Source organism: Brevibacillus sp. AG (assembly GCF_028369215.1).
GTDB lineage: Bacteria > Bacillota > Bacilli > Brevibacillales > Brevibacillaceae > Brevibacillus > Brevibacillus porteri.
Genome location: NZ_JAQMYO010000009.1, coordinates 57060 through 172402, shown reverse-complemented (window position 1 = coordinate 172402; position 115343 = coordinate 57060). Strand labels below are relative to the sequence as shown.

The window sequence follows — 115343 nt, the reverse complement described above, 5'->3', positions numbered from 1 at the left end:
AGATCTAACAACGTCATTCATGCTGACATCCTGCGAAGCCTGACGGACATCTCTGAATTGGAAAAGCTCCCTTGCCTGACAAGAATCTACGCAGAGGAGCCCACCGATTCCTTGCTTGCCTTTGTCAAAAGCAATCCGTTTATTCTGGAGCTTCACCTGGAAAAAGCCAACGGCTCCTCTCTAGATCTGATAGGAAGCCATCTCAGTAAACTCTCTCTCCAAAACGCGGACGGGCTGGAGTCACTGCATCTGAACGATTGTCTACGAGAGCTCATACTGGACAAGGCCATTTCATCAAACCTGTTCATAGAAGCCGAACAAGATGGATATTGGCTGACCGCCTCATTCTCAGATTCGCTACCGCTTCACCGCGGACTCGACCAGCTAGGAGGACTCAATCTGCGCGATGTGACGGAGCTGGACTTACAGCCACTCGTCCAGCGGTATCCCTCGCTTCAGAACCTCCGTCTGTGGGGCAAGCCTGGTACCCTCAGTAATCTGGGCAGTATCAAGCACTTGAAGGAGCTACTGACGTTTACGACCTACGATCTGTTTGGCTTCACAGGGGACGAGTTCCCTTCGCCAGATCAATGTCCCAAGCTCTCCAGTCTCTGGATGACAAGCCTTCCAGCAGAAGCGGCGAAGACCATTAAAGCCGCCTACAAAAAAGAAGTAAAAAATGGGCTGGATTTGTCCATCACCAAGCCGCGCAAGCCCGAATGGCTGGCCAATAATTTGACCAATCCGTTTCGCGATTGGGATGGCAGGGAGCACATCTCAACAACCAACGCCAACAAGGCCGCCAGTCTCTATAAAAAAATGAACACCGCGATCAGTGCGCTTGAAAAACAGAGCAACGAAGACGCGACTACTGCGGAAGAAATACAAACTGCTTTGCGTGCATGGGTCAAAGAGTACACAGAGACTTTCAACAAAATGGATCGCCGGACTGGCTTTATTGAAACAGTTGAGCGAGAAGAAATTTTCGTTGTGCTCGATGAGCTGCTTCAGTCGGCAAAACAGAATTTAGCTACTACGGGTGTGGAAGTAAATGTGGACGAGCTTTTTGCTATTTTTGATCAGACACGTGATTTTTGAGTGAGAAAAAAGACGCCGCCTCTCCTATAGGAAGGCGGCTTTTCGTGCTTAGGCATTCTTTTTGATGACCCACGTACTCATGCAACGCTGTCCAGCTACGTTCACCGTTTTGATTGGCTCCAGGAACACACCTTGCATTTTTTCCGTCATGCCCACCATCGTCCGTTCATTTACGAGAAAACGGGTGCTTCCGTCCGGCAACAAATAACGTTCATTCCCTATTGGCTGCACAGCATCCTCAATCCCGATCGAGGAAGCAAGACGCATAAATAGAATTCCTCCTGGCTTCAGTACCCGCCACAGCTCCTCTAGCATCTGGCGAAAATGCTCTTCGTTTTCAGCAAAATGGAGAACGGCATTACTGATGATGAAATCGAAGCTTTCGTTTTCAAAGCTCATGCTCTCAATCGGTTCCACACGAGCACGCTCCGCTGACCAGTTCGGCGCCAGTTGCGATGCCATTTGCTGTACAGCCTCGATAGCTTTTGCCGATTGGTCAACCGCATACACTGTATAGCCATTTTGCAAAAAGTAGACCAAATTCCGCCCCGAGCCGCAGCCAGCATCGAGTATCTGCATTTCCTTCGTAACCCGTCCCTTTAACAACTGATCAAACAAGTAAATATCAATATCGCCAAACTGCTCTGCCAGATTCATGCTTATCACAGCCTTTATCCGCTTTTTCTTCAGTGTACCAATTCGCTTATCATCTTCCAATCACGGTCATCTGGAACGGATTTACAAAAATGATAGTTGACACCTGTTGACTACATGTGTAATCTTAAAAAAGAAACAACGACTACAAATGTAATCGACGGAGGTGTCTTACTTGGACGAGCAACCGCGAATCTCGGATGCCGAGTGGGAGATTATGAAGGTCATCTGGGCAAAGTCCCCCGCTACAGCAGCCGATGTCATCCACACCCTGCGAGACAACAAGACGTGGAAAGACAACACAATCAAAACCTTGCTCAGCCGCTTGTTGCAAAAGGGTATTCTCACCTATGAGCAGGTCAATCGCGTCTACTATTACTCTCCTGTGCTCACTGAGGAAGAATGCAAGCGCCAAGAGCGCCAATCCTTTTTGCAGCGAGTGTACGGCGGAGCCTTAAAGCCCATGCTGGTTCACTTTTTAAAAGAAGAAAAGCTCTCCTCCCAAGAGATTGACGAGCTAAAAAAAATCCTTTCCGAAAAGGAGAAATAAGCTGGTGGATTGGCAATGGCTCACACTCACCCTCAATCAAGCATTTACGTGGACACTGTCTAACTCCATCGAAGCTAGTCTTCTTGTGCTCTTGATCTTGCTCTGCCAGCAGCTCGGCAAAAAGCATTTCCCCATCCGCTGGCACCATGCCGTATGGTTCCTGCTTCTCTGGAAGCTCGCGGTTCCTTGGTCCATAGACAGCACGATCAGTTTGTATAACTGGCTGCCTACTTCCCCGTGGACATCCATACAGGAAACGCACCCGCCTACGGAACCGATTGTTCTCACTACAGAGGCTTTGCATCCGCATGAATTTGCCCTCCAGCCAGATGCCTCTCTAGCAAACGAAGCGAGCTTTTCCTGTATCAGCCTGCTTTCCCTCATCTGGATCGGCGGTGTCGCCATTTTCGCTATCACCATGACTCGCAGTGCATACCGATTGCTCTCTCAGCTAAAAAACGATGTGTTCGTACAGGATGAAGCTATTTTGCGCGTCTTTTCCCAATGCCAAAAACAGATGGGCATCACCAAATCCATTCCCCTACGCTTGAGTCATCAGATGACAAGCCCTGCCTTGATGGGAATCTTGCGACCGCAAATCTGGCTGCCGGAAAATCTTTTGGACAAGCTCAACGAGCATGAGCTGCGCCACATCTTTTTGCATGAGCTGGCGCATTGGAAAAGACGAGATATTCCTGTGAACAGCATCATGAGCGTGCTTCTGATCCTCAACTGGTTCAACCCGCTGTTATGGTACGCTGCTTCCCGCATGCGTCAGGATCAGGAAATGGCTTGTGATGCCTTGGCTTTGACTTATTTGCAGGAGACAGAGGTACCTCGCTACGGATACACCATGATCAAAATGCTCGAGCTGTATGCCTGTCCCAAACAGATTCGCTTCACAGCCGGGTTCTCCAGCTCCAAAAAACAGGTGAAAAGGAGAATAGAAATGATTCGTCACTTTCAAAAACGAGCGTATACGTGGACTCTATCTGGTATCGTGGTCGTCTTTGCTTTAGGCGTCTTCACTTTGACCGATGCAAAAAAAGTGCTCGGGAACGAGGTCACCTTCTCTGTACCAGCAGAAGGGGAAACGAGAAGCGCACCCGATCAAACCAGCCTCTCCATCATCAACAACCTGAACACTCCAGTAAAAGCAGCCGCGGCAGGTAAGGTGCTCAAAGCTGAATACGATACAAAAACAAGGAAAGGCAACCAGGTCATTCTGGAGCATGAAGACGGGTATCAAACGGTTTACTCTCATTTGGAAAAACTGGAGGTCACCGCTGGAGCTACTGTGACCCAAGGCCAGCTCATTGGTCTGTTAGGAAGTACGGGACGTAGCACAGGACCGCATCTTGCTTTCCAGATTCTCGAAAATGGTACACCCGTTGATCCGACGAAGCTGTTGGAGAATGGGAAAACACAAGAGTAACCTCATGCAAAAACCCATCAGGACAAGAACGTCTGATGGGTTTTCAACGAAATATAGAATTCGGATTCAAACCATGTTGAATATTTTCACGTTTCTACTAGAGTGGTCTTTATCCTTGTTTTCATAGCCTTTCTCGCAATCGTTTCCGCTTTCTTCTTATAACTGAAAATGCTGTTTCGCCAGCTCTTTGAACCGCTCGCTGTCAATCTCTTCTTTCGTCATAACGCCATCCACCCATTGCGTAAAAGAACTGTTCGTCAACGTAACATTGCCGCTCTCCGTCAGCTGCGTAAGCAAAGGGCTTTTATTGAAGGGAGACTGTTCATGATCGGCGATAATCGTCTGAATCTCGTTTAATTCCGTTTCATCCGTCACCAGCTTCTGCGAATCAAACGTATAGCCGATCCTCCAGTCCGTATCCTTGTGCCGCAGCTTCATTTCGAGTACATAATCGCCATATTCCGTCTGCTCTTTCTTGATCCGAAACTCACCATTGCGCGAAGAGACGGTCTCCCCGGTTAACGGAACAGGCTTCAACGGCAGGTTCGAACCAAAACCCGTATCGAGCAAATACGTTTGCCCCTCATAGGCAAGCAAAATCGTGGCATGCGTTCGACCAATCGTGTAATACTCGCCAACGTTCTGTCTGTATACAACTCCACGAATCAGATGGGCGTCAAATCCATTTTCCAGCAAGAAGAAATACAGCATCGGATTGAGTTCGTAGCAAAGACCGCCTTCGTTTCTGACCAATATCTTCTCCATGATGGACTGTCTAGAGATTACCCTTGTTCGCTCATCCACAATGCACAGGTTTTCAAAAGGAATCGCCAATGCTGTCAGATCAAGGAGGCGATCCAATGTATCGAAGGTAATCGTTTCATTTTCTGGCATGCCGATTCTTTTCCGAAATAAGGCATTTAGCTCACTCATGCTTCTTCCCCCTAAATAGGCTCTCCCTCAAGTATACGCCAGGCTCCAGCTCGATTTCCTTATATACCGAGCAGCTTTAGCTTCCGATACAAGGTGCGTAGCCCGATCCCGAGTTCTTCAGCCACCCGCTGCTTTCCTTTCAAATCACTGCCGTGCTTTTGCAACGAAGCGCGAATTGCCTCCGCTTGTGCATCGGCGACCCTTGCTTTGATAGCTGGACCTGAATGTGAAGGAGCCATTAGAGGAAGAGCACGAAGGCGCGGAGGCAAGCTGTCGACAGTCAGTACCGTGTCTTGCTCCATGTTCATGGCGTACTCGATGGCGTTTTCCAGCTCCCGCACATTGCCCGGCCAGTGATAGTGCGTGAGCAGGTTGATCGCCTCTCGTGCTATTCCGAAGAAGGTGCGTCCTGCTTGCTCTCCGTACTTCTCCATAAATGAAACGGCCAAGAGCTCGATGTCTTCCTTACGCTCTGCGAGTGACGGGACGTGAATGGGAATGACGTTCAACCGATAGTACAAGTCGGCACGAAACGCTTTTTTCTCCACGAGCTCCTCCAGATTCTGGTTCGTTGCCGCGATGATTCGTACATTGATAGGAAACGATCGCGTGCTGCCGATGCGTTCCACGACCTTTTCCTGCAAGACGTGCAGCAGCTTTGCTTGCAACGAGAGCGGCATATCGCCGATTTCATCCAGAAAAAGCGTACCTCCCTCTGCCATTTCGAACCGCCCTGGCTTTCCTCCCTTTTTGGCTCCGGTAAAAGCACCATCCTCGTAACCAAACAATTCGCTTTCGAACAAATTTTCCGGAATGCTGGCACAATTGATCGCGACAAACGGGTAGTAAGCGCGTGTGCTTGCCTCATGAATCGCTTTTGCCAGATGTCCTTTGCCTGTCCCTGTTTCGCCGGTAATTAGTACCGTAGAGCTGCTGTTACCGATTTTCATCGCCATTTCTTTGACCTGTTTGATGGCTGGGCTATTTCCTACGATTTGAGCCAAGCTATCCACTTTGCCAGACGATCGGCTCCCTTGATGATCCAGCAAACGCGGAACGGTAAGCGATCCCCTCTGCACGCGAAGCACGCCGCCAATGAGCTGATTGTTGACGATGATCGGCGTGGCCTCGGTGGGAGCATCCAGCTTGTCAACGAGACAATTGGCGATCGGCAAGGAATGTGCGGCCATCCCGGATAATGACGGCAGCAGCATCCGTGAAACCTCCGCTGGCAGCAGTTCATGCTGGGACAGCAGTCTACGCGCGCTGGCGTTCGTATGAATGACATTGCCACTTCGGTCAAAGGTGAAATACGCATCGGCAACGGTATCCAGCGCTCCCTCCAACAGTCGCATGGAGTCATCAGACGATTCGATCTGTCTCGTCGCATGAGACTGTACAATCGCCGTAATCATCTCGCTGACTTCTGTCAGGATTTGCTGGTATCTCTCTGTATGCTTGGATAGGCGATTTTGACCTTCCTTCGTAAAGGATGTGAGGGAAACGACCCCGATTGCATGATTGGCTACCTTAATAGAAGAGAGCAGCTCTACTTTGGCGGGACAGCTGTCGAGAAAACGGCATCCTTTGCACATTTCCATAGAGCCGGGTTTGTCTACCACATACTGACCTTTTGCCAACACGAATTCAATCGAGGGCACATGCACATTTTCACCTTTTTGTTTCAAGTAGCGCTCCGTACTCACGACCAAGAGGCCGCGCTCGTTAATCACCGCAGCATCCACGTTCAATATATCTGAAATGCTAGTAATGACCTTTTCGATGGCTGGTTTGCACAGATCCAACGAAACCATGGATATCCTCCCTGTTGATTGTCCTTGCTCTCTATTTTATGAAATATTTAGATAGTTCACAAACATTTTACCACTGATGTTTGCCAATAATGACAACTCATTGCCACTTTTGTCACCGCCAGGACGGTACGAAACACAGTCAGACCCTCTTAAAATCAGCTGTTTTGGCGATCAAGCAAGGAGCATGTTACTCGGCAGAGTCCATTCCATACTTGGCACAGTGATTGCATTATTAACTTTTCATCTAAGGGGAGTGATCAACCATGGTAAACACGAACGAGGTATTCCATTTGCAAGGAAAGGTAGCCTTGGTAACTGGCGCTGCTTCCGGTATCGGACTTGCAACAGCGAAACGACTGGCTCAATTCGGAGTAAACGTCATGCTGCTTGATATCAACGAGGAGCTCGGGGAAAAGGCGGCACAGGAAATCGTAGCGGAGGGTGGGTCAGCCCGTTATTTTACATGCAATGTCGTTTCCCAACAGGATTGTCGCGAAGTAACGCAAGCGATCGAGGAAGCGTACGGTCGCATCGATATTTTGTTCAACAACGCAGGCGTGATTAGAAGAAAGACGGTCGTCGAGCTGGCAGAAGATGATTGGGATCTGGTCATCGATGTCTCCTTGAAGGGGGCTTACAACCTCTCGAAATTCGTCATACCGGTCATGGCAAAAACAGGCGGAGGCAGCATCATTAACACTGGCTCTGGCTGGGGCATCAAGGGCGGTGACAAGGCTGCGGCCTACTGCGCGGCAAAAGCAGGCGTCGTCAACCTGACGCGGGCAATGGCGATTGACCACGGTCCGGAAAATATCCGTGTAAATTGCGTGTCACCCGGCGATACCGACACACCTCTGTTGCGTGAAGAAGCGCGCCAGCTGGAAAAGGAAGAAGGAGCATTCCTCGTCTCCTCCGCCCAAGGACGTCCGCTGGAGCGTCTCGGTTCTCCGCAAGATATTGCCAATGCTGTCCTGTTCTTTGCCAGCGACCTGTCATCCTGGGTGACGGGTTCCGTACTGGTCGTCGACGGCGGCGGTTTGGCTTAATTGATCGTTATTGCGACTGAATATTCCAATGAAGAGATGGAGGAACCATGAGATGAGCGTACAGCGTTATGCCCACCCGTATATTCCGAATTCTGCACCTGAAGTCAAAGAGAAAATGCTTACCGAAATCGGCTTTTCCAGCATCGAAGATATCTATGCGGACATTCCTCGAGAGCTGCGCCTACAAGAAAAAATGAACATCCCGAAAGCTTTGACCGAGTATGAGCTGGAGCGCCACGTCAACCAGCTGATGAACAAAAACCAAACCACAAAAGAAAATATCAGCTTCCTCGGCGCAGGCTGCTGGCCGCATTTTGTTCCGGCTGTCTGTGATGAAATCAACTCCCGCGCGGAGTTTCTGACGGCGTATGCTGGAGAGCCTTACGAAGACAAGGGGCGCTTTCAGGCGTTGTTCGAATACCAAAGCCTCGTAGCTGAACTGGTCGATATGGATGTCGTAAACGTTCCGACCTTTGACTGGGCACAGGCTGCTTCCACTGCTCTGCGCATGGCAGCACGTATCACCAAACGCACAGAGCTACTGGTCTCGAAAAATATCCATCCCGACAAGCTCTTGATCATCAAAAACTATACGTCTCCTGATCTTACTGTCACCTCGATCGATTTTGAGAACGAAACAGGCAGTCTTGACCTGAATGATTTAAAAGCAAAGCTCAGTGTGGATACAGCAGCGGTTTACTTCGAAAACCCGACCTTCCTCGGCTCAGTGGAAGTAAACGGACAGATGATTGCGGACTTGGCTCATGCTGCTGGTGCCATTTGCGTAGTCGGTGTCGATCCCATCTCTCTCGGCGTGATGGAATCTCCGGCGAATTACGGCGCGGACATTGTGTGCGGAGATTTGCAGCCGCTTGGCGTACACATGCATTACGGCGGTGGGCAATCCGGCTTTATCGCGACGCATGACGATCCGACCTACGTCATGGAATATCCGTCCCGCTTGTTCGGAATCGCTCCGACAGAGGTCGAAGGCGAATACGGCTTCGGGGACGTCGCGTACGACCGCACCTCTTTTGCCAAGCGTGAAAAAGGCAAAGAGTCCGTTGGAACACAAACCGCGCTATGGGGCATTACCGCAGGCGTGTACTTGGCGACGATGGGACCTGTAGGCATGGAAGAAGTCGGGCAAGGCATCATGCAGCGCTCCCAATACGCCGCCAAACAGCTCTCTTCCATTCCCGGAGTCGAGGCCAAATTCGCCGCTCCCTTCTTCAAAGAGTTCGTGATCGACTTTTCGCAAACAGGCAAAACCGTCAAAGACATCAACGCTGCTCTTCTCGCCAAAGGAATTTTCGGCGGAGTTGATTTGACTGAACACTACCCGGAATTGGGTCAATCTGCGCTCTACTGCGTCACGGAGGTTCATACCCAGGAGGATATCGATACACTCGTCGCTGCCATCACAAGCATTTTGTAAAAACGAAAAAGGAGGAAACCGACCATGAAAACATCCGAAGGAACAATCGACAAAATGAAACGGATTCCGAGAGATCATAAGGTACGCCGCTTCCACCAAGCAAAATGGGATGAGCCTGTCATTTTCGAGCTGAGCCAGCCCGGTGAGCGTGGCGTCGAAGTACCACCCGTCGAGCCACAAATCGTGGAGACCGTAGGCGATGGCATCTCTTCGCTGCCAGACAGCCTACGTCGGAAAAAACGGCCGAATCTTCCCGAGATTAGTCAGTACCGCGTGATCCGTCATTACTCCCGCATTTCGCAGGAGGTTCTGGGGTCGGATTTCAACGTCGAGATCGGGCAAGGCACCTGCACGATGAAATACTCCCCGAAAATCAATGAACGCTTCGTACGCTCGCCGAAAATGGCGGAGCTGCATCCGCTGCAAGACGAGTCCACTGTCCAGGGGATGCTGGAGATGACGTATCAGCTCGATCTATACTTGCGCGAGATTTCAGGAATGGACAAATTCTCGTTCCAACCGGGCAGCGGCACACAGGCGTTGTTTACCCAAGCCTCTATCGTGCGCAAATACCACGAAGCTCGCGGCGAAGGAGAACAGCGCAACGAGTTTATTACCACCCATTTTTCCCACCCGTCCCAAGCAGCGACAGCGACAGTCAAAGGCTTCAAAATCATATATGTACCAGCCGACGAAAACGGCTATCCTGATCTGGAAGCGCTAAAAGGTCTCGTATCCGAGCGAACCGCTGCCTTTGCCGTAGCGAATCCAGAGGATACTGGCATTTACAACTCCCGCATCAAGGAGTTCACAGATGTCGTTCACGCCGCAGGGGGGCTGTGCTGCTACGACCAAGCAAACGCCAACGGTTTGCTCGGCATTACCCGCGCGCTGGAAGCAGGCTTTGACATGTGCTTCTTCAACCTGCACAAAACCTTCTCCGTTCCTCACGCTTGCGGCGGACCTGCAACAGGTGCCATTGGGGTCACTGCCGAGCTTGCGCCATTCCTGCCAGGACCGATCGTAGACTTCGACGGAGAGCGTTACTTCTATAAGCGTGATTTGAAAAACAGCATCGGGAAAGTCCGCAGCTTTTACGGTGTACCACCTGCTGTCCTGCGCTCCTACGCTTGGGTCCGTGCACTTGGTGCTGACGGCTTGAGGGAAGTTGCCGAAATCGCTTGCCTTAACAACAACTATCTCTATCACAAAATCCTGCAAATCCGCGGTGCAAGCGCGCCCTATATACAAGGTCGACGCCTGGAGCAGGTTCGCTATAGCTGGCAGCAGCTAAAAGAAGACACGGGCGTCACGACGTATGATGTTCAACGCCGCATGATCGACTTTGCCCACCATTACTGGACCAGTCACCACCCGTACGTCGTGCCAGAGCCGTTTACACTGGAACCGACGGAGTCCTATTCCATGGCAGAGCTCGACGAATACGTTGCGGCACTAACCCATATTTCACAGGAAGCCTATGAGAATCCGGAGATCGTCAAAACAGCGCCGCACAATAGTACAGGTCACCGTGTCCTAGAGTCCGTACTCGATGATCCTGATCAATGGTGCATCACATGGAGAGCTTATTTGAAAAAGACGGCACAAGGATAAAAAGAAAGAAACGCCAGCACGGAATACGACAAGTGCTGGCGTTCTTTTCGTTGGGGAGGTTTCTTTTAGAACTGATTCGGGAACTGCTTAATGATGCCTGCTGTCAGGACATCCGCCAATGAGATGATGTGATCCTCACCTTGATCAAATGCAGCAATATCCGCTTCCCAGTCTTTTTTCAATCTCGCCTGGAGATTATCCGTGAGCAGCTTCAGATGCACGGACATCATCTCTTTTAGTTCCTTCTCAGTCCAATTAGGGTTGGCGCTGCTTAAGAACTTGGCGATCTCATCCGCATTACGGTGCCACTCCTTATCAAGCTTTGCTACAGTAGCCTGATCGCCTTTTTTGGCTGCGTCAATGATTTTGCCGCCTATCGTAATATGCTCGGTCAGCAATTCGGTAAGCTTTTTACCTGCTTCCTCTCCGTAATACGGCTTCATTGCGTTCCCGATATCGACCTGGTTTTTCAAGAGACGTGCCTGTACGGCGTCTTTGTCTTCCAGCCCTGCCAAGGCGCTTACCATATAGGTGTGGTCCCACAGCAAATGGTCAATCCAGAGCCTACGCATATCGCCCTGCAGCTTTACTTCTTTCGGCTTTATACATTCTGCCTGCTGTACATTTCCTTTCGATTCCTTGGCTGCTGCCATACTCGGCACACCAAGTAATGCCACGCAAATCATCAGCAATGTTACTTTCCTGAACACTGGAGTCATTTATTCCTTCTCCTTTTTTGATAAGTAGTGAAGCCCGCTGTTATTTTGAGCAAAATTGGCTTTTTCATGCGTCTAACACATGAGTCCTGCAAATTGACACTTGTCCGAGGCATCCTTATAGTTGTCATTAGCAACAATTGCACGGACTACCTAACCTAGGAGGTTTCGCAATGAAATTAGATGAGTATATCGGCGTCATCGTGAAACGAACGGATTTAAAACTGAACAACTATTATCAAAAAGTATGCAATCCGTACAACATCACTATCGATCAGTGGATGATTTTTGTCGTGTTATGGGAAGAAGAAGGTTTGACCCAGAACGAGTTGGCAGAGCGCACCTACAAGGATAAAACGAATATCGCGCGGATGCTCTTTCTCATGGAAGAAAGAGGGTTCATTCATCGCGAAACAGATAAGAAGGATCGCCGCTCCCTTCGTGTCTATCTGACGGAAAAAGGGCGACTTTTAAAAGACGAGGTCCTTCCTCCCTCCATTGAAGCGTACGAGAAAACCATTGCAGGATTGACCGAAGAAGAAGTGAACCAATTTCGAAGAACACTCAATATCATTTATGAGAACGTGAAAAACTTGTAAAAACAAAACATATTGCAGGATGCCATTTTTTGTATATAATTAGTTGTTATAACAACAGTTTTTATAACAACTTTAAGGACGGAATATATACAAAAAAGGAGTGAAAATGATGAGCACAGAAGGGATTTGGAGCACACATTACCGAGCGTTGACGATTGGTATTATTCTTGTAGTGACTGCTACAGCATTTGAAGGCTTGGCTGTCACGACAATCGCCCCCGGTCTTTCCCGAGAGCTACAGGGAGAGGATCTTTATGGGTGGGTATTCAGTGCTTATTTGTTAGCTCAGCTGATTGGAACCGTAGTCACAGGTCAATTCGTCGATAGAAAAGGGCCTGCCCAGCCTTTTATTGTCACGATCGTGCTCTTTGCTGTTGGAATTATAGTTGCTGCAATTGCGCCAGATATGCTTACTTTACTGCTCGGGCGAGTCATGCAAGGATTCGGAGCCGGTGCCTTGGTCAATTGCGTGTATACCATGATTACTTTGCGTTACCCTGATTCCCTTCGCCCTCAGATTCTCGCTGTCTTCTCCAGCGCTTATATCCTTCCAGGCTTGTTCGGACCCTATGTCGCCGGCATTATTGCTGAACAGTTGTCGTGGAGATATGTCTTCTGGTTGATCCTTCCCTTTATCTTTCTGTCTGCACTCTTAACTACTCCCTCTTTCCGAGGCTTACAGCCGCCAAATGCAGGTGCGGCAAACAATCGTAGTCTTCTTCTGCCTTTTTTCTTGGCTCTAGGGACTGGTGCCTTGCTTTTTGGACTCGGCAAAATTCCCTCCATCTACGGTTTCCTGCTATCCATCGCGGGTTTGCTCACCCTCAGTGTCCCATTATATAAGCTGATGCCGAAAGGAACGCTCGTCGCACGCTCAGGCTTACCTGCTGTCATTGCGTCTCGGGGTCTTTTTGTCGCTGCCTATTACGGCACACAAACGTATCTTGTCCTTGGACTCACCTCGATTTTAGGATTAACCGCCGACAAAGCTGGTTTAGCTGTTGCCTCCGCAGCAATCAGTTGGTCGCTGGCAGCCAATGTACAAGCAAAGCTGGACAAGAAAGACCAAGGAGCTGGTCGAAAAAAACGAATTATCATCGGTCTCGTCATTATGCTCATCGGGGTCGCTTGCACCGTACCGCTGACGTTGATTCAACAAGACCTTTTCGGTATCGTGGTCGCGATTTTTAGCCAGATCATTATGGGCTTCGGAATCGGTTTGGCTCACCCGACAAGCGGTGCGATTGCGTTTTCTCTTGCAAAGCCTGGTGAAGAAGGAAAAGTATCTGCTGAAATTTCTATCGCCGACACGTTCACACCAGCGATTGTCATTGGGATGGGGGGTGCCATCGTGTCTGTGATGACTGCCTTTGAGTTTTCACTTTCTGTTGGGATTACCGTTTCCCTGCTCCTTCAGACGTTCATCGTCCTACTAGGGCTGGCATCTGCTGCCCGACTGGCAACACGTTCCGTACCTGTTCAAGAAAAAAGGACACCTTAAAAAGGTGTCCTTTACTCATATAGAGAGGGCACCAGCAGTAGGCGCCCTCTCCCCAAACATCCCTATTCAGTCTCCTGCTTGTACAGGTTTTGTAATTCCTCGAGGCTTTTTTCGGTCTTGTGGAATCGTCTTTCCAGCCGTGCCTGGACTAATCTAGGCAATTCATTTTTCAAAATGTGTACAATATAAAACAGGGTTCCGATAATGACGAACATACTCAATATCAAGGTGATTTCTGGCGTAATGATAAAAAAGCACATACCGCCTATCAAAATCGTCAGTAGAATGTATCCAAACCATCTCCCCATGGTTCACTCCCCTTTACGATTCACAAACCACCTATATTTTACCAAACCATATAACACTTGTCCTTGAAAAAAGGGTGCCCTCCAGTAGTGATATCTACGTGAGGACACCCTGCTCTATTCAAACGACTTCCGTGTATCCTTTACCCAATAATCTTGGTCTTCTTCGCATTCTCCATCGACTTTTCAATAAGTCCGCTCAACGGACGCTTCAGCGCGAGCGCCACAAACAGGCTGATCCCGATAAAGCCGAATAATACGAGAATATCCCGAATCGCCGTTTCCCAGAGGATGCCGCCCACACCTTCACGCAACAGGCTGATCGCATACGTGAAGGGCATGTATGGGTTCAGCGCTTGGAAAAACGGTGAAGTCATGCTGATCGGGAACGTACCGCCCGAGCTGGAAAATTGAAATACCATGAAGATGATCGCTATGCCTTTGCCCACGTTGCCGAAAACGGACACCAGCGTGTACGTAATCGTAACGAACACTAGGCTGATCAGCATACCGAATAACACAAACGGAGCTTTATCCGCCACATAGGCCCCGAGGATGTAAATATCACCGAGCGTGACGAACAACGCCTGAAGTAGCCCGATGGTCGCGAACGTTCCCAAGCGGCCCAGGTACAACTGATACGGCTTGTACACTCCGCCCGGATTTTCCGCATTCGGCTTCAGCAGAGAAATCAACAAGGTCGCACCTACCCAAAGAGACAGCACACCGTAAAAAGGTGACATGGCCGAACCGTAATTCGGAATCGGATATAGGCGGTTTTCCTTGATCTGCACGGGACTTGCGAGGAATTCGCTCTCTTTTTTAATGTCGCCGCGCAATAGCTTGGCAAGATCGGCGAAGTTGTTGTTCGCCTCGACTTCTCTCAGCTTGTCAGCTGCCTGCCCAATGGCACTCTCCAGCTTTGGCAGATCATCGCGAACCAATGCGGCAACTCTGTGGACTCCTGCCTCCACCTCCGGGAGCTTGTAGCGCACAAAATCAGCCAGCTTGGTCAAATTCTCCTCCGCTTTAGGCAGATCGTTCTGGACGAATGCCGCTGCCTCGTCGAGCTTCTTCCCGATAGTAGGAAGATTCCCCTTCAAGAATGGAGCTGCTACGCGAATGGCATTTGCAAAAGCATCCGACTTGCTTCTGAGCGTTTGTGCGAGCTCGTGGACTTGCGCCCGTATTTGCGGCATCTCCTGCTGGATTCGTTTCAGTTCTGCCAATCCCAGCTCCAAGCCCGACTTTGTCTCTTGGAGAATCGCTTCAATATCCGGAAGTTTTTCTTGGGCCTTATGCAGTAGATCGGCAGATTCTCCTGTGATCACCTTCAGCCTTTCAATGCCCTCGGATATTTTCGGGACGATTTCGCTATCGTAACGGGACAGGATGTCTCCCAATTCCGCGCTGGTGTTTTTCGAAAGCTGATTCAGACTCTCGACTAAGTCTTTCGCAGGCTGCTTGCCTTTTTCCAGCGCACTTGCAATCATGCCGAGAATCTCGATTTGCCGGTTCATTCTGTTCTCAATCGTGCGCAGCCTCTCTGCGAAATGACTCAATGGCTGTCCAGGAATATAACTGTTTACTTTCTCTACAAGCGATGCCGTATGCCCCAAAACATTCACGGCTCTGGCTAATCTGTCTTTCACGGCATTTACCTCACTCGCAGTAGGCAGGCGATCCGGATTGATCTGCAACAGTCTATCTGTGAGTTGTGTGAGTGCATCCGAGGCTTGCTGGGCTAAGATGAGATTTTGCTTGATCAGCGGTGCAATCGTTTCAAAGGCACCGTCATGCTTCGTAAAAAAGTCATTGAGCTGATCGGCAACAGCCGCGCCCTTATCAGTCAGATCAGCGATACGAGGCAACGCATCCTGAGCAGCCGAAACGATCTCAATAGCCTGACTCGCTTTTTCTGTGGCCGTAGTCACTGCGTTTGCGACTTTATCAAAATTTTGATCCAGCTCTTCAATTCGTCCGACGGCTTGCTCAATCACCGGCAGCTTGTCTTCCATCGCGATAATGACAGACGCCGCCTCATTGATTTTCGGCCAGTTTTGCTGAATCTTGAGCACGGCCTGCCCTGCTTGATTGATTTCGGGGATTCTTTTTTCCACTTCCAAAATGATCTGCGCTTTCTCGTGAATCTCGGGAAGTTTCTTCTCAATCTCCAACACTTTTTGCCCAGCGGCACGAATCTCGGGCAGGCTTTTTTCTAGTTGGAAAACGCCACTCTCGATTTTGCGGATGGTCGGCAATTGCTCTTCAATTTTAATGCCGATCTCTGTAAGCTTCGTCAGCAAGGCTTCACTGACGCTTTCCGTAAAGCTCTCGTTGATCTGCTTGGCAATCGCTGAAACACCTGACGAGGTGATTTTGGGTGCGACCGCGTTCACCTTTTCATTGACCGTATAGATCACTTCAGGCTTGTTCAGATTGCCATGGACAATTCCCGTAATTTTTGTGGAAAAGTCAGCTGGGATCAGAATGCTGGCATAGTAATCGCCCCGCTCCACGCCCCGCCTGGCCTCTTCTTTGTCCACAAAGGTCCACCCTAGTTTCTGGTTGTTGTGCAAGCTCTTTATGAGCTCGTCTCCGATGTTGACCTTTTGGTCACCAACCGTGGCTCCCTGATCCTCGCTCGTCACCGCCACCTTGACACCTTGCGTATTGGCGTAAGGGTCCCATACTGATTTGATGTTGATCCAATCGTATAAACAAGGAAGGAGAATGATGGCGATGATCAGAAAAATCCCAGTCGGAACCTTGAAAATGTTAATCCAGTCCGTTTTGTAAATCTTCCATATAGACCGCATGTATGTACCACCTAGTAAGAAAGAATGGATGAATCGTTACACTCACATGACAGTTTACCATGGAAGGAAATGATCGGGAATGAGTCTGCCAATAGTAGCATGGGCTGCTGTGCGCCAAATTATGATGGACAATCGTTAGCGCGCCGGACTCACCATGTCAAAGCTCCAATCCACATTTTCATACCTTTTTACAAGCTGACTGGCCGTGATCGTTACCGGCTGATTCTCTCTTCCTCTTGGGAAATCGCGGATGGTGATCGAGCGATCCTCTTTTTTCATTTTAACAACGCCCAATCCGATTGCATCAATTCCACGGTATTCATAGGTGTCCTGGTGGTAGGTGACATCTGCCTCAATGATACCGACGTATCCGGATGTGCCGGGAGCTGGATCAGGATCGGGCGCGATGCGAAACGCCTTCAAGACGAACGTATTCCCCTCATTGGTGAAGGTGACTGGCTGGCTGGCTGGCTGTTGAGTTTTGCAGGCGTAAATGTCAGGAGCAAATCGGACGGTTCTGCCTTCTCGATGTAGACGGTACGATATGTCAGCTTTTTGTTTGGTTCAATTGGACCGTAAAACTCGCCGGCACCATTCGTATCCATCACAACCTTGCCTGTCTCATCGACGATTTCCCACATGACTGTCGCATTCGTTCCGAAGAAATCCCATAGCTCTTGGGCGGTTACCTTGTCATCGTAAAGAGAATTATTGACCTCCACCATCGCTTGCACTCTCGATTCCATACGGGCACGCTGTTGCTCATTCATTTTGGAGGAGAGGATCAGCTTTGATTCTATCGGCGTCAGCACCAGTCGGTCAGCCTCCAAGATAAATCCTTGCGGTGAGGTGTATGTTTTATGTATCGGAATGGTTTGCGTTGCCGATTTGCTTTTTTCCAAAGAGACGGGGACCTTCAAATGCCAGCTTCCATAAACAGGATTTCCCTTCTTATCGTCTTCTGCTGGGGCTTCATCTTGCAAATCCACTCTATTTACTTTCAAGTTGAGAATCAAATCATTTGGAATGTTCTCTGGTAGATACAACGTCTCGAATCCGTATGAATGCTGCACCTCGGTTCCGATGTATTTCCCGTTTTTGTCTGACAGAAAAATCCGGTTGTCCTTGTTATCAAACTCAATTGAAGCCTCTAGCTCTTGATTTTGTTCTGTGAAAAACCGAATCGACACGTACATTTTCAATGGATCGACCAAAATCTCATCTATCAGCATGGTAATACCTTGATCGGTTACCTTTTGATTCACTTTTTGAGAAAAGCCCAGATCGCCTCCACGCTGCATCTCCGCGTTAAACGACTCGGAAAAAATCGATGTGACATAATGCGCGAGCGTAGGAGATGAGACAACACCCACGGTCAGGGCAAGCAGCAGGACAGCTGCAGTAATACCTGCTCTTTGCCATAGTCGATGGCCAGGCCAGTTCTTTCGGCGCATCGTTCCTTGTTGCCGCTCTTCTATCTGTAGCACCTCCGCCATGACTTGATTGGTGAAAGGATCTGAGGCGGATACGATTGGCCATGGTTTACTCAAGTCAGAGTCCACTTCCTCAATTTCCTGAAGCAGCATGGCCTGACAATGCTCACATCCAGCGATATGGTCTTGAAGCTGCTTTCCTTCCTCGTTTGATAGCTCTCGGTCGACCTGATTGATCAGCCTGACACAATCAGTACATTTCATGAAGCTCCCTCCTTTTCCCCATGAGCTCACGCAGCTTTTTTTTCGCACGGTACAAGTGAACCTGCACGGTTGTCACCGGAACCTGCATCGTCTCCGCAATTTCCTGATAGCTCAGCTCTTCAAAATAACGCAGTGTAAGCACGATCCGGTAATGGGAAGCGAGATCTCCCATGACTCTACTAGTTCATTGTGCTTTTCACGCGCCAAGTAAAACGATTCCGGGTCTTCTTTACAGGTATGGACCGTATTGGACTCCTGGAAAGGTACGCTCGGATGCTTCTGGGCCGTCCGCCATGCTTGCAGACAACAATTGGTCGCGATTTTGTTTAACCAAGCTGAAAATGGAAGGCTCGCATCGTATTGACGCAAGCTTTTATACGCGTTGACGAAAGCCGCTTGGGCGAAGTCTTCTGCATCCTCACGGGAGTTGCCCATCCGGATGAGTAACGAGCACACCCTGTCTTTGTATTTGTTCACAAGGTGGGCATATGCATACGGATCTCCTTCCAAGACTTGCTTCACCCACTCTTGATCCTCCTCCATGAACTGTCTCTCCCTTCTTTCTTTATGACCAGACTTCACGTTCACTTCTACTGTCCAGCAATCATTCTACCTTTACTATGAAAAGAACGGTCTTTTTCTTACAGGAATGTAAAAGTTTTTTTGGACAAGAAAAAAGCCCAACCATCACTGGTCAGGCTCTTTCTAGTAAATCGGTAGCTCTATTTTCTCACTTTCAACTTGTACTCGCTCGTATGACCATCGTTCTTGGCAACAATCGTCAGTGTGGTTTTTTCTGGTGCATCCTCATGGACAGTAACCAGACCATCCTCGCTAACTACCGCATATTCTTCCTCTTCTACACGGTAAGTAGTTCCTGTACTTTCCTTGGTCATATCTCGTCCACTGCGGTCTGTCATGTTCGCCCATACGAGCATTTGAACTTTATCACCAGGCTTCACTGAACTCTTTTTGGTAGATAGATTGATACTTTTGACTTCCGCAATCGAGAAAGTCACTTTAATCGATTTCTCTCCGTTTGTCACCTTGACTGTAAATTTCTTGCCAGGTCTCGCATCCTCAGAAACCTCAATCAAGCCGTTTTCATCAATAGTGACCCTATCGTTGTCAGATTCATAAACCGTTCCGCTCTCGCCATCGGTCAGATCCTGCTTGGTGCGGTTCGAGAACGATCCTGTTACTTGAAGCTGGAGACTCTCTCCTGGCAACAGTGTTGCTTTGTTTGGTGTAACTTTCACGCTTTGCAGACCTGCACTTGCTACCATGTAGATTCCCGGTTTTTCGATATCAAAGCTTGCGCGGTCCCCCGTTTTGATAACCTCTACTGGTTTTCCTTTGGAAGTCTTGAGGCTGCTCCATTCTTTCTCCGCTTCATCATAATGATGAGCCGTCAAATATTTATCCTTTTTCTCGTAAGGCAGAATCATGCGGACAGTCTCGCTGTCAAAGCGTTTCCATTCCTCGTTGTCTGCTTTCAGGCGAACTTCGTACATATCGCTGGCATTGCCCGATTTCGAAGGCTTTTTGATGTCGTCCGGCTTCGAGATCTCGGCGTGGATATCCGCACCGTCATGCTCTTCGAGAAGCTCGCTGGACAGCCACACACCTGCGTCTTCCTTGTTCACCAAGGCTACATTGATTTGTTTTTGTGCCAATGCATCGACGATATCACCACTTAGTGTCATCGAAGATTTTTCTTCTTCCTTCGATTTTTTCGCTGCACGCACTTCATGACGAGTGCCGTCCATGCGAATCTCGATTGTCTTCTCCAATCCAAACAGCGATGCTTGCTTGTCCAGTGCTTTCTCAATGGCCTCTACTGCTTGGGCAAAACGTTCGATCTGAGCGACTACCTTCTCCGTATTTTCGCTATCGTCTGCTTCGATCGTGCTGACCTGTGTCAAAAGTTCAGCGATTGGTTCTTTCAGCTTTTTCACCCATTTTTCAGAGAGATCGTCTTTATCCAGCTTGGCAATCGTCGTCTCTGCTACATGAGCCATGACTTTTACTGCTTGCTCCCATTGTTCTTGATCGTTTTTCTCGATCTCACCTACAACTGGCAAGAAAGCATCCTTCAACAGGGAATAGGTCTGTTCTAACACTTGATCCTCATCGACGATATCCTCTTTCCACTTGGAAACCATCGCGACCAACACGGTATCCGTTGCATCGGAGACCAAAGCAAGATGCGTAGAATCACTGAGCTTGTCGTCCTTGATCAGCTTGGACAATTGTTTGATCGCATTCTCGGCTTGCTTCTCTACTACATCCTCATCTGTAGCGTTCTTAATGGCATCAGCAGCAGCACGATTGGCTTGGCGCAACTGCTCATCTGGCGTGAGTACAGGTGGATCTACCGGTGGTGTGACTGGCGGTACTTCGGTAAACGCGTCCTTCAGTGCTGTTTGCGCAAAGTCCACTGACTCTGTGTCCTTTTGCTTGGAGAAAGCTAGAATTTTCGTCGCGCCATTCGGGATCGCCGTACCATTCGGCATCACGTAGATGACCTTATCGCCTGTCTTGGCTACAGATGCGATCGCTGACTGATCGGACAGCTTGCCCTCGTCGTTCCCCCAGTAGAGTACATACTCGTCAATGTTCGCTTCATTTGCCGCAGGAGTGATCGTGACGTCCCCGCCAATCACACCCTTATTTGTGTCGGCATCGGTAAAGGATACCGCCTGTGGTGCCTGTGCCTGCGTTTCATCGACAATCGTAAAGGTCACGCGGCCAAGCTCCAAATTATCGTTATCTGTGCGATACTCTGCTTCCCCGACATAAATCGCATCGTATTTGCCCGGAGCGAGCTTCAAATCCTTGAATGAGACCGTTCCATTTGGTTGCTTCACGCTGCTCGTTTTTTGCTGAGCGATTGCTTTTACATTTTTGCCCAACTTCGTGCCTGTAGGGAAAATACCGATCCAGTCTTCTCTTACCGAGCTCGTGTAGGCCACTTCAATCGCTTCTGACGACAGGTACTTCTCCTTCACCATCTGAACCGTAGGATTGCTCAAGGTCAAATCTGGATCGGTAGAAGGGTCTACCACTGGAATTTTCTTGGATAGATCAATTTCATATTGTGCATTGGCGATCCACGTGTCGTTTTTAAAATCTCTGCCTTTTACCAGGACTTTATCCTTGTAAACTTCCACGAAAAAGCCTTGGCTTCCGTCCTTGCCTGTATTGGCGTCTGTCCACAAATAAGAGGTAGCACCCGCATTAAACATCGTGGCGTATTTGGCGTTGTACATCGTATCCTTCGCACCCAACTCCCAGTGTGTATGTCCACTGAACAGGAAAGCTCCAGGATGCTTCGCCAGGATCGTTTTCAATTCTGTATCTTGTCTGACACCGTACCAGTAATTGCTTTTGAGATAGCCATCATTGGCACCGGCTACCGTGTTCTTCAACGGTTGGTGATGGAAAATGAACGTCGGCTTGCCCCCAGACTCAGCCAGCTTCTCATCCAGCCATTTCAACTGCGTTTCAGACAGGTAGGAATAGTCTTTCAGCCCTTTTTCCGTGCCAAGGAAAATGAACTGGTAGCCGTTGATCCACTCATTGTAGTAGCTGGACTTCATGTTGGTGTACTTGTGGAACAGCTCGGAAAACTGCGTCCAGTCCCCCCAGCGAACGTCGTGGTTCCCTTGCACAAAATACGTTTCCGGGAGTTGGTCCTTGTACATGTTAAAAATCCGGGCCAGCTCCATGTATTGCGCTTCGGTTCCGTTCTCGGTATTGTCCCCGATGGTCATGAGTCCGTCACTGTCCGGATTCAGCGCAACCATATCTTTGAAAGCATCTTCGAGGTTTTTATTATGAACGTGATCCTTGCTGGTTTGCACATGCATGTCGGTGATGACTTCAAAGCTGACCAATGGCTTCTCTTTCACCATTCCTGGGATCGTAAACTCTGCGCTCGCAGTCGTTTCACCCGCAGCTGAATCCGAGTAAGCGAGGAGCTTCGTCGCACCTTTTGGAATGACCGTGTTAGCTGGGATTGTATAGGTCGCATACGTTTCACCTGGCGTAGTTGGAGGCTGCACTTGTGCGATGATCGGCTCTCCAGGCAGCTTTCCGACATCATTTCCCCAGTACAGATTGTAATGAGCCACATTCGCAGTATCGGCAGGGATTTTGATTTTCACATCGCCTGCGATCTGGTCTGCATCGTCATCCGTATCGACAAAAGTAATACCCGCAGGAGGATTCAAGGTAATGATCGAAAAAGGAGCTCGCTGAAAAATGTTGTAGCCGTCATTTTGCATGTACAGCGCCTCGTACTCACCTGCTGGCAATGACTTCGTAAAGCTCATCGCACCATTCGGCTGACCGTTTGCACTCGTATATTGCCAAGCGAGAGAAGGATTGCTGCCCTGTGGAATGGCACCTGCTTTATACAGTCCGATCCAATCCTTCAAGGAAGCTCCTGTATACGACAAGGACATCGGTTGACCATACAAATAGGTTTGCTTGTCCATCGTGACGGTCTGCTCTCCTGCTGCCTGAACGCCTTGGATCATAAAAGGTTGAGTCATTCCCATGAAGGCAACCGTAACACCCAGTACCATCGACATCGTTTTGTTTATCACTTTCATAATAAACGCGCACCTCATTTCGATCAGATTGATAGAGTCCGACTGATGATTTTCACACGACCTTGCTGCTGACTTTCAGACCAATGACACCAATCACAATGAGTGACATCCAGAGCATTTGCTGTAGATTGATCATTTCTTTGAATAAGAAAATACCGACGAATGTAATGAGAACAATCCCGACACCAGACCAGATCGCATAAGCGACACCGACTTGTATATAGCTGAGTGCGAAATTAAGCAGAGTAAAGCTGGCACCGTACAACAGAAACATCAGAATGGATGGCCACAGCTTGGTAAAGCCCGCAGATAGTTTCATCGAAGTCGTACCTGCTAGCTCCAACAGAATAGCGAATGCGAGGAGAACCCACCCCCACCCGATCCCCTCATTCATGCCGTGATGCCTCCACCTTCAGCTGCGCATAGGAGGAAATCACCGCTTCTGCTTCCTCCAGGATTTGAATCCGGTCAGAAGAGTCTTCCTTGCTCACAATGCCAATGGTCACCGAGACACCTGCACTTTTCCCCATGCGTATGTCGCCGCTCGTATCGCCGATGACAGCGACTTCTCTCGGCTTCAAGCCCAATTGGGTACAAGCTTTTACCACCATGTCGGGATAAGGCTTGCCACGCTCTACCTGATCATTCCCGATAATGACTGGAAAATAAGAGCGAATGCCCATCCATTCCATGTGCTTGATCGCTTCCTCTGTTTCGTCTGCGGTTACAATCCCCATAAACATTCCGTGGTCGCGACATTGTTCGAGGAACGGAATCAGCCCCGGGATGGGATAAGCAGGACGAGTCTGATCCATATCCTGATAAGCTCGCTCCTTGCACTCTCTAGCGAGTCGCATTGATTCTCCCCACGATAGTCCCTGACGATAACCTTGCCATGCCAGGATCGCAAGCAAATCGCCAGTCGAGCCCATCGCTAACGGACCATTGATGCTGTAGTCGCATACGTGCCCGTCTTCGTCGTGAACAGTCCCCCACAGCTCTGCGAGAGGAGCGATCTGGGCCGGCTGTGGAAGCTGGCTGGCAAAATGACGATGGACGGATTCGCTCCAGTACCCCCAGAGCCGCACAAACTCCAGCAAAGTACCATCCTTATCGAACAAAATCGCTTTGACCGTATATCTCTTGTTGTTAACAAGTAAGTCGGGCATCTTTTTCCCACCTGCATTCCATTTTGAATCGGATTTGACTTTACTCTTTTGTCCTGACGAGAAGCGCATCCGTTCTTTTCTGAATCTTGCCTGCCATCCACATGATCGCGGTACGTACCAACAGATTCGCTACAATGATTAACGTAGACATCGCAGCAGCTTGCGCGATATCGCCTGAGTCCTCCTTATTCACAATCGCAACCGCAGCCGGTTTCAGGTCCGGTGCATACAAGAAAATAATGGCCGAGACCGTCACCATGCTATTGATGAAATAGTAGAGGAACACTTCCAAAATCGTCGGCAATGACAGCGGAACTGTCACCCGCAGCAATGTCCGATACCAAGGCACGTTCATCGATTCCGATGCAGCCTCGAACTCGCTATCCAGCTTCTTCAGACCGGACGTCATCGTCAGGAAAGAAACCGAGTAGAAGTGAACGATGTTACACAAAATGACGATCCAAATCGTGCCGTAAATGCCGTGCAGCGGTTGATTCGGATTGTTGAAAAAGAATACGTAGATCAAACCGAGCACGAGTCCTGGCAATGCAAGCGGCAGCATAGACAGAAAATACGCTGACTGACGCAGCAGACGATGCCCGCGTGACTTCTCGATGAGATATGCGAACAAAAAAGTAGCGACTGTACCAATCAATGCCGTCGCAAACGCGATAAGCAAGCTCGTCACAAACGGTCCTTCCCCATCCAAAAAGTCTTCGTAGTGTGTAAAGGAGATGGACAGATTGTACGGCCACACTTTTACAAGAGAGCCGTAAATCGCAACCAGGATGATGCTAATAATCACAGCGGACACGGCGGAGCAAAGCACGTAGAACAACCCATCCCGAAGTTTGTTGCGTTCAATTCGGTAAGGGGTGGACTTCGCACTCAACCAACCGCTCTGTTTACGCTGGGAGATGCGATCGATCACAAATGAAATGACGGCTGGTATCAACAGCAACACCCCAACGGCCGCACCCATTTGCATGTTTTGTTGCCCAATAACCTGCTTGTACAAATCTGTCGCCAGCACGTTGTACTGCCCGCCGACCACTTTGGGAGCACCGAAGTCGGTAAAGGTCAAGACGAAGCAGACAAAAATGGCACTGATCAGCGCAAACCTCGTACCTGGTACCGTGACCGTCCAAAATGTGCGCCACTTGGACGCCCCGAGCGTTTCTGCCGCTTCATACATCCGGTAATCTGCACTTGCGAGTGCCACCGACAGCATCAGAAACGCCTGCGGAAACGTATAGAGTACTTCCGCCATCACAATCCCGATAGGCCCGTAGAGCTCCATACGGAATTCCGGCAACAGCCCAAAAAATCCGGTAGAAATCAGCCCTTGATTGCCAAACAGGTAGGTCAGCGCCAAGCCGTGCAGCATAGAGGGGGCGAATAGCGGCAAGAGCGCAACAGACCGATAAAACCATTTGCCACGAATCGCGCTTCTCTCCAGTGCGTAAGCAAATCCGAAGCCCAGCGTAACGGCAATGATCGTCGTGACCGTCGACACCTTAATGGAGTTCCACAATGACATCACGAGAGCCGGCGTCGAGAAGTAATTGGCAAAGTGCATAAGCCCAATAAAGTTCCCGTCCTGATCCGTAACGGCCTTGATCACCAGCTCACCAAGCGGCAGCAGGATGGCAAACAACAGCGCGATGGTCATGCAGACGATGATCGCGTTTTGGCTCCATTGGTTGGCATCAGGGCGTATTCGTTTTAACCAGGTGTCCATATCGTGTGCGCTCCTTAGCCAACAGCCAGGTCTGCCGTATCATCAAAACGGATGACATGCTCTGGCGGCAGAGTGAAGGCAATTTTTTGATCCGGCCAAACATGATGAGACACCATAGCATGTGCCGGGACATCAATCGTGACAAACTGTTGCAACAAAGTACCTTGTGGACCGATTAACTCTGCGACAATCCGATAATGCGTACCGCGATATTCCAGCTCGCGCACGATTCCTTGTCTGCCTTTTTCATGCCCGTCACGCAGCAACTGAACATGCTCCGGACGGATGGCGAGCATAGCCTGTTCCGAGTGCTTATCCGACTGGATAAAGCTGATGGCTCCGATAAAATCAGCGACAAATGGCGTTTTGGGACGCTCGTACACTTCTTTTGGCGTACCGACCTGAATGATGCGCGACTGGTTCATAACCACGATGCGGTCCGCCATCGTCAACGCTTCCTCCTGATCGTGCGTTACCATAATCGTCGTCATCCCGAATTGATGATGGAGCCGACGAATTTCGTTTCGGAGTTTGGCACGAACCTTGGCGTCCAGCGCAGATAATGGCTCGTCCAAGAGCAAGCAGTCCGGCGAAAACGCCAAGGCCCTCGCCAGTGCTACCCGCTGCTGTTGCCCTCCTGATAATTGGGCCGGGACTTTGTTGCGGTGTTCTCCCAGCTCAACCAGATGAAGCATTTCCTCTACCCGATCAGCAATTTGTGCCTTGGAGAAGCGATTACGCAATCCGTAAGCAATGTTTTCACTGACCGTCAAATTCGGAAACAAAGCGTACGATTGAAACATCATGCCAAAATTCCGTTTCCCTGCTGGCAACGAGGTAATGTCTTTCCCGGCAATGACGACGCTCCCTTGATCCGCATTTTCCAGTCCTGCGAGGATGCGCAACAATGTTGTTTTACCGCAGCCGCTCGGTCCGAGCAGACAGATGAATTCATTCTTGGCAATGTCCAGTTGAATGTCCTGAAGCGCTGTGTGCTTCCCAAATCGCTTGGCGAGATTGCGTAATGACAAATAGCCTTGCTCCATCACAAATGCTCCTTTATTCTTTACTTTTTCGGTTCAGCCTTGGAGCCGTACTTCTGCTCCCACTCTTTCAGAATGCCTTCGCGGTCTCTTGCTGCTTGATACAAGTCCAGCTTGGTCAGCTGCGATACCGGATCTTGTTTGTAGCCTTCTGGAATTTGACTTCCTTCTTGCTTGATGCTCAAAATCGCGTAGTTTTTGTTGTATTCCTTCATCGGCTCATCACTGATCGCCCAGTCGAGGAACAATTTTGCTTCTGGCTTGATGTCCTTTTTCTTTACGAGCGCGCTCGCTTCCATATCCCAGCCCGAGCCTTCTTTCGGGAACACGACTTCGACTGGAGCTCCTTTTTTCTGTTCCTGAATGCCGCTGTATCCATAAGAGATACCGATTGGCGCTTCACCAGCGGACGCCATCTTCGCCGGCTTGGAGCCAGAGTGCGTGTAGACCATCATGTTTTCATGCAGCTTGTCCATATATGCCCAAGCCTTGTCTTTGCCGTACAACTGATGCAGGGCGTTGACGGTCAAGTAGCCTGTTCCAGAAGAAGCAGGGTGAGGCATCGCGATTAAGCCCTTGTATTCTGGTTTGACCAAATCTTCGTACGACTGTGGGATGGGTAGATTGCGCTTTTCCATCTCTGCTTTGTTGACAATAATGGCTGTCTCCCAAATATCCATGCCTACCCATTTCGGCGGGTTGGCCTTGTCCTTGAATTCAGGCAGTACACGATCTACGCCCGTGGGAGCATATGACTCCAACATTTCCATATCGTCCATCACCAAAAGACTGGTGGCAGCCAGACCCCAGATTACGTCGGCTTGCGGATTGTCCTTCTCGGCAATCAGCTTGGCTGTCATGATACCAGTGGAGTCACGAACGATGTTTACTTTGATATCCGGATACTGCTCTTTGAAAGAAGTCAGATACGTCTTGATCTGTTCATCTTCAATTGCCGTGTACACATTGATCTCTCCAGATGCGTTAGACACAGCAGTCTCCGAACCGGTTTGCCCACTGCTCGATGCTGTTCCCTCTGTCTTCGGTGCTCCGCAGCCTGCCAACAAACTCGTAACGACCAACGTTACTGCCATCACATTCCACTTGATTTTCACTGTGATTCTCCTTTTCTGAAAGAAAGTATCGGATAAAAACCATCTGTGTTCAAAAATTATTGTACATTCACATTGTGTTTCGCCCATGAAACCACTGTTAATTGAGCATTAAGATTACGTAAATGCTCATAACAATAGCTTTATCACCGTGTTGAAAGAATTTTTGCTATAATGGAAGTATCATACAAAAAGAATTGAACGAAATAATGATGACGGTGGCACGAGAGGGAAGTGAATATTCGCATGTCTTTGAACGAGGAAAATGTACGAGAAGAAAAACGCCTCCATATTCGTAAACAAATGATTGAAGCCATAGCGGAAACAATGGACTTGTATGGCGCTACTCATTCCTCGGGTCAGCTTTACGGTGTCATGTTCTTCGAGAATCGTCCGATGACGCTCGACGAGATGAAAACACAGATGAACATGAGCAAAAGCAACATGAGCTATGCAGTGAGATCCTTAATGGAATCCCGCATGGTCAAAAAACTCGAGGAAAAGCAGGAACGAAAAGAGCTGTATGCGGCGGAGACCAACTTCTTCACAGCGTTTCAAAACTTCTTCACATACAAGCTGCAGCGTGAAGTCGATGTGATGACCGGTGCCATCGACCAGGCAATGCCTGAATTAACCGAGCTGATCCTTCAGGAAAGTACCTCTGATGAGGAACGAAAGCTCGCCCTCCAAGATTTGCACAAGCTCCGACATGCAAAAAAGTATTACGAATGGTTACAAAATTTTGTGTATACCTTGGAACAAGGTGATTTTTTCGAAGAAGAGCCCGAATAGAAAAAAGCCATCTTTCTCTCCAAAGCTAGAGGAAAAGATGGCTTTACTTTTTACTTTTTCTTCTCTTGACGCACCAAATACAAGAAGTACGGAACACCGATGACCGCCGTCACAATACCCGCGGGAATCTCGATCGGAGGATTCAGCCCTCTCCCCAATGCATCTGCAATCACGAGAATCAACGCGCCCAAAACCGCCGCACCTGGCAACAGATAACGATGCTGATGACCGAATAGCTTTCTCGCCATATGTGGCGCAATCAATCCCACAAAGCCGATCGAGCCAATCGCCGCTACACATGCGCCCGCCACTGCAACCGCGAGCAGCAAAAGCATATAGCGTGTTCGCACGACATTCAGTCCGAGCCCGGTAGAGCTACCTTCATCTAGACTGATAATGTCCAGCTTTCGGTGCAGGGCAAGGCTAATGGGAATGAATACGAGCAGCCACGGCAGCAAAGCGTAAATTTCATCCCAGCCTTTCCCCCACAAGCTCCCTGCCAGCCAGACAAGTGAATCATTGGCTTGCATCGGATACTTCACCATGATGAATTCCGTCAACGCTTGACAGATCGCCCCTACTCCCATGCCGACCAAGGCAAATGTAGTTGGCTGTGCACCGCTTTTCCGAGTGAAATAAATGAGGGCAATCGCTACCGCCAGTGCTCCCAAAAACGCGACAATCGGGAGAAGAAGTGGTGAAGCGGTCGGAAACAGAATGATGACAACTACCGCGAACAAGCCCGCGCCTTTGGTTACACCTACGACATCCGGTGAAGCCAGAGGGTTACGGATCATTCCTTGCAAAATCACACCAGCGATCGCGAAGCCCGCTCCAGCAAGAATCGCGAGCAACGCCCGTGGCAATCGATAGTTTTCAATCATAAACGTAAGCGACGAAGATTCGCCCATGATCACCCGAATGATTTGATCAGGGCCGATAAAGATCGGACCGATCCCCATGCTAAACAATGCTGCCACTAAGATTAAGGCAACGAGGCCAATCAGGAGCAGGGTGTTTTTCCGCGACGTCATACCATTTCCCTCCCCTTTTTTCTCGCCAAGTAAAGAAAGAACGGGGTTCCCAGGAGAGCCGTTACAATTCCTACAGGAGACTCAAACGGATAGGAAATCAAGCGAGCCAGTACATCCGAGATTGTCACCAGGACAGCACCACCAAGCGCAGACACAGGGATAACGACCCGATAGTCAGTACCCACGAGCCTCCTTGCGATATGCGGAACCATCAGTCCGACGAATCCGACAGCTCCGGCGACAGCAACAGAGGCGCCTGCCAAAATAACGACCACAACATAAGATAGCAGTCGGACGCGGGCGATTTTTTGTCCCAACCCCATCGCGACTTCCTCCCCCAGTCGAAACACAGACAAAGAGCCGGACAGCCAGATCGCCAGCAGGAGTCCCGCCATCGACCACGGCAAAATCAATTGCACATCCGTCCAAGCCGCTCCGCTAATGGAGCCAGACAACCAGTACAATACATTCGATATGTGTTCGTTAAAGATGATGATTCCCTTCGTAATGGAGGTGAGCAGCAGGTGGATGGCCATTCCTACCAAAGCGATCTTGAGATTGGTCATCCCACGGGAAGCTGCGAATCCAAAGACAACAAGTCCCCCGACAATCGCTCCAGCAAATGCAAAATAGATGAGATTGGCTTTCCCGATATCCGGTAAAAACACAATCGCGAGTACGACCACCAAACAAGCCCCCGCATTCACGCCAAATACTTGCGGAGATGCGAGCGGATTGCGGGTAACGGCCTGCATCACTGCTCCTGCCACAGCCAAATTCGCCCCGATGATGGCTCCCAGTATGGCTCTCGGAACCCGGATGGTTTGGAAAATCAAGAGCTCCTTGGAGTATTCACCCGATAGCCAATGCGTCACTAACGATCGAATTTGCAGCGAAGCTACTCCGGTAAACAAGCTCAGCAACAAACCAATGAGCAAGAGGATTGCCAAACCGATCGCAATGAGGACAAAGGTACCTTTTCGTTGTCGTGTCGTTGTTTTCTGCAATACAAGCCACCTCGATCAATTACCACGTGCAAGAACACCGAAAAGACCAGATCAGCGATCGGTCTTTCCAGATTTTGCATCGTATGTGTTCTTATTTATCCTTACTGTACAAAAGGTTCACTGCCTCTTCGACAATGCGTTCCGCAGATTTCAGTCCGCGATAGCGCGTCCAGAGGTCACGATTTACTTTGTGTACTTCCTGATTTTTGACTGCGGTGATATTGTTCCAGAGCGGATTTTGCTTCCACTCGTTCAACAACGCGTCGTCTGCTTCCGCCAGGAAAATCACATCTGGGTCCCACTGCACCATTTGCTCCAAACTGATTTTTACCGTTGGTTCTGGCGCATCCTGAATCGCATTTTTGATTCCAATCATTTCGAGCAATTCACCATCAAACGATTTCGAACCATGTGCAGACAGCGAATCTGCGCGGAATACACCCAGCATGACATTGCGGGAATCCCCAGCCGGTATCTTCTTCTTAAACTCTGCGATGATCTCCTTGTGCTTGATCAGGCGTTGTTCTGCTTCTTTTTGCTTGTTCAGCGCTTCCCCAATCGTGGCAAACGAGCTCAAGTTTTCCTGATACGTCGAGTTGCGGCTTTTCAAAATGATCGTCGGTGCGATTTTTTGCAAATCCTTGTAAATGTCCTTGTGGCGATTCAAATCACCGATAATCAGATCTGGCTGCAACGAGCTAATGACTTCCAGACTCGGCTGCTGGCGAGTCCCCACAGGAGTATACTCGATTTTTTTGCCGATCAGTCCTTCTACGTCCTTATCCTTCTCTTGCGCGATTCCTACAGGCGTCACTCCCAGCTCCCATAGTCCGTCTACAAAGGAGTACTCCAACGCGACGACTCTTTTCGGGTCTCCGATAATTTCCGTTTCGCCCAACTCATGTTTCACGATGCGCTTTTGTGCGGTTTGCGCACTATCTGTACCTGCTGCTGGCTGTTTTTGCTCTGCGCTGCCGCACCCGGTCAGTAATACCGTACCTGCCAGTGCAAGCGTCCAAAGCATATGACCGAGACGTTTCATTCCGTTTGTTCGCTTCATCTTTTGTCCCTCACTTGATGTAATTGATAATGATTATTATTACCGTTTAAATGCGTTTTTTATTGTAACAATCTGCTGCCGCAAATGAAACATTGTGCTTATTAAACCTTTTACCGTAATAAAGGTGATTAACGTCATTTTGTTCATGCTCTGCCATTACGAAAAAAAGCCGTTACGTCTGAACCATCGACGTAAACGGCTTTTCGCTACGATGCTATTTGTTGTATGGCGAATGACTTACTTCAGTCATCGAGCTCAGCTTCTCTAACGCTTCCTTGGCAGGCGCATGATTCTCCGCCATCGCCAACGCCGTCTGATAAGCTGCCACAGCCTCCTCCACTTGACCCAATCCTTCGTAGCAAAGCCCTTTGTAATACCAGGCGTGAAAACTTCCCGATCCCTTCAAGGTCAGATGACGAATGTTGCTCTCCCCTAGGTCCAAGCAGTGATCGAACGTCATCAAGGCTCGTTTATAGTCCTTTTTCAAATACATAATGATCCCTTTGTACAAATGCAAATCAACGTAGTCAGGATACATCTCGATTGCCTTTTCAATTCCTGGCCACGCTCCCTCAGCACTGCCGATCGAGATCAACGTAGAGTATTTGAGCTTATAAAGAAGCGAAGGAGGCATCATATGGTTTTCGAGAAACCCGATAATAGACAGATTCACGAACTTGAACGTTTTCTCATGCTCCTGGATACGTGAGAATTCACTGGCAAGATGATACTCAATCCACGGAGAGTGGCCCTCTTTTTCCAATTCCTTCATGAGTAGCCCAATATTACGCTCGAATTTGTTCTTTCTGCCAGTAAATTCATTCATGTAGCCGTAATGGTATATCCGTACAGGCAAGATTTGAATGTGGAGATCTTCGGTCAGATTGGGAAGAACCTCTTCTACGTTGAGCGTTTCATGAATGGGAAAATGGAAGCGAAAACCGATGCCATTGCGAAACAAACGTGAGTGAGCGATATGAAAAGCATCGTCTTCATTTATTTCATCTCCAATGTAATTTATTAGTTGGATATAAAAAAGAGAATCCTCTTGACCGCGAAGCAGCTCTTTCAATTTCTTGCTGTCTTCCAGATTCATTTCCTCATCGGCATCCATCCACAAAATCCAGTCGCCCGTTGCTTTTTCTAATCCAAAGTTTCGTGCTTCTGCGAAGTTATCCTGCCACTCATAAGAGTGTACGACCGCTCCGAATGACTTGCCTATCTCTATCGTTTTGTCGGTACTCCCCGTGTCTACGATAATCATTTCATCCACAAGGTCTTTCACGCTTTCCAAGCACTTGTGAAGGCACTCTTCTTCGTTTTTTACAATCATACATAAGGAAATTTTGGGCGCCTCCGACATGCTGCTCATCTCCTTTTACACACATCACTGAGATCGTAGTCTATCCCCCCTTTACTCTATGAACGGACTGCTCCTTTCAGAACGGCGCCATTTCCTTGGCTTTCGAACCTTTTGCTGAAGCAGCGCATAGGTAGTGGTAGGCAGATATCACAAAGAAAGCAGGGATCGTATCCATGCATGACTCATGTCCCTTGTGCAACAGCGCTCAGGTTGCGCTTTTCCACCAGTACGCTACCTTTTCGCTCCTAACGTGCAAAGATTGTGATCTCGTTTTTCAACCTCACCTCGATCAAGTCAACGTGCCACAGCTGGTTGCAGACATTTATGATGCGAGTTGGGTTTCCATGCGGGATCAATATGCCAAAAATACATTTACGGAGCATGCGATCTTCCATACATTGCTGCTCGATATGTGGTTTTCGGAAAAAGGAAAGCTGCTCGAAATTGGTCCAGGAACAGGAGAGTTGTTATTCCTTGCTCGTGAGGCTGGGTGGGAGGTTGTTGGGGTAGAGCCGTCGCATCAATCATGCGCATACGCCCAAGACCGGTATGGGCTACAACTGGTTCATTCGTTATGGAACTCCTCCGTTCTCGCCCCCGAACACATTGGTACTTTTGATGCCATCGTTTTTTGTCACGTCTTTGAGCATATTTCGCATCCGAAGCAATACCTTGAAGAATTGAAGGGGTTTCTTAAACCAGGAGGAAAAGTCATTTTTAGCGTGCCGAACAAAAACTCGTTCACCAATACACTGTTTGGGGTGTATTCCCCGTTGTATACCGAGAATGACCACCTCTTTCATTACTCCCGTGACAATCTGATCTCACTGCTTCATCAAGGTGGCTGGGAGGTCCTCTCTATCTTTTCTCGAGAAGAAACGAACCGCTTGGAAAACCATCTGCGCAAGACCACGCAAACACCTTTACCGATCCAAGACATCATGAAGCTAGCCGTGAACCTCCAGTCGACCTTCCAAGGCCATGAAATCTTCTGCATTGCAACACGACAAGCGCAGGAGGTGCAGCACATAGATGACCAGAGCCAAGCTGACTCTTTCCATGATTGTAAAAAATGAAGGCAATCGGTATTTGAGACAAGCGTTGGAAGCACATAAAGACTTTATTGACGCAGCCGTCATCATCGACGATGGCAGTATCGATCATACCGTGGATCTCTGTAGAGAGGTTCTCAAGGGCATTCCTCTTCATCTGGTCCAAAACGCTACCTCTCAGTTTTCCAACGAGGTCGCCTTGCGCAAACAACAATGGCAAGAAACAATCCAGACTGAGCCGGGATGGATTTTGAATCTGGACGCCGATGAAATCATGGATAGCACCTTCCCCTCAAACGTTTCCGATATTTTGGAACAGCAGACATACGAGGCGATCTACTTTCGTTTGTACGATATGTGGAGCGAGACGCATTATCGCGAAGATGTGTATTGGAAAGCCCATCATTACTACCGTCCTTTTATGATCAAATATCGCCCTGACTTCCCATATATATGGAGAGAAACCCCTCAGCATTGCGGCAGATTCCCTCTCTCGATCAACCAGTTCCCTTACCTGTGCCATCCATCACGCGTGAAACATTTTGGCTGGGCACGACTCGAAGATAGACAAAGCAAATACAGCCGCTATCAGCTCCTCGACCCCGACGCCCGATATGGCTGGAAGGAACAGTATGAATCCATCTTGGATCAACATCCCAATCTGTTGGAATGGGTGGAATGAAGATGATCATTCGCGATATCGAAAAGGCTTTGCAGCAGTCCAATTGTAATCACTGGCGATACAACTCACTCACGTTGAGCAAACAGGCCCTCGTACATGCATGCCGTCATATCAACAAAGAAAAGGAGGAGTGCCTGGTGCTTCAGTTGGGTGGAGGTGACTCCGCCCTGTTTTGGAAATCACTTGGCGATCTTGAGCTGCTCCCGGTTCAAGCAACTATTGTGGAGCATCATCCAATTCGTGCAAAGGAAATCAAGGAGAGTCTAGGTGATGTACCGCATGTCGCTTTGGTGACCAGCTCTTTGAAGCAACTATCCGAAGAGGAATGGAACAAGGTCTTCGACAATCCAACGGAGAGCAGGAGCTTGTGGCCTGCCATCGGACAGCATGTTCCCGAGAATCAATTTGATTATTTTTCCATTCAAAAAGCATTTTACGCCGATTTGGACCAACTATCGCTTTCCAGTCATTCAGTAGATGTCATGGTTGTGGACGGTCCGCATGGCAACGGCCGCTCTCTTGCCTATCCACTATTTATTGACACACTCAAACCAGATGCACTTATTCTCGTAGATGATTTTGATCACTATCCCTTTCTGGCTCATCTCGGAAAAATCTATCACTACGAAGAACTTTTTCGAGAGATAGCCGGAAATCGTCGCTGGGTATTGGTAAGGCTCCGGGGCTTACATACGCATAAATCTATGAGGTGATGATCATGTCCCAAGCATCGATCCCTACTATTACGCCTGTTATCTCGATTACTCTTGGCCAAACCACTTCGCTCTTGCTTGCATCCATCGCGTTAGAAGAACTGGCTTTGGCTCACATTCTGAACGCAGAGGCTGAAAAGCTCCAATTTGTTTTAGGCACCCTTGTTCCAGGGCTTGAACCACCCGCTACACTCTCCGACATCCTGCTCGTCAATTCAAGCGTTCGTCAAACGATACAAGATGTCATCAAAAAAGAAATACTTCTCCAATTCAAATTGGAAAATATCGTGGATAATCTTCTTCCACAGATTCCTTCGAGTTAATAGGCCTCATTCGTATGGAAACTACCACAATACCACTGGTCCGGGTCAATCGATCCGGGCTTTTCCTTTTCCTTGCTTCCTTGCGCATGGTGTACAAATTAACAGTTCAGTGGGACACACACCTATGCATACACTTACCGTAGTTAAAACGAAGGGGGAATTTGCTATCGATCACGCGTTTAGAAGTAAGCGATAGGCTTAAATGAGTAAAATAGTTACCCATTACTTCAAAGAGGTGATCTCATGTCTCAATCTACCATCCCTAACATTACCCCAACGATTTCCGTTACGATTGAGCAATCCGTATCTTTACTGCTGGCATCCATTGCTCTGGAAGAATTGTCTTTGGTGCATATTATGAATGCAGAGGCAGAAAAACTCCAGTTTGTGGTAGGTACATTGGGGGTTACGCCTGAGGTCGTCCCCACCATCTCTGACATTCTCGCCGTTAACAACAGTGTTCGCAAAACGCTACAAGATGTCATCAAAAAAGAAATGCTCTTGCAATTCAAGCTGGAAAATGTGGTTAGCATTATCCCGGGCGCCTCTACTTCCTTATCGAATGAATACGATTAAGTTGTCATATTAAGATCGCGGTTACATAACATGTACTGCGAGGAAGTTTCCATTTATTCACTATCAATTACGCGATCCTATGACGATCCTATCGTTTTTAAGTACGTTGTAAGAAACTTGCCCGAAGGAGTTCTGTGCAAATAAAGGGAAGCAGATCTCCTTCTATTTCGGGCAAGTCTTATTTTGTATACAAAATCATAAAAACAAAGGATGTAGATAACGATGTCAATGCCCACGGTCCCCAATATAACACCGGAAATCATATTGAAACGCAACGAAGTATTAAATCTGCTTCTCACCTCCATTGCGCTGGAGGAAATCGGACTTTCTCACATTATTAATGCAGAGGGGCAAAAGATCCAAAAAATCGTGAAGGAGCAATCCCTCTCGCTCAATGATGCACTTGCCCTAAACAATAGCGTGGAACGAATGCTGCGCAATGTCATCAAGACAGAGATGCTCTTGCAATTCAAGCTGGAGGACATTATTAAGCTGGAGCAGATGCATGATCATCATAACCACGATGACTTACCTGACTTGCCCGACCTGACTTGCTTCAAAGAATAACCCTCACTACTCACACTGCTTCTCATGGATCATAATTTTATTGAAGAGGGATGATGATGACCTTACAAGATAAAGTTCAATCAAATGATTTGCCGACGCGCGAAGAAGCTTTGAGTCATTTGCTGCAATCGATTGCCCTAGAGGAAGAAGCCTTGTCTAGATTGCTAAATGCTGAAGCTGACAAAGCCCTTGCTTTCGTTGGCAAAAATCTGGACTTCCCCAACAACCCGTCCAATGATGAGATCATCACCTTTAATCGTACAGTCATTTCGATTCTGGATTCGGTGCTGATGGCTGAGTGGCTTTTGTTAAAAAAGCTGGATGCAGCCATTCACATGTACCCTGTGGCGCTTAAATCAAATTTTGAGATGGAAGAATCCGATTTCGGGGATGAATTGGATGACATCACCATCGACTATTAAGGATTGTTCATTTCAGGAATTCGAGGTCAATTGCCATGAAGAACAGAGGTATCGATGACACCGTTCTAAAACTGACCTATTCCATCGTCCAGTTGGTCAAAGGATTGGAATCACGCTTTCATCATGCCAAAGATTACGAGCTTATGCTGTTTGGCTACCAACTATCAACGATGATCAATCTGCTCGTCAGACTGCATACTCACACACATAATAAGCAGATTACTCACAGCTTCCTTTTTGAATCGCGTAACCCTCTCCATCCCACAAGCGAAACATACACACATGTCCTTGCTTCAATTGCCCAGTTATCGGAGTTGGTAAAGTCGTGGAGCTTTCCACATAAACAAATCGCGACATTCATTGAAGATCATTTGCGGCAATTACAAGCTTTTTACTTGATAGAAGACCATCCCCATCATCAAGTAAAGTCTATGGAGCCGGAAGAGGATTCCCCCTACGAAGAGCCGATGCAATTAGAGCTGGAAGGAGTTTTTCCAGATGACGAACCGATACAGTTGGATCTGGGTGAGCAAACGAAAACCACTGACGTTCCACCTATGCCTCCCCCAACCCCTCCATTGCTCGCAAATGACGCACGCATCGATACAGCTAACAACCGGAAATCACTACGTCCAAACCCCCCATTATTAGCACAAACTGCGTCCATCCCTACTCCCGATAAAAACAGAAACAAATCCGTGCGTTCCAAGCCTGTAGCGAACGTGGAAAAAGTGCGTGGCAAGAAAAAAATGCTCGCGAAGCGAGTGTCTGCACCTGCACGGCCTCCCTATGTACCGAACTCCGTAAAGGTACGTATCGGCAATGTCACCAAGATCATCCACATATGAACCTGAATCTAATGAAGGAGTAAGGTATATGGATCGTTTGGAATTGATCGAAGTGGCCGGCAACAGTTATGTGGTCTCCGGTAAATACGGGATCGGGGTCTATTTGGATAGGTCCAGCAAAACCGCTGTTTGCATTGATAGCGGCCCAAATGCCGCTGTCATCGAGAAAGTATGCAGTAGAATCAGCGATCGAGGGTATCAAATCCTTGCCGTTGTTCATACACATGGTCACGCTGTTAACCACGGTGGCAATCTCTATTTGAAAAAAAGGTTCCCCAACCTTCGCATCTATGCGACACATTTAGCATCCTATATCATCGAAAATCCACATCTCGAGCCTTTGGTTTTCGACGCAGGTGGAGGGTCTGATGCGAAGCCTGATCAAAACAAAGAGAATGCACGTGCGCTCGTAACGGATTATCTTCCATCCACCGATGGTATCTTTCACGTCGATACCATTCCATTCAAAATCGTCTCCTTACCTGGACATTCGCCGGGAATGGTCGGCATTATTACCCCTGATCATGTTCTTTTCTGCGGCGATGCCTTGTTTGGTCCCAAAACGTTGAACAAGCAGGATCTCCTTTTTTTTAACGATCTGAAGGCTGCCAAAAGAAGCTTCAAGAAGCTCTCGATGATGAAATTGAACGCTTATGTGCTGTACCATGGTGGACCCTTTAAGACAGTAACGGGTTTAATTAACAAGCATCTCAGCCTTATGAAAGACACCTCTGCTTTTCTTGAAGCATGGATTCATGAGCAGCCAAGCACTCTCGAACAAGTAGTCCAAAAAGTCATGAAAAAATATGAGTTTGAAGATGACTTGCACCGCTACGGTTTGACTACTTCGATTATCCGCTCTTATGTAAAAGAGCTACAGCAAGAGAACCGAATTGTCGCAAAAGTGGACAATGGCTTACTGCTATTCAGTAAACCTGCCGCTACCACTTGAACAAAGGCTATATATGGGGGTGTACCATGGGGAAAAAACGTATTTTAATCGGTAGTCCCATTCAACAATTCCCGATCATTTTGGAGGAATTCCTTCAATCCCTCACGGAGCTGACTACCAAAAACGAACTGGTTCATTACATGTTCATCGACGATAACAAAGACCCACTATCCAGTACACTCTTGGCTGATTTCGAGCAGGAGAACAAACGAACCGTCATCCTCAAAAACACAGACGATGACACGTATGTCCGAAATGAAATGACCCATTATTGGACGGAACGAAATATTTGGAAAGTAGCGCAAATGAAAGATACGATTATCTCCTATGCGCTCAAAGAGGGTTTCGATTACTTGTTTTTGATCGATTCCGATCTCGTTTTACACCCTCACACCCTGCAACAATTGCTTCGAGCCAATAAAGATATTATTTCCAATATTTACTGGACACGTTGGCAGCCTGATTCGATTGAGCTTCCTCAAGTTTGGCTGATGGATCAATACACATTGACTAGCGAAGGGGCGTCCGAATCAGCGGAGAACCAAAACTTTTTAGAGATGCTGCGTAAACCGGGTGTGTATGAGGTAGGAGGTCTCGGTGCATGCACGTTCATCCATCGAAAGGTCTTGGAGGCAGGCGTCAGCTTTAAACGAATAGCTAACTTGTCGTTCTGGGGAGAAGATCGGCATTTTTGCGTTCGGGCTGTAGCTATGGGCTTTTCTTTGCATGTGGATACGCACCTTCCTGGGTACCACATCTACCGTCAGTCGGATCTGGCTGGAGTGAGCGAGTATCGCAAAAAAAATGGCATGACAGCGGGGAAAGCGAATCAGATTTCAATCAGTTTATGCATGATCGTCAAAAATGAAGAAGACGCTCTGGAGCGATGCCTCTCCACCGTTGCGGACCTCGTCGATGAAATCATTATCGTCGACACGGGTTCAACAGACCGCACAAAAGAAATTGCGTCCAACTATGGCTGCACCATTTATGATTTTGAGTGGATTGATGATTTTTCAGCTGCACGAAACTATGCGTTCAGCAAGGCAACATGCCCCTATATTTTGTGGCTGGATGCAGACGATATCCTTCTGGAGAAAGACCGGCAGCTCTTCCGCGAGTTGAAGCTTACGTTAAATTACAGCATCGACAGTGTCACGATGAACTACAACCTTTCAGTGGACAGCAATGGGAATGTGGCATACAGCATTCGCCGCAATCGCCTGGTAAAACGCGACCGTGGTTTTCGCTGGATCGGACCCGTCCATGAATATTTGGAAGTCAGCGGAAACGTCATCAACAGTGACATATCCATCACGCATAACAAGCAGAAGGAATACACGGACCGCAATCTGCAAATCTACCGACGCAGGGATGCTAAAGGGGAAGAATTCTCTCCACGGGACTTGTACTATTATGCGAATGAATTGCGTGACAATCAGTATCATGAAGAGGCCATTATTTTTTACACGAAGTTCTTGAACACCCAGCAAGGCTGGGTAGAAGACAACATTAACGCTTGCTTGAAGCTGGCGAATTGCTATTCCCATCTATACGAGAGACAAAATGTTCTATCGTCGCTATATCGTACGTTCAACTACGATCGCCCACGGGCGGAAGCGTGCTGCCAGATTGGAGCCTTTCATGTCGAAGATAAAAATTGGCTGCTCGCCATTTTTTGGTATGATCTCGCAACACAAGTGGAGCGACCTGCTGAAAAGCTCGCACACATCGACCACGTATCCTGGACGTGGCTACCTCATCTTCAACTTTGCTTATGCTATTCTCAAATGGGGGATAACGAGAAATCACGCCACCACAATGATATTGCCTACTTATACAACCCGACCCACCCTAGCATTCTCTACAACAAAAGGTATTTTGAGTCTCTGACCTGACTCCCCTCGTGATCATGAAAAAGTTACCCACCCTGTGGGTGAATGTATAAATGCCATAAGCAATGGTGGTCTATTTTTTGATGAGCACGGCGCTTACCGGTTAACACAAAAGCCAATCTGGAAATCAGATTGGCTTTTTTCTGTTTCTATACAGTCAGGCACCTGCACAGATAACGCCTCATAGCATAGTGAGAAGTTTTTGAATGTAACAGGAAGGATGAATGCCATGTCGCAAGCCAATATTCCCAATATTACTCCCACCATTACTATAACGAGAGACGATGCTATCAATCTTCTCCTTACTTCCATCGCCATCGAAGAGCTCAGCCTCGGGCATATTATTAATGCAGAAGCAGAAAAATTGCAATATGCCATTGGTACATTACCAGGTTTGACTGTTCCTGCTTCGTTAAGCGATCTCCTTTTGGTGAATGCAAGCGTACGCCAAACCTTGCAAGACGTTGCGAAAAAAGAAATGCTATTGCAATCGAAACTGGACAACATCCTGTCTGTTCCATCCTACAGCACAGGTGGTATAACGGGGGCGACGGGCGTTGGTGCTACCGGACCTACTGGGGCCACCGGGACTACCGGGGCAACAGGCGCGACTGGACCTGCTTTCACCGCTGAAAACTTCTCTGGCTTCTTATCAACTGTGACCCTTTGTGCATCTTCCCAATTAATTAACTGGTCAACGGCCAGCCCCTACTATGGCAGCCCAAGTTTCAACCCTCTAACTGGCACTTACACAGTACCAGCGAATGGAACTTACTCCATCAAGGCAACCATTAACTATGAAACGACCGCAGCCATTACCGTTAACTTAGACGCTGGAATTACTCCCGCATTTGTCGTGCAAAGAATAACTCCGACCGCAACGGATTTGATTATTGCCGATTTCCCTGTTCTCAACGTAAACGTTGCGCTCGTACTCACATTAAGAGCCATTCTGGGGGCAGGAACCGTCACACTCGCGGGTGACGTTCAACTCAATGCAGGTGATACACTCGGTTTGTTCTATGTTGCCAATGGATTGACCATCAACCTCAACTTAGGTGGAGGAGGCGAGGGCATCGTCTGGTCCATTCACCGTCTCACCTAACAAGACTTTGCCTTTACGAAAACAGCTGACTGCATCTAACATGCAGTCAGCTGTTTCTTGTCCGTTACATTCCCAGCTTACACCTTTTTCACAAATTCCGATTTCAATTTCATTGGACCAAAACCATCGATTTTGCAGTCGATATCATGGTCTCCTTCAATCAAACGGATATTTTTTACTTTTGTCCCGATTTTCACAACCAATGAAGTACCTTTTACTTTGAGGTCTTTAATGACGGTTACGGTGTCGCCATCATTCAAGACGTTTCCATTTGCATCCTTGATGACCTTGTTATCTTCACCGTTGTCGCTGTCTGCTTGCAACGTCCACTCATGGCTGCATTCCGGGCATACTAGGGAGCTTCCATCTTCGTACGTGTATTCTGAATGACATTTTGGGCAATTTGGCAATTGACTCATCTTTGATATAACCTCCATTCGATACTGTCCATTCTACCATATCTAACCTGAAAACCTGGCCACCTAACCAGCAAGACCTTCGTCCCGTGCTTTTTTAACGGCCTCTTCGCGATTCTTTACACCCAGTTTTGCATAAATCACTGTGGTGCAATTGCGTACCGTTCCTTCAGAAAGAAAGATTTTCTCCGCGATAGTTTTCATGCGAAGCCCCTCTACCAACGAGGCCAATATGCCTCTTTCCCGTTCCGTCAACCCATAGGGACACTCGCGTCCTTGCTTTTGGCGAAGTCCATTCAGCTCTTCTTGCTGCAAGCGCATTTCTTTGAAAAGGACATCCGCAATCTTATGGTTAATCAACGCTTCACCCTGATGAACAACTCGTATCGCCTCTACGAGCTCAACCGGACTAACCGATTTTAACAAGTAGCCATTCGCGCCTCTCCCTAGCGTTTCTGTCGCAAGGGCTGTTTCTTCGAAGGTCGTCAACATAATGACACGCATATCCGGCCACCGCTCACGTATCGCTTGTAGTGTCTTCGCCCCGTCCATGACAGGCATTTGAACGTCCAAAAGTACGACGTCGGGTTTTTCTTTTGGAATGATGTCCAGTGCCATCAAGCCGTTCTCTGCGACCCCGACCACCTGTAAATCTTGCTGATTCTGTAAAACGAGTTGCAAACTTTCCCTCACAATGGGCTGATCATCGACGATTAGGATACGTATGCCTGCACTTGGTACAGCCTGCATAGCTGGCAGACTACAAATGACCGTCACACCTCCTTCGTCCATACAATGGATCGATAATCGTCCCTGAAGTGCTTCTAGCCTTTCCTTCATCGATTGCAAACCAAATCCGAATTCGATCGTCCCATTTCCTTCCCCATTATCTTCGACCTGCAACCGAATCTGAGCTTCTTCAAAGTAAAGTCCCACTTGAATTTGTGATGCTTTTCCGTGGCGCACAGCATTGGTCAGTGTTTCTTGCAAGCAGCGGTACAAAGTCAGCTTCAAGGAACGGCTCAACGCGTACTCATCGCCGTACATACGTAGCTTGACGGACACCCCTGTAGCCACTTGAAATTGCCCGATCAATTCAACGAAGGCGGACTCCATCGTCGTAGCAGATTCATAGCCATTATGAGCCCATTTGTGGAAAATCCCTCTGGACTCATCCAAACCTTGTCGAGCCATCTGCAAAAGCATATCCAGACGACTAGCCTCCGCATCTGGTATTTTAGACCGAAGCATCTCCATACCCATAATGAGCGATGTCATCGTATGTCCGATCGTGTCATGCAGCTCTTTGGACATTTTGTTCCGTTCTTCCAGCAGCGTGATTTCCTCCACCTGGGAAGCGTATTGCTCCAATATGTGGTTCTGGTTTTGAATAATCAGGCTCTGCTTGTGCATACGACTAAGCAATTGAAAGGCAAAACCAAGCGCATATGCCGCGAAATGGTACACAATTAGATCGCTTACGACTATAGGCTCGAAATCAAACCCAATTGCCTCGCCCACAAGAAACGGAATCGCCAAAATCGCCAATGGTCCCGTCCAGCGATAAGATCGTTCCACACTGTGATATCCGATGAGAAAAGCGATGGGGACAAACTGCCACCTTACTCCTTCAAAAAAGAAATTCAAGGCAATGCACAAGCCTCCACTCAAAATAATCTCAGCGAGCAAATATAGGTTACGAGAGTATCGACGCAAACAACTGGGGACGACAAGCACCAAGAGCGAAACAATCAATGTAATCACTAGCGGATAAGGCAATTGATCTTGATTGCGGACAAGGCCGAGAAAAATCGTCAGCCCCCACATAAAGTGGATCGTGAAGATCATCCAGTCAACCCATAACCATCGTTTAACAAATGCAAGCAATTGGCACACCTCATCTACACCCAAACTTTCCCCCCATTATATTATCAGATGACGCCCAGCTACTATCACGATAAACAATGACATTCTGTTACTTCTCACCGTGACATTCATCGTCCTATACTCATCCCTGTCGCTGGCCTTACAACAATTGACTGACGCTAAACGCGAAAGGTGATGAACATGACATTATTTGCTCTACGAAAATGGTTTGCCGTTCTGCTCGTATCCTGCCTCATGCTGATACAGCCTCTATCGGTGGCCAATGCTCGCTCGCCGCTTACTACTCCTTCCATCGAACAAGTAGTTGATCCCCTCATAAAAAATGAAATGAACAACTTGCATATCCCAGGCGCAGCCATTGTCATTACCCAGGGAGATCGCATCATTTATAGAAAGGGCTATGGTTTTGCCGACGTCGAACAGCAAATCCCCGTTGATCCTGAGCGTACGGTGTTTCGAATCGGTTCCGTGACCAAGTCGTTTACGGCTACTGCAGCGATGCAGCTCGTGGAAAAAGACAAACTTTCCTTACGCGAAGATTTGAATACCGTCCTAAAAGACTACAAAATTACCAATAATCGTTACGGCCCAATCACACTCCACCACCTGCTCACACATACAGCCGGTATAGATGAAAAAATTTATAAAAGAGACAACCGTCAGAGTGTGATACCGGAATTCTCGACCGAGACCGTAAATGAAACACTTCAGATGCAGGAGACGATTTTCACGCCAGGCAGCAAATTTCAATACAGTAATGCGGGCACCGGATTGTTAGGAAGTGTAATCGAACAAGCTTCCGGTCAATCTTTGCATGACTATATGCGGGAGAATATCTTCCGCCCGCTAGGTATGGATTCCGCCGAATTGTATCTCCCGCAGGACAGGAGCAATCTGGCTAAAAGCTATTATTACGACGGAAACGGCTATCAAACGATTCCTTACTCGGGGATTATTTTCCCAGGGAGTGGTGCTGCTAATATGACACCCGTCGACTTCGCCCCCTATATGATCGCCCATCTTTCTGGCGGCAGCTATAACGGCACATCTCTGCTCAAACCAGAAACTGTCCAGCTTATGCATGCCCAACAATTCGCGGCCCATAAACGCATGTACGGGATCGGCTACGGCTTTTTTAAAGGAGAGACGAAAAACGGCATTCCTACCCTATGGGCAAACGGTGGGATTGATGGCTTTACCTCGAAAATGGTGCTGATTCCCTCAGAATCACTCGGCATCTTTGTTACGGTGAACGCCACGCATGCTGGCTTGGAGCTGCATAGCAAGGTCATGAACGCGTTTGCCGATAAGCTACTGACAGAGCAAGTCCGCAAGCCCCTAACTCCTGTTGATGGCACCATAGACGAAATGAAAAAGCTGGAAGGTCAATATCTGCTTACCCTGACGCCCGAGAATGGCTGGGGCAAAGGGCTTCGGCTACTCAGTAGCTACACCTACACAGTGAAGGCATTGGACGCGCAGACGATATCCGTGACTGGTTTGTTCCAAAATGAAGGACAGCAATCCCTTGAGAAAAAGTTTGTGCAGGTAGACGATCATTTCTTTCAAGAGATCGGCGGTGAGGAACAACTATATTTTCACGAGGAACAAGGGAAATTTTATATGACAGGACCGATGAACTTTTCGCTCCCTCGTATCTCCTTCATCGAAAGTCCCTCTGTTCTACTGGCTCTGTATGTGATTCCCGGAATCGTGTTCATCCTTCTTTCGCTCATCTGGATCGCTCGTTTCGGGCTACGCAAATGGCGCAATCAATCGCACGCTATTTCGAAGATCGTTCCGATTATGGCTCTGCTTCACAGCTTATTTTTCATCACCCAATTCACCTATGCAAACGCAGAGCTTGTCTATGGCTACCCGGCCCTCTACCAAGTGATTGTCGCATCCCTGCCAATTGTTTCGTTGGCCGCCGCCGCTTATTTGCTCCTGCGGATCAGAACAGCTAAGGAGCGCGATCGCTGGAAGGTAGCGAATGGCGCAGCAGCGGTACTCTCCATCCTGTATACTGGCTATTTATTTTACTGGAACTTTCTTTCGATTCATTACTCCTAAGACTCCGATGCCGCAACTGAGCTTTACAGTTGCGGCATTTTTTTAAGCATAATGTTTGATCCAAGGAACTACCATTAAACTAAGCCGCATAAGGAGGAACGAACCATGAGTACTTCAAGCTTAAAAATCGGGATTATTCTGGGTAGCTCTCGCCCAGGTCGAGTCAGTCCCCAAGTAGGTGCGTGGCTCAAAGGAGTTGCCGATCAACGAGGAGATGCAGCCTATGAAATCGTTGATATTGCGGACTTTCACTTACCGTTCTTTGGCGATCCGAGTGGTGAGCAACAAGTAGCCGCATGGGCGGCAAAGCTATCCAGCCTGGATGGATTCGTATTCGTTACCGCCGAATACAACCACAGCATCACAGGGGTATTAAAAAACGCACTCGACCTCGCCCGCAAGGAATGGTACAACAAAGCGGCTGGTATCGTCAGCTATGGTTCATCAGGCGGCACCCGTGCAGCAGAGCACTTACGTGGAATCCTGGGGGAATTGCAGGTGGCCGACGTTCGTACACAACCTGCCTTCAATCTATTTACTGATTTTGAAAATTACACGGTCTTTACACCATCCGAATTGCATATCCCACATGTAAACGACATGTTAAATCAAGTGATTAGTTGGTCAACGGCATTACAATCGGTTCGAGACTAATAAGAAAACCTCTATCGAGGCCTTTTCAAGGAGGAGCGACCGCGTTTTAGCGGAAAGTTTCCATGCGCTCCGGAATTTATTTTATAAATTCCTATACGTTAGAAAAATGACTAGCAGCGATATCTGCTAGTCATTTCTTTTTCATTCCTCACTCATATCGCAACGCATCAATCGGATTGAGCCTCGCCGCCTTGTGAGCCGGGTAGAGCCCAAAGAAAATACCGATGGCACTGGAAAATCCGAAGGCGATTACGATACTTTCCCACGATAATAGCGGCGGCACATCGACATATTGCGAGGCAAACATGGCTGTCCCGATGCCGAGCAGCACACCAATCGTTCCACCAATCAAGCAGACGATCATCGATTCGATCAAAAACTGCAGCATAATATCTCCGTAACGCGCCCCTAACGCTTTGCGAATGCCAATTTCCCGCGTCCGCTCCGTGACAGATACGAGCATGATGTTCATGACGCCAATCCCACCGACAAACAGCGCAATCCCAGCAGCGACACTAAAAATCGTGGTGAGCGTGCCGGAAAAGGAATCCATCTCCCCCAGTGCGTTCTCGATACTATCGATTTGGTAGTAGTTTTCGCGATCGTGCCTGCGGTTTAAGTACTTCTCTGTATGCCTCTTGGCTGCTTCCATCGTTTCCTTCGACTTGGCTTTTACGGTTATCGTATGAACCATCTTCAACCCGTCCAAATTGTGTAGATAGGTAATCGGCAAATAGGCACCCTCGGATCGACCATTGTCAATCATCAGCTTGGCTTCCCTTACCACGCCAATAACGACGGCCGATGCTGTATTGTAAGTCAAACGCTTGCCAATCGGGTCTTCACCTCCGAAAAGCCCTGCCGCTAACTTTTCGGTCAAAACGATAACGGGCTTCCCCTCTCTTACTTCCTTCGTAGTAAAATATCTGCCTGCAACTATTTTCAAGTTTGGTTGAACCTTTAACAAATCCTCATTTGTTCCTTGTATACTTACGTCCTTCCCCTTTTTCGGGCCACGAACCGTTCCAAAATAAGAGGCGAAAGGCACGGCCTCTTCAATGTAGGGCGATTGTTGGGGAAGTGCATAAGCATCCTCCACTGTCAAATCAGTAAGCTTGCTTCCTTGCCCAGGGTCCCACCCAAAATAAACGCTGAAATTAGTAGCACCCAGCTTCTCCAACTGATCGGTATAGGCCTGTTGACTGCCGTTTCCTAGTGTAATTACAGCAATAACAGACATGATTCCGATGATGATCCCAGACATCGTCAAGGTAGCACGTAGCTTATTTGTCCCAATCCCTTCCAGAGCCGTACGAAAGCTTTCGAGTAAATTCACGTGAGGATCACCTCCTCGGACGGAGTAGCAAACAAGCGCTTCTCCACTCGCTCATCTCGGATGATATGACCATCTCGAAACGTAATGACGCGTTCGGCATGCTGGGCGATATCAGCCTCGTGCGTGACGAGTAGAATCGTTACCCCATGCGCATGCAGCTCCTGAAAAATCGCCATGATCTCGATGCTGGAACGACTGTCCAGATTCCCCGTCGGCTCGTCAGCAAGTAAAATCGCAGGCTGGTTGACCAGCGCTCTGGCAATGGCGACACGCTGTCTTTGACCGCCGGACAGCTGCGTCGGTTTATGTTCCATCCGCTGGCCGAGTCCGACACGCTGCAACGCCGCTTTCGCTCTTTTTTTGCGTTCTGTCATGCCGACGCCCGCATACATCATCGGCAGCTCTACATTTCGCAGCGAAGTAGCACGTGGCAACAGATGAAACGATTGAAAGACAAAGCCGATTTTTTGATTGCGTACCTGCGCCAGCCCACTATCCTTCAACTGCGTAACATCAATTCCATCCAAGACATAAGAGCCGGAGGTTGGCCGATCCAGACAACCCAGCATGTTCATAAACGTCGATTTTCCGGAACCAGAAGGTCCCACGATCGCCACGAATTCACCTTGAGCCACGTGGATATTGATATTTTGCAAAGCGAACAATTCCAGCTCATCCGTCTTGTACTGTTTGGTTAACCCCTCAATGGTCAGCATATGTATCCTCCTTTACCCCGCAAACTCTTCGGGAGATGCTTGGAAGACCACTTCATTTTCTTGCAAGGTTTCCGGCGGATTCACTACCAATTCTTCACTGCCATCCAATCCGCTTTCAATTTGGATAAACAATTCACTTTCAATCCCAGTCGTCACTTTTTTCTTCCTGGCCTTGCCATTTTCCGCTACCCAGACAAAAGAAGATCCATCTTGGTCCGTCACGACTGCCTCAACGGGGACTTGCATGGCGTTTGCTGCTTTTTGCAGGACGATGTTCACATCCACGTGAAAACCTGGCTTCAAATACTCCCTCGTCTCATTCAGATTGACAGCGACTGGCACTCTCGTACTCTCTCCATCCCGCTCTTTGCTGGTTACAGCCATAGGAGATATGCGCGACACCTTACCTTGCAACTGTTCTCCGCCTAAGGAAATGCCTGAGACCACCGCATCCTGTCCGATTTTAATTTTACGCAAATCAGATTCTCCGACTCCTGCTTCGACCATAACATCATTGGTATCTCCAACCGTGAGAATTTCCTCGCCCTTACTCAGGTACTTCCCTTTTTTCACCTTCATCGAGAGCACCGTCCCGTCAATCGGTGAAACAATGCTGCTTTGCACACGTTGCTTTTCATATTTCGCTTTTTCCAGATTCAGCTTTTGAATTTGCGCCTCGTAGGAGCGAATCTCTGACTTGTCTGGCCCTTTTTGCTTCAAGAGTAAATCTTGCTTGGCGACCTTTACGCTTGATTCCGCTGTTTGCAGCTTTTGCTTCGCCTGCTCTACAGCCTGTTGAGTAGACACGCCAGCAGTGAACAGCGATTGTGTTCGTTGGTAATCTTTTAATGCCGTTTGGTACTCGCGTTCATTCTGGGCAAGCTGCTCCTGCATTTTCGTGACTTCCTCAGGCTCCACACCTTTGGAGAGCCTTGCGATATTCGCTTCCTGAATGGTGATTTGCGCCTCGATATCCATGATTTCATTGCTGACATCGGACATGTCGATATTGCCGATCACCTGCCCTTTCGTCACTTTGTCTCCCTCTTTGATCGAGAAATTCCGCAGATCGCCTGCATAGTTGGCGAACAAGGTATGTTCATTTCGTACCATGACCATGCCCGACGTCAAAATGGTGCTTTCCAAATCGGCTGTTATCACCGTTGATAACGTGACAGGAACGCCATTCTTCTTCTCTCCCGAAGAAGCCGCATAGCCGCCGAACCCAGCCACAAGCACGCCTACCCCCAGCCAGATCCACAAACGCTTTTTCATTCCCTTACCTCCCCCAAAACTTTTACGCTCCGATAACCCTTGGCCAATAAAAAAAACCCACTTTCTCCGTTGCAGGTTCCACCCTGGCTCGTCACCCGATCAGGATAAGGAAAACTGTTAAAAGAAAAAGTGGGGTAAAACTTAAATTTTTTTAAAGTGAGGTCGTTTATTCGTGAGGCAAGCGTATTTCAAAAACGGTGCGGATCAAATTGCTCTGAGCAGAAATCGTCCCTTCATGGCGCTCGACAATATTTTTGGCGATAAATAACCCAAGACCTGTGCCTCCGTTTTGATGAGTGCGTGCCTTGTCACCCGTGTAAAACATCTCAAAAAGATGCGGCAGATCTTCCGGGGGAATCTCGTTGCCATAATTAATCACCTGCACAACGACCTCGTCGCGATCCAAAAAACCGTTGATATCAACAAACTGGCCATCTTGTCCATACCGGATGGCATTGGTCATGATATTCTCGAAAACGCGTGCCAGAAGTTCTCCGTCTCCGAGAATCGTCAAACGTGAGGCCACATTCATTCTCGTTTCCAACTGATTTTTCTCCAAGGAAGGATATAGCTCCTCGTTTAATTGCATGAGTAATTCACTCAGGTCAATCAAATTCTGTTGGATGGTGAGCATGCCGTAGTTCATTCTCGTAATTTCGAAGAGCTCATCGATCAGCTTTTCCAAACGCTGCGACTTGGTAAAAGCAATAGTCGTGTAATGCCTGGCTTGTTGCACCGTCAGCTGCTCGTCCCGCAAAATGATGTCCAAATACCCTAAAACAGAAGTCAGCGGCGTCCGCAGGTCATGCGCTAGATTCAAAACCAGCTGATCCTTGCTGCTTTCGGCAAAATCTCCTCGTTGTACAGCTTCCTGCAATTTTTCACCCGCCAGATTGATGTCCTTGGCAATATCTCCAAACTCATCGTTCGACGGTATTTGAACATGATTGGTAAAGTCACCATTCGCAAGATGATGAATCCCTCTAGAAATCTCTTGAAAATAGGTGGCATACCGTTTAGTTAGCAAGAAGAAAAACAGTATGGCTAGTGGAACAAAAATAATCAGAAAGAAGTAAATGTCCCCTATTTCTCGCATAAAATAGCGAATCGGCGTTAACAAGCTTTCAAACCTTACCTGTGTTCGATAGTAAAGCTGTAGCGTTTTAAAGATCACATAGGTAACCGCACCGGATAGAAGCAGACTTATGCCCAGAAGCTTGACTATTTGAAACCGAAAGCTCCGTATCATCTTAGCCATTAAAGGAATACCCTACTCCCCAGACTGTCTTGATCCACTTGTTCTTGGTTTTTTCTTCTCCCAGTTTCTTTCGCAAGGTGCGAATGTGCACCATGACTGTATTGCAGCCTTCATAGTACGCCTCGCCCCACACCTGCTGGAAAATATTATCCGCACTAAACACCTTCTTTGGATAGCTGGCCAGCAGGTAGAGAATATCAAACTCTTTCGGCGTTAACTCAATCGTTTCTCCGTACAGGTTCACGGTTCTCTGCTCAGGGTAAATGACAAGTCCACCTGCCTCTAAGACCTTGTTACTCGCTACTGCTACTACTGGTTGGTTCAGCTGCTTAAAGCGTCGCAGTTGGGCATTCACACGGGCAACCAATTCCATTGGATTGAATGGCTTGGTCATATAATCATCTGCGCCCATCACCAATCCTGAAATTTTATCCAGATCGGACGTCTTGGCACTCAAAAAGATAATCGGCATATTGTGCTGTTCACGTATGAGACGGGTTACCTCATAGCCGTCCAGCCCAGGCATCATAATATCGAGGATCGCCAAATCAATCGAATGCGTCTGCACAGCTTGGAGTGCTTCCCTTCCATCCGCTGCGATAATTGTGTGGTAACCTTCTTTTTTCACATGCAAGGCAACGAGCTCAGCAATCTCCGCTTCATCGTCGGCGATCAATATGGTGACCTGCTTCATCGTTTTTCCCATCCCTTTTATACATTTGCTACCATTATAGCAGGTATGAAAAAACATTTCTGTTATCTCACCATGATATCGTTCATACAATTATGGATAATAATTACTTTCAGTTTGTTTTGACTTTACCGACTTTTCTATATTACTATATTCATGTCCATATCATATCTATCATAAATATACTTGGGGGTAATTTATGAAAAAACTAATGTTTGCTGTTGTTTCTGGTTTGTTGGCACTCACGGTAAGTGCATGTGGCACTGGCACGGATCAAGCTTCCTCAACATCTGGGCAGTCGGGTGCCAAGAAGTACGTTATTGGTACAGATGCAACATACCCACCCTTTGAGTTTGAAAAAGACGGAAAGTACGTGGGAATTGACATCGACCTGATCAACGCCATCGCCAAAGAAGAGGGCTTTGAGGTAGAAATTAAGCCGATGGACTTCAAAGGAATCATTCCGGCTGTTCAAGCGAAGCAATTGGACGGAGCCATTGCAGGAATCAGCATCACCGATAAGCGCAAAGAAATTTTAGATTTCTCTGAACCTTACTATCAAGCAGGTCTTTCTCTGGTCGTACGTGAGGACAACACAACGATCAATGGAGAGGCAGATTTGGCTGGCAAAACGATTGCCATCAAAAAAGGCACGACTGGTGCGACCTTTGCTGATGAGCTCGGGAAAAAATACGGAGCGACTGTCAAATACTTCGACGATAGCCCTTCCATGTTCCAAGAGGTTCAGAACGGCAACGCTGATGTGACCATCGAAGACTATCCGGTTATCTCGTATAAAATTACGGTAGACCCTGCTTCCAAGCTAAAAATTGTAGGCGACCGTCTCAATGGTGACCACTACGGCATCGCGGTATTAAAAGGCAACAAAGAGCTGCAAGACAAACTCAACTCCGGTCTAAAGAAGCTGAAAGAGAACGGGAAATACGATGAAATCATCAACACCTACTTGAGCACCAAAAAATAAAGGCGCGAGACGCGCCTTTTTTTCACCTTAGAAAGAATGGAGTTGTCCAAATGAGCAGTAGTTGGGATGTCATTGTCGATGCGCTTCCTGTCTTGGCCCAAGGCTCTGTGGTCACGCTAAAAATAACGGTCATTTCCCTGTTTTTTGCCCTCTTAATCGGATTGCTTTTTGGCTTGATGAGCACAAGCCGGTCCAAAGTGCTTCGCGGCATTGCAACCGCTTACGTTGACTTTCTCCGCGGCACACCGCTGTTGGTTCAAATCTTCTTTATTTATTTTGGATTACCGCCTGTCCTTGATATCAAAATTCCAGAGACAACCGCAGGTATTCTTGCGCTCAGTCTCAATGCCGGAGCCTACTTGGCGGAAATTTTCCGTGGTGGAATACTCTCGATCGATAAAGGACAGATGGAAGCAGCCCGTTCCCTGGGACTCACGCACGGAAAAGCTATGCGCCTAGTTATCTTGCCCCAGGCTGTTCGCCGCATGATTCCTGCTTTCGTCAACCAATTTATCGTGACGTTAAAAGACACCTCGCTCTTAACGGTCATTGGTATCCGTGAACTGATGAACAGTGGTGAAATTATCATCTCTGGCAACTTCCGCTCGTTTGAAATTTGGGCAGTAGTAGCGGTCTTCTATTTCCTGATGATTTACATCCTCAGTCTGCTATCTCGTTCCCTTGAGAGGAGGTTCGCGAAATGATTCATGTAGAGAATTTGAAAAAGAGCTTTGGCTCGTTGGAAGTCTTAAAAGACATCTCGACTACCATTGAAGAGCGCGAAGTTGTCTGTGTCATCGGTCCCTCCGGCTCGGGAAAAAGTACGTTTCTGCGTTGCCTGAACCAGTTGGAAGAGGTGACATCGGGCAAAATCACCATTGAGGGTGTGGAGGTTACTTCCCCCAAAGTGGACATTAACAAGCTGCGAGAGCGTGTCGGCATGGTGTTTCAACGGTTCAATCTATTCCCGCATCTCACTGTATTGGAAAACATTATGCTCGCACCCAAGCACATCAAAAATTCAGAGCGTCAGCAAAATGAACAAAAGGCGCTGGAATTGCTGAAAAAAGTAGATTTGGCGGACAAGCGAGACGTGTATCCAGATCGGCTGTCAGGCGGTCAGCAACAGCGCGTAGCCATTACCCGTGCGCTCGCCATGGACCCTCATATCATGCTGTTTGACGAGCCTACCTCTGCACTCGACCCGGAAATGGTAGGGGAAGTTCTTCAGGTGATGAAAGATTTGGCCAAAGAAGGAATGACGATGGTCGTGGTCACGCATGAGATGGGATTTGCTCGTGAAGTAGCCGATCGCGTGATTTTCATGGATGGCGGATATATTGTAGAGGAAGGCAAGCCTGCCGAGATTTTTGACAATCCTCAGCATGAGAGAACCAAGGCGTTTCTCAGTAAAGTGCTGTAGACAAGTAACGGGCATGATGCGATTTTTCATCCATCATGCCCGCTTGTTTTTTCTATGAAACTACCTTACATATACTCATGCGCCAGCATCAAAAACACGCTGGACGTCCACGTAAAGGCCCGGTCCCTCAGTCCATCACCTGTCAGTGCATCGAAATTTTCCGCCATGCCACTGCGGGCTGCCATTCGGCAAAAACGTCTGGCAATCTCCTGAGAAAACGCTACTTCGCCTGCTCTCCGTAATCCATCTACCAACAACATCGTCACCGGTGCCCAGATCGGACCTAACCAGTAGCCATCCGCGCGGTAGAACGAGCTGGTTGGACTCTCTGTAGCCAGTCCATTCTCGGTCAAAAACCGCTCCTGCAACCCCGCAATCAGCTTGGCCCGGATGTCCTGCGGCAGCTTTTTGCCAAGCACGAGAGGCATATAGCGAATCAAGCTGTCTCCTTGGGTAGGCTGATCGCTTCCGGAGTGAGTCGCGTAGAAATTCTCCCCGTTCCAATGCTTCTCCATGAGCCGTTGCAGCGTCATTTCGGCCTTTTCCAGCCACCTCGCTGCCTCTTCATGACGTCCCAGTCTCTTCGCCAAATCCGCCAGCACATCCATTTGCAGAATCAAATACGCAGGCAGGTCCGGGCTTTCGATTGGCGCCCCATCGAGGAAAATTGTGCTGTTGTCCCAGCCGCAATCGTAGCCGTGATTGTACTGCGGAATCCCGTCCTGATCATCATCGCGGTAACGGAACCACCAATTGGTCCAGCGACAAAGCGGCTCGTACACCTCTTCTAGCATCTCGTTCGTAATCGCGTCGTTCCGATCCAGCATCCAGCGCAGCGTCCAGCCGTGAATCGGAGGCTTGCAGCAATTCCACAACGCATACCGATCATTGATAAAATCGGGGAAGACACCACTTTCGTCCTGCCTGTCGATAAAGATCATGAGCTGATCCCACGCCAGCGGCAAGTTTGCTCGCGTCAGTGCCATCGCATTGAAGCAATGATCCCAGCTCCAGATATTTGTCATCCAATTTTTGGACATGTACATCGCAGATCGTGGCAGATAGCCTTCTGGTCTCACCACACAAGACCAGGTGATGTACGCCGCGAGTTCTCGTGCTTCGTTCAAGTTTTCGCGATGCTCCTCAGACACAGAGAGTGTCTTTTCCAGCCAATCGTCGTACTCTTTTTTCACCTGCTCCCAACCATCGGCAAAGGCAGGGTAGCTGCGCTCCTTCCAGACCGTGTGGAACTCCTCCAGTACACCTTCCAAGACACCTGTTTCCTCGTCGGGATGAAAGGTTACGCTCACTTGGTGTTCACGCGATGCCTTCGTAGGGTTGACCACCAGCGCTCCAGCAAGCGGAGTCACTCGCAAACGAATTTCCGTGGAAAAGTGATTGATTTCCCAGCATTCGGCTCCTGCTTGAATCGCATAATCAGCTGCCGTCGATTCCAGCACCAGTCGCAATCCAACACCTTGACCACGTACCTGCACCAGCTGCGGCTCGCTCATGCATAGCTTCACTTCGCCTTTATCTCCGTAAAGACGCAGCAAGGTTGGCGTAGCCTCCATCTCAAATGGAATCGCCACACCATCCGCTACCATTTCGATTCGAAAAATCGCGCCATCGTGGTTGTCACCTCCACGAATATTGCGTAAATACAGCCCTTCTGCTCGCTTGGCGTTACCCAGTCGCGAGAGTACGAGATACGACCCGTATCGGCTAAAAGGAACGATTCCTAAATCAAACTGCATATGTCTCACCTCGAGGTTGCTTGGTCGATCGTTTACGATCGCGCTTTTCCATCAGACGACTGATTCTGGCGTTCATCCACCAGACGGGCAGACTCGCTCCCAACAAGATCGGCAAAACAGGAATCGCCAGCAAGAGAATCATGAGAAGGAGCAAGCCTCCCATCGTAACGAGCGAATGCAACGGAAAGGCCGCGACCAGCCAAAACGATTGCTTGAGCGTCCTCTTTACGTCTGCATCCTCCCGAACAAGCAGGGAAAAGGCGTGGCAAGAGGTAGCCGCATGCAAGAATCCGATCCCCGCAAAAACGGCCGCAATCGAGAGCCCCCACAGGGAGCCCAAGCGCAGGAAGAACACCACATCGACCCACAGAATTGCCCCTGTTAGCACCGTCCCTGCGCCAAGCCATTGGCTCCTCCAGAAGTAGTGGCAAAAAGCATGCCAGAAGGCGGACGGAAGCCCACGGTCACTCCACTTGCCGCTAAGTACGTCGTGCAGAGCAGCTGTCGCTGGATAGATTCCAAAGACGATGCCTCCCATGAGCGTGCACACCACCCACATGAGATGCGCTGCCGCCATCCGCAACAATCGCTCACCAAATTGATGAAATGACCATGCCCAGCCTTCCCACTTCGCCCGATTCCCCACTTCTGCTCCCTCCTTACTTGATAGCCTCTTACTTAATAGCAACGCCAGCTGAATTGTCTACGATATATCGTTGTGCGAGGAAAAAGAGGAGTAACGGCGGAAGCGATATCAGGAACGTTACCGCCATCAGCCCGGTAGCCTCTACTTCATACATCCCTTTAAATTGCGCCAGTCCCAGCGTCAGCGTGTACTGACTTTGGTCATTCAAGAAAATGAGTGGACCCAAATAATCGTTCCATGTGCCCAAGATGTTGAATACACTCACCAAAATCAGAGCAGGCATCATCAACGGCATAATAATCCGTGCGTAAATCTGAAACGAACCCGCACCATCAATACGCGCTGCCTCATCCAGCTCACGAGGAATGGTCAAAATAAACTGTCGCATGAGGAAAATATAAAACGCTGACCCAAAAAACGAAGGAACAATCAACGGCTTGAGCGTATTGATCCAGCCAAGGTAATTGAATTCCATGTACAGCGGGATCATCGTTACTTCCCACGGAATCATCATCGTGGCCAGAACGACCATGAACAGAAAGTCTCTCCCTTTAAACGTAAACCGAGCAAAGCCGTATGCGACCAGCGAAGACGAAATCAACTGACCAATCGTGGTCAGGATCGTCACCGTCAACGAGTTTTCCAAATAGAGGTTAAACGGCTGCGACATCCACGCATTCCCGAAGTTCTCCCAATGCAGCACATCCGGAATCCATTTTGGTGGATACTGCAAAATCTCATCGTCCGACTTGAGCGCAGTAGAGATCATCCAGTAAAACGGTGCGAGAAACAGGAAAGAGAAAAAGATCAAGCTCGCATAAGCGATCGTTTTGCGTATCACGCTTCTTCCCCTCCCCTGCGGTTGTCGCCCTCGTAGTACACCCATTTGCCGGACGTTTTAAACACGATGAAGGTCAATACCAAAATGATCGCAAACATAAACCAGGAGTTCGCCGAAGCATATCCCATCTTGAAGTATTTGAAGGCGTTGTCGTACGCGTACATGGCATAGAAATACGTAGACTGCAACGGTCCGCCTCCTGTGAGCAGGAGTGCTAGACTCAACTGCTGGAACGCACTAATGATCGTCATAATCAGGTTAAACAAAATCGTTGGGCTCACCATCGGCAGTGTAATGCGGAAAAACTTTTGCACTGCCCCTGCCCCATCAATCGAGGCCGCTTCATACAAGCTCTCCGGAATGCTTTTGAGCCCCGCCAGGAAAATCAATACCATAGAGCCTTGCCCCCACAAACTGGCGATTACCATGGCAATGAGCGCCCACGTCGTATCGTTTAGCCAATCTGGACCTGTAATCCCAACCAGACTGAGCAAATAGTTGAAAATACCGTATTCCCCGTCGTACACCCAAGCCCAAATCATCGCCAGCGCCACACCAGAAATCACGCTCGGCAAGTAAAATACGGTGCGGAAAAAGCCGCTGCCTTTTACCTTCTGATTCAGCATCATGGCCAAAAACAACGCGATGAACAAATTCAACGGTACAAACAACAACGCAAATTTAATCGTGATCCAGAGCGATTGCCAAAACAATGGATCGTCCGTAAACATATTGACGTAGTTGTCCAAGCCGACAAACGTAACCTCACCAACGACAGGCCAATCAAAAAAGCTCATGACGAGCGAAAACAGCATCGGTCCCAGCGTAAAAGCGAGAAAGCCGAGAATCCAAGGCAAGATAAAAAGATAGGGCGTAAGAAACGCCCTTCCCTTGAGTTTTTTCGGTTGAACGGTCATGGCAGGCTGTTTATGTGTCACAACACTCTCTGTATTCAATTCCCTGACCCCTTCCCGTTATTTTTCTAAAAACTTCTGGGAGTCTTTGACTGCCTTGTTCAGTAATTCCTCGGCATTTTGTCCCATCATGATCGCATTGACCGCTGCGGAAAGGTTCCGGTTGATTTCGTTCCAGTGCGGATTCAACAGGAAGGCAGGCGTATCAGTCGATTGCTCCAATGTCTTATAGAACGGCGCGTAGAGCGGGTCCTGATCGAGCTTCTTCTCTTGTACGACACTAATACGCACAGGCAAATCAGATGTACGCATCTTGATCGCATCACTGGAAACGAAGAACTTCAAAAACTCCCAAGCCAGTTCTTTGTTTTTAGAATCCTTGGCGATCGATACAGAGGAGGTTCCAATGACACCCTTACTAGGCTTGCCAGGGAATTGCGGCATCACGACCGTACCAAAATCGACATTCGCCTTCTTGTACGACTCTAGCGACCATACGCCGTTGTCATACATCGCGAGCTTACCCGCTTTGAACAAGTCGTTCCCGCTCTGCTGGTTTTTACCACCGACGAGCAAAGCGCTCTTGTCTTTCGTCAAATCACTGAAAATTTGCAGGGCTTCTGCCGTTTCCTTGCTGTTCATGTAGCCTTCGATGGTTTTTCCATCAGGGCTAATAAAGCTGCTGCCGTTGCTCCACACGAACTGCTGCAAATCGTACGTATCCGGCTCCGAACGAACAGCAAAACCGTACTGCTTCTTATCGCGAACGGTCAGCTGTTTGGCAGCCGATTTGAAATCATCCCACGTCCAGTCGTCTGTCGGAAGTGGTACATTTGCTTCGTTAAACAGCTTTTTGTTGTAGAATACGACCCGCGTCGAGAAGCCCGCTGGGAGACCGAACAATTTTCCATCAAATCGATTATAGTTTAAGAGGCCTTGGTAAAAGTCGTCGATTGCCACTGATGGGTCCTTCTTTACGTACTCATCCAATGGCTCGAGCGAGGCGTTGTACGTTGGGAAATCCCACATGTACATGACATCCGGCGGGTTTTTCGCTCCGAATGCCGCTACCAGCTTCTGATCAAAACCATCTGCATATGCCTCGACTTGTACCTTCACACCCGGATTTTTCTGTTCGAATTGTTTCGCGATATCTTGTTGGATCTTCAGCATTTGGTCCGTATCCCATGTCGCGAAACGCAATGTAACCGTTTCCTTTTTATCAGACGATGCTGGCGTTGTCGTACCTGTGTTACTAGACGTGCCGTCTGTTCCTGATGGCTGGGATTGTGAACAACCAGCTACGACGGCCAAAAGAAGTGCCATACCAGCTGCCATCCATTTTGACGCAACCTTTTTCATCTGTGATCCCCCCTAGATTTACCCCTCATTTTCTTTATTTTAATGAAGGGAAAAAAACGGTGAAACCGCCAACTGTTCGCAATAGTGCGTCAATTTGTTTCCTTTTTTTCGCTTTGTTCAGGTTTGCGCGGTGGAGTGGACGATTGTTCGACTGGACCCCTCCTTTTGTTTGAAACGGTAGTGGCTCGGGGTCATCCCTGTACATTTTTTAAACCATTTGCTGAAGTATTTCGCGTCAGGAAGACCGACTCGCTCCGCTACCTCCTGAATGGACAGAGTTGTTTCATCCAGCATCGCTCGGGCCATTTTTACCCTGCGCTTATCGAGAAACTCGCCGAAGCTCTCGCCCACTCCCTTTTTAAACATCACGCTAAAATGACTACGGCTCAGTCCCACCTGTGAAGCTACCTCACTGACCGTCAATGGCGTATCCAGACGATCGAGCGCATAATGAACAGCCTGCTTGATCGGTTCCTGCCACGGGTCTTGAATGACGCCGTACTTACGCGCCCGCTCCGTGCGTTGGTAGAGCATTCGTACCGTCTGAATCCACGGTTCGAGTCCAGCAAACGGGCCGGTTGTCTCCCAGCTCGTCACCTTTCCAGCCAGCTTCCATTCCACGAGCAAGGATTCAACCTGCCTGCCAGTACTTGCGGGAGTCAGTAAAAAACGGATATCGCCACATGCGATCCACTCCCATTGGCTGTCCAGCTCCCGTGTAATCCATGCCCGCTCCTGTTCCTCGCCATTTGCACTGCTGCCCATCCCTTCCAAGAGCCATACACGCATGGAATCGTTCATCCACGACCAGTGTGATTGCAGGAGGGAGGACAAGCTTTGCTCGAAATCCCGGCTCAAACCAGTCAACCACGCACCGAATTCCCGCTTCCATTCATCAGGGCGTTCCCTACTTTTTTCGGGTCGCGCGCTCTCGCCTGCCAGCTCAGACCGCAGCTTTTCCAACAACGTCCCCCATTCCTCATCCTGAAACTCGGTCTTCAACAAATATCCGGACACCCCGAGAGAAATTCCTTGCTGGGCAAAAGCAAAATCGCGGTGACAGCTGAGCAAAAGCATCTTTGTTTGGGGAGCGTGCTCCTTCACTCGCCTGCACAGCTCCAACCCATCCATTTCCGGCATGACGATGTCCGTAATCACCAACTCGGGCTGTATTTGCAGGAAAGCCTCCCAGCCTTTCCGACCATTCGGTGCATCCGCTACCACTTCCATCCCGTAGCGACTCCACGGCACCATTGCCTTCAGTCCTCTTCGCACCAGCACTTCGTCATCCACAATCATTACCTTGATGTTCATCAGGAATTTCCTCCCTTTTCGGCCATGTGATTTGAATTGTGGTTCCTTCTCCTCTGACAGATGAAATTTTCATGCCGTGCTCCATACGGAAATGAAGCTTGAACTTCTGATCGACGTTGTACACGCCGAGCCCTCGTTTGCTAGAACGCTCCAGATCAGGATCGAGAAGTTTGGCCAATCGCTCCGGCACAATTCCTGCACCGTCATCTTGCAACAACAGCGTCACAAGCCCTTCTTTTTCACTGACACGGATCCGGATCGTTCCGTGCCCGTCTTCGAATGCGTGGAAAAAGATATTTTCCAAAAGCGGCTGGAGAGTCATTCGCGGGATCAAATAGCGACGGCAAGCCTCTACTCCCGTTTGTTCAAATTGAAAAACGGGCCCATACCGCAGCTCTTGGATTTGCAGAAAATGCTCGACGGTTTGCAGTTCCTTTTCCAACGGGACGAGCTCCTGCGTGATGTCGAGGTTGCCCTCTAGCACTTTGATGAGATGATAGAGCATATTGCCGATTTCATTGGCGCCAGATAATCTTGCCTTCCACTGGATGGAATTGAGTGTATTAAACAACAGATGCGGATTGATCTGGTAGTGAACGGCTCGCAGCTCTGCTTCCTTTTTCAACTGCTCGGTTCGACTCACCTCGGCGATTAGCGTCTGAATCCGCCTCACCATCTGGTTGAAGCTCACCCCTAACCGCCCCAGCTCGTCTTCTGTATCGACCTCAGCTCGTGTTTGCAGCTCGCCTGTTCCTACCAGCCGCATCGTTTCTTGAAGTCGTTTGATTTTGCCTGTAATCCGTTTGGAAAATAAATACGCCAAAAGAAGTGCCAGCACGGCCGAAAGAATCAGCGCCGCGATAAAAAAGGATTGAATCACTTCCGCAGAGCGGTTCATTTGCTCGTAAGGCAAGCGCACCTGAATCATCCAGTTGTTGGACTCCAGTGGCTTGTTCCAGACGATATCGCTCTCTTGCTGGACGAACGTACCCGCAGTCTGGTAAATCAGCTCGCCATTTTTGGCTGTAATCGTAACATACGCACTCATGTCCTCTTCCAGCTGTTCAAACAACTGAAACAGCTTGCCTGCTTTCATCTCGATCAAAATCCGGCTATCCTTCAATACGCCATAACCGCTGAGAACGGGAACGACCAGACCGAGTACCTTTTCCTGATTTCGTAGCTCCGCCTCATCCTGAAATCCGACATAATGCCGTGGTGTGTAAAAACCGATCCATCGCTCCTCATCCAGCTTGGCGGGCAGCCCCTTCCACCACCATTCCCGCATCAGATCCTTTCCATTGATCACATTTTCCCCGAAAAAGTAACCGGAGGGCGTCACGATAAAAATGCCTTTTGTATCAAGGTTGCGGTGCGCCCCCAGGTATCGCTCGAAGTTTTTTTGTTCCAGGAAGCCTGTGTACGTCTTCGGCTGTTCCTCCCGCATGACGACCAACGTCGGGTCTGACACGTACGTATTGATGTCATAAGCCATGTATCTCATTTGACTCAGGTAGTTGTCGATCTGGATTTGCAGCTGCGTAGCGATATACTCGCCTGACTTGCTAAATTGCTCGCGAACGACCATCGACGATTTCCAATACGCCATACTCCCTAGCGTAATCAGCGGAATAATGGCTGCAATCAGCATAAAAGCGAGCAGCTTGGCATGAATGCTTCTGCGCGGAAAGAGCGACCATGACTTCATGTGACAGAACCACCACCGGATTTTGATTAGTTGCACTATTCAATCTTTAATTAGATTGTACAACGTTTCGGCGATGCCTTCGAGAACAATCAGCGGTTAGTCACACAAATTCCGCTTAGACAACTGAACCGGAGAAATCGTATCCTTCGAAAAAGGCGTTAGCCTCATCTGGAAGAAAAACTCCTCTGGACGCAAGGCATGCTGCTCCGATTGCTTAGGTCCGCAGCTATTGCTACCCAGCCCGTTTTGTCGATAATCGAGATGCAGTGTGACATACTCTCTTTTTACGAGATCTGTCGTGTGTTTCGCTTGCTCCAGATCGTCCGTATCATAGCGAAGTGCGCTAAATTCCAAGGTCGGTTGACCCATCGCGAAAAGCCCAATGCCTCGCTGATCCGTGATCGACATCCATTTGACGTCCGTGCGATTGCCATTTTCCTGCGGGAACACGTACGGCGTGTACAGCTCATCCACGCTCGCGTGATACACCCCGATGCGATTGGCTTCCTTGCTGTCGATGTACGCCTCTCCCGGGCCACGACCATACCACGAAACACGCTCCATATCTTTGGCGACCAATAGCTTCAAGCCGATTCGTGGCAGCATTGCTGGCGGGGTGCCTTTGGGTGTGCCTTGAACATCTACTTGCACCTCGCCATTTCCGAACACGGTATACGTATAGCGGCATGCAAATCCCCAGTCGAATACAGGCGGAGCAATCCGTACATCGCAGGTAATGACCACACGATCTGCTCGATCCTGCTGGATGCTTACATCCTCCACTCGATTTTGCAAACGATCGAGGTACACCTTGCGCCACTCTTCCACTACGTACATGTCATTGTCAATCGGAGCACGCCAAAACGTGAGTCGAGGTCCTGCCACCAACAGCTCCTTGCCTGCAAATACCCAGCTCGTCGGCACACCGCTCACTTTGTCAAAAACGAACTGAAAATCTGCTCCTGTAAGGGTGACGTCCGTTTTTGTTTCTTTCGTATCTACTCTGCCTAACACAGCCTGATAGGGAGCGACCGTAACCTGTTGGGCAGCGGTCACTGGCAAGGCAAATTGTGCCCACGCCAGCTCATGTCCTGCCTGTACCCAGCTCTCATCTTGGACCAGCACAAAGGAGAGAGTCAGCCAGTAGTCGGTCCGATCCTGTACCTGCGCGGGCAAGGTATATGGAACAGCTACAATGGTGCGAGTTCCTGCTTCTGTATGTGACAGCGACAGCGTTCCGCTCTGCACCACTTGTCCGTCTGCTGTCACACTCCAAACCATTCTCACGTGCGCAAGCGTGCGGAAATCATAGCGATTCGTAATGGTGACGAGCCCGCTTTCCAAATCATTCGCTTCGACGACGATCGGCTCAATCACTTTTTTGTATTCGAGTAATCCAGGGGATGGGGTGCGATCCGGACGAATCAGTCCGTCGATGACGAAGTTGCCATTCGTCGGGTAGTCCCCGAAGTCTCCTCCGTAGGCATAATACGCTCGCCCATCCGGCGTATATTGACGCAAGCCGTGATCAATCCATTCCCACACAAAACCGCCCTGCAAGCGTTGATATTTGTCAAACACATTGGCGTAGTCGCGCAAGCCACCGGGTCCATTTCCCATGGCATGAGCATACTCGCACATGATATGCGGCTTTTGCAAATGTTCATTTTCACCGTGCTGGATCATTTTTTCTACCGAGGAGTACATGGTGGAAAATACATCGCACACTTCTGCTTCGCGATCCTCCTCGTAGTGAATGAGGCGAGTCGGGTCCGCTTGTCGGCACCAAGCGGCCATTGCCCGGAAATTGCAGCCGAAGCCGGATTCGTTACCAAGCGACCACATGATGATCGACGGATGGTTTTTGTCCCGCTCCACCATGCGCTCCATGCGCTCCACGTATGTCTGCTCCCACTCTGGATCATCGCTCAGCTGACTAATGTTGCCCGTTAACTGAAAGCCATGCGTCTCCAAATCGGTTTCGTCCATGACATACAATCCGTACTGGTCGCACAAATCGTAAAAACGCGGATCGTTCGGGTAATGCGCGGTACGAACGGCGTTGATGTTGTAGCGCTTCATCATGAGCACATCTTCACGCATCGTTTCATACGGGACTGCACGCCCGAGATCGGGATGATGATCATGGCGGTTCACGCCGTTTAGGCGAATCGCTTTACCGTTTACGAAGAAGTTGTTTCCTTTTACTTCGATCCGTCGGAAGCCCACGCGAATCGGGATGACTTCTGTCTTTTCGCCCGACTCCTGCTCAATCGCAAGCAGCAGATGATACAGGTTTGGCTCCTCCGCCGACCATTTTTTCGGCTCCTGCACCGGAAGCTCCAAAGTCACGACCTTTTCTTGTCCGGCTGCCAGCTCGCCTGCCCCAGTGTCCGTCAGCGAAGCGATAGGCATGTAGGATGAATCCAACAGCTTTGCGGTCACGTTCACCCCATCATAGGAAGCTGCCGAACTGTTTTCTACATGGACACGTACCCGCAGCACACCATGGCGGCATTCATCATCCAGATCAGTCACGACTGCCAGATCTCTCACATGCAGCTTCGGTCTGCCAATCAGGGAAACATCCCGGAAAATCCCGCTCAAGTACCACATATCCTGATCCTCAACATACGTACCGTCCGACCATTGGTACACTTGAACAGCCAAGCGATTACTGCCTTCCTGCAACAGCTCCGTCACATCAAACTCAGATGGCAAGCGGCTTCCTTGGCTATAGCCGACTTCCTTCCCGTTCAGCCACACATGAAAAGCGCTGTCGACCCCTTCAAACCGCAGGATCACCTGCTGATTTTGCCACGCAGACGCTACGGTAAACTCTCGTAAATAGCAGCCTGTCGGGTTATCTGACGGGACATGCGGCGGATCGACCGGAAACGGATAATACAAGTCGGTGTAATGTGGTTTTCCGTACCCTTGCAGCTGCCAATGCCCTGGCACCTGAATCCGGGCCCACTCCGTTGCGTCATAATCGGCGGCAAAAAAGTTTTCCGGTACACGCAGCGGTGATTCTGCGTATGCAAACTGCCAATGCCCATTCAACAATTGAAACCACGGTGTCGCGCCTCTTTCATATGTCAGTGCTCCCGATTCTTCCGGGTAAGACAAAAAGTAAGCCCGCGCCGCCAAGCGATTTCGCTCAAGCAGCTGATGATTTGCCCAGTCATACCGTTGTTGCATCGATGTACACTCCTCTTTTTACAATTTCACGGTTCCTTGTTCCCTGTTCATTGCTTGCAGGGCCAAGGCGCCAGCACCGAGCATTCCTGCATCTGCACCGAGCTCGGCCAAAACGATCTTTGTCTGTTGATGAACGACTTCCATGGCGTACTGTTGTACACTCGCTTGTACCGGGGCCAGCAATAGCTCCCCAGCCCGGCAAACCCCACCGCCGATCACTACGAGCTGCGGGTTGCACACGTTCACCAGCACAGACAAAGCCCAGCCAGTTACTTCACACACTTCGTTCCATGCGCAGGTCGCCACCGTATCACCTTGTTCCACTGCCGTAGCCACCTGCTCAGCCGTAATCCGCTCAATCTGTCCATCGCACAGAGTAAACAGAGGAGAGGCTTTTGCTTGCCGCGGATTGGCATCGAGCTCCTTTTCTAAGCGTTCACGGGCCAGTCTCGCAATACCTGTGGCAGAGGCGACCGTCTCTACACAGCCGAGCTTGCCGCAATTGCATGGAGCAGTAAGCCCTGGATAGCGCACATGACCAATCTCTCCCGCGAATCCGTGACTGCCCCGAACGAGCTTTCCTTCGTTTACAATCCCTGCTCCCACCCCTGTACCAAGCGGCACGAAAACGAGGTGACTTACCTCACGACCCGCACCAAAAATGGCTTCTCCGAGTGCAGCTGTCCGTAAATCGTTTTCAAAAAAAAGCGGCAGTTTCACCAACTTCGCGAGTGGTGTCCGCAAGTCTGCCTGGTGCAATTGAAAGTTGGGCGAGTGAACCGATATCCCATTTTCCGCATCAAAAGGACCAGGAAATCCGATCCCTACTGCCTCTATTTGAACGGGTGATTGATCCCGCAGTTCGTTAATCAAGGCAGCCATTCGCTCGATCAAGATGGGCAAGTTGTTATGAACTTTTGTCTCCTTGGCAGCCCGGAGGAGAATTCGCCCATTCTCGTCCATGACCGCCCCTTTCATTGTCGTACCGCCGACATCGAGGCCAATTACATGGCGCATGCTACTCCTCCCTTCTGAACCAGTCATTCTACTCGACTCGCTCCACATGCATCGGTTGACTCCTCAACCTCTGCACATCGTCGGGCGCGATCATGCCCGCTCCTAACGACCGTGTATTCGCGGCGCCGCATGCCATCCCCAGCCAAATCGCATCTGGCCAAGCCAAGCCTCGCAGCCTTCCGACAAGGACACCCGCAAGCATCGAATCACCGCAGCCCACTGTATTTTTCACTTCGGTATCCGCTAACCGGATCGCGGAAATACGCCACGTCTCCTTGCCATCGCCAAACCACGCGCCCTCCTCTCCTAACGAGAGAAGGACTCGCTGGGCACCGTGCTCACGCAGTTCGCGTATGGCTCTGCATCTGGCATCGTCGCTATCCAGCGAAAATCCGAGAATCGCTTCCGCTTCCGGTCGATTGGGCTTGATGAGCGAGGGTGTTGCTTTGATTCCTTCCAGCAGGGCCTGGCCGCTCGTATCGAGCACGCATGCGGTTCCTTTCCCAGCGACACCTCGGATGAGCGCAGCGTATGTTTCGGTTGGAACGCCACCTGGCAAACTTCCGGAAAAAACCATGTACTGTGCCTGGTCCGCCAGCTCGATCAAACGCGTTTGCAAGCGACTGATCTCTTCTTCACTGGGCGCAGGACCTTGCTCTAGCACTTCTGTCACCGTCTTTTCCTGTTCGTCGAGAAAAGCGAGACACAGTCGGGATTCTCCGCTCGTTTCGATAAAGGAGGACGTAATCCCCTCACACTCGCAGCCTTCCGCGATGAATCTCCCGTTGTGACCAGCGACAAAACCGCTTGCGACTACACCCTGCCCCAATGCTTTCGCTACACGCGCTACATTTAGCCCTTTTCCGCCGGGCAAGCTCAGTACATCAGTCGTGCGATGCAGCTCTCCAGAACGAAAATGCGAGAGGCGATACGTCTTATCGATGGCCGCGTTCAGTGTGACCGTTACGAGCATGCTATCTCACCTGCACAGTAACGAGCGGCTGGCCCATTTTTTGTTTGAACAAATTGATCACTTCTACAGGGGTTGGATCGACGCCGCGAATCAGAGCAGCGTACAGCGACACGAAGTCAGCCAAGTACACGATGGAAAACAAACGAGCCATTCGGGACACGCCGTGGGAGTGAACCACCCTTACCCCACCAGCGCGCTCACGCAAAATGTCAGCGCTGATCTCTACACGTTGGGTCGTCTTCTCACTATCCTCCTGATCGCGGATGAGTGTAAAATGAACGCCCTTCAGCAGTGCAGACGGCGAATCCCACCCTACAGCCTCGTCGTGGTGAAGACTCGGAATGGCGTTCCAAAATGCCATCAGCTTGCTGTTTTCCCCGAGCTGGTTTTTCCAACGCCATGCAGGAGCATCGAAAAACGGTAGCGTTCCGTACACAACAGGTATCAGTCCATCCATCTCGATGGCGATTTGCTTGGCTTCATTATTCTCGATCGGAGAGTCCGTTCCGTAGACGTGCTTCCACTTTTCGAACAGGGCAATCGTCTCCTCGACCTCCGTACGCTTGTCGGAAATCAGCCCGAGCTTCGTCAAGATGGCGAGGATAGGCAAGAAAATGTAGCCGAGTACGATCCGAGGCATCATTCCGCCAGGTACAATCAAGCACGCATGATTGTGTTCACGAGCCAGCTCCAATACTTTTCCGCCCGCCGTAATGACGGCGATCTGTGCTCCTTTGGCGATGGCCGCTTCATAGCCGCTGACGACTTCTTCTGTATTGCCGGAGTGGCTAACGACGATGACGAGCGTCTTCGCATCCACAAAAGCCGGGATGGTGTAGCCTTGATTTAACTGAAGCGGCACTCGCAGCTCGTCAAACAAATACGACTTGATCAAATTAACGCTCGCAGCCGAACCGCCACCAGTGCCAAGCACCACAATATTTTCAATTTTAACAGAAATATTCGACACATCTAAAGAATCAGATAATTGTAAGCCTGTTTTAAACTGCTCATCATAGCTTTCCGTATCTTGCAGTGCCCGAATCGTATCCAGTTCACGCAGTGCTTTTGTATCATCGAGATTCATACGCATGTAAAATCGTCCCTTTCCCATTTTTTTGATTAACGTCCACTAGCTTTCCCGATACAACCACACATCTCCATCTTGGCGAGAGCCACTTCTTTGACCGCCTGCTTGGCCTGCTTCATATAGGTGCGCGGGTCGTTTTCCTGCGGGTTGTTGTCAAATACGCCCTTGATCGCTTGTGAAAACGCGATACGCAGCTCTGTCGCTACGTTCATTTTTGCCATGCCGAGCTGAACCGCCCGCTTCACCTGCTCCTCGGGAATTCCCGAACCGCCGTGCAATACAAGCGGCACAGAAACACGACGAGCAATCTCTTCGATACGAGCAAAATCAATGCGCGGCTCCCCCTTGTAAATCCCGTGAGCCGTACCAATGGCCGGAGCCAACGTATCTACGCCAGTCAACTCGATAAATCTTTCGCACTCGATCGGGTCAGCCAGTGCAGCATCTGCATCGTCCACGACGAGATCGTCCTCCACGCCCCCGACCTTGCCGAGCTCTGCCTCCACATTGACACCGCGCTCCCTAGCCAGCTCCACTACACGCCGCGTCATCTCCGCATTTTCCGCAAAAGGATGCATCGACGCATCGATCATGACCGATGTATAACCCGCTTCGATACATCGCACGATCAGCTCCTCTTCATGACAATGATCCAAATGCAGGGCAATCGGCACCCGGGCCTCTTCTGAGGCTACCCGGGCAATTGCTGCTACATACTCAGGTCCGAGATGCCGAACCGTTCCGACTGTGGTCTGTAAAATGAGCGGTGCGTTTGCTTCGCAAGCCGCCTCCACTACTGCTTGGAGCATTTCCATCGTGTGTACGTTGAATGCCCCCACACAATATCCTTGCTCCCTTGCTGTGCGCAGCATCTGTGTCGATGATACCAACGCCATATCAATCCCTCCGTTTCCTTTCTGATCTGGTAGTTTACCTAGTCACGCCCTGCAAGCTCGCCAGCTCCAAGTTGATGCCCAGCTCCGCGTACTTACTGACAAGATGCTGCGCCGCCGCATCCGTAATAATCCGATCTACTTCGGACAACCCGGCGAACTTCGCCAAATGCGTCTCTCCGAACTTGCTGTGGTCGGCCAGCACGTAGACCTTTCTGGCGCGTTCCATCATGACTTGGTTGATTTGCGCTTCTGCCAGATTGAGCGTCGTCAGCCCGTTTTCCGGATGAACCCCATCTGCCCCGATAAAGCATTTGAAGACAGAAAGTCCTCGCAAATTGTCCGCTGCGACAGAACCAACGAGCGCAAAGGATTTGTGGCGCATCTCTCCACCGATCAAGATAACGTGATGCTTGCCTTGACTGTTCAGCTCCATGGCGATGTTGACCGCATTCGTCACGACAGTCAGATCATTCAAGCCGCGCAGCAGCTTGGCGAGCTCCATCATCGTTGTCCCTGCCCCGAGAATAACCGTGTCCCCCGGCTGGATGTGCGACAGCGCTTGATGGGCAATCGCTTGCTTCTCTTCGCTTTTCTCTTCCAGCTTCTCTGTAAAACTGCGCTCCAATGGCAAGAAATTCGTAATCGTCGCGCCCCCGTGAATGCGCGTCAAGAGACCATCGTTTTCGAGCTTGATCAAATCTTTTCGGATCGTTACTTCAGACACATCCAGCGCCAGACTCAATTGGCTGACGGTTACGCTCTGTTCTGCTTTCAATTGTTCGAGGATCTTGCTGTGCCGTTCGGCTGCCAGCATAGGACTTCACTTCCTTACGATCATGAATTATCTTGTTTCGTTTTGTTTCTATTTTCCTTTCGTTTACTTTCACTTCGATCTTAGCATTGTAGAAAAACGGATGTCAAACAAGTTATGAAATTTTCCGAAAATAAAACCAGCCTGCTCTGGTTCTAGACCAAAACAGACTGGTTGGTTGCCGCTTTACCCGATATCCCGACTTTCCAGCATGAAATCAATAAACTTCTTATGTGCCCGTGAAAGCCACTTGTTTTTATGGTAGGCAATTTGCGCATAGAATAACAGCTCTTCCTCGCACGCTATCATTTTCACTTTTTGCTCATTCAACAAGGCTTCGACGCTGATAGAGGGCATCAAGCTCACGCCTAGCCCGTTCGCCACACTCTGCTTGATCGCTTCCATACTGGAGAATTCCAGGTGGTGCTTCGGCTTGATCTCCCTTTTTTCCAAGAATCGTTGAAAAAACCGCCGCAGAGCACAATGCTCTCCGCTGAAAATCATACATTCCTCGCCAGCATCCTCTATTTTTTCAAACGAATGATCACGCCCCCCGATAAAAACCAGCCGCTCGGTAGAGAACTGCTCCACGACCAGATTCGGATCATCGAGCTTTGGCTCCAGCGTGATCACGATATCCAATAGACCTTCATGCAGCTTTTCCCGCAAGCGTATGCAGTCGTCCATCACAAATGAAATATTTACGCCCGGATAGCTCGCTCTGTACTTGGACAAAATGTCGCCCAGCCGATAGATCGTAAGCGTCTCCGAGGCCCCGATGCGCAGCTCGCCTTGCAGTGATTGCTCATTCGCCGATATATCCTTGATCTTCGCATACGAAACCAGCAGCTCCTCGACATACGTGTACAGCTCGCGGCCATAAGCGGTCAACTGAATTTTCTTTCCCAATCGATCAAACAGAGGGACACCCATTCCTTCTTCCAACTGCTGAATATGGGAGGTGATCGTCGCCTGTGAATATTGCAGTGCTTGTGCGGCCTTCGTAAAGCTGTTGAAATCGACGACTGCCTTAAAGGTTTGAAATTGGCGAATCTCCATGCCCGCTCCCCCTTGCCCGCATATTTATTATCAGAAATCCTGAAGATCATCTTCAGAACTTTCATTTTTACTAATAACTAATGATAGCATATGATTCTTGGTAAGTACCGGTACGGCTTGAACGATTCGAATATAGGAGCTGATTTTCGATGAAAAAAGTGTGCTTGTTATTACCGAATGGTTTTGAAGCAGTAGAGGCTAGCGTATTTACAGATGTGATCGGCTGGAACAAGGAAGAGGGCGACGGAACAACGGAGCTGGTGACGGTGGGAACGCGCAAAGAGCTGAAATGCACGTGGAATTTTACCGTAATCCCCGAAATGGTGATCGACGATGCGGATGTAAATGACTTCGATGCACTGGCACTGCCTGGCGGTTTTGAGCATGCAGGCTTTTATGAAGATGCCTATCGCGAGGACGTCCTTGCCTTCATTCGCGAATTTGAAAAGCAAGGCAAAGTGATTGCCTCCATCTGTGTCGGCGCACTTCCCCTCGGGAAAAGCGGGATTTTGCAAGGACGAAAAGCAACGACCTACAACCTGAACAACCAGTTGCGGCAAAAGCAACTAGCTGCGATGGGTGCCAATGTCATCCCTGACCAATCCATCGTCATCGACAACAATATTATCACCTCGTACAACCCTTCGACCGCTTTTGATGTGGCATTCACCTTGCTGGAGTCGCTGACATCCCGCGAAAACACCGACAATGTGAAACGCTTGATGGGGTTTCTTGTATAATAAAACCGGCATTCTGCCCAGTGCTCCTGGGTAAATGCCGGTTTCTTTCTGCTATTTAACGAACAAGCTTGCCAGCGCTCACTGTGTCTATATGAATCAGAATATCAAATGTTTGCCCAAGCGCAGTTGTTACAAGGTTTGGTTTGTTTGGATTAGCAGAACCGAATCCGTTCAAAAACGGCCGTTCTTCCTCTAACCATTTTTTGGTGAGACCTGTAGCAGTCCGTAAATCAACAAAGTATTGATCCTTTGAGACTTGATCCAGAGTGTGATTGGATGTTTTTGGATCACTCGATTCAATGGTAACGGGAACAATTTTATTTTCAAGGTTATACGCGTTGAAATCGCCTTTCCCGAATGAAGTTCCAATCGTTACATATTTTTTACCATAATGATCCAGCAAATGCTGGCCGGCGAGTTTCGGGTATACATCCGGCACTATATTGTTCTTTGCGATGTGCCCATTGTGCCCCCATACGATTGTTTTTCCTAGCTGTTCATGAGCCCACTTCGCATTCTCAAACATCGCGATATCATGCCTCAAAAATACTTCTGATGGATTCTCCGCGAAGTTGAAATACATGCCCGTAAATTGCTCAATGACCTTGGCGTGTTGTTTGATCTTTGAGAACTCCTCGGATTGGCCGTTCAGACGCTTTTTGTTTTGTTCCAATATTTTCGTGATTTCTTTCGCTTGCTCATGATGTTTTTTCTGAATGGCCTCTGGCAAAGATGTATAGGTTTCCAGGTCCTTCGTAACTTCGGCAAGTTCCTTCATTTTTTTATCCACACGGGGCAGCAGGTCAGGCTTATATTCTTTTATATACTGTCTGATCTCATCGTATACATTTTCGCTAACGTTTTGTACATCCATCCCGACCACCCGCAGTTTCTCTTCGTTCTCCGGATCGGCATTGTACTCACGCATCCATTCCAGCATGTCTACGATTTCTTGTGTTTGAAATAGGGGCATTAGATATTCACTCGGATTCCCTTCTCCTGTGACAACATAATGATCGAGTTCCAATGCGTTGCCCCAGTTTTCTTCTAATACAAGGGTGGTAAAGCCCATTTCCATGACGAGAAATTCAACAATCCGGTGTTTCATCGTAAAAATTTCACGACTGCCATGATTTGCCTCACCTAAACCTACGATTGAAGCAGAACCGATCATGTCGCGCAGCGGTTCAATATCTTCAAGATCAGTCCCAGGCTCAGCGCTATTCAATTCAAAAGATTTCAGCTCTAACCATTCTTTTGGACTTAGATTTTTTGCCTTCTTCCCTTGTTGTTGTTCGCTGTCCGCCTCGGTTAATGGAGCTGCATACGTGGCATGGGCTCCTGTTAAGAGGAGACTACAAATCGATACCGTGGCGATGCTACTTTTGTAAAAGTTCATTTCTCTTTCCTCCTAACATCTTCGTTTGCCCAAAGTATGGCCCGAGCACTGCCTGTACAACAAGTAACGTTTTGTCATAAATTTCAAACGCCAAGTTACCAACGGTTTCTCCCTACCCCATATGACAATCTGTCATCAAAAAAAGCACCGGATCTTGAAGATCGGTACTTTTGAAATAACATTTCCAATGTCATATGCTGCAATCGGGGATAAGAATCGGCCATCCATCGCATTCTACCTTCTAAAGGAGTGGTGAATCATGGATAATAAAAAGCGTTCCTCTGAGCACGATCCAACGATTGCGCCAAGTATGTACGGTCATGATCCATTAGAAGAAAAAGCGACAGAAGAAGAAGTGGAAAAAGGGGATTACACAGAGGTTACGCGGCTGTTCCTCGACCGAACACCAGAAGAGTAAAGACGGGATTTCTCCCGTCTTTTTTGTCGTCTATAAGATACTCTTGGTTCGCGCCAGTTCAACTGCTTCTTCCCGATTGCTGGCACCGAGCTTCGAGTACAGATTGGAACAATAATTACGAACGGTTCCTTCCGATAAATACATCTTGGCAGCGATTGACTTGTAGCGCAGTCCTTCGGATAGATGCTGCAATATCTCTATCTCACGTTTGGTAAGCCCATTCGGATCGGGCGGGCTGTACTTTTCTAACAGCTCACGTTGGCGCTTCATCTCCTCGAAAAGCCGCGTGGCGATAGACTGGTCAATCCACGTTCCTCCACGATAGATGAGTTTTATGGCCTCAACCATTTCTCTCGGTTGAGTCGACTTCAGCATGTATCCTTGCGCTCCATATTCCATGGCCGTTCCAGCCTGTGTGGAATCTTCAAAAGTCGTCATGAGCACAACCTTCATGTTCGGCCAACGTTGTTTCATTTCAAGTAGGGCGTCAAGTCCGTTCAGTCCTTGCAAGTGAACATCCATTAACACGATATCCGGCTGGCACTGCTCGCACTGTTCTAATGCTTCTTGCCCATTATTAGCCGTCCCCACAACAATAAAGTCGGACTGCTGACTTAAAATCTGCTGCAAGCTGTCAGCAATGAGCACCTGATTGTCCACAATGAGCAAACGGATTTTTCCATGTACAGGCTCTACCTGTAAAGGAACATTACAAATGACGACGGTTCCTCGTCCTGGTTGCGAATGAACGGACAACGTACCTTGATGGATCTCAAGTCGTTCCGTCATACCATTTAAACCAAGTCCGAACTGGATCGACTCCATTCCATTGCCATTATCTTCGATTTGTAACCGGAGTTGCTGACTTTCGAAATACAGATCAACAGTGATTACGCTCGCATGACCGTGACGAACCGCATTAGTCAGCGACTCTTGCAGACAACGATATAAGCATAAGCTCAATTCTTGCATAACGAGAGTTTCACTGCCGATTACACGGAAGTTGACCGTTACCCCTGCAGCCTGCATAAAATCCTTCGTTAGTTCCCGTAGCGCCTCCCCTAACGACTGGCTCAGCTGCGCATCAGAGAGCTGGTGCAGATGCTTTCTGATACCCTCCAGGCTACGCTGTGCAATTGCGACAAGTGTATCAACCCGTTCGATCTGTGAATCAGGAACCGATGACCGGAGTGATTCAACACCGACTAGCAAAGAGGTTAACGAATGTCCAATCGTGTCATGTAGCTCATGTGACAGCCGATTACGCTCCTCGATTAGTGTGAGCTCCTCGATCTGCTTAATATGCTGCTCCAGTAATTGCTTCTGCTCATGAATGATTCTGGCTTGCTTATGAGACTGAATCAATATACCAAAAGCCAAACCCATGGCAAATCCAAAGCTGCAACTAAACATATACTCGTACGGCGGGCGATTCGTTATTAAACCGTTCAATACCGGAAAAATGACACCACATGGAATTCCCGTCCACACATACGTTTTCTGATTGCTCGCCACGCCGATAATCATCACGAGTATGACAAAAGACCACAGCAATCCTGGCGCGACATAAGCCACATATGGAGAGCATCCAGGTGACTGAATTCTCGGGACTAGCCAAGCAACCATCCACCGTGGATCAAGCTACTCAAAAACATCGGGACGAAATGAACCAACTCATTGATCAAGGAACAAAAAGCGAAAAAATCCCCGGCATAGTGGCTACTGGATTAAGAGACGGAGAATATTGGTCTCATGCAGCGGGTGTAGCCAACCTCGAACAAAAAAATCCGATGGAGTCGGACTTTACTTTTCGTATCGGAAGTGTCACCAAGGCATTTGTCGCTACCACTGTCTTACAGTTAGCGCAGGAGGAAAAGCTGAATCTGGATGACTCGATAGAAAAATGGCTGCCAGGTGTGGTACAGGGAAATGGGTATGACGGCAACAAAATCACGATTCGTCAGTTATTGAACCAAACGAGCGGAATTGCGAGCTATACGAATGTAGAAATGCGGCACGCTACCTCGTTCCCTCCATACACAGTCGATGACCTTGTACGTATGGGACTGGCAAAACCGCCTGTATTTCAACCAGGAACAGGGTGGGACTATTCCAATACCAATACAGTACTAGCTGGTCTTATTATTCAGAAGGTTACAGGGGAAACGTATGCAGAGCAGATTAAGAAACGAATCCTCGATCCGCTTCAGATGACAGATACATCCTTTAGTGGTAGCAACCCCAAAATTCCGGGTCAGCATGCCTCGGGTTATAACATGGATAAGTCCGGTAATTTGTATGATTTTACAGAGTACAATCCTTCCTGGGCAAATGCGGCGGGAGAAATGATCTCCACGGGGAAGGATCTGACCACCTTCTTCAGTGCGCTCTTAGGCGGGAAGCTATTAAATGACGAGATGATGAAGCAGATGACGACAGGTGTGGATTCCCCTCATGGTAAGTATGGACTCGGAATTTATGAGGTGAAAACGCAGAATGGGAAGAGCTATTGGGCACACGGCGGCGGCATTCATGGGTTTGAAACGTTAGCTGGTGGTACGCTAGGCGGGAAGCATGTTTTGGTGACGAACGTCAATGCAGTCGGTCCTGAACCTGTACAAGTTAATCTCGGCCTGTTCCAAAAGGAATTTAGCCGTTGAATCGAGCACTGACAGAGTAGAGACGGGATGAACTCCCGTCTTTTTCTTTTTCTATAAATTTTTTTATGGATAGATACATAAAACACAATTTGTTTTATCGATAACTCAGTCTTAGAATAGCACCTGTACCCCAATCAAAAAGTACAGGAGGCAATATAGATGGCAAAACAAATCTTGATGGTAGTTACCAATCATACCGATATGCAGGAAGGCAAAAAGACAGGAATCTGGCTGTCCGAGTTTGCGGAGGCTTATCTGGCTTTCGAAAACAAAGGCTATGAAATCACTGTAGCAAGCCCATTGGGCGGAGTTGGTCCGATTGACCCTGGCAGCGTAGACGACCAAACACCGCAAGAAATCTTGGACGCCGCCAAGCATCTGGAAAACACCAAAAAGCTGTATGATGTAACAGCAGACGGCTTCGAGGCCATTTTCCTCCCAGGTGGTCATGGCACGATGTTTGACCTGCCAGATAACCAAAAGCTCCAGCAATTACTGCGAGATTTTTATGAAGCAGGAAAAGTAGTAGCGGCTGTTTGCCACGGTCCTGCCGGGCTCGTGGGTGCGACCTTGTCCGATGGTCAGCCGCTAGTCGCAGGCAAGCGCGTGAATGCTTTCACAGACAGAGAAGAAGCAGCGACAGGCTTAGGCCCCTACCTGCCTTTCCTCCTGGAGAGCAAAATCCGTGATCTCGGTGCCATTTTTGTGGCGGCACCAAACTGGAGCACACATGTAGAAATCGACGGCAACCTGATTACCGGACAAAATCCGCAATCCACACTCGCTGTCACAGAAGCAGTAGTAAATAAATTAGGCGAATAATACACGTGAGGCTGATAGACGAAAAATATCAGCCTCCCCCCTATTCATCTTGTCATTTTCTTTATCCGAAAGGAGGGCTACTCACTACCATGGCAACAGAAAAAATGGCCCGACACTATGAACCAGCACAGGCCACTCGCAAAGGATCGACTCTCGCCCTATACGCTCTGACTCTCGGAGCATTTGCGATCGGGATGACAGAGTTCATCATTATGGGACTACTCTCTGAGGTAGCCACCAGTCTGAACGTTTCCATCCCGATGGCTGGATTCCTTATTACCGGCTATGCATTGGGTGTCGCTATCGGCGCTCCCATCATTACGATGGCTACCCACAGAATGCCGCGCAAAGCACTTCTGCTGTTTCTTATGATTCTATTTATCGCGGGAAATGCGCTAGCCGCCCTCGCACCGAACTATATGGTTCTGATGCTGGCTCGCATCCTGGCTGCTCTTACCCACGGATCGTTCTTCGGTGTGGGTTCGGTCATTGCCGCTGAGCTGGTTCCCAAGGAAAAACGCGCGGGTGCCATCGCGATTATGTTTACCGGACTGACACTGGCCAATATTTTGGGTGTACCGATTGGAACGTTTCTGGGGCAAGCGTACGGGTGGCGCTCTACTTTCTGGGCGATCACGATTATTGGGATCATTGCGTTGATCGGAATTGTCATGCTCGTTCCGAAGGTCGCCAACGCAACGTCCAGTCTGCGACAAGAGCTCGGCGTGCTCAAACGCCCAGCGGTTCATATCGCGCTTTTGATGACTGTATTCGGATTTGGTGGCGTATTTACCGCGTTTACGTACATTTCGCCAATCCTGGTGGACATCACGGGCTTCTCACCCAGCTCTGTTTCGTACATCCTCGTCTTATTCGGCGTAGGGATTACAATCGGGAATATTTACGGTGGAAAATTGGCAGACCGCAAGCTGTTTCCTTCCCTGCTCGGGATACTTGTCGCACTAGCGCTCATTCTCGCTGTGTTCAGCTTTACCGATCAAAATAAGCTTCTCACCTTGATTACCGTATTCATTTTGGGGATTGCCGCATTTGGTACCGTTCCTGGCTTGCAGCTCCACATGCTCAACACAGCCAAGGAAGCACCTACGCTCGCCTCGACCCTGAACATCGCGGCCTTCAACCTGGGTAATGCACTTGGTGCCTATATCGGGGGCGTTGTTATCGATTTTAACTTTGCAGGCGGTCTTACTGCCGTTCCTTGGGTCGCTTCGCTCGTGACGGTCATCGGAATTTTGTTTACGATATGGGGAGCACAGCACCAGCAACGTCTCAGTTAAGAAAGGATAGCCAACATGGTGGACTTTGAATGGTACCGAAGCTTTATCAGCATTTATAAGCATAGCTCCGTATCGGAAGCTGCCAGAACGAGAATGATGACCCAACCAGCCATGAGCCAGCATTTGGCCTCCCTGGAAGCAGAGGTGGGTGAGCCGTTATTTACACGAGCTCCCCGAAAAATGATTCCTACCGAGAGAGGCAAAGCGCTCTATACACAGGTGGTTCCGCTCATCGAAGCTTTGGAAGAAACCACGCAGACCCTCAAGACGAACGCGGCCACGTCTTTACCCGTGATTCGAATCGGGTCAGCGCATGAGTTTTTCCGTGAAAAATTAGCTCCGCATATTGGAAGCTACCAAATGCGCGTCATCGCCTATCTCGGAGTCGCTTCCAAGGTACTCGAATTATTACTGGAGGAAAAAGTAGATCTCATCGTCATGTCGCAAAAGCTTTCCGCGCCAGGCGTCGAATATATTCCGTACATGCAAGAGGAATTTGCTTTGGTGGCACCTCCCGATTACAGTGAACCAACGTTTGACGACAAGGAGTCTTTTGAATCGTGGCTATGCTCCCAGCCGTGGATCAGCTATGATTTGGATTTGCCGATCATCCGCCGTTTTTGGCGTGAGCATTTCCAGAAGCGTCCACAAACGCATCCGACACACGTCGTACCGGATTTGCACAGTGTGCTGAAGGCTATCGAGCATGGTGCTGGCATCAGCCTGTTGCCCACGTTCATGTTGGATGACCATTTGTCCAGAAACAAAGTAAAGATCATGTATCCGTCCTGTACTGTTTTTAATGATTTGTACTTGGCATATCATATGAAGAACCGAAATTTGCCCCTCTTGAAAGCATTAATTGAAACGATGAAGAAGACGGTTGAAAAAAAACAATAGATAAAAATAATGCCGCTCCTAATAATGGAGCGGCACATTCTTACAAACAGTTTAAAGTTTTAACATCTCGTTTATCCAAGATCTAAAGTTTTCTTGCATATTTGGATATGTTCCATCAATATTTTTCCTCAATGTCACCCACTGTAAATGCTGAGGGAGATTGCATATTTTTAATCTGAGATCATTCAACTCTCCCGTATAATCTTCTAATAGAAGCAACCGTTCACCATCTAGCGTTGCCTTTCCATATGCTTTATATTTTACTTCATTGATTACTGCAGTCGTATGCCAGTGTTTGTATGTGCACCAACGGAAGTTCCCTGGTAGACCTTTTAATTTTAAATTCAATTCTTCTATGTCTTCTTTTCTTACATAAGACCCAATTATCTCAGCATCTATTTCAATTCTTGGATCGAACTCTTTACAATCAATGGTAAGCTCATAATCTGCATTTTCTTCAGTATGATAGTGAAATAGGATATCTCTCAAGTTGTTTAAGGCAATTTCTTTGCCAAAGTATACTCCTGATTTTTTCTCCATAAATGATCCCCTATTATTTCATAAATAGTGTGCATTACCTTTTAGTCCGTACCCCACTTGGGCAAAGTTCCATTCCGAGTAATTGTATATATCTCATAGTGATCTTTTATAAAAATACCAAATAATCGACACAACATCATACTTGGATGAATAAATGGGTGTGGAAGGAAATTAAAAAACGCTTGCCCTTTTATCAATTGAGTAGTAAAGTGATAATAAGCTCAGCGAAGGGAGGCAAACTAACATGCGTAATAACACGATAGGCTCATTAATCTGGTTACGCTTGATGCGGTTTACCACCCAAAGCAACCAGCTGTCAAATGAGTTCCTAAATAGATTCGATTTAACAACAGCTCAATTCGATGTCCTGATGCAAATTAGCGTCTATCAGCCTCTTACCCAATCGGAGTTAGCTGAGAGGGTAACCGTTACCCAAGGTGGTATTTCTCGCATGCTCGTACGTCTTGAAAAAGAAGGCTACATTGTACGCAAGCAGGATTGGAAAACAAAAACGATCAGCCTTACCGAAAAAGGGGAAGCAGTACTGGAACAAGCCTTTCCTGAACAACTGGCTTTCCAATCGTCTTTCTTTGACGAAGTACTCAGCGAAGAAGAGCAAAAAACGCTATACACCCTCATGACACGCGTTCATAAGAATAGCCAAAAAAAGGAATTACCGCCTGTGTAATTTTTTTTACACCATCACTTGATTAGTCAAGTTAAATAAGGAGGGCTACCATGTACACCATTCCAGGCCATCACCATGTATCTATGTTAACCAAACACGCTCCATCGAATAATCAGTTTTATCAAAACGTATTGGGACTGCGCAGAGTGAAAAAAACCGTCAACCAAGACGATCCGTCTATGTATCACCTGTTTTACGGAGATTTGACAGGCAGTGCCGGAACCGAGTTGTCATTTTTTGAAATGCCGATGGTAGGAAAAACCGTACGCGGCACGAACGCCATCACTCGAATCGGACTGCTCGTTCCGTCACTGGAGAGCCTGACCTTTTGGAAAAAGCGCTTTGAACAACTGAATGTTCACCATGGCGAGATTACCAAGTACGCTGGCCGCGATGCCTTGCATTTCGAAGACCCAGAAGGCCTGCGAATGATCCTGATCAATAACAACGGCGAAGGAGTTCCATCGAGTTGGGCTCCATGGGACGAATCCGTGGTCGAAGAAAAGCATCGCATTTTGGGAATCGGCACGGTTGAGATTACCGTCCGCTCCTTGGACAAAATAGCCAGTCTGTTAACAGACACATTCGGTTATACCGAAGTATCACGCTCAGAACAAGAAGCCATTTATCAATCCATCCCAGGGAAATCCTTCGGAGAAATTGTCATCAAGCAGGAAGAGGGTACACCTGAAAAACCAGGACGAGGGAGTGTCCATCACTTGGCGATCCGCGTGAACAACGATGAGGAGCTGCAATACTGGGATGACGCCGTTCGAAAACGCGGCTTCCGTTCAACAGGAGTGATCGATCGATTCTACTTCAAAAGCTTGTATTTCCGTGAATCAAATGGAATTTTATTCGAAATCGCAACAGACGGTCCTGGCTTCACAGCAGATTCAACCGTCGAGGAGCTCGGGAAAGCGTTGGATTTACCTCCATTCCTCGAAGGCCGTCGTGCAGAGATTGAAGAAAAATTGACACCTATAGACTAAAAGGAGTGAATGAACATGGAACAATATCGTATCGACACCAAAAAGGGACTGGAATTCGGCTTGTATTCAATTGGCGACCATACCCCGAACCCCCACACAGGCTCAAAGATTTCTGCTGAACAACGTATCAAGGAATTAATCGAGGCAAGTAAGCTGGCAGATGAAGCAGGTATTGATGTATTCGCTGTTGGCGAAAGCCACCAGACGTATTTTACGACGCAAGCGCATACCGTCATTCTGGGTGCGATCGCACAAGCTACGAAAAACATTAAAATTGCCAGCTCTGCTACGGTATTGAGCACATCCGACCCAGTCCGCGTGTATGAAGACTTTGCTACGTTGGATTTGATCTCCAATGGTCGGGCTGAAATTGTTGCGGGACGCGGTTCCCGTGTAGGGGCTTATAGCCTCCTCGGCTACGATGTACGCGACTATGAAGAATTGTTTGAAGAGAAAATGGATTTGCTTTTGAAGCTGAATAACGAGGAACGCATTACGTGGGAAGGGCAATTCCGTGCACCGCTACAAAATGCTACGATCCTGCCGCAGCCATTAGACGGACGCCTGCCTATCTGGCGAGCAGTAGGGGGACCACCTGCGAGTGCGATCAAAGCCGGTCAAGCAGGAGTACCCATGATGCTGACAACACTCGGAGGTCCTGCCATCAACTTTAAAGGCTCCGTCGATGCCTATCGGGAGGCTGCGAAGCAAAATGGCTTTGACCCAGCTACCTTGCCAGTAGCGACAACAAGCTTGTTTTATACAGCTGACAAAACTTCTGATACGCTTCGCGAGTACTATCCGCATCTAAACGGTGGTTTTATCGCTTTGCGTGGTAGTGGATATCCGAAGCAACAGTTTGCGCAAGCTGTCGATTATCGAGATGCGTTAATGATTGGTAGCCCAGATGTCATCGTCGAAAAAATGCTCTACCAATACGAAATGTATGGGCAACAGCGCTTCATGGCGCAAATCGATTTTGGCGGCGTTCCGTTTGATAAGATTGCCAAAAATATTGAGCTGATCGCAACGAAAATCTTGCCAGAAATTAAAAAGCATACAGCAAAATAAGAACAAAAAAAGGAGTGACACCTATGAAAATCGTCGGAATTGCAGGCTCTAACGTAGGCTCGAAAACAAGAACAGCCATGGATTGGACACTCAAAAAAGCACGGGAAAAATACCCAGATGCAGAAATTACGCTGCTTGACCTAGCCGAGTACAATCTCGTCTTCAGCGACGGTCGGAATTACACGGATTACGAAGGCGACACCAAGTTCGTGACCGAAACCATCATGGGGGCCGATGCGCTTATCATTGGAACACCTACATTCCAAGCATCTATCCCAGCCACATTGAAGAACATTTTTGACCTGTTGCCCGTCAACGCTTTCAGGGATAAAGTGGTCAGCGTATTGGTCACGGCAGGAACATCCAAGCATTATCTCATGGCGGAACAACAGTTGAAGCCGATCCTCTCTTATATGAAGGCACATATCGTACCCACTTATGTCTTTATCGAAGAGAAGGACTTCAACCGCAAAGAAATCATCAATGATGATATTCATTTCCGTCTGGAGCGTCTCGTCGAGGATACGGTACTACTCGTCGATGCCTATGCACGGATTCGGGAGCAAAAAGATGCGGAGTACGATTTTTAATCGAATCAAATTTATCTCAAATTAAAGAAACTCCATACAAAGACATTTAGGCCGAAACGTGATTGCCCTTGCAAAAGCTAAGTAACCTGCCGTCCAACTACCTTAACAATGAAAAGACACGGATCTTCTTCTCACAAGGAAAGAAGGTCTGCGTCTTTTTTATTTTTCCATGATAGTTAAAATTATCCTTAGTGGATTATAATCATGAAACAACAGATGAATCACATGAAAAAGGTGGCGTGACGACTTGTGAATATTTGGAGGATACTGGACATTGATCCTACCGAAGATATTTCGACGATTAAGAAAGCCTATGCGAAAAAGCTGAAGATACATCACCCGGAAGATGATCCGGAGGGCTATCAGCAACTGAGAGAAGCATACGATCGGGCCATCAAAATGGCGAAGCAGCGTGAGAAAATACCAAAAGCAGAAGTGACATTCACAGCCGATACAGAAGCTCCTGTACAAGTGGAAGAGGATACCCCCGTTCTCACTGTTCAACGTCGGTTGTCCTTTCAACATATTGACGCCACACTGGATCGCAATAATCCGGTTGAACAGATAGACACTTTTATGGAGCAAGTAAAAGCTTTGTACGACGATTTCCCTTCCAGAATCAATCCGGAAAATTGGACAAAGCTGCTCCGTTCTGACTTAGTGTGGAATATACATCAGAGCAGAATCGTCAGTGATCGCCTGTTTCACTTTCTGCACGAGCACCACCATTTGCCCAAAAGCGTCTGGTTAATACTAGAGGATGGCTTTCAATGGCGGGAGCTTATTCAAAAGCCTTTTTATATGGACAAGCACTCGAAAAAATTTTGCCAATACTATCTGAAGCAGCTAGACGAGCCAGGATTGCGTTTTGACACTTTGCTTGCGGCGACCCATCTCGATCGTGATAAATTTTTGTCTTACCGCGATGCAGCTTACCAAGCCTTGAAAGAAAATCAACTGGAGCAAGCAAGCAACTCACTTAACGCGGCTATTGCCTTATTTGCCGATGACCCCGAATTGCTTCGCCTTCAGGGAGAGTATTGCCAACGCATCGGTGACCCGGATGGTGCACTTGACGCTTATTCCCGTATCATCAGCATTCAGCCAGACGATATCGACAGCTACCTGGCTCGAGCCTACATATGGTACCACAAACAACATGTCACCGAAGCTCAGAAGGAATGCGAGTACATCTTGTCTCAACTCCCAAACCATCCGGAAGCACTGAGCCTGCTCGGAAAGTGTGAGCTGAAGCTGGGTAAGGCGGCTCAGGCAAAAGTCACATTTGAAAAGCTGCTCGCAGCCAGTCCACACGATTACGAGGCACTCATTTTGCTCACCCAGATTCGTGGAAACATGCTGAAACAAGTCAAGAAGCTACCAGCCAAAGATCGAAAGCATGCCTTGCAGCAATTGACTTCGGAGCTGGGAGAACGGAAAGGCTTGAATAAACAAATAAAGCCGGCCATTCATTTTCAAGTAGCCGTAGCTACGGTTGCCCTTGCTCTCATCATGCTTTTTCAATCTCTTCTATACAACGTATATGTAGATCATACGAAGTCCACTCCCATTTCTAATGTAGAGCTTCATCAGAATGGACTGGTCAAATTATCATCGCCAGAGGCTTTGAAACAGATTGGACCCAACCAATTCGTTCAGGCCAAGTTAACGAATCTCCGTAATCTGAACATCTATCAATATACGAAAACAGATAAAGACGGAAATAGCTACACGACATACGAAAATTATTTGACGCTTAATGAAACCGGAGACATAAGAAAAATTACTCCTTCAGGCTACGTAGAAATCGGCTACTTGGGCGATACACCCATCCTCGTCATTACGAAGCATAGTACGATCGAGATTGAAAAAACCGGAATCTTAGAATTTGAAATGGGCCAGATAATAGATATACCGCCTAAGGTACTGGTGGACACAAAGAAAATGTTACAGCATTTGGAACTGACTCCTTTGTTCGATTTCAACAAGCTCAATCAGAATCAAATGATTGAGGTAAAGTATTTGACGATCCCGACGGTCCCGAGCCCGAGCCCGCCGTTAGCGATTTATTTCTATGGGCTGATTCTTTTAGTCTTGTGTCGTTTCTTCTTTGGTTCACTGTACAAGCTGTATATCATCACTCGATTCTATTAACAAGGAGTGAACTTTTCATACATGTTCACATTCAAGCGTAAAAAGGAAAAACAATTTCACTTCTTTACCCACAGTATGCATTCAGCTATTATGATCGGGGCAGATACGGTCTTCATCGAAACAAAAGATAACTTTAGCAAACGGGGAATAAGAGACGCAGCGAGTCAGAAAGAGAGACTATCGTGGATGCTTAAAGAAGGCGAGCGGAAAGAATTTGCCCGGCTTCACCATTTCTTATCAGCATTATCAGAATCAGGACGAGCGGAATATATCGACTCTCTGGAACCAGATCAGAATCGCCTCGGCAAGGCAATGGTCGTTCATTACTATCTGAAAAGACTCCCTGCTGAAGGGATTGCCGCCTATGATTTTGCCTGGGCCTCGTACTTGAGTGGTACGAGATGGGAAAATGGCGGCTATATCAGAAAAGAGGAAGCTCGGCAGTTTAAGCTACAGGCTGTGAGACAAGCGCAACAAGCCTATAACAGCTGGAGCGAGTTTATCACGGGATATATCGCCGGCTATCAATTTATGACTGCGCAAACATCGCTGGATCACCTGCGCCAAAATGATTGGAATTTTTCACGCTCCTTTGTTTCCAAACACGGCAGCCTATCGAAATCTAACTGGCATACAGACTTTTCAAATTTTAGCTAATAAAGAAAAGCTCTCCCCATTTTGGGTGAAGAGCTTTTTTACTTTCGTGCTACTTCTGCTTCTGTCCAACCAAACCAAAGAAAAACATATCCACCCATTGTTCCATACTCAACGTGACTCGCTCACGATTCGATGCTTCCCAATGCCGTCCCAGCTCATTTTTGTACATCGTGAAGTACATCATCATCATTTCTTCTGTCAGATCACGCTGAATATAACCTTCCTGCTTCCCAAGCGCGACGAACTTCGTAAAAAAGCGCCTGATTTTTTGCTCGTATTCGCTTTCGATTCGTTGCAGCAAACGACTTAGTTCAGAAAAGGGGGCGTTCTGAAACTCGTCCGTGAGGGTATGCAAATTCTTGGCTTCCATCAGCATGATGTCCTTTGTCTTTTCAGGAAAAGAACTCCCCGAATCGAGAATCCTCTCATACTGCTCCAACTGCTTGTCCATCCAGTTCATTAGCATGTCCGCGTAGAGCTGTTCTTTTGTCCCAAAGTAGTTATAAATGGTCGCCGGAGAAACCTTCGCGTTCTGCGCAATTTCATTTACGCTGACTTTTTGAAAGCCATGCTTGGAGAACAATGGAAAGGCGGCGCTGTATATCTGATCGATTTTGTTCTGTTTTCGTCGTTCGAATCCGTTCATCTTCTCCACCTCTTTCTGTAGTGTAGCTCAGGTTTTAGAGTAATTCAACGAATACACTACAAAATTATTGAAATGGACGGACCTCGATAGTTATAATTGTTTTGTAGTAAATGAGTATATTTACTACATATTTTTTCGAGAGACGGGAGTGTATTTATCATGAAACAATTACGGATTCCTGCTTTTTTGCATGACGTCTTCGGTGAAAAGCAGAGCATTGGCTCGATCGCAGTTATCTTGCTGTTCGGTGGAGTGCTCACAACTGCTCTCTATTTGCGATTCCCTGAACTCACGGAGAGCTTGCCCATTTGGCGCAGTACATTGGCATTGTTGCTTGTATTCGATATATTTTCTGGCTGCCTAGCGAATTTTACGATCTCAACTAGCAATTTTTATGCAGCACGTAAAAAAAATCGAATCGTCTTTATCGCCATTCACGTCCATATCATCCTGGTTGCATTTCTCTTACAGCAAAACCTCGCGTATTCCATAGGGGTATGGGCTTATACGATTGTAGGGGCTTTTGTTGTGAATGCTCTTATTGGGCATCGTTCGCAGCTGTTTGTCGCAGGCATTCTCCTGTCTGTTGGCCTTGGCTGGATACCATTGCTCCCGGGTATGCATCCGTTTCTGTTGATCACCTGCTTATTCTTTATGGTAAAAGTGTTGTTTAGCTTTGCTGTCAATCATTATGGGAAAGTAATCGACGACACAGGTACAGAAAAATGAAGACTTCCTACCGCATATCCAAACTCACAAAGTCGGATAAACCCGCATTCGTCTCACTCATGAGCAGGGCATTTTCGCGTGATCCACTCTTTCTACACGTATTTGGGGATTCAGAGCTCGACCATACAGCCAGAAAAAGCGTGACAGCTTTTCTGTCTTTTCTGTTTGATAAGAGCTTTCTATTTCATGAGGAAGTATGGGGTATTTTTAACGAAGACAGCTTACTCGGCACATACGTCGTCGAGAAGCCACAAACCAGCAAGCTTCCGAATTTAAAAGGGGGCTTGCTGTTAATCGGTATGCTAATTCCTTTAGTATTTCAACTGTCAGGAAAAACGCTGATGCTCCTTAATTCTTATATGCGCATCACACGTTCTGCCGCTCCTCCATGGAAGCATCACTACCTCATTATGATTGGTGTAAAACCGGAGGCTCAAGGCAAGGGAGTCGGCAAAACCCTGATGCAACACCTGTTTCAAACCATAGAGGATGACCACGAATCACAGGGAATCGCGCTGGATACGGAAAAGGAAGAGAATGTCGGTTTGTATCGCAAACTAGGATTTACGTTACGAGAACAAACCAAAATCGATGATGTACCTGTATTTTGTATGGTCTATCAAAAAAATCGCTAGAATGACGGATACATGCTGCCGCCACTTCGCATTATGTTACAATTATTGTAAGAAATACGCATACAGAAGGAAGCGAGTTGATCTTATGAAAAAGAAAGTCATCCTGGCCGGCGGCACTGGCTTTATCGGCAAGTATCTGGCAGACAAATTCAATCAACTTGGCTACGAAGTCATGATCATCGCAAGAACTTTCCCTCATATAACGTGGGACAATCACGCAAAGATCGTGGAAGCTTTGGAAGATTCCGAGCTGCTCATCAATCTGGCGGGCAAATCCGTCAATTGCCGTTACCATGACAAGAACAAGGAAGAAATCCTGAAATCTCGAACAGAGACCACTCACATACTCGGCAATGCTGTTTTGGCTTGCAAAAACCCGCCACCGCTTTGGATCAACTCGAGCACAGCCACCATCTATAGGCATGCGGAGGATCGCCCCATGACAGAAGGAAGCGGGGAGCTTGGAACAGGCTTTTCCGTTGATGTCGCCAAGGAGTGGGAGTCTGCCTTCTTTTCCTTTGATTTGCCTCATACGAGACAAGTTGCCTTACGCATGGCAATCGTGCTGGGGGAAAACGGCGGTGTGATCGAGCCTTACAAGAATCTGGTTCGCTTTGGTCTTGGCGGTGTCCAAGGATCGGGCAATCAGCGTTTTAGCTGGATCCATGTTGAAGATGTGTATCAAATTATTCTCTTTTTGAAAGAACGGGGAGATTTAAGCGGCGTATTTAATTGCTCTTCTCCACATCCCGTCACAAACCGTGAGTTCATGCAGCATTTCCGAAACGTCATGAATCGAAGCTTCGGACTACCTTCTCCCAAATGGATGCTGGAAATGGGAGCGGTCATGATCGGAACAGAAACAGAGCTGGTCTTGAAAAGTCGCTGGGTCATTCCAGAAAGGCTTGAGCGTGAAGGGTACCAGTTTCGCTTTGCCCATATCGATAAGACGTTGCAGGATATCTTGAAATGACCGGCAAAGCCTCAACCAACTATGTTCTGCATGCAAAAAGCAAGCAATTTTACTGGGAAGGGGAGGGGCAACTCTCTATCAAGACATTCCGGAAAGGAAGGGCACATTACAAGACGAGCAAAGGCTTTTTTGCTGTGGAAGAAAATCGTTATCTGCTGCTGAACGAAGGGGATTACACCATTTCGATTGATGATTCCGAGGAAGTTGAATCGTTTTGTATTTTCTTCAAGCATGGTTTTGCAGAGGAGATTTTCCAATCGCTCAAGGAATCGACGGATAGACTACTTAGCGATCCTTATAAAGACACAGCTTCTATTGGTTTCTTTGAAAAAACCTATGCTACGAGCCATACACTCGCTTCCCAGTTAACGACTCTGAAAGATGGTCTCACCTTCCTTGATCGGGAATCCATCGGTTATGAAGAACAATTTCACCAAATTATGCGGACCATATTGCTCGGACACCTCGATGTAAGAAAAGAAATAGACGCGTTGCACGCGCTTCGACAATCGACGCGCGAAGAACTCTATCGAAGAGTCAGTACCGCCCATGATTATATACGGGCTTTTTATGATCAACCAATTAGGCTCGATGAGATCGCACAGACTGCTTGTCTATCTCCCAACCATTTATTGCGAGCGTACGCCCAAGTGTATGGAAAAACGCCCCACCAGCATATTTCGGAATACCGGATACAACGAGCCAAGCTACTGTTAGCTAAACTGGACTTCAGTATGACAGACATCGCCTTTGCGCTTGGATTCCATAACCCCGTTTCCTTTAGCAAAATGTTTAAACAGCATGTCGGCATTTCTCCTCTGTCATTCAGAAAAAAAGTGATTTTGGATAAGAATTAATCAATGAATTCGTTTATGCTGATGAGGAGACGCGAACAAAAGGGGGATTTTATCATGAAAACGAACCTGATTCAAAAAGTAGGGCAAATCGGCATCCCTGTCAAAAACATGGAAAAAGCCGTCCATTTTTACAAAGAGCAGCTCGGGCTCCCTCTTTTGTTTCAGACAGACAATATGGCGTTCTTTGAATGTAACGGACTTCGTCTCATGCTGAGCTTACCGGAAAAAGAGCAATTTGCACATGCCAGCTCCGTCCTTTACTTTCAAGTGGATGACATTCAAACTGCTTTTGAAGATTTGAAAAAAAGAGACGTTACGTTTATCGACGAGCCACATCTCGTAGCCAAAATGGGGCAAACGGAAACCTGGATGACCTTTTTTAAAGACACAGAAAAGAATACACATGCCTTCGTGAGTGAAGTACAAGGGGAGACCGTTTAAGTTTGAACGGTCTCTTTTTTTATTTTCCCAAAAATCCCGCGACCTTTTTCCAGTTTCTTACGACTAATAGGTGAGCAGTATATTTCGGGGTTTAGGGGGAGCCTTTTTGCATGATATAGAGCAACAGATATTGTCCATCCATAAGCAGTACCATCTGGATATTTATCAGTTCCTTCTCTACTTTACTGGAAATCACACCGAAGCTGAGGACCTGACTCAGGAAGTTTTTATTCGTCTGTTAAAGGCTCTTCCCACCTATGACGGACGCTCTGAAATGAAGACGTGGCTCTTTTCCATTGCCAAATATACAGCGATTGATGCGTACCGCCGCAGAAAAATGTACGAGCTGTTACCGAGCGAGTGGCTGAAAAGACTTCATTCCAAAGAGGGCATTCCAGAGAGCTCTTGGGAGAGCAAAGAAACGCAGCATGAATTGATGAATGCGATTCGAACGTTAAAACCCGCGTACCGTATGGCTGTTTATTTACGTGGAATCAAGGAATTCAGCATCAAAGAAACAGCAGAAATCCTCGGATGTACAGAATCCAAGGTGAAAACTGATTTTAGCCGGTAATCACGAGTCTAAAGGTCGCAAATTTTATAAAGAAACCTCCAAATCACTTTACTAGTGAATGTGGAGGTTCCTATCTAGCCTTTCACGGTAGCAATCGGTGCCACCTCAGCCACAATCTCAGCCATACCATGATCGACATGCGACTGAATCACCGGTGTAATATCTTTATAGGCATACGGCGCCTCTTTTTTCAGCTCTTCTTCCCATTTCTTCAAAATATCGCTCCGTCCACGCAAGTCCGCCCGTTTCGGGTCAATCGGATTGATCACACGGAAGTTGGCAAGAAACTCGCGAAATCGGTCATCGTCTACTTTCACAGCATCCCCGCGAGAGAGTGCACGACCGGCGCCATGACTTGCGCTATACAAGCTATCCCGATTGCCGAGCCCCGCCAAAATAAAGCTGTGCGAGCCCATGGAACCGGGGATAAACACAGGTTCGCCCGTATACTGAAACGGCGTGCCCATCATTTGCTCGGCCGACTTCGCCGTACACGACCCTTTCCGATGCAAAAATCCGCCCACCTGCTCCAGCTGCTCTTCCCACAAATAATTATGAGGCGCATCGTACAACAGCCGGTGTTCAAAATCGCCCAACACATCGGAAATCGATTTGTACATCATCAGGCCCAGCATCAATCGATTGGCAAACGCAAAGTTCGCCGCATTGTGCAGGAGACTCCAAAACATTTTCCACTGCGGCAGGGAACGCTCCGAAAGAGGCAGTGGATACATCCCATTATCCGGATGCTTCAAGGAAGTCGGGTACATCTTTTTCAGCATCTCTTTGATCCATGCCCCACTGTTATACCCAATAGAAACGGAGCCCGTATGAATCATGAGGACGACTTGCCCTTCCTTCAGCCCCCACTGACTGGCGATAGCACCCTGATGCACTTTTTTGACCACCTGAATCTCAAAAAAATGATTCCCTCCGCCAAGCGAGCCGATTTGTGCATCCCGGGAAAGCTCGGCAGGACCGAGAAAGTCATCGAGACCAATCGTCGATTCTGCGATAAAAGAACCCATTTTATTCACATGGCTCAAATCGAGCTCCTGCTGCTTCTCGTTGTAATAACGCCAAATTCCCTCGCCATTCGCTTCCTTGTGGCTGTCCAGTATGCCGATCAGGCCTTCCTTGAACATTTTTTCCCGCATATGCCGCGTCATGGGAATATTGCGGCCCCCTTCGAAAAAAACATGGCGCACATTCCGTTCAATGGCATCCAGATTTGTGCGAATCTGTTCCTCGTGCAAATCCGTGACATACAGACGCATCCCGCAGTTAATATCGTTGCCAATCGCTTGCGGCAGTACAAACCCACGTGTAAACAGCGTCGTGCCTACAGGGATGCCGCTCCCTTTGTGAAAATCGGGCGTAATGGCTACTTCCAAAACCCCTGTATTGGGATCGTCAAAATAATCGGGTGAATGCTTTTGCAGCGTTGCAATCGTTTCATTCACCTCTAAAAGTCGATGAAGCTCCTCTACCGCATTGTTTTCCACTTTTACTTCCGGATTGATGAAATATTTAATCGGCGTGTTGCTCAATGTAAAACCACCTTTGTTTGTTTTTCGAGAACGTACGTTCTTTATTTATCAAATAGAAAAAGCCGCTTCCAAAAGCTCATTTCTTCATGCGGGGATGAAAAAATGCAGCCTTGATTGCAGCCTCTACGCTTGGAGCTATTGGGTTATCGTACGGGTGTCATCTGCAACCGCAACCGATGGGAAACGGTGCTGGCTCACCCTTTAACCACGCAACAATCCGTTGATACATCGCGTAAAAGGCATACCTATAGAGTTGGATCCTATCGCTAAAACGTCCTGATTCATGCTTGATTACGTATGCGAACATGTTCGAATCCTCCTCCTTTCGTTTCTTGCTCACGATCTTACCATTGGATAAATTTTACTGTCAATACGAAAAGACAAAAGCCCCCAAATTATCGGGGGCTACCTTCCTCATAGTATTCTTGGAAATCAGAGTTTGGTTCTTACAACTCACCCTCCATAAACTTGATCAAGTACACATCAGCATGCGCGATAAGTTCTGTAAAGCTGCACAAATCCGCATACTCCTTATGCTCCTCATCATACAAGCCTATGCTACCTTTTTTCTTCGGATTCCACACAAGATGCAGATGGGAGTAGTTGTCGATTTCGGCAGACAAACGCAGTAGCTTTTGCCGCCCGACCTTCATCTCAATCGTATCGGTCAATGTGAAAAAATCGATGTACCCGATAGCATACTCATTTTCCGCCAGCTCAAGACGCAGCTCTTCTCCGGTAAGAAAGCTGATCAACTCGTCGGTCAGTTTATATTTTTGCAGCTCGTACTTTCTGTTCTCCACATCATGCAGCTCGGCAGGTTCCAGCGATTTCAAATACGCAGCCAACACCGTATCTTTATTGCTGACCGCGATGGTGTACGGCCGCTCGCCACCCTTTTCCGCTACCATAACGTCCGCACCGCGTTCAACCAAATACTTGACCATGGCGACATTCCCCATGCGCGTGGCTACTGTTAATGGGGTCGCTTGATACGGATACACCATATTTGGTTTGTTGTAATTGATGTCCACCCCATGATCGAGCAAGTAGGCCGTGGTCGTAAGGTCATGATCCGACACAGCTTTACGCAATACATCGCCCCCATGCAGTCTTATATCTAGTCCCAGCTCTTGAATGAGCGGGATGTTCTTTTTGTTGCCATAGTAAGCCTGTGAATAAGCGCCTGAGCGCACCTGATTGAGCATGTCCAGCTTGGCGCCTTGAGCTGCAACATAACGAACGATCTCTTCCTTGCAATAGCGTACTGCCATCAAAAAAGCTGGATTATTTTTCACATTCAAATCGATACCATGCTCTACCAGCAGCTTTACAACCTCCAACTTCTCCGATACGAGAGCCAGATCCAACGGGCTTATCGTCGTATATTCGCTAAGCACGAAGCCCTTTTCTATATCCCAGCCGGCTGCAATAGCATCTTGCAAAGCCGGAACATTTCCTTGATAAATATGCATCGCGATTTCTGGCAGCTCTTCAAATCCCCCGATACCTTTCAACGTGATCATTGATTACCCTCTCCTAACCTATGTCTTATGAAAAATATAGAAAATAAATTGGCAAAAAACAACAAATTATTACCTTATTCTCCTTTATTCGATTGAAAATACAGTCAATTATGTCTATTTTTGACGAATCTGCTCGATAAAAAGTTTTTTCCCAATAAAAGGAGTAGTCTTACGGGAAGAGAAATACTTATGCAAAACGTCTTATACATAATTTTTAAGGAGAGTGGACTGATGAAGAAGATGCGTACTCTCGCTTCTCTTACGCTTGCAGCATCACTCATGCTGAGTGGCCTTCCTTACAATGCACTGGCAGCGGCGGAGTTTAGCGAACAGGATTGGGAGAAAGTAAACGAATATACCAATGCGGAAGTAGAGCTTGGCTCCGAAATCTCGAAAATCTCCCCTCTGCTGAACACCAGTTCCAGCAAAAACGTCAGTGTCATTATTGAGCTGAACAGCGAGCCTTCGATCACAGCTAAACACGAAGAAGGTTCAGAATCTTCCGTTAGATCGTTGCGAGCAAAAGTAGAGGAGGAGCAAGAATCTTTCCTCGATGAGGCAAAAGACAACCAGGTCAAACTGAAGGTAAAGCGCAAGTTTGAGCATGTATTCAACGGGATGGAAGTAACGGTATCAGCCGACGAGTTGGAAGAACTGGCTGGACTGCCGCAGGTGAAACGCATTTATCAGAATACGTATTATGAGCTTCCTGAGATTGATGCCGTCAGCGAGAAAGCATCGTCTACCAAATGGGATCAGGCCCCTCTCCAACAAATCGGCGTTCTCGATATGTGGAAAGAAGGTTTGACAGGGAAAGGATTGAAGGTCGGCGTCATCGATACGGGTGTCGATTACAAGCACCCTGATCTCAAAGATGCCTATAATAAAGGCGGATATGACTCCTTCGACAATGACAAAGACCCTTATGAACAAGCACCAATCCCTGTGGAAGAGGATCGCGATGGAAAAGGATATGAAGGCTCCAGCCATGGCACTCACGTCTCCGGCACCATCGTAGGACGCGCCAAAAACAGGACCTCAGATGTACAGGTAAAAGGGGTTGCCTACGGTGCAGACCTCTACGTCTACCGCGTATTGGGCCGAGGCGGCGGTAGCTCCGCTCAGGTCATCGACGGTATCGAAAAAGCGGTGAAAGACGGCATGGATGTCATTAACCTGTCGCTTGGCTCCGCTATGGAGAAGGACTCTGACTCCCCAGATGCCATCGCTGTGAATAACGCGGTGCTGTCTGGTGTGATCACGGTCGTATCGGGTGGGAATTCAGCCGATGATGAACGCGGCAGACATTTCTATACGGCAGGATCACCTTCTGGAGCGAGGCTGCCGATCACAGTTGCAGCGGTAGACTCCCCTACCGTGCAATATGACGGCTCAGCAACCTCATCCTTTGGAGCCAATTACGAGTTCCCTGTAATGGCATGGCAGGTCAGAAAGGATAACTTCTCCTCCATTATCGGAACCAAAGCGCTGCCAGTCGCCTATGCCAACCTTGGCTCTCGCAGCGATTTTGAAAAGGCAAATGTAAAAGGCAAAGTCGCTCTCGTTTCCCGTGGTTCTCTCGGCTTCACGGAAAAAATCGAAAACGCCCGAAAAGCTGGTGCTGTCGCTATCGTGGTCTTTAACGGTAACGACGTCGACGGGGATGGCCAAGCCGACCTAGATATCCGTGATCGCGAAGGCTATGTCAACACGATCCTGGGTGACCAGATCGAAGCGATCCCTACCTTTGACATGAAGGGTCTGGAAGGCCGAACACTGGCAAAAGAGCTGCTGGCTGACCCTGAAAAAGCAAAAACACTGACGTTTACGTTCTCAGGAAACTACCCAAGCACAAATGATCCGGGCGACCGCATCGCCGGATTTAGCTCTCGTGGTCCAATCATGGGCGACGATTACAGCATTAAGCCGAATCTAGCTGCGCCAGGTGTAGCCGTCCTGTCCAGCTATCCATCTTGGAGCAAGCTTATCCCTGACGCCAAGTACGACAAGGCATACGCCCGTCTAAACGGTACAAGTATGGCAGCTCCGCACGTTTCCGGTCTAGCCCTGCTGTTGAAACAGGCACATCCGGACTGGACACCTGCCGATATCAAGGCAGCGCTCGCGAACACTTCAAAACCGCTGTATAGCCCAGACGGCTTACTGTACGATGTGTACTCCCAAGGTGCTGGCCGTGTGAACGGCTACGCCGCATCGAAAACACCTGCTGTTCTGACAACGGTCGAGCAGCTCACCATTTTGGGCGAAGATTTTGAGCCGAAGACCATTCCGTACTATGCGGATAACGTTTCCTTTGGCTTGCTGAAGGCTGGCAGCAACACCGTCACGAAAACACTCCAGCTGAAAAACCTGTCCAAGAAAGAAGTTTCTTACGAAGCAGAAGTAATCATGCATCCATCCGTCACGACAGATCCGTACAAGCCTGGCTCCAAATCGCCAGATGTCGATGACATCGATGTGGAAATCTCCGATGATTCCATCTCCGCTAAAAAAGGCGATGCGACCACATTTGAGCTCAACCTGTCCGTTGACTCCGATGCAAAAGACGGCGTGTATGAAGGGGAAGTCCTGCTGAAAGCGAAAGGCAACCCTGACCTGCGCCTGCCGTTTGCTGTACACGTGGGAGACAAGCGTGAGGATACCAACTTCGGTTTCGACAACCTGAAGCTGTCCGATACGACGATCACGCCTGATGGCGATGGCAATGAGGATTCGTTCACACTCGAAGCTGAGCTGCAAGCAAAAGACGTGAACCAGATCTCTGTTGAAGCATGGAACATGGACGATAAATACATCGGTACCCTCGCATCCGTGTTCAACAATTACGCACTGATTGCACCAGGCCCTATCACCTTCTCTAATCTCGATGGTACCTACTACGATGGTGGCCAAGTAGCGAAGAAGCTCGATCCAGGAAAATACAAGCTGAAGCTCGTCGGTCGAAGCGTTGACCAAAACAAGCCGAAGGGTGAGCAGATTGTAAAAGAATACGAGGCTTGGAAATCCTTCATGATTAAGGCATCGAATAAAAACGCGGTCTTGTCTAAGGTGGTTGAAGAAGCCGTAGATCAATTCGAGATTGAGATTGCGAACACCACAGAGCTGGATCAGCCAGTGCTTGCCCTGCCGGAAGAAAGCGATGATGTGACTTATCAGGTGACAAAGAGCTCTGATGAGGCGTTTATCGATGGCGAGGGGATTTTGAAGGAGCTGCCTGCCGAAGGGGAAGAGACCGTTACGCTGTACGTGACGATTACTTCTAAGGAAGATGAGTCGGTTACGCAGACTGTGAAGGTGAAAGTGACGTTGGAGGCGGTAGTAGAGTAGTCTGCTATGACGCTTCATAGATAAAGGAAGGCTCCGCCATGGTGTATGGCGGGGCCTTCTTCCTTCATCTCCCCCACTCCTACTCTGCGAAATCAAAAAAAGAACCTCCGATCAAAAAATGGATCAAAGGTTCCAAAAGATTGCTCTTAACTAATTAACTATAAGCCAGTTCTTTTTCGGCGAGACCAAGCACCTCGTCTGTCGAACGTTGAATCTCTTGAAGAAGCTCTTGGTTTTGCAAGAGTGACACGCCATAAGAAGGAATCATTTCTTTGATTTTCGGTTCCCACTCAGCCATACGTTGTGGGAAGCATTTTTCTAATACCTCTAGCATAACCTGAACAGCTGTAGAAGCACCCGGAGATGCGCCGAGCAATGCAGCTACGGAGCCATCAGCGGCACTAACCACTTCTGTACCAAATTGAAGGGTACCTTTTCCAGCTGGTGTATCCTTGATAACTTGCACGCGTTGGCCCGCTACCACGATACCCCAATCCTCGCTTTTCGCATTCGGAATGAACTCCCGTAGTTCTTCCATGCGCTTTTCGTGCGATAACATCACTTGTTCGATCAGGTATTTGGTCAATGCCATTTCTTTTACGCCTGCCGCCAACATCGTGATGACGTTGTTCGGTTTTACAGAAGTAATCAAATCCATATTGGAACCTGTTTTTAAGAACTTTGGCGAGAATCCCGCAAAAGGTCCAAACAGCAAGGATTTTTTGTTGTCGATGTATCTGGTATCCAGATGCGGTACCGACATTGGAGGAGCTCCGACCTTTGCTTTACCGTACACTTTTGCATGGTGCTGCTCTACCACTTCTTGATTTTTACAAACCATGAACAATCCGCTTACCGGGAAACCACCGATATGTTTGGACTCTGGAATACCGGTTTTTTGGAGCAGATGCAAGCTTCCGCCGCCACCGCCGATAAAGACGAATTTGGCAATATGGTCTTCGATGTTACCGGTACCCATATTGTACACTTTCATTTTCCACATGCCGTCGCTCGTACGTTTGATATCCTCAACAGCATGGTTGTAGTTAATCTCGACGTCTTTCGTCTTCAGGTAATCGAACAACATACGTGTCAAAGCACCAAAATTGACATCGGTACCAGAGTCGATTTTGGTTGCAGCTATTGGTTCATTCGATGCGCGGCCTTCCATGATGAGTGGAATCCATTCCTTCAGTTTTTCAGGGTCATCGGAGTATTCCATCCCTTGAAATAGAGGATTGTTTGCCAACGCTTCAAAACGTTTTTTCAAAAAGCTTACATTCTTTTCGCCTTGTACCATACTCATATGAGGTATTGGCATGATAAAGTCTTGCGGATTTTGGATGAGATTGTTTTTTACAAGGTAAGCCCAGAATTGTCTGGACAGCTGAAAATGTTCATTGATTTTAATCGCTTTGCTAATATCTATAGACCCGTCAGCTTTCTCGGATGTATAGTTCAGCTCACAGAGTGCCGCGTGGCCAGTACCCGCATTATTCCATTCGTTAGAGCTTTCTTCGCCTGCTTTTGCGAGTTTCTCAAAAACTTTGATTTCCAACTCCGGTGCCAATTCTTTCAGTAATGCTCCCAGAGTTGCGCTCATGACCCCTGCACCAATCAAAATAACGTCTGTTTTTTGCTGTATGGAGCTCATATTACCCTTCCTTATCTACTGTTTTTGTAAAAAAGAAGTAGTAGCTCCTTGCCCCGTTGCAAGACGCTACGAAAACATCTTACCTTTCACAACTATAACTATATCATAGAAATTATTTATTGATTCAATTATCTATTATAATTAGAGGATTAATAACTATTTAATGTTGGTAAAAAAGAGAGGATTGTCTAGAAAAGGTTATAGGAACATATAAAAACCAAGGCCTTACCTTAGCTTCTTGCAGGGGTGAAGGATTTGGTTTGTTGTTACCAGCGAGGCGCTTACCATATAAATTTTTTCATTGCATATGGCAAAACTTAGTAAAATATATAGACCTTAATCTCATGTCTAAGGAGAGATGGAGATGAACTCTTTGACCCACCTGACAAACAACATTCCGTGGCAGCGTTTGACGACAGCCTATGGGAGAGGAACGGACATTCCGCGGCTTATTGAGACCGGGCAATATGAGGAATTGGCCAGTCTAATCGAGCACCAAAGCACCTTGTGGCAGACGACGCCGTGGGTGTTGCTGATTCTCCTGCAGGAGCTTGCCAAACAAAAACCAGAGCAGATCTCTTCGCAGGAAATTCAGTTGTACTTGGCTGTAGCTTCGGCTATAAACGTGGACGAAATGGATTCCCAAAATGCTGCTGAGTCCATGAACGAGCTATTGGACGAAAAGTACTTATGGCCAGAGGACGAGGAAGACGATGAATTATGGTGGGAAGAAGAGGAGCCCCGGGGTTATGAGCAGAAAGCATTTTTCAGCTATTTTTCTTTCAGTTATTCGCTGCTAAAAGATGCCATTCCCGTTTTCACCGCAATTATGGAAGGGAATGATAAGCTCGCTCCCGCTATTCAAGAGCTGCTGCTTATGCTTCAGTCAGAAGAGGCCAGTGCTGACGAATAGGTGTCGGAGTCTCCTTGATAGTCCCCACCCCCGTCACCTTATGATGGGGTGGGTATTCCCAACTGCTGTACGTAATAGCGATGTGCCACTTCTGCAATGCGATCTTGGTCTTCCCAGAAGCTCTGATCAAGCTTATCCAGCCGCTCTGCCTCTTCCTCAGTAAGGAACTGTGGAATATCCCAGAGTTGGGTGAGGCGGTTGTCTTCCGATAAATGCTCGATGCAAGCATATCCCGACTGGACGATTTCGAGTGCATGGACTGCCCCGATGGCTTGTAAGGCCCGTACCGCGTAGATATATGCCTCTTCTCCCCAGTTGCAAAAAAACTGCAAAAACCCGCCGTTATATACATCAGCTTCCAACAACCATAAGGCGGCAATCTCTTGTTCCTGTGAGGTCAGTGTGTTCCAGCCCGAAGCATTCTTTTTCTGCACAAAGGCTGCGGCATAATCGAACCATACGTCATGGATATCCATCTTACTCAACTTGTACGCCCCCTTAATGTTTAACCCCTTCTAGATCAGCAGTGCACAAACGACACGAAATAAATTAATCTTATATGAATACATAATCGTTTGGTAGATGGGAGTAGCTTCGCGTGGCTGGCGTCGAAATAACCCTTAAGCACCGGAAATTTTTTAAAAAAAAGAATCGTTTAGGAGGCTACCATGGATCAGGCACTTATCGAACAGTTGGATCGCTGGCATGAAGAAGACGAACACCAGCAAATTGTGGACTCGCTGTTAAGCCTCCCCGAGGAGGAACGAGACTATGAGGCAATCAGCCGACTGGGCAGAGCTTATAACAACTTGGGGCATTATGAAGAAGCGCTCAACCAATTGGAGAATATTGCTGAAGCAGGTCAGCAAGATCCAGTCTGGCACTTTCGGGTAGGTTTTGCCCTCTATCATTTGAAAAGATATGAAGAGGCGGCACAATCATTCCGTACCTCAGACAAGTTAGAAACCGGTAATCAGAATACCGAATCATGGTTAAAATGGAGCTTGCAAAAAGCGGAAAAGCAGCAAAGACAAGAGCTTCGGATGGCTGCCAAAAGAGCTGCTGCTGTTGAGGGTTCAGGATCGGAGGAAGTTCCTTTTTCGAACATGTCGCTTGAAGACTTTTGGGACGACAGCGAGTACGCGAAAAAGGCCTATCTATCCGAGCCACCCACGGATGAACTGATCGCATCGATCGAGGAAGAGCTGGGATACAAGCTCCCTGCCTCCTATCTTGCACTAATGAAGCAGCAGAATGGCGGAATTCCAAAGAACACCTGCTTTCCAACAGAGGACCCTACCTCCTGGGCTGAGGATCACATTGCCATTAGTGGTATTCTCGGCATTGGCCGTGAGAAAAGTTATTCGCTCTGCGGGGATCTTGGCAGTCAATTTATGATTGAGGATTGGGGATATCCCGACATTGGAGTCGTCATCTGCGATTGTCCTTCAGCAGGTCACGACGTAGTCATGCTGGATTACCGGGCATGCGGGAGAGATGGTGAACCCGAAGTCATTCACGTCGATCAGGAAAGCGATTATGAAATTACGTTCCTGGCTGAAAATTTTGAGGCGTTTATCAGGGGCTTGGTGAGCGAAGAAGAATACGATACCTCCGAGGAGGATAAGGAAGCGGCTCTCTATAAAGTGGCCCACGGGAAGTTTTCTTCCTTGCTAGAGGAGCTGTGCACGCCAGTATCGGAAGTGGAACAAATCGATCAAAAAATACGCAGCATTTGTACACGGATTGTAGAGGAAAAAGGCTATTTTTCTTTTCATGCGGATGAACTCTCGTATCTGATGTACGATGTGCAATTTTGGCTATACATAAAGTCATATCCCGATACCACTCGCGAACAGTACCTGGCTGTCTATGAGAAAATGATCGCCTTTGGTGGAGAATTCGGTCAAGGCGGCTATGCCCCGGGATGGATTAGCGAATGGCTGGACCGTCGCAAGAAGGAAGGGCAGATTGTACAGGAAAATGGGCATATCCGGTTTACAGATCAGTTCGCAGCGGAAGTGATTCAGCAGCTGCGAGAAGCCTAAAAGACAAAGGTAAAGACCATCCTTAACGGGATGGTCTTCTCTTCGCAGCCACACTACTCATGAAAATCGAGTCCCGATCTTACTTCTTTCACATACCCTGCCCGAATAACGAAATCTCCGAAGTGCTCGCCTTCCTCACGTTCCTTCGCATACCGATTTAAAATTGGCCGCAGCTCATTTAATATTTCTGCTTCTCCGATGTTTTCACGATACAGCTTGTTCAATCGATTGCCGGAGAAACCACCGCCCAAATACATGTTGTATTTACCGACAGCCTTCCCAATAAAAGAAATTTCTGCGAGTGCAGGTCTTGCGCATCCATTAGGGCATCCTGTCATGCGAATGACGATTTCCTCATCGCGCAAACCCGCCTCATCCAAGATCAGCTCGACCTCATCCAGCAGTGTAGGCAAATAACGCTCCGCTTCAGCCATCGCGAGTCCGCAAGTCGGCAACGAAACACAAGCCATGGAGTTTCTCCGCAGTGCAGAATAGGAAGTTCCATCGGTGAGCCCGTATGCTTGAATGATCTGTTCGATTTCCGGCTTCTTTTCACTGGTGACATTTCCAATGAGGAGATTTTGATTCGGCGTCAGGCGGAAATCCCCTGTATGCACCTTGGCAATCTCCCGCAGGCCGGACTTCAGGAGATAGTTGTCCTCGTCTTTTACACGGCCATTCTGAATGAAAAGGGTAAAATGCCAGTTATCGTCACTCCCTTTCACCCAGCCATAGCGATCGCCATTATGCTCGAAGTGATAGGAGCGTGCCTTCTCCAGCTCCCAGCCCAGTCGTTGCTCCAGTTCATGGATAAACCATTCGATACCTCGGTCGTCGATTGTATATTTGAATCGAGCGTGCTTCCGCACCGCGCGATCTCCGTAGTCTCTCTGGATCATGACCGTTTTCTCGGCGACATCCAAGACTTGTTCCGGTGTGACGAAGCCGATCACCCGCGCCACCTGCGGATACGTTTTTGGATCGCCGTGGGTCATTCCCATTCCGCCTCCGACCGCAACGTTGAAGCCCAGCAGTCGACCGTCCTCATGAATGGCGATAAAGCCCAAGTCCTGAGAAAAAACGTCAACATCGTTGGCAGGCGGTACGGCGATGCCGATCTTAAACTTGCGTGGTAAATAAACAGGCCCATAGATCGGTTCTTGCTCTTCCCCATCCCGACTGTCGACAACCTTTTCTTCATCCAGCCAGATTTCATGATAGGCGCGGGTACGGGGATCGAGATGATTGCTTATTTTTTTTGCCCATTCGTAAACCTCTTGATGAACTTCCGACTGGTACGGATTCGGGTTGCACATGACGTTGCGGTTGACGTCCCCACAAGCAGCCAGTGTACTAAGCAAGGCTTCGTTTACTTCTTGAATCACCTGCTTCATATTCCACTTGATCACGCCATGCAGTTGGAAAGACTGACGAGTCGTCAGGCGAATCGTTCCATTGGCAAACTGCTGGGCGATATCGTCCATCATGAGCCATTGCTCTGGTGTGACAACGCCACCAGCGGCACGCACGCGCACCATGAATTGATAGGCCGGCTCCAGCTTCTGTTTGCTCCGTTCGTTACGAAGATCCCTGTCATCCTGCATGTAGCTGCCATGAAATTTCATCAGGCGGTTATCATCCTCAGGGATGGACCCTGTAATTTTGTCTTCCAGTGTTTCCACCAGGCTCCCCCGCAAGTAATCGCTTTTGCGTTTAATGTCTTCTACATCGCTGTGAGGAGCACTGTTTGGCGAAAGCAAATGATTTTCTGACATGGTTTCATCTCCCCTCTCATTCTTTCTCAAAAATCAGTAGACATCTCGCTGATAGCGTTTTTCCTGCTGCATCTGCTTCAAATACGCAACAGCTTCCTCTGAATCGAGTCCGCCCTCTTGTTGGAGAATGATGACCATCGCTGCGTGAACATCGTGCGCCATCTTTTTCTCGTCTCCGCATACGTATACGTGCGCCCCATCTTGTAGCCATTGATAGAGCTCCTTGCTCTTCTCAAGCATCCGGTGCTGAACATACACTTTTTCGCTTGTATCTCGAGAGAACGCGACATCCATGTGCGTTAATACGCCTTTTTTGAGCCAACGCTGCCATTCGAGCTGATAGAGAAAATCTGTGGAGAAATGCTGGTCACCAAAGAAAAGCCATGTCTTGCCCGTCGCCCCAAGCTCCTCCCGTTCTCCCAGGAAGGCACGGAATGGAGCGACACCCGTGCCGGGACCAATCATGATCAGCGGGGCGTCCGGGTTAACCGGGAGCTTAAAGTTGGGGTTATGCTGTACAAATACTGGCAGCGTATCACCCGTCTCCAAACGATCCGCGATATAGCTCGAACAAACGCCGTAACGATCTCGGCCACGAGCTTGATAGTGAACATTGCGAATTGTCAGATGAACTTCGTCTGGGTAGGACTTTAAGCTGCTTGAGATCGAATAGAGTCGCGGCGGCAGCTTTCTAAGTATGGAGACAAATTCTTTGGCAGGCACGCCTTTAAAATCGTAATCCTCCACCAGGTCCAGCAAATCCCGATTTCGAACATAATCGCGAAGCTCTTGCTCTCGCCCTTCCGCAAGCAGTTCCTGCAACCCGTTTCCTGATGATAGCTTTACTGCTTGTTCCAAGAGAGGCTTGGTGAGAACCGTGATTTCAAAATGGCTGGACAAGGCCTCTTCCAGCGTGCGCTCTTCCCCGTTTTTATGAATGGGAACGAGCTCTTCCGCCTTCCAACCCATCGTGTCAATCAGCTCACGGACAAGGGCAGGATGATTTTTGGGATAGATCCCCAAACAATCACCCGGTTCATACTCGAGATTGGAACCCTCAAGGGAGATTTCCAAGTGGCGAGTTTCCTTATCTGATCCGCGTCCGTTCAGATTCAAACTCTCCAAGACCACAGCCTGAAACGGATTCGACCGTGAATAATCGGTTTGTGACCCTGTCCCGATCACTGCACCGCCGACGATCGCGCTTGCAGCAGCAACCTGGGTTGCCGAAGTTTCACTGAGAGAAGCCAGGATCTGATTCATCCATTCAGAGGCTTGCTCGTCGTAATCTACATCGCAATCGACCCGGGGAGTAAGACGCTTGCCTCCTAGCTCTTCTAACCGCTTATCGAACTCTTTGCCAGTTTGGCAGAATAATTCATAAGAGGTGTCGCCTAATGCCAGCACGGAAAACCGCAGGCCCACCAATTGCGGCGCTCTTTTGCTGTGCAGGAATTCATGGAAGGAGATGGCATTGTCCGGTGGTTCACCATCCCCGTGTGTGCTTACCACAACAAGCAGGTTTTCAACCTTTTTCAACGCATTCGTCTTGAAGTCGCTCATGGAGGAAAGAGTTACGTGGAAGCCGTTCTCCTGAAGCTTTCCGGTCAGCACCTTGGCCAACTTCTGGCTGTTCCCGGACTGAGATCCGAAAAGCACTGTCACTTCTTTGGAAATGACTGCCCCATTCGCAGCTGAAGCGGCTTGAAACCCAGCGGCCATCGGTGCCTCCACTTTGTGAAGAGCTGCAAGATACCCGCTCAGCCAAACCTTTTGCACCTCCGAAAGCGTGGGCAGCAACCGATTTAGGAGCTCTACTTGTTCCTGACTGAAAGGACTGTCTGTCACCTTAAGTACCAACGATATGCACCTCACAAGAGAAAAAATTAATTCCGAGTATTCTTATATGATTATTTACTTTAAGCTACCACAGTAAGTAGAACCCGAGCAATTGGAATTCGTTATTATGATCATAAGCTTTACTAATCATTGGAAAACAGCTTAAAGAACCCCGATCCTAAGATAAGGACCCGGGGTTTTCTTCACTCAAATTCTTATGAGTCTCGACTCTATGTAGTGGCTACCAGGAATTCCTCGCCGCTTGGCAGCGAAAGACCATCGGTACGTTCGGTGAAGTAGCGCTGGTTAAGTTCTGCCGAGGATACATGCTGGAATTCTGAAAGAAAAGAAGGCGCCGCAGCACCTTTCTCGCATACCTCCAATAAATCGGGAGCAAATCTAGTATGCGATTCGTGAACAGAATAGCCCTCACAAAATGTGTTACACTACTATAAGCAACCAATTATATGAATATCCATGAATGGCTTCTTGGGGGCAAGTGATGAAACCATTGATAGTACGGACGATTCCCGGTGGAATCATAACCATCCTGATCTTTTATCTGGATTACTTCCAATTTAACCTTGTTGAAAAATTTCTCATGTTTGCGGCTTTCGTCATTGTGCCTCTTGTGATTGTAGTTTTGCGCTATGACGAAAAGAATAAACATCAACGGGGTATTTTTGCTGCTATCAAGCTACTTCAATTTCCCGCAGCGCTTCTCGCCCTAGCCTCTGTAATGGGCAGCAAGACGTGGGGGCTGGGAAGCACAGCAATACCGGGGACCCTCTCGCTCGGGTGGCTACTGTTCACATTCCTGCTCGGCATCTATGGCCTGACCATTATTGTGAATCGCAAGGGAAGAACAGAGGAAATCGCGATTGGCGCGGGGCTCGTTTACTTTTTTATCGGGGGCATTTGGTTCACCCTCTATCAGTATCAGTTTGACCTCTTCCAGGCTAAGCCCGCAACTCACGCCCTGAGTTCGCTCCACTTTCATTTCTCATCTGCAATCGTTCCGATTTTTATCGGTCTACTCGGACGGGTTATGACAAAGAAAAGCTGGTATCCTTGGATCGTTGCTGTCGATATCATTGGACCTATTCTGATCGCTATCGGTATTATTTTCTCGAAGCCGATTGAGTATATTGGCGTCACCTTGTTCGCCTGTAATATTGCGATTTACACGACTTATCTGCTTGGTTACTTGAAAAGAGGTTCTTTGCTCAATAAGTCCAACTTCTTTTTAGTCCTTTCTTGCATTTCCTTTTACACGATTGTTGTAGTTTCCATTTGCTATCCGTTATTGAAGAACATGTTTTCTTTAACCATACACGATTTCATTCCGATTTACGGGTCGCTGCATGCGTTTGGTTTTGTTTTATGTGGCCTGATTGGATGGGTGTACATGATAGATTCTCTTAAGAAACTAACAAAATAGGGTGTCTCCTAATTTGAGAGACAACTCAACGGAAAGAACTCTGCCGAAAAGTGCAGAGCATTTCCGAAAATGAAAAAAGGTCATTCCCCCGACCGTTTAGGCCGATGGGGAATAACCTTCTTAGATTAACCTATTCGTCACAACCAACTGTACCTGCAGGAGGAATTGTAATTTGTTGTGTAGCATTAACTAATAACTGTTGTGTCTGCAACACTTTTACAGTAAGGTCTAGGACAATTTTTTCAGTCAGGCTACTAAACGTTCCCTCAGGTGATGCTATAACCGGTGAAAAATCAAGTTCATAGAAGTTGGCAGCTACCAACTCACCAAATGGTTGTTCGTTGTATTTAACGAGATTTTGGAAGAAATTTTTATCCAAACGTGGAATCTGGCCATCATTCTCATTGAGGAAAAATGCTTTACTCGCCTCAGAGACACCAATAATTGGCCTTGTTAAAAATGTTCTGATGTCAGCAAAACCTGTAAAAGAAACATCCGCAATTGTATCTTGAAGTGCTCCACTACATCCAGCAGCAGCATATTCAATGTTTTTACGAATGAATCCTGCTACAAATAACTTGGCTCTTGTAACATTGAAAAAGTCAGTAGTACCAATACGCTGAAATGCGACAGGAACAAGTTTAACCTGATTGAGAAATACATGTTTTACCACTCTCTTAATCTCAGTTGCTGGTGGGTTAAGTGGAATATTTGCTTCTACAACGATTTGAAGTGTTGGCTCTACAAGTACCACTGGAACCTTAATGGTTGGTAAAGCTGCTTGAGAAATGATCGTGGTTGGTTCGACTGTTAATGGATTTTGTTCTGCCGAAAACACTGGACATGCGGGGGTCACTTGATTTGGATTGCTAGTGCTCATAATTGGAAATCAACTCCAATTTTCAATTTGAGTTTTTTAAACTCGATATCACTATATTCCGCATTCCTTTTTAAGTAAGGGCAATTCTCTTAGACAACATACCCATTTTACATGAATCGGTGTTTGATTCCGTTATTGCCTAAATTTTAGTGCCATCACAACTGATTCGAACCGGTTGAATTTGTAGTATGTGAACAATTAATTCTACTGCAATTTTTTGATGTAATTGATAAAAATTCATTACTGACTCTTTTTGAATTGTAGTACCATTTGTTTTGTCAGCGACAGAATACTCGATATTTTGATGTATATATCCCTCCAGGAATAAATCTCCTTCCCGAGCTTTTCTAGTTCCTTCCCCTAATGATGGATGAAATTGAGTAGGAACCAATCTACACTCCTTAAGGATTACCTCATTTGAGATTCCTTTAATACCCAGTATCTCTTCTTCAAACATAATATCCTCATCTAGAGGTATTTCAACCTTATATTCTCCAACTATAACTGGGACCCTGATATTTATGAAATGATGAGTAGGACAGGATATATGATTTGTTTCTGCTGAAATTGTATCTGGCGAGTCATGAATGGGAGCTACAAAAGTGTGATAAAGATTATCTTGTTTATTCATATTACACGTTTGAATAGTAGTAGTTAAAAATATACTTCCAGAAATTGTGGAATGAATTAAACGACCAAAAATCTCCTCCTGATAATGAGCTGTACTATTGACTAGCTTTGTATCTAATTGAGGTTGTTGTTTATTATTTAGGTCTATAAATTCAATTGTATTTTGATCTATACCGCCAAAAATGGGGGGATGAAGAAAATCCTTAATTTTTATAATAGTCGAAAATGGGCTTTTGTTTGTTAGCGAATAGATTCTTCCACGTTTAGGCGATTCGATTTGCGGATCATTAGTCGGTTCATCGACTTGCTCACTCTGAGAAACTTGCTCAATATCTTTGGAATCCTTCACTTCCATAACATTATCAGAAACAGAAAACTCATCGTCTTGAGAGTTGTGGTTACAATCAAAATTCTCAGCTATATGACAATAATGATAGTTTCCAGCTCTGCGATTTTTCACATCCGTTAGCTGTTTGCCATCATTCTTTTTATTTTTTTTGAGACGGATTTCTTTTTTTGGCGGTACCTTAGTGTTTTTACTATTCTTTTGTTTTAAACTGATCTGCCCCATCTTCGCATAATTTATCCATGGAGTTTTCACAATATTTCACTCCCAAATAAAGAAAATCATCGTTATATTAATATATGCTGTAATAGTGTTTTTGCCCTTAGGCTAATATATACATTGAAGATGTATTCTTATATAAGAGGTCGCCTCGGTTCATGCAAGCAACAAAGAGCCCACGCTCGACGCGGGCTCTTCTTGTATTTCATTCTATGGAGGTCTCCTCACAACTTCAAACAGCGCCTCATTTACTCCGGCGATAGAGATCGATGCTTTTAAAGCCTTCAGCCAAGACCGCCATCATTTCAGCTCGGCGCTTTGCCCGTGTCCCCTCTTGTACGGCACTATATACATACCGAGCCCAATCCTTTTGGTACCCGGGCGTGAGAGATTGGTAAAAAGCGAGCTCTTTTGGCGCATGACGCAAATCCTCTTCTATTTTCGGCACAAAGTCTATATAATCATCTACGCATTTACTCGGCTTATATGTAGCTTTTGCCGCCTTCTTTTTCTCATTTTTAAACCCGACAACCGTAAATACCTCATTCATGCCGACCATTCGATTAAATTTGATCGTGCTTGTCCCGATATAGCCATCTTCGTCGGCTCCTAATCCATCGAATAATTCATCCCGATGGATATAAGTCGGATAGACTTTATTCCCTTTCTTGGGATAAGCAACGTATAGAAGCCCTCCCTCCAATAAATAGCTATGGTCGATTACCTTCTTCATGAGCTCCTGCAAGGACTTTATATCCAGTACGAAGGCAAAAATCATGTCATATTGCACGTCTTTCAACTCATGGTCCGCTTCTTTAAGAACGGCTAAGCTCTCCTCACCCTCCGGTGTGTGTAAGACAGCCGTTTTTTGATATTTTTGCAGGTTCAGCTTCTCAACGATTGTTTTCGACATGATGCATCTTCCCCTTTCATTTCGGGTGGTACGGCTCGGAGCCAAGCCTATCTTACTTTCCACATATGTAAAGCTTTCGCAGAATTTCTCTTCATGTGTTCTATGTTTCCGTTCTATTATACCGTTAACGTTACAAATTTCATGAATGGGAGCACAGCAATAATATGATCGCGCTCTACAATAGGAACGGACATGTATGGCGGACATGAATTTGTTAGGGTACGGACACTTGGCCAATTCGATGACGAAGACCGAGATAATTTTTATTCCTTGTTAGAAAGTGATGGTGTAGGATAAACTGCACGAAAGGCTGACGGTTCCGGTGCCGAGGCACTGCGAAACGTCAGCCTTTTTGAATTTATTTTGCCTTGTAGAGTTGAGCGGAGAAGATACAAAGCATGGAAGAAGAAAGGGAATGTCTGATTTGCAAAAACTGAGGCATATCCCATTGTGCTACAAAGTGATCCCCATTAGTATACTATGGAAGGGGGCTGGTTCCGTTGAAAACAGCAAGTGAGATACTTTCGATAATCAGTAATGACAGTTTTTTAGAGAATGTCTTCAATAAAGATGTTGATTGGGACGCTGAATTAGACGCTAGGGATGCTGATGAATTTGATACGGCATGGAGTTCTAGTTACAAAAAAGTTGAGGAAATTGCCCCCTCTGAAAATACCGTGATTAGAGAAATTAGGGAGTTTGTGTTTAAGCAAACTTTTCGGATCACACAGAACTCAGAGCTGGCAGGGTATGCGTCCGACGACTTTGGTCTAATTTCCAAGGCGTTTGAAAATAAGATCAATATTGAATTTATCAATAGCCTGTGGGATTCCTATCTGCAAGGAAAATTCCCGAATTCCAGTATATGTGAATGAAAATGCAAAAATAAGGAAGGGGCTGTGGCGGTCAGCTCCTTCCTTTAATATTCAATCATTATTTCGTTACCCCAAGCAATGATAAATTCATATGCTTTCCATGAAGCCTCTTTCACGCTCTCATCTTACTACTCTATCGTTTCATAACGATTATTCTCCATCGCTTGCTTGATCCATCCATCGATCCGATCCTTAGGCAGCAGGATGTTTCCTCCATAAGCATTATTCTTATGAAAGCCCCAATCTCCATATACGAGCATATGGTACTGACTATTTAATTGTTTTACGAGTCCCCATTCGCCGAGATCTCCCTGTGCACCAGCACTGATAAATAGCCAGTTCCGGTAGTTGAATATGTAAGGATCTCCGAACATCTCAAAACCTTCTAAATAACCTGTGCTCCCATCTCTTTCTGGAAATCTCTCGTTGTAATCCTTAATCATCCATACATCTAAAATCTTTATGCACAACCAAGCTGTAAACTCATTCCGCTCAATAACACGCTCAATAGAACACCGAACAAATGAAGATTGTTCAATCTCTTCGGGATGCGAATCCCATCCATTAAAACTGGAGAGTACCGGAGTGTACATGATCCAAAAGGGTTCTCCAATCCTCATATGGAAAGGATGGGAAACCTTCACCGTTCTAACCTGACCTTGCTCAGGCGGGCGATCAGAACGTAGCCAATGTCGCTCATCCAACGGAGGAACTTCGTTTTCAGAATCTGACCATTCCATAATATCATTTTCGAAGCCAGCAATATCAAACAGCTCACTTTCCATCCTTATGCGCTCTGATACGCCTTTGCATACCCCGCATGTTAAAGCAACGAGCTCTTGTTCCATTTGCTTCAACTCCACTTTTCACCTTCTGTTTATTTTTCTTACGTGAACCATTTTCTCATACATTGAGTTCGTACTAGTAACAAACACTGGATCGATCCAAGTATTATTGACTGCTGTTATTCAGACTCAGTACCGCCAGTGTTTATACGCCTCTTGGCTCCACCAACATGATATGGCATTCCTTTTCGGCGAAGGGCTTCTGCTCGGCTCCCCCCGGGACAATAAACATCTCACCCTTGGAAATTTTCACCCGACCATCACGAAAATCAATGAACATCTCTCCTTCGAGTACCATAAATACCTTATCCGTACCTTGATGCTCATGCCATATAAAATCCCCAGCAATCTTAACGAGCTTAAATTGATAGTCATTCATTTCAGCAATGACTTTCGGAGACCAGAGATCGGTGAATGTAGATAGCTCCTCATTCAGATTGATAGCTTGGTAATGCATATTAATCCCTCCTTATTTTTTAACCTGCATGATTTAGAGCTTACGCAAGGCATTTGTTATGTTTTGTAAAGCGTATTCGATAGCTAATGGCCCTCCAGTAATAGCGGAAGTATCCATTAAATAGACATTGCCTTTCTTAACGGCGTTCAGATTATTCCATACCTTACTTTGCTTTAAGTCATTCATTAATATTTCCTTTTTTGTAATGTCACCTATAAGGAAGATGTGGTCTGCTTGAACAGTTGAAATTCCTTCAAACGTCGTAAATTTATTATTCGTACCTTCAAATGTATCATCAGGTGTAAGCCCCAGTCCCTTTTCTTTATCAAACGCAAGTGTATAGACAGGATTTCCTTCACCTAGAACATTAAAAGTTTTTCCATCCCAAGACAAAATAAGAGCTACTGACTCTCCTTGAATCGACTTTAATGCTTCACGCCCAGTTGTAATTTCTTTCATCATTTTATCAATGACTTTTTCCGCTTCGTCTTCTTTCCCAATAATCTCGGCTACTGTACGAAGTCCATATTGCCAATTTTCATAGATGTCCTTGGACTTTAACGTAATGACTGGCGCAACTTTTTCTAGTGAATCATACATTTTTTCATGTTGTTCTGTTGCTAAAATATAATCAGGCTCAATAGATAAAATTTTCTCGATACTAGGGGACAATTTGTCTCCTAATTCTTCAGCTGAATCCAGCTTTCCACTTAAATAAGATAAAGAAGATAGATACTCTTTATCAGTAGAAGCAGCAGGAGGCTCACCTAATGCAACTAATATTTCAGGATAAAAATACCATAATGCAGCCAATTTTTCTGGTTTGTTCTTGATAACAATTTCTTTACCTAACGCATCCTTAAATGTTCTTGGCCAATCAGGTGCATCTGCCTTAACTGCTGATGTAGATGTACTTTCTGCAGTTGATCCTTTATTTTCAGCAGGTGTTTCATTACAACCTGCTAGTATGCCTGCTAATAATAGCAGGGAGATTAGCAAGCCTTTCATCTTGTGCATACGCAATTCCTCCGACATGATGTTTTCTTTGGCTTGCCATCAGTATAGTTAAGTCATTATTCGTTTAAAATGGATGCCTGTTGAAATTAGCATGGATTATTGATGAACTTCTCTCGATATTCAGTAGGAGAAATACCAAATTGTTTCTTGAACACTCTACTAAAATAAAAGGGGTCAGCAATTCCAACAGTTTGCGCAATTTGCTGTACGGGCACATCACTTGTAAATAGCATGTTTTGCGCCATCTTTATACGATATTTTAATAAATATTCTGCTGGTCCCATCCCTGCATGTCTTCTAAATACGTAAGAAAGTCGATTTCGATTAACGTTATATTGTTCTGCAAGCGATGCTATTGTAAGGCTTTGATAATAGTATTCATGAATATAAGTAGATACCCGTTCGAATAAAGCATGTGATTCACAGCTATTTTGCCTATTAACAACACATAATAAGGCTTCATTCAGTACATCTCGAAACAGCATTTCGGTCTGAAACATCGAAAGGCCTCCGCGCTGATTATACACATGCCAAAGACGCATGATTAATTCAATCAGACGAGGGGATTGTCCTGTTGATAATTCAAAATGCTGATGAGAAAAGCTTGACCCTTCTAGTTCTGAATTACATATCCGGTATAGAACAAGAATATATTCCCAGTTGGTGTTACCAAACATTTTTTGAGC

At 47.7% G+C, this 115343-nt stretch carries 104 protein-coding genes and 3 pseudogenes (2 of these 107 cut by a window edge); 48 read left to right on the top strand and 59 right to left on the bottom strand.

The features are described 5' to 3' along the window. Positions 1-1098 carry the 3' portion of a hypothetical protein gene (locus POF51_RS23935; RefSeq protein WP_069849957.1) on the top strand. It extends 441 nt beyond the left edge of the window, so only the last 1098 of its 1539 coding nucleotides appear in the window; its start codon lies beyond the left edge, outside the window; it ends in the stop codon at positions 1096-1098. A gap of 48 nt (positions 1099-1146) precedes the next feature. Here the strand turns inward: POF51_RS23935 and POF51_RS23930 are convergent, their stop codons facing one another. Then, positions 1147-1815, bottom strand: coding sequence for a class I SAM-dependent methyltransferase (locus POF51_RS23930; RefSeq protein ID WP_083261688.1), 669 nt, complete (start codon positions 1813-1815; stop codon positions 1147-1149). Between the two features lie 112 nt (positions 1816-1927). Here POF51_RS23930 and POF51_RS23925 point away from each other — a divergent pair, with 112 nt between their 5' ends. After that, positions 1928-2302, top strand: a complete 375-nt coding sequence (locus POF51_RS23925; RefSeq protein ID WP_017246683.1) for a BlaI/MecI/CopY family transcriptional regulator — start codon at positions 1928-1930, stop codon at positions 2300-2302. A gap of 4 nt (positions 2303-2306) precedes the next feature. Then, complete coding sequence (locus POF51_RS23920) at positions 2307-3737, top strand: M23/M56 family metallopeptidase (RefSeq protein WP_271756244.1); 1431 nt, start codon at positions 2307-2309, stop codon at positions 3735-3737. A 156-nt stretch (positions 3738-3893) separates the two neighbouring features. Here POF51_RS23920 and POF51_RS23915 read toward each other — a convergent pair whose 3' ends face one another. Together POF51_RS23915 and POF51_RS23910 are read right to left on the bottom strand one after the other, a co-directional pair. Then, positions 3894-4670, bottom strand: coding sequence for an arylamine N-acetyltransferase family protein (locus tag POF51_RS23915; protein WP_271756242.1), 777 nt, complete (start codon positions 4668-4670; stop codon positions 3894-3896). 59 nt (positions 4671-4729) lie between these two features. Next, positions 4730-6484 carry a sigma-54 interaction domain-containing protein gene (locus POF51_RS23910; protein WP_069849963.1) on the bottom strand — a complete coding sequence of 585 codons (1755 nt, stop codon included), beginning with the start codon at positions 6482-6484 and terminating at the stop codon, positions 4730-4732. A 263-nt stretch (positions 6485-6747) separates the two neighbouring features. Here POF51_RS23910 and POF51_RS23905 point away from each other — a divergent pair, with 263 nt between their 5' ends. The 3 genes from POF51_RS23905 to gcvPB are packed head-to-tail and all read left to right on the top strand — an operon-like array spanning position 6748 to position 10582. Beyond that, complete coding sequence (locus POF51_RS23905) at positions 6748-7530, top strand: SDR family NAD(P)-dependent oxidoreductase (protein ID WP_069849966.1); 783 nt, start codon at positions 6748-6750, stop codon at positions 7528-7530. A 52-nt stretch (positions 7531-7582) separates the two neighbouring features. Beyond that, positions 7583-8968: an aminomethyl-transferring glycine dehydrogenase subunit GcvPA gene (gene gcvPA, locus POF51_RS23900; protein WP_069849968.1), complete on the top strand. Its 1386-nt coding sequence runs from the start codon at positions 7583-7585 to the stop codon at positions 8966-8968. A gap of 24 nt (positions 8969-8992) precedes the next feature. Next, entirely contained in the window at positions 8993-10582 is a 1590-nt protein-coding gene (gene gcvPB / locus POF51_RS23895) for an aminomethyl-transferring glycine dehydrogenase subunit GcvPB (RefSeq protein WP_069849970.1), read from the top strand. Between the two features lie 65 nt (positions 10583-10647). On the opposite strand, the gene POF51_RS23890 is transcribed toward gcvPB, so the two are convergent. Continuing rightward, positions 10648-11301 (bottom strand): glycosyltransferase, encoded by a 654-nt coding sequence (locus tag POF51_RS23890; protein WP_069849972.1) that lies wholly within the window; start codon positions 11299-11301, stop codon positions 10648-10650. A 170-nt stretch (positions 11302-11471) separates the two neighbouring features. On the opposite strand from POF51_RS23890, the gene POF51_RS23885 reads away from it, so the two are divergent. Then, positions 11472-11897 (top strand): MarR family winged helix-turn-helix transcriptional regulator, encoded by a 426-nt coding sequence (locus POF51_RS23885; RefSeq protein WP_056489008.1) that lies wholly within the window; start codon positions 11472-11474, stop codon positions 11895-11897. Positions 11898-12006: 109 nt separating this feature from the next. After that, entirely contained in the window at positions 12007-13398 is a 1392-nt protein-coding gene (locus POF51_RS23880) for an MFS transporter (protein ID WP_069849975.1), read from the top strand. A gap of 62 nt (positions 13399-13460) precedes the next feature. Here POF51_RS23880 and POF51_RS23875 read toward each other — a convergent pair whose 3' ends face one another. The 12 genes from POF51_RS23875 to POF51_RS23820 form a co-directional block, all read right to left on the bottom strand. Next, positions 13461-13706 (bottom strand): hypothetical protein, encoded by a 246-nt coding sequence (locus POF51_RS23875; protein ID WP_069849977.1) that lies wholly within the window; start codon positions 13704-13706, stop codon positions 13461-13463. A gap of 140 nt (positions 13707-13846) precedes the next feature. Next, positions 13847-16522 (bottom strand): YhgE/Pip domain-containing protein, encoded by a 2676-nt coding sequence (locus POF51_RS23870; RefSeq protein WP_271756235.1) that lies wholly within the window; start codon positions 16520-16522, stop codon positions 13847-13849. A gap of 135 nt (positions 16523-16657) precedes the next feature. Next, a complete protein-coding gene (locus POF51_RS23865) occupies positions 16658-16945 on the bottom strand; it encodes a hypothetical protein (RefSeq protein ID WP_069849982.1) in 288 nt (95 codons plus the stop codon). Continuing rightward, positions 16942-18219, bottom strand: a complete 1278-nt coding sequence (locus POF51_RS23860) for a DUF4179 domain-containing protein (protein WP_271756232.1) — start codon at positions 18217-18219, stop codon at positions 16942-16944. The genes POF51_RS23865 and POF51_RS23860 overlap by 4 nt, the downstream gene beginning before the upstream one ends. Then, a complete protein-coding gene (locus POF51_RS23855; RefSeq protein WP_271756229.1) occupies positions 18206-18391 on the bottom strand; it encodes an RNA polymerase sigma factor in 186 nt (61 codons plus the stop codon). The genes POF51_RS23860 and POF51_RS23855 overlap by 14 nt, the downstream gene beginning before the upstream one ends. Further along, positions 18331-18762, bottom strand: a complete 432-nt coding sequence (locus tag POF51_RS23850) for an RNA polymerase sigma factor (RefSeq protein ID WP_271756227.1) — start codon at positions 18760-18762, stop codon at positions 18331-18333. Before POF51_RS23850 ends, POF51_RS23855 begins: the two co-directional genes overlap by 61 nt. 179 nt (positions 18763-18941) lie before the next feature. After that, positions 18942-22838 carry a metallophosphoesterase gene (locus tag POF51_RS23845; RefSeq protein WP_069849986.1) on the bottom strand — a complete coding sequence of 1299 codons (3897 nt, stop codon included), beginning with the start codon at positions 22836-22838 and terminating at the stop codon, positions 18942-18944. Between the two features lie 52 nt (positions 22839-22890). Beyond that, on the bottom strand, positions 22891-23232 hold the full coding sequence (locus POF51_RS23840) for a DMT family transporter (RefSeq protein ID WP_017246700.1): 342 nt from the start codon (positions 23230-23232) through the stop codon (positions 22891-22893). Further along, complete coding sequence (locus POF51_RS23835; protein WP_069849988.1) at positions 23225-24007, bottom strand: HAD family hydrolase; 783 nt, start codon at positions 24005-24007, stop codon at positions 23225-23227. The genes POF51_RS23840 and POF51_RS23835 overlap by 8 nt, the downstream gene beginning before the upstream one ends. Positions 24008-24047: 40 nt before the next feature. Further along, on the bottom strand, positions 24048-25748 hold the full coding sequence (locus POF51_RS23830; protein WP_069849990.1) for a putative 2-aminoethylphosphonate ABC transporter permease subunit: 1701 nt from the start codon (positions 25746-25748) through the stop codon (positions 24048-24050). Between the two features lie 14 nt (positions 25749-25762). Beyond that, on the bottom strand, positions 25763-26794 hold the full coding sequence (locus tag POF51_RS23825; protein ID WP_069849993.1) for an ABC transporter ATP-binding protein: 1032 nt from the start codon (positions 26792-26794) through the stop codon (positions 25763-25765). 20 nt (positions 26795-26814) lie between these two features. Further along, positions 26815-27885, bottom strand: coding sequence for a putative 2-aminoethylphosphonate ABC transporter substrate-binding protein (locus POF51_RS23820; protein ID WP_271756247.1), 1071 nt, complete (start codon positions 27883-27885; stop codon positions 26815-26817). Positions 27886-28149: 264 nt separating this feature from the next. On the opposite strand from POF51_RS23820, the gene POF51_RS23815 reads away from it, so the two are divergent. After that, positions 28150-28695, top strand: coding sequence for a GbsR/MarR family transcriptional regulator (locus tag POF51_RS23815; RefSeq protein ID WP_017246705.1), 546 nt, complete (start codon positions 28150-28152; stop codon positions 28693-28695). Between the two features lie 50 nt (positions 28696-28745). On the opposite strand, the gene POF51_RS23810 is transcribed toward POF51_RS23815, so the two are convergent. The 4 genes from POF51_RS23810 to POF51_RS23795 form a co-directional block, all read right to left on the bottom strand. After that, positions 28746-29729, bottom strand: a complete 984-nt coding sequence (locus POF51_RS23810; protein WP_271756224.1) for a FecCD family ABC transporter permease — start codon at positions 29727-29729, stop codon at positions 28746-28748. Then, the gene (locus POF51_RS23805; RefSeq protein ID WP_017246707.1) at positions 29726-30736 is read right to left on the bottom strand and encodes a FecCD family ABC transporter permease; all 1011 of its coding nucleotides are present in this window, start codon (positions 30734-30736) and stop codon (positions 29726-29728) included. Before POF51_RS23805 ends, POF51_RS23810 begins: the two co-directional genes overlap by 4 nt. A gap of 91 nt (positions 30737-30827) precedes the next feature. Next, positions 30828-31796 (bottom strand): ABC transporter substrate-binding protein, encoded by a 969-nt coding sequence (locus tag POF51_RS23800; protein WP_069850000.1) that lies wholly within the window; start codon positions 31794-31796, stop codon positions 30828-30830. 214 nt (positions 31797-32010) lie between these two features. Beyond that, the gene (locus POF51_RS23795; RefSeq protein WP_271756223.1) at positions 32011-33159 is read right to left on the bottom strand and encodes a glycosyltransferase; all 1149 of its coding nucleotides are present in this window, start codon (positions 33157-33159) and stop codon (positions 32011-32013) included. 173 nt (positions 33160-33332) lie between these two features. Here POF51_RS23795 and POF51_RS23790 point away from each other — a divergent pair, with 173 nt between their 5' ends. The 11 genes from POF51_RS23790 to POF51_RS23740 all read left to right on the top strand — a co-directional run bounded on the left by POF51_RS23790 (position 33333) and on the right by POF51_RS23740 (position 42294). Then, positions 33333-34235: a class I SAM-dependent methyltransferase gene (locus tag POF51_RS23790; protein ID WP_069850005.1), complete on the top strand. Its 903-nt coding sequence runs from the start codon at positions 33333-33335 to the stop codon at positions 34233-34235. Further along, complete coding sequence (locus POF51_RS23785) at positions 34192-34893, top strand: glycosyltransferase family 2 protein (RefSeq protein ID WP_271756221.1); 702 nt, start codon at positions 34192-34194, stop codon at positions 34891-34893. Before POF51_RS23790 ends, POF51_RS23785 begins: the two co-directional genes overlap by 44 nt. A gap of 2 nt (positions 34894-34895) precedes the next feature. Further along, entirely contained in the window at positions 34896-35606 is a 711-nt protein-coding gene (locus POF51_RS23780) for a hypothetical protein (protein ID WP_271756219.1), read from the top strand. Positions 35607-35611: 5 nt separating this feature from the next. Next, the gene (locus tag POF51_RS23775; RefSeq protein WP_069850011.1) at positions 35612-35929 is read left to right on the top strand and encodes a hypothetical protein; all 318 of its coding nucleotides are present in this window, start codon (positions 35612-35614) and stop codon (positions 35927-35929) included. Between the two features lie 243 nt (positions 35930-36172). Continuing rightward, complete coding sequence (locus tag POF51_RS23770) at positions 36173-36505, top strand: hypothetical protein (RefSeq protein ID WP_017246714.1); 333 nt, start codon at positions 36173-36175, stop codon at positions 36503-36505. Between the two features lie 222 nt (positions 36506-36727). Further along, positions 36728-37072 carry a hypothetical protein gene (locus POF51_RS23765; RefSeq protein ID WP_017246715.1) on the top strand — a complete coding sequence of 115 codons (345 nt, stop codon included), beginning with the start codon at positions 36728-36730 and terminating at the stop codon, positions 37070-37072. Positions 37073-37128: 56 nt separating this feature from the next. Then, complete coding sequence (locus POF51_RS23760) at positions 37129-37494, top strand: hypothetical protein (RefSeq protein ID WP_017246716.1); 366 nt, start codon at positions 37129-37131, stop codon at positions 37492-37494. Between the two features lie 35 nt (positions 37495-37529). Then, positions 37530-38342: a hypothetical protein gene (locus tag POF51_RS23755; RefSeq protein WP_271756218.1), complete on the top strand. Its 813-nt coding sequence runs from the start codon at positions 37530-37532 to the stop codon at positions 38340-38342. Positions 38343-38370: 28 nt separating this feature from the next. Continuing rightward, a complete protein-coding gene (locus POF51_RS23750) occupies positions 38371-39294 on the top strand; it encodes an MBL fold metallo-hydrolase (protein WP_271756217.1) in 924 nt (307 codons plus the stop codon). 26 nt (positions 39295-39320) lie between these two features. After that, positions 39321-41192 (top strand): glycosyltransferase, encoded by a 1872-nt coding sequence (locus tag POF51_RS23745; protein WP_271756216.1) that lies wholly within the window; start codon positions 39321-39323, stop codon positions 41190-41192. Between the two features lie 226 nt (positions 41193-41418). Next, positions 41419-42294, top strand: a complete 876-nt coding sequence (locus POF51_RS23740; protein ID WP_271756214.1) for a hypothetical protein — start codon at positions 41419-41421, stop codon at positions 42292-42294. A 77-nt stretch (positions 42295-42371) separates the two neighbouring features. On the opposite strand, the gene POF51_RS23735 is transcribed toward POF51_RS23740, so the two are convergent. Both POF51_RS23735 and POF51_RS23730 read right to left on the bottom strand, forming a co-directional pair. After that, positions 42372-42713, bottom strand: a complete 342-nt coding sequence (locus tag POF51_RS23735) for a zinc ribbon domain-containing protein YjdM (protein WP_069850021.1) — start codon at positions 42711-42713, stop codon at positions 42372-42374. Between the two features lie 63 nt (positions 42714-42776). Beyond that, complete coding sequence (locus POF51_RS23730; protein ID WP_271756213.1) at positions 42777-44621, bottom strand: helix-turn-helix transcriptional regulator; 1845 nt, start codon at positions 44619-44621, stop codon at positions 42777-42779. Positions 44622-44777: 156 nt separating this feature from the next. Here POF51_RS23730 and POF51_RS23725 point away from each other — a divergent pair, with 156 nt between their 5' ends. Both POF51_RS23725 and POF51_RS23720 read left to right on the top strand, forming a co-directional pair. Continuing rightward, positions 44778-46670 carry a serine hydrolase domain-containing protein gene (locus POF51_RS23725; RefSeq protein ID WP_271756212.1) on the top strand — a complete coding sequence of 631 codons (1893 nt, stop codon included), beginning with the start codon at positions 44778-44780 and terminating at the stop codon, positions 46668-46670. A gap of 105 nt (positions 46671-46775) precedes the next feature. Next, complete coding sequence (locus tag POF51_RS23720; RefSeq protein ID WP_069850025.1) at positions 46776-47324, top strand: NADPH-dependent FMN reductase; 549 nt, start codon at positions 46776-46778, stop codon at positions 47322-47324. A 148-nt stretch (positions 47325-47472) separates the two neighbouring features. Here POF51_RS23720 and POF51_RS23715 read toward each other — a convergent pair whose 3' ends face one another. From POF51_RS23715 to POF51_RS23695, 5 genes are all read right to left on the bottom strand, one after another. Then, positions 47473-48660, bottom strand: coding sequence for an ABC transporter permease (locus tag POF51_RS23715; RefSeq protein ID WP_069850027.1), 1188 nt, complete (start codon positions 48658-48660; stop codon positions 47473-47475). Beyond that, on the bottom strand, positions 48657-49376 hold the full coding sequence (locus POF51_RS23710; protein ID WP_069850029.1) for an ABC transporter ATP-binding protein: 720 nt from the start codon (positions 49374-49376) through the stop codon (positions 48657-48659). Before POF51_RS23710 ends, POF51_RS23715 begins: the two co-directional genes overlap by 4 nt. Positions 49377-49388: 12 nt before the next feature. Next, the gene (locus POF51_RS23705) at positions 49389-50651 is read right to left on the bottom strand and encodes an efflux RND transporter periplasmic adaptor subunit (protein ID WP_069850031.1); all 1263 of its coding nucleotides are present in this window, start codon (positions 50649-50651) and stop codon (positions 49389-49391) included. A gap of 166 nt (positions 50652-50817) precedes the next feature. Further along, complete coding sequence (locus POF51_RS23700) at positions 50818-51909, bottom strand: sensor histidine kinase (protein WP_069850033.1); 1092 nt, start codon at positions 51907-51909, stop codon at positions 50818-50820. Beyond that, on the bottom strand, positions 51902-52603 hold the full coding sequence (locus tag POF51_RS23695; RefSeq protein WP_069850035.1) for a response regulator transcription factor: 702 nt from the start codon (positions 52601-52603) through the stop codon (positions 51902-51904). Before POF51_RS23695 ends, POF51_RS23700 begins: the two co-directional genes overlap by 8 nt. 196 nt (positions 52604-52799) lie before the next feature. Between POF51_RS23695 and POF51_RS23690 the strand changes: the two genes are divergently transcribed. The 3 genes from POF51_RS23690 to POF51_RS23680 are packed head-to-tail and all read left to right on the top strand — an operon-like array spanning position 52800 to position 55008. Beyond that, positions 52800-53585 (top strand): transporter substrate-binding domain-containing protein, encoded by a 786-nt coding sequence (locus POF51_RS23690; protein WP_271756211.1) that lies wholly within the window; start codon positions 52800-52802, stop codon positions 53583-53585. 50 nt (positions 53586-53635) lie between these two features. Then, a complete protein-coding gene (locus POF51_RS23685; protein WP_017246731.1) occupies positions 53636-54289 on the top strand; it encodes an amino acid ABC transporter permease in 654 nt (217 codons plus the stop codon). Further along, positions 54286-55008 carry an amino acid ABC transporter ATP-binding protein gene (locus tag POF51_RS23680; RefSeq protein ID WP_017246732.1) on the top strand — a complete coding sequence of 241 codons (723 nt, stop codon included), beginning with the start codon at positions 54286-54288 and terminating at the stop codon, positions 55006-55008. The genes POF51_RS23685 and POF51_RS23680 overlap by 4 nt, the downstream gene beginning before the upstream one ends. 65 nt (positions 55009-55073) lie before the next feature. On the opposite strand, the gene POF51_RS23675 is transcribed toward POF51_RS23680, so the two are convergent. The 14 genes from POF51_RS23675 to POF51_RS23610 all read right to left on the bottom strand — a co-directional run bounded on the left by POF51_RS23675 (position 55074) and on the right by POF51_RS23610 (position 72597). After that, positions 55074-56765: an amylo-alpha-1,6-glucosidase gene (locus POF51_RS23675; RefSeq protein WP_069850039.1), complete on the bottom strand. Its 1692-nt coding sequence runs from the start codon at positions 56763-56765 to the stop codon at positions 55074-55076. Further along, entirely contained in the window at positions 56755-57411 is a 657-nt protein-coding gene (locus tag POF51_RS23670) for a YesL family protein (RefSeq protein WP_069850041.1), read from the bottom strand. The genes POF51_RS23675 and POF51_RS23670 overlap by 11 nt, the downstream gene beginning before the upstream one ends. 28 nt (positions 57412-57439) lie before the next feature. Then, positions 57440-58252, bottom strand: a complete 813-nt coding sequence (locus POF51_RS23665) for a carbohydrate ABC transporter permease (protein WP_007720306.1) — start codon at positions 58250-58252, stop codon at positions 57440-57442. After that, on the bottom strand, positions 58249-59169 hold the full coding sequence (locus POF51_RS23660; RefSeq protein ID WP_170831617.1) for a carbohydrate ABC transporter permease: 921 nt from the start codon (positions 59167-59169) through the stop codon (positions 58249-58251). The genes POF51_RS23665 and POF51_RS23660 overlap by 4 nt, the downstream gene beginning before the upstream one ends. 57 nt (positions 59170-59226) lie before the next feature. Then, entirely contained in the window at positions 59227-60528 is a 1302-nt protein-coding gene (locus POF51_RS23655; RefSeq protein ID WP_271756208.1) for an ABC transporter substrate-binding protein, read from the bottom strand. A 117-nt stretch (positions 60529-60645) separates the two neighbouring features. Further along, positions 60646-61842 (bottom strand): response regulator transcription factor, encoded by a 1197-nt coding sequence (locus tag POF51_RS23650; RefSeq protein WP_069850047.1) that lies wholly within the window; start codon positions 61840-61842, stop codon positions 60646-60648. Then, the gene (locus tag POF51_RS23645; protein ID WP_069850049.1) at positions 61814-63550 is read right to left on the bottom strand and encodes a cache domain-containing sensor histidine kinase; all 1737 of its coding nucleotides are present in this window, start codon (positions 63548-63550) and stop codon (positions 61814-61816) included. Before POF51_RS23645 ends, POF51_RS23650 begins: the two co-directional genes overlap by 29 nt. Before the next feature lie 96 nt (positions 63551-63646). Further along, positions 63647-66751 (bottom strand): beta-galactosidase subunit alpha, encoded by a 3105-nt coding sequence (ebgA, locus tag POF51_RS23640; protein ID WP_069850051.1) that lies wholly within the window; start codon positions 66749-66751, stop codon positions 63647-63649. 18 nt (positions 66752-66769) lie between these two features. Further along, complete coding sequence (locus tag POF51_RS23635) at positions 66770-67768, bottom strand: ROK family protein (RefSeq protein ID WP_069850052.1); 999 nt, start codon at positions 67766-67768, stop codon at positions 66770-66772. A 28-nt stretch (positions 67769-67796) separates the two neighbouring features. After that, the gene (locus POF51_RS23630; protein WP_069850055.1) at positions 67797-68741 is read right to left on the bottom strand and encodes a 1-phosphofructokinase family hexose kinase; all 945 of its coding nucleotides are present in this window, start codon (positions 68739-68741) and stop codon (positions 67797-67799) included. A 1-nt stretch (position 68742) separates the two neighbouring features. Further along, positions 68743-69834: a bifunctional phosphoglucose/phosphomannose isomerase gene (locus tag POF51_RS23625; protein ID WP_069850057.1), complete on the bottom strand. Its 1092-nt coding sequence runs from the start codon at positions 69832-69834 to the stop codon at positions 68743-68745. 29 nt (positions 69835-69863) lie between these two features. Further along, the gene (gene fba / locus POF51_RS23620; protein WP_069850059.1) at positions 69864-70727 is read right to left on the bottom strand and encodes a class II fructose-1,6-bisphosphate aldolase; all 864 of its coding nucleotides are present in this window, start codon (positions 70725-70727) and stop codon (positions 69864-69866) included. A 34-nt stretch (positions 70728-70761) separates the two neighbouring features. Then, entirely contained in the window at positions 70762-71541 is a 780-nt protein-coding gene (locus tag POF51_RS23615; RefSeq protein ID WP_069850061.1) for a DeoR/GlpR family DNA-binding transcription regulator, read from the bottom strand. A 183-nt stretch (positions 71542-71724) separates the two neighbouring features. Further along, complete coding sequence (locus POF51_RS23610) at positions 71725-72597, bottom strand: LysR family transcriptional regulator (protein ID WP_017246751.1); 873 nt, start codon at positions 72595-72597, stop codon at positions 71725-71727. A 149-nt stretch (positions 72598-72746) separates the two neighbouring features. Between POF51_RS23610 and POF51_RS23605 the strand changes: the two genes are divergently transcribed. Then, positions 72747-73337 carry a DJ-1/PfpI family protein gene (locus POF51_RS23605; protein WP_069850065.1) on the top strand — a complete coding sequence of 197 codons (591 nt, stop codon included), beginning with the start codon at positions 72747-72749 and terminating at the stop codon, positions 73335-73337. A gap of 55 nt (positions 73338-73392) precedes the next feature. On the opposite strand, the gene POF51_RS23600 is transcribed toward POF51_RS23605, so the two are convergent. Next, positions 73393-74736, bottom strand: a complete 1344-nt coding sequence (locus tag POF51_RS23600) for an erythromycin esterase family protein (protein WP_271756203.1) — start codon at positions 74734-74736, stop codon at positions 73393-73395. Between the two features lie 259 nt (positions 74737-74995). Here POF51_RS23600 and POF51_RS23595 point away from each other — a divergent pair, with 259 nt between their 5' ends. Continuing rightward, complete coding sequence (locus POF51_RS23595; protein WP_167402449.1) at positions 74996-75154, top strand: hypothetical protein; 159 nt, start codon at positions 74996-74998, stop codon at positions 75152-75154. A 30-nt stretch (positions 75155-75184) separates the two neighbouring features. Here POF51_RS23595 and POF51_RS23590 read toward each other — a convergent pair. After that, positions 75185-76732: pseudogene (locus POF51_RS23590) on the bottom strand (response regulator); the annotation flags it as partial. Here POF51_RS23590 and POF51_RS23585 point away from each other — a divergent pair. The 4 genes and pseudogenes from POF51_RS23585 to POF51_RS23570 all read left to right on the top strand — a co-directional run. Further along, positions 76729-77814: pseudogene (locus POF51_RS23585) on the top strand (serine hydrolase domain-containing protein); the annotation flags it as partial. The pseudogenes POF51_RS23590 and POF51_RS23585 sit on opposite strands and share 4 nt — an antisense overlap. A 159-nt stretch (positions 77815-77973) precedes the next feature. After that, positions 77974-78636: a type 1 glutamine amidotransferase domain-containing protein gene (locus POF51_RS23580; protein ID WP_069850069.1), complete on the top strand. Its 663-nt coding sequence runs from the start codon at positions 77974-77976 to the stop codon at positions 78634-78636. Positions 78637-78725: 89 nt separating this feature from the next. Next, positions 78726-79934: an MFS transporter gene (locus POF51_RS23575; protein WP_271756200.1), complete on the top strand. Its 1209-nt coding sequence runs from the start codon at positions 78726-78728 to the stop codon at positions 79932-79934. Positions 79935-79949: 15 nt separating this feature from the next. Next, on the top strand, positions 79950-80834 hold the full coding sequence (locus POF51_RS23570; protein WP_069850071.1) for a LysR family transcriptional regulator: 885 nt from the start codon (positions 79950-79952) through the stop codon (positions 80832-80834). 51 nt (positions 80835-80885) lie between these two features. Here POF51_RS23570 and POF51_RS23565 read toward each other — a convergent pair whose 3' ends face one another. Then, a complete protein-coding gene (locus tag POF51_RS23565; protein WP_271756198.1) occupies positions 80886-81374 on the bottom strand; it encodes a hypothetical protein in 489 nt (162 codons plus the stop codon). 244 nt (positions 81375-81618) lie between these two features. On the opposite strand from POF51_RS23565, the gene POF51_RS23560 reads away from it, so the two are divergent. The 6 genes from POF51_RS23560 to POF51_RS23535 all read left to right on the top strand — a co-directional run bounded on the left by POF51_RS23560 (position 81619) and on the right by POF51_RS23535 (position 87526). After that, positions 81619-82062, top strand: a complete 444-nt coding sequence (locus POF51_RS23560) for a MarR family winged helix-turn-helix transcriptional regulator (protein WP_017246761.1) — start codon at positions 81619-81621, stop codon at positions 82060-82062. Between the two features lie 50 nt (positions 82063-82112). Beyond that, the gene (locus POF51_RS23555) at positions 82113-83054 is read left to right on the top strand and encodes a ring-cleaving dioxygenase (RefSeq protein WP_106835536.1); all 942 of its coding nucleotides are present in this window, start codon (positions 82113-82115) and stop codon (positions 83052-83054) included. A gap of 15 nt (positions 83055-83069) precedes the next feature. Continuing rightward, positions 83070-84125 carry an LLM class flavin-dependent oxidoreductase gene (locus tag POF51_RS23550; protein ID WP_017246763.1) on the top strand — a complete coding sequence of 352 codons (1056 nt, stop codon included), beginning with the start codon at positions 83070-83072 and terminating at the stop codon, positions 84123-84125. 23 nt (positions 84126-84148) lie between these two features. After that, positions 84149-84715: an NADPH-dependent FMN reductase gene (locus tag POF51_RS23545; RefSeq protein WP_069850077.1), complete on the top strand. Its 567-nt coding sequence runs from the start codon at positions 84149-84151 to the stop codon at positions 84713-84715. 249 nt (positions 84716-84964) lie between these two features. Continuing rightward, entirely contained in the window at positions 84965-86869 is a 1905-nt protein-coding gene (locus POF51_RS23540; protein ID WP_271756196.1) for a J domain-containing protein, read from the top strand. A gap of 21 nt (positions 86870-86890) precedes the next feature. Continuing rightward, positions 86891-87526, top strand: a complete 636-nt coding sequence (locus tag POF51_RS23535; protein ID WP_271756195.1) for a DUF1266 domain-containing protein — start codon at positions 86891-86893, stop codon at positions 87524-87526. Positions 87527-87575: 49 nt separating this feature from the next. Here the strand turns inward: POF51_RS23535 and POF51_RS23530 are convergent, their stop codons facing one another. Further along, positions 87576-88172 carry a TetR/AcrR family transcriptional regulator gene (locus tag POF51_RS23530; RefSeq protein ID WP_271756193.1) on the bottom strand — a complete coding sequence of 199 codons (597 nt, stop codon included), beginning with the start codon at positions 88170-88172 and terminating at the stop codon, positions 87576-87578. A 159-nt stretch (positions 88173-88331) separates the two neighbouring features. Here POF51_RS23530 and POF51_RS23525 point away from each other — a divergent pair, with 159 nt between their 5' ends. From POF51_RS23525 to POF51_RS23500, 6 genes are all read left to right on the top strand, one after another. Beyond that, complete coding sequence (locus POF51_RS23525; RefSeq protein ID WP_069850085.1) at positions 88332-88901, top strand: hypothetical protein; 570 nt, start codon at positions 88332-88334, stop codon at positions 88899-88901. Next, positions 88898-89536, top strand: coding sequence for a GNAT family N-acetyltransferase (locus tag POF51_RS23520; RefSeq protein WP_271756191.1), 639 nt, complete (start codon positions 88898-88900; stop codon positions 89534-89536). The genes POF51_RS23525 and POF51_RS23520 overlap by 4 nt, the downstream gene beginning before the upstream one ends. A gap of 85 nt (positions 89537-89621) precedes the next feature. Beyond that, positions 89622-90509 (top strand): TIGR01777 family oxidoreductase, encoded by an 888-nt coding sequence (locus tag POF51_RS23515; protein WP_069850089.1) that lies wholly within the window; start codon positions 89622-89624, stop codon positions 90507-90509. Further along, positions 90506-91366: a helix-turn-helix domain-containing protein gene (locus tag POF51_RS23510; RefSeq protein ID WP_069850091.1), complete on the top strand. Its 861-nt coding sequence runs from the start codon at positions 90506-90508 to the stop codon at positions 91364-91366. The genes POF51_RS23515 and POF51_RS23510 overlap by 4 nt, the downstream gene beginning before the upstream one ends. A 54-nt stretch (positions 91367-91420) precedes the next feature. Then, entirely contained in the window at positions 91421-91807 is a 387-nt protein-coding gene (locus tag POF51_RS23505; RefSeq protein WP_069850093.1) for a VOC family protein, read from the top strand. 106 nt (positions 91808-91913) lie between these two features. Beyond that, positions 91914-92381 carry an RNA polymerase sigma factor gene (locus POF51_RS23500; protein ID WP_244521794.1) on the top strand — a complete coding sequence of 156 codons (468 nt, stop codon included), beginning with the start codon at positions 91914-91916 and terminating at the stop codon, positions 92379-92381. 74 nt (positions 92382-92455) lie between these two features. On the opposite strand, the gene POF51_RS23495 is transcribed toward POF51_RS23500, so the two are convergent. From POF51_RS23495 to POF51_RS23485, 3 genes are all read right to left on the bottom strand, one after another. Beyond that, complete coding sequence (locus POF51_RS23495; RefSeq protein WP_069850095.1) at positions 92456-93931, bottom strand: RtcB family protein; 1476 nt, start codon at positions 93929-93931, stop codon at positions 92456-92458. A gap of 157 nt (positions 93932-94088) precedes the next feature. Continuing rightward, complete coding sequence (locus POF51_RS23490) at positions 94089-94238, bottom strand: hypothetical protein (protein ID WP_170831615.1); 150 nt, start codon at positions 94236-94238, stop codon at positions 94089-94091. A 139-nt stretch (positions 94239-94377) separates the two neighbouring features. Beyond that, a complete protein-coding gene (locus POF51_RS23485; RefSeq protein ID WP_069850097.1) occupies positions 94378-95457 on the bottom strand; it encodes an ankyrin repeat domain-containing protein in 1080 nt (359 codons plus the stop codon). Positions 95458-95688: 231 nt separating this feature from the next. Here POF51_RS23485 and POF51_RS23480 point away from each other — a divergent pair, with 231 nt between their 5' ends. Beyond that, the gene (locus tag POF51_RS23480; RefSeq protein ID WP_271756186.1) at positions 95689-98805 is read left to right on the top strand and encodes a S8 family serine peptidase; all 3117 of its coding nucleotides are present in this window, start codon (positions 95689-95691) and stop codon (positions 98803-98805) included. 154 nt (positions 98806-98959) lie between these two features. Here the strand turns inward: POF51_RS23480 and POF51_RS23475 are convergent, their stop codons facing one another. Continuing rightward, positions 98960-100459, bottom strand: a complete 1500-nt coding sequence (locus tag POF51_RS23475; RefSeq protein WP_106835551.1) for a malate:quinone oxidoreductase — start codon at positions 100457-100459, stop codon at positions 98960-98962. Positions 100460-100823: 364 nt separating this feature from the next. On the opposite strand from POF51_RS23475, the gene POF51_RS23470 reads away from it, so the two are divergent. Continuing rightward, complete coding sequence (locus POF51_RS23470) at positions 100824-101372, top strand: hypothetical protein (protein ID WP_271756185.1); 549 nt, start codon at positions 100824-100826, stop codon at positions 101370-101372. A gap of 38 nt (positions 101373-101410) precedes the next feature. On the opposite strand, the gene POF51_RS23465 is transcribed toward POF51_RS23470, so the two are convergent. Next, complete coding sequence (locus POF51_RS23465) at positions 101411-101857, bottom strand: DMP19 family protein (RefSeq protein WP_069850105.1); 447 nt, start codon at positions 101855-101857, stop codon at positions 101411-101413. Positions 101858-102040: 183 nt separating this feature from the next. Here POF51_RS23465 and POF51_RS23460 point away from each other — a divergent pair, with 183 nt between their 5' ends. Then, positions 102041-103420, top strand: coding sequence for an SMI1/KNR4 family protein (locus POF51_RS23460; RefSeq protein ID WP_069850107.1), 1380 nt, complete (start codon positions 102041-102043; stop codon positions 103418-103420). A gap of 53 nt (positions 103421-103473) precedes the next feature. Here POF51_RS23460 and cysI read toward each other — a convergent pair whose 3' ends face one another. Both cysI and POF51_RS23450 read right to left on the bottom strand, forming a co-directional pair. Continuing rightward, entirely contained in the window at positions 103474-105195 is a 1722-nt protein-coding gene (gene cysI, locus POF51_RS23455; protein WP_069850109.1) for an assimilatory sulfite reductase (NADPH) hemoprotein subunit, read from the bottom strand. 33 nt (positions 105196-105228) lie between these two features. Continuing rightward, positions 105229-107055, bottom strand: coding sequence for an assimilatory sulfite reductase (NADPH) flavoprotein subunit (locus POF51_RS23450; protein WP_069850111.1), 1827 nt, complete (start codon positions 107053-107055; stop codon positions 105229-105231). Between the two features lie 481 nt (positions 107056-107536). Here POF51_RS23450 and POF51_RS23445 point away from each other — a divergent pair, with 481 nt between their 5' ends. After that, the gene (locus POF51_RS23445) at positions 107537-108475 is read left to right on the top strand and encodes a YndJ family transporter (RefSeq protein ID WP_069850113.1); all 939 of its coding nucleotides are present in this window, start codon (positions 107537-107539) and stop codon (positions 108473-108475) included. A gap of 130 nt (positions 108476-108605) precedes the next feature. Here POF51_RS23445 and POF51_RS23440 read toward each other — a convergent pair whose 3' ends face one another. The 3 genes from POF51_RS23440 to POF51_RS23430 all read right to left on the bottom strand — a co-directional run bounded on the left by POF51_RS23440 (position 108606) and on the right by POF51_RS23430 (position 111463). Continuing rightward, positions 108606-109355 (bottom strand): CsxC family protein, encoded by a 750-nt coding sequence (locus POF51_RS23440; RefSeq protein ID WP_069850115.1) that lies wholly within the window; start codon positions 109353-109355, stop codon positions 108606-108608. Positions 109356-109494: 139 nt separating this feature from the next. Continuing rightward, entirely contained in the window at positions 109495-110586 is a 1092-nt protein-coding gene (locus tag POF51_RS23435) for a BC_2427 family protein (RefSeq protein ID WP_069850117.1), read from the bottom strand. Between the two features lie 208 nt (positions 110587-110794). Then, positions 110795-111463: a YdeI/OmpD-associated family protein gene (locus tag POF51_RS23430; protein ID WP_069850119.1), complete on the bottom strand. Its 669-nt coding sequence runs from the start codon at positions 111461-111463 to the stop codon at positions 110795-110797. 500 nt (positions 111464-111963) lie between these two features. On the opposite strand from POF51_RS23430, the gene POF51_RS23425 reads away from it, so the two are divergent. Then, positions 111964-112338, top strand: coding sequence for a hypothetical protein (locus POF51_RS23425; protein ID WP_069850121.1), 375 nt, complete (start codon positions 111964-111966; stop codon positions 112336-112338). A gap of 128 nt (positions 112339-112466) precedes the next feature. Here POF51_RS23425 and POF51_RS23420 read toward each other — a convergent pair whose 3' ends face one another. The 4 genes and pseudogenes from POF51_RS23420 to POF51_RS23405 form a co-directional block, all read right to left on the bottom strand. Continuing rightward, on the bottom strand, positions 112467-113201 hold the full coding sequence (locus POF51_RS23420; protein WP_017246796.1) for a hypothetical protein: 735 nt from the start codon (positions 113199-113201) through the stop codon (positions 112467-112469). 101 nt (positions 113202-113302) lie between these two features. Then, a pseudogene (locus tag POF51_RS23415) lies at positions 113303-113640 on the bottom strand (cupin domain-containing protein). Positions 113641-113673: 33 nt separating this feature from the next. Next, positions 113674-114657, bottom strand: coding sequence for an ABC transporter substrate-binding protein (locus tag POF51_RS23410; RefSeq protein ID WP_069850125.1), 984 nt, complete (start codon positions 114655-114657; stop codon positions 113674-113676). A gap of 86 nt (positions 114658-114743) precedes the next feature. Continuing rightward, positions 114744-115343, bottom strand: the 3' portion of a protein-coding gene (locus POF51_RS23405) for a helix-turn-helix transcriptional regulator (protein ID WP_069850127.1). Its footprint extends 228 nt past the window's final position; the window shows 600 of its 828 coding nt (coding positions 229-828); its start codon lies off the right edge, out of view — the gene reads right to left on this strand; the stop codon is at positions 114744-114746.

Coding starts and splice junctions, on each gene's coding strand:
- POF51_RS23915 (WP_271756242.1), bottom strand. CDS start 4,670: ATGAGTGAGCTAAATGCCTTATTTCGGAAAAGAATCGGCATGCCAGAA.
- POF51_RS23910 (WP_069849963.1), bottom strand. CDS start 6,484: ATGGTTTCGTTGGATCTGTGCAAACCAGCCATCGAAAAGGTCATTACT.
- POF51_RS23905 (WP_069849966.1), top strand. CDS start 6,748: ATGGTAAACACGAACGAGGTATTCCATTTGCAAGGAAAGGTAGCCTTG.
- gcvPA (WP_069849968.1), top strand. CDS start 7,583: ATGAGCGTACAGCGTTATGCCCACCCGTATATTCCGAATTCTGCACCT.
- gcvPB (WP_069849970.1), top strand. CDS start 8,993: ATGAAAACATCCGAAGGAACAATCGACAAAATGAAACGGATTCCGAGA.
- POF51_RS23890 (WP_069849972.1), bottom strand. CDS start 11,301: ATGACTCCAGTGTTCAGGAAAGTAACATTGCTGATGATTTGCGTGGCA.
- POF51_RS23885 (WP_056489008.1), top strand. CDS start 11,472: ATGAAATTAGATGAGTATATCGGCGTCATCGTGAAACGAACGGATTTA.
- POF51_RS23880 (WP_069849975.1), top strand. CDS start 12,007: ATGAGCACAGAAGGGATTTGGAGCACACATTACCGAGCGTTGACGATT.
- POF51_RS23875 (WP_069849977.1), bottom strand. CDS start 13,706: ATGGGGAGATGGTTTGGATACATTCTACTGACGATTTTGATAGGCGGT.
- POF51_RS23870 (WP_271756235.1), bottom strand. CDS start 16,522: ATGCGGTCTATATGGAAGATTTACAAAACGGACTGGATTAACATTTTC.
- POF51_RS23860 (WP_271756232.1), bottom strand. CDS start 18,219: ATGAAATGTACTGATTGTGTCAGGCTGATCAATCAGGTCGACCGAGAG.
- POF51_RS23855 (WP_271756229.1), bottom strand. CDS start 18,391: ATGGGAGATCTCGCTTCCCATTACCGGATCGTGCTTACACTGCGTTAT.
- POF51_RS23850 (WP_271756227.1), bottom strand. CDS start 18,762: ATGGAGGAGGATCAAGAGTGGGTGAAGCAAGTCTTGGAAGGAGATCCG.
- POF51_RS23845 (WP_069849986.1), bottom strand. CDS start 22,838: ATGAAAGTGATAAACAAAACGATGTCGATGGTACTGGGTGTTACGGTT.
- POF51_RS23840 (WP_017246700.1), bottom strand. CDS start 23,232: ATGAATGAGGGGATCGGGTGGGGGTGGGTTCTCCTCGCATTCGCTATT.
- POF51_RS23835 (WP_069849988.1), bottom strand. CDS start 24,007: ATGCCCGACTTACTTGTTAACAACAAGAGATATACGGTCAAAGCGATT.
- POF51_RS23830 (WP_069849990.1), bottom strand. CDS start 25,748: ATGGACACCTGGTTAAAACGAATACGCCCTGATGCCAACCAATGGAGC.
- POF51_RS23825 (WP_069849993.1), bottom strand. CDS start 26,794: ATGGAGCAAGGCTATTTGTCATTACGCAATCTCGCCAAGCGATTTGGG.
- POF51_RS23820 (WP_271756247.1), bottom strand. CDS start 27,885: ATGGCAGTAACGTTGGTCGTTACGAGTTTGTTGGCAGGCTGCGGAGCA.
- POF51_RS23815 (WP_017246705.1), top strand. CDS start 28,150: ATGTCTTTGAACGAGGAAAATGTACGAGAAGAAAAACGCCTCCATATT.
- POF51_RS23810 (WP_271756224.1), bottom strand. CDS start 29,729: ATGACGTCGCGGAAAAACACCCTGCTCCTGATTGGCCTCGTTGCCTTA.
- POF51_RS23800 (WP_069850000.1), bottom strand. CDS start 31,796: ATGAAGCGAACAAACGGAATGAAACGTCTCGGTCATATGCTTTGGACG.
- POF51_RS23795 (WP_271756223.1), bottom strand. CDS start 33,159: ATGTCGGAGGCGCCCAAAATTTCCTTATGTATGATTGTAAAAAACGAA.
- POF51_RS23790 (WP_069850005.1), top strand. CDS start 33,333: ATGCATGACTCATGTCCCTTGTGCAACAGCGCTCAGGTTGCGCTTTTC.
- POF51_RS23785 (WP_271756221.1), top strand. CDS start 34,192: ATGACCAGAGCCAAGCTGACTCTTTCCATGATTGTAAAAAATGAAGGC.
- POF51_RS23780 (WP_271756219.1), top strand. CDS start 34,896: ATGATCATTCGCGATATCGAAAAGGCTTTGCAGCAGTCCAATTGTAAT.
- POF51_RS23775 (WP_069850011.1), top strand. CDS start 35,612: ATGTCCCAAGCATCGATCCCTACTATTACGCCTGTTATCTCGATTACT.
- POF51_RS23770 (WP_017246714.1), top strand. CDS start 36,173: ATGTCTCAATCTACCATCCCTAACATTACCCCAACGATTTCCGTTACG.
- POF51_RS23765 (WP_017246715.1), top strand. CDS start 36,728: ATGTCAATGCCCACGGTCCCCAATATAACACCGGAAATCATATTGAAA.
- POF51_RS23760 (WP_017246716.1), top strand. CDS start 37,129: ATGACCTTACAAGATAAAGTTCAATCAAATGATTTGCCGACGCGCGAA.
- POF51_RS23755 (WP_271756218.1), top strand. CDS start 37,530: ATGAAGAACAGAGGTATCGATGACACCGTTCTAAAACTGACCTATTCC.
- POF51_RS23750 (WP_271756217.1), top strand. CDS start 38,371: ATGGATCGTTTGGAATTGATCGAAGTGGCCGGCAACAGTTATGTGGTC.
- POF51_RS23745 (WP_271756216.1), top strand. CDS start 39,321: ATGGGGAAAAAACGTATTTTAATCGGTAGTCCCATTCAACAATTCCCG.
- POF51_RS23740 (WP_271756214.1), top strand. CDS start 41,419: ATGTCGCAAGCCAATATTCCCAATATTACTCCCACCATTACTATAACG.
- POF51_RS23735 (WP_069850021.1), bottom strand. CDS start 42,713: ATGAGTCAATTGCCAAATTGCCCAAAATGTCATTCAGAATACACGTAC.
- POF51_RS23725 (WP_271756212.1), top strand. CDS start 44,778: ATGACATTATTTGCTCTACGAAAATGGTTTGCCGTTCTGCTCGTATCC.
- POF51_RS23720 (WP_069850025.1), top strand. CDS start 46,776: ATGAGTACTTCAAGCTTAAAAATCGGGATTATTCTGGGTAGCTCTCGC.
- POF51_RS23710 (WP_069850029.1), bottom strand. CDS start 49,376: ATGCTGACCATTGAGGGGTTAACCAAACAGTACAAGACGGATGAGCTG.
- POF51_RS23705 (WP_069850031.1), bottom strand. CDS start 50,651: ATGAAAAAGCGTTTGTGGATCTGGCTGGGGGTAGGCGTGCTTGTGGCT.
- POF51_RS23700 (WP_069850033.1), bottom strand. CDS start 51,909: ATGGCTAAGATGATACGGAGCTTTCGGTTTCAAATAGTCAAGCTTCTG.
- POF51_RS23695 (WP_069850035.1), bottom strand. CDS start 52,603: ATGAAGCAGGTCACCATATTGATCGCCGACGATGAAGCGGAGATTGCT.
- POF51_RS23690 (WP_271756211.1), top strand. CDS start 52,800: ATGAAAAAACTAATGTTTGCTGTTGTTTCTGGTTTGTTGGCACTCACG.
- POF51_RS23685 (WP_017246731.1), top strand. CDS start 53,636: ATGAGCAGTAGTTGGGATGTCATTGTCGATGCGCTTCCTGTCTTGGCC.
- POF51_RS23680 (WP_017246732.1), top strand. CDS start 54,286: ATGATTCATGTAGAGAATTTGAAAAAGAGCTTTGGCTCGTTGGAAGTC.
- POF51_RS23675 (WP_069850039.1), bottom strand. CDS start 56,765: ATGCAGTTTGATTTAGGAATCGTTCCTTTTAGCCGATACGGGTCGTAT.
- POF51_RS23660 (WP_170831617.1), bottom strand. CDS start 59,169: ATGACCGTTCAACCGAAAAAACTCAAGGGAAGGGCGTTTCTTACGCCC.
- POF51_RS23655 (WP_271756208.1), bottom strand. CDS start 60,528: ATGAAAAAGGTTGCGTCAAAATGGATGGCAGCTGGTATGGCACTTCTT.
- POF51_RS23650 (WP_069850047.1), bottom strand. CDS start 61,842: ATGAACATCAAGGTAATGATTGTGGATGACGAAGTGCTGGTGCGAAGA.
- POF51_RS23645 (WP_069850049.1), bottom strand. CDS start 63,550: ATGAAGTCATGGTCGCTCTTTCCGCGCAGAAGCATTCATGCCAAGCTG.
- ebgA (WP_069850051.1), bottom strand. CDS start 66,751: ATGCAACAACGGTATGACTGGGCAAATCATCAGCTGCTTGAGCGAAAT.
- POF51_RS23635 (WP_069850052.1), bottom strand. CDS start 67,768: ATGCGCCATGTAATTGGCCTCGATGTCGGCGGTACGACAATGAAAGGG.
- POF51_RS23630 (WP_069850055.1), bottom strand. CDS start 68,741: ATGCTCGTAACGGTCACACTGAACGCGGCCATCGATAAGACGTATCGC.
- POF51_RS23625 (WP_069850057.1), bottom strand. CDS start 69,834: ATGCGTATGAATCTCGATGATACAAAAGCACTGCGTGAACTGGATACG.
- fba (WP_069850059.1), bottom strand. CDS start 70,727: ATGGCGTTGGTATCATCGACACAGATGCTGCGCACAGCAAGGGAGCAA.
- POF51_RS23615 (WP_069850061.1), bottom strand. CDS start 71,541: ATGCTGGCAGCCGAACGGCACAGCAAGATCCTCGAACAATTGAAAGCA.
- POF51_RS23610 (WP_017246751.1), bottom strand. CDS start 72,597: ATGGAGATTCGCCAATTTCAAACCTTTAAGGCAGTCGTCGATTTCAAC.
- POF51_RS23605 (WP_069850065.1), top strand. CDS start 72,747: ATGAAAAAAGTGTGCTTGTTATTACCGAATGGTTTTGAAGCAGTAGAG.
- POF51_RS23600 (WP_271756203.1), bottom strand. CDS start 74,736: ATGAACTTTTACAAAAGTAGCATCGCCACGGTATCGATTTGTAGTCTC.
- POF51_RS23595 (WP_167402449.1), top strand. CDS start 74,996: ATGGATAATAAAAAGCGTTCCTCTGAGCACGATCCAACGATTGCGCCA.
- POF51_RS23580 (WP_069850069.1), top strand. CDS start 77,974: ATGGCAAAACAAATCTTGATGGTAGTTACCAATCATACCGATATGCAG.
- POF51_RS23575 (WP_271756200.1), top strand. CDS start 78,726: ATGGCAACAGAAAAAATGGCCCGACACTATGAACCAGCACAGGCCACT.
- POF51_RS23570 (WP_069850071.1), top strand. CDS start 79,950: ATGGTGGACTTTGAATGGTACCGAAGCTTTATCAGCATTTATAAGCAT.
- POF51_RS23565 (WP_271756198.1), bottom strand. CDS start 81,374: ATGGAGAAAAAATCAGGAGTATACTTTGGCAAAGAAATTGCCTTAAAC.
- POF51_RS23560 (WP_017246761.1), top strand. CDS start 81,619: ATGCGTAATAACACGATAGGCTCATTAATCTGGTTACGCTTGATGCGG.
- POF51_RS23555 (WP_106835536.1), top strand. CDS start 82,113: ATGTACACCATTCCAGGCCATCACCATGTATCTATGTTAACCAAACAC.
- POF51_RS23550 (WP_017246763.1), top strand. CDS start 83,070: ATGGAACAATATCGTATCGACACCAAAAAGGGACTGGAATTCGGCTTG.
- POF51_RS23545 (WP_069850077.1), top strand. CDS start 84,149: ATGAAAATCGTCGGAATTGCAGGCTCTAACGTAGGCTCGAAAACAAGA.
- POF51_RS23535 (WP_271756195.1), top strand. CDS start 86,891: ATGTTCACATTCAAGCGTAAAAAGGAAAAACAATTTCACTTCTTTACC.
- POF51_RS23530 (WP_271756193.1), bottom strand. CDS start 88,172: ATGAACGGATTCGAACGACGAAAACAGAACAAAATCGATCAGATATAC.
- POF51_RS23525 (WP_069850085.1), top strand. CDS start 88,332: ATGAAACAATTACGGATTCCTGCTTTTTTGCATGACGTCTTCGGTGAA.
- POF51_RS23520 (WP_271756191.1), top strand. CDS start 88,898: ATGAAGACTTCCTACCGCATATCCAAACTCACAAAGTCGGATAAACCC.
- POF51_RS23515 (WP_069850089.1), top strand. CDS start 89,622: ATGAAAAAGAAAGTCATCCTGGCCGGCGGCACTGGCTTTATCGGCAAG.
- POF51_RS23510 (WP_069850091.1), top strand. CDS start 90,506: ATGACCGGCAAAGCCTCAACCAACTATGTTCTGCATGCAAAAAGCAAG.
- POF51_RS23505 (WP_069850093.1), top strand. CDS start 91,421: ATGAAAACGAACCTGATTCAAAAAGTAGGGCAAATCGGCATCCCTGTC.
- POF51_RS23490 (WP_170831615.1), bottom strand. CDS start 94,238: ATGTTCGCATACGTAATCAAGCATGAATCAGGACGTTTTAGCGATAGG.
- POF51_RS23485 (WP_069850097.1), bottom strand. CDS start 95,457: ATGATCACGTTGAAAGGTATCGGGGGATTTGAAGAGCTGCCAGAAATC.
- POF51_RS23480 (WP_271756186.1), top strand. CDS start 95,689: ATGAAGAAGATGCGTACTCTCGCTTCTCTTACGCTTGCAGCATCACTC.
- POF51_RS23475 (WP_106835551.1), bottom strand. CDS start 100,459: ATGAGCTCCATACAGCAAAAAACAGACGTTATTTTGATTGGTGCAGGG.
- POF51_RS23470 (WP_271756185.1), top strand. CDS start 100,824: ATGAACTCTTTGACCCACCTGACAAACAACATTCCGTGGCAGCGTTTG.
- POF51_RS23460 (WP_069850107.1), top strand. CDS start 102,041: ATGGATCAGGCACTTATCGAACAGTTGGATCGCTGGCATGAAGAAGAC.
- cysI (WP_069850109.1), bottom strand. CDS start 105,195: ATGTCAGAAAATCATTTGCTTTCGCCAAACAGTGCTCCTCACAGCGAT.
- POF51_RS23445 (WP_069850113.1), top strand. CDS start 107,537: ATGAAACCATTGATAGTACGGACGATTCCCGGTGGAATCATAACCATC.
- POF51_RS23440 (WP_069850115.1), bottom strand. CDS start 109,355: ATGAGCACTAGCAATCCAAATCAAGTGACCCCCGCATGTCCAGTGTTT.
- POF51_RS23430 (WP_069850119.1), bottom strand. CDS start 111,463: ATGTCGAAAACAATCGTTGAGAAGCTGAACCTGCAAAAATATCAAAAA.
- POF51_RS23410 (WP_069850125.1), bottom strand. CDS start 114,657: ATGCACAAGATGAAAGGCTTGCTAATCTCCCTGCTATTATTAGCAGGC.